97 protein-coding genes and 1 riboswitch are annotated in these 113,657 nt (G+C 49.1%); of the genes, 21 read left to right on the forward strand and 76 right to left on the reverse strand.

The genetic code is table 11. The features are described 5' to 3' along the window. Positions 1 to 31: 31 nt before the first annotated feature. From ACFSX3_RS17730 to rfbA, 6 genes are all read right to left on the reverse strand, one after another. Positions 32 to 760 carry an ABC transporter ATP-binding protein gene (locus ACFSX3_RS17730; RefSeq protein WP_379254740.1) on the reverse strand — a complete coding sequence of 243 codons (729 nt, stop codon included), beginning with the start codon at positions 758 to 760 and terminating at the stop codon, positions 32 to 34. A 25-nt stretch (positions 761 to 785) separates the two neighbouring features. Further along, positions 786 to 1,559 carry an ABC transporter permease gene (locus ACFSX3_RS17735; RefSeq protein WP_209988674.1) on the reverse strand — a complete coding sequence of 258 codons (774 nt, stop codon included), beginning with the start codon at positions 1,557 to 1,559 and terminating at the stop codon, positions 786 to 788. A 25-nt stretch (positions 1,560 to 1,584) separates the two neighbouring features. Continuing rightward, positions 1,585 to 2,445, reverse strand: coding sequence for a dTDP-4-dehydrorhamnose reductase (gene rfbD, locus ACFSX3_RS17740; protein ID WP_209988676.1), 861 nt, complete (start codon positions 2,443 to 2,445; stop codon positions 1,585 to 1,587). A 66-nt stretch (positions 2,446 to 2,511) separates the two neighbouring features. Next, entirely contained in the window at positions 2,512 to 3,549 is a 1,038-nt protein-coding gene (gene rfbB, locus ACFSX3_RS17745) for a dTDP-glucose 4,6-dehydratase (protein ID WP_209989353.1), read from the reverse strand. A gap of 73 nt (positions 3,550 to 3,622) precedes the next feature. Further along, positions 3,623 to 4,174, reverse strand: coding sequence for a dTDP-4-dehydrorhamnose 3,5-epimerase (gene rfbC, locus ACFSX3_RS17750; RefSeq protein WP_209988679.1), 552 nt, complete (start codon positions 4,172 to 4,174; stop codon positions 3,623 to 3,625). Positions 4,175 to 4,227: 53 nt separating this feature from the next. Further along, a complete protein-coding gene (gene rfbA, locus ACFSX3_RS17755; protein WP_209988681.1) occupies positions 4,228 to 5,100 on the reverse strand; it encodes a glucose-1-phosphate thymidylyltransferase RfbA in 873 nt (290 codons plus the stop codon). 134 nt (positions 5,101 to 5,234) lie between these two features. Between rfbA and ACFSX3_RS17760 the strand changes: the two genes are divergently transcribed. Continuing rightward, positions 5,235 to 7,694: an O-antigen ligase family protein gene (locus tag ACFSX3_RS17760; RefSeq protein WP_209988683.1), complete on the forward strand. Its 2,460-nt coding sequence runs from the start codon at positions 5,235 to 5,237 to the stop codon at positions 7,692 to 7,694. 120 nt (positions 7,695 to 7,814) lie between these two features. On the opposite strand, the gene galU is transcribed toward ACFSX3_RS17760, so the two are convergent. Further along, complete coding sequence (galU, locus tag ACFSX3_RS17765; protein ID WP_209988686.1) at positions 7,815 to 8,702, reverse strand: UTP--glucose-1-phosphate uridylyltransferase GalU; 888 nt, start codon at positions 8,700 to 8,702, stop codon at positions 7,815 to 7,817. 185 nt (positions 8,703 to 8,887) lie between these two features. On the opposite strand from galU, the gene ACFSX3_RS17770 reads away from it, so the two are divergent. Next, positions 8,888 to 9,721, forward strand: a complete 834-nt coding sequence (locus ACFSX3_RS17770; RefSeq protein WP_209988689.1) for a hypothetical protein — start codon at positions 8,888 to 8,890, stop codon at positions 9,719 to 9,721. 194 nt (positions 9,722 to 9,915) lie between these two features. On the opposite strand, the gene ACFSX3_RS17775 is transcribed toward ACFSX3_RS17770, so the two are convergent. From ACFSX3_RS17775 to gmd, 5 genes are all read right to left on the reverse strand, one after another. After that, positions 9,916 to 12,468, reverse strand: a complete 2,553-nt coding sequence (locus ACFSX3_RS17775) for a DUF3656 domain-containing U32 family peptidase (protein ID WP_209988693.1) — start codon at positions 12,466 to 12,468, stop codon at positions 9,916 to 9,918. A gap of 193 nt (positions 12,469 to 12,661) precedes the next feature. Next, positions 12,662 to 14,626, reverse strand: a complete 1,965-nt coding sequence (locus tag ACFSX3_RS17780) for a stalk domain-containing protein (protein WP_209988694.1) — start codon at positions 14,624 to 14,626, stop codon at positions 12,662 to 12,664. Then, entirely contained in the window at positions 14,607 to 15,800 is a 1,194-nt protein-coding gene (locus ACFSX3_RS17785) for a S1C family serine protease (RefSeq protein WP_379254728.1), read from the reverse strand. Before ACFSX3_RS17785 ends, ACFSX3_RS17780 begins: the two co-directional genes overlap by 20 nt. A 131-nt stretch (positions 15,801 to 15,931) precedes the next feature. After that, a complete protein-coding gene (locus tag ACFSX3_RS17790) occupies positions 15,932 to 16,141 on the reverse strand; it encodes a hypothetical protein (RefSeq protein ID WP_209988697.1) in 210 nt (69 codons plus the stop codon). A 346-nt stretch (positions 16,142 to 16,487) separates the two neighbouring features. Beyond that, a complete protein-coding gene (gene gmd, locus ACFSX3_RS17795; protein ID WP_209988700.1) occupies positions 16,488 to 17,477 on the reverse strand; it encodes a GDP-mannose 4,6-dehydratase in 990 nt (329 codons plus the stop codon). Positions 17,478 to 17,616: 139 nt separating this feature from the next. On the opposite strand from gmd, the gene ACFSX3_RS17800 reads away from it, so the two are divergent. Beyond that, positions 17,617 to 17,856, forward strand: coding sequence for a DUF3977 family protein (locus ACFSX3_RS17800; RefSeq protein ID WP_209988703.1), 240 nt, complete (start codon positions 17,617 to 17,619; stop codon positions 17,854 to 17,856). 133 nt (positions 17,857 to 17,989) lie between these two features. On the opposite strand, the gene uvrA is transcribed toward ACFSX3_RS17800, so the two are convergent. Continuing rightward, on the reverse strand, positions 17,990 to 20,866 hold the full coding sequence (uvrA, locus tag ACFSX3_RS17805; RefSeq protein WP_209988706.1) for an excinuclease ABC subunit UvrA: 2,877 nt from the start codon (positions 20,864 to 20,866) through the stop codon (positions 17,990 to 17,992). 497 nt (positions 20,867 to 21,363) lie between these two features. Continuing rightward, a complete protein-coding gene (gene uvrB, locus ACFSX3_RS17810; RefSeq protein WP_209988709.1) occupies positions 21,364 to 23,355 on the reverse strand; it encodes an excinuclease ABC subunit UvrB in 1,992 nt (663 codons plus the stop codon). Between the two features lie 181 nt (positions 23,356 to 23,536). Between uvrB and ACFSX3_RS17815 the strand changes: the two genes are divergently transcribed. The 4 genes from ACFSX3_RS17815 (at position 23,537) to ACFSX3_RS17830 (ending at position 25,908) form a co-directional block, all read left to right on the forward strand. Beyond that, a complete protein-coding gene (locus ACFSX3_RS17815; protein ID WP_209988712.1) occupies positions 23,537 to 24,319 on the forward strand; it encodes a flagellar motor protein in 783 nt (260 codons plus the stop codon). Further along, positions 24,316 to 25,191 carry a flagellar motor protein MotB gene (locus tag ACFSX3_RS17820; RefSeq protein ID WP_209988715.1) on the forward strand — a complete coding sequence of 292 codons (876 nt, stop codon included), beginning with the start codon at positions 24,316 to 24,318 and terminating at the stop codon, positions 25,189 to 25,191. Before ACFSX3_RS17815 ends, ACFSX3_RS17820 begins: the two co-directional genes overlap by 4 nt. Positions 25,192 to 25,275: 84 nt before the next feature. Continuing rightward, a complete protein-coding gene (locus ACFSX3_RS17825) occupies positions 25,276 to 25,527 on the forward strand; it encodes a hypothetical protein (RefSeq protein WP_209988719.1) in 252 nt (83 codons plus the stop codon). Positions 25,528 to 25,542: 15 nt separating this feature from the next. Continuing rightward, positions 25,543 to 25,908 (forward strand): hypothetical protein, encoded by a 366-nt coding sequence (locus ACFSX3_RS17830; protein WP_209988723.1) that lies wholly within the window; start codon positions 25,543 to 25,545, stop codon positions 25,906 to 25,908. A gap of 100 nt (positions 25,909 to 26,008) precedes the next feature. Here the strand turns inward: ACFSX3_RS17830 and gcvH are convergent, their stop codons facing one another. Further along, on the reverse strand, positions 26,009 to 26,401 hold the full coding sequence (gene gcvH, locus ACFSX3_RS17835) for a glycine cleavage system protein GcvH (RefSeq protein WP_209988724.1): 393 nt from the start codon (positions 26,399 to 26,401) through the stop codon (positions 26,009 to 26,011). Between the two features lie 184 nt (positions 26,402 to 26,585). Continuing rightward, positions 26,586 to 26,683: riboswitch (glycine riboswitch) on the forward strand. A gap of 184 nt (positions 26,684 to 26,867) precedes the next feature. Here gcvH and gcvT point away from each other — a divergent pair. The 3 genes from gcvT to gcvPB are packed head-to-tail and all read left to right on the forward strand — an operon-like array spanning position 26,868 to position 30,798. Beyond that, entirely contained in the window at positions 26,868 to 27,992 is a 1,125-nt protein-coding gene (gene gcvT / locus ACFSX3_RS17840; protein ID WP_209988727.1) for a glycine cleavage system aminomethyltransferase GcvT, read from the forward strand. Further along, positions 27,989 to 29,341: an aminomethyl-transferring glycine dehydrogenase subunit GcvPA gene (gcvPA, locus tag ACFSX3_RS17845; RefSeq protein WP_209988731.1), complete on the forward strand. Its 1,353-nt coding sequence runs from the start codon at positions 27,989 to 27,991 to the stop codon at positions 29,339 to 29,341. Before gcvT ends, gcvPA begins: the two co-directional genes overlap by 4 nt. Beyond that, positions 29,338 to 30,798: an aminomethyl-transferring glycine dehydrogenase subunit GcvPB gene (gene gcvPB, locus ACFSX3_RS17850; protein ID WP_209988734.1), complete on the forward strand. Its 1,461-nt coding sequence runs from the start codon at positions 29,338 to 29,340 to the stop codon at positions 30,796 to 30,798. Before gcvPA ends, gcvPB begins: the two co-directional genes overlap by 4 nt. Before the next feature lie 208 nt (positions 30,799 to 31,006). Here gcvPB and ACFSX3_RS17855 read toward each other — a convergent pair whose 3' ends face one another. Continuing rightward, positions 31,007 to 31,780 carry a LuxR C-terminal-related transcriptional regulator gene (locus ACFSX3_RS17855; protein ID WP_209988738.1) on the reverse strand — a complete coding sequence of 258 codons (774 nt, stop codon included), beginning with the start codon at positions 31,778 to 31,780 and terminating at the stop codon, positions 31,007 to 31,009. Between the two features lie 209 nt (positions 31,781 to 31,989). Between ACFSX3_RS17855 and ACFSX3_RS17860 the strand changes: the two genes are divergently transcribed. The 4 genes from ACFSX3_RS17860 (at position 31,990) to ACFSX3_RS17875 (ending at position 35,170) form a co-directional block, all read left to right on the forward strand. Further along, positions 31,990 to 32,340, forward strand: coding sequence for a hypothetical protein (locus ACFSX3_RS17860; RefSeq protein ID WP_209988741.1), 351 nt, complete (start codon positions 31,990 to 31,992; stop codon positions 32,338 to 32,340). Between the two features lie 176 nt (positions 32,341 to 32,516). Then, positions 32,517 to 33,566, forward strand: coding sequence for an ABC transporter ATP-binding protein (locus ACFSX3_RS17865; RefSeq protein ID WP_379258560.1), 1,050 nt, complete (start codon positions 32,517 to 32,519; stop codon positions 33,564 to 33,566). Beyond that, a complete protein-coding gene (locus tag ACFSX3_RS17870; protein ID WP_379313096.1) occupies positions 33,544 to 34,353 on the forward strand; it encodes an ABC transporter permease in 810 nt (269 codons plus the stop codon). Before ACFSX3_RS17865 ends, ACFSX3_RS17870 begins: the two co-directional genes overlap by 23 nt. Before the next feature lie 19 nt (positions 34,354 to 34,372). After that, entirely contained in the window at positions 34,373 to 35,170 is a 798-nt protein-coding gene (locus ACFSX3_RS17875; RefSeq protein ID WP_209868346.1) for an ABC transporter permease, read from the forward strand. A gap of 19 nt (positions 35,171 to 35,189) precedes the next feature. Here the strand turns inward: ACFSX3_RS17875 and ACFSX3_RS17880 are convergent, their stop codons facing one another. The 5 genes from ACFSX3_RS17880 to ACFSX3_RS17900 form a co-directional block, all read right to left on the reverse strand. Then, a complete protein-coding gene (locus ACFSX3_RS17880) occupies positions 35,190 to 36,008 on the reverse strand; it encodes a hypothetical protein (RefSeq protein ID WP_209988743.1) in 819 nt (272 codons plus the stop codon). Positions 36,009 to 36,217: 209 nt separating this feature from the next. Continuing rightward, positions 36,218 to 36,541, reverse strand: coding sequence for an L-rhamnose mutarotase (locus tag ACFSX3_RS17885; protein ID WP_209988750.1), 324 nt, complete (start codon positions 36,539 to 36,541; stop codon positions 36,218 to 36,220). Positions 36,542 to 36,649: 108 nt separating this feature from the next. Next, entirely contained in the window at positions 36,650 to 37,810 is a 1,161-nt protein-coding gene (locus tag ACFSX3_RS17890; protein WP_339220665.1) for an ABC transporter permease, read from the reverse strand. Continuing rightward, the gene (locus tag ACFSX3_RS17895; RefSeq protein WP_209988752.1) at positions 37,803 to 38,969 is read right to left on the reverse strand and encodes an ABC transporter permease; all 1,167 of its coding nucleotides are present in this window, start codon (positions 38,967 to 38,969) and stop codon (positions 37,803 to 37,805) included. The genes ACFSX3_RS17890 and ACFSX3_RS17895 overlap by 8 nt, the downstream gene beginning before the upstream one ends. A 15-nt stretch (positions 38,970 to 38,984) precedes the next feature. Further along, the gene (locus ACFSX3_RS17900; RefSeq protein ID WP_209988754.1) at positions 38,985 to 39,920 is read right to left on the reverse strand and encodes an ABC transporter ATP-binding protein; all 936 of its coding nucleotides are present in this window, start codon (positions 39,918 to 39,920) and stop codon (positions 38,985 to 38,987) included. A gap of 196 nt (positions 39,921 to 40,116) precedes the next feature. Between ACFSX3_RS17900 and ACFSX3_RS17905 the strand changes: the two genes are divergently transcribed. Then, the gene (locus ACFSX3_RS17905) at positions 40,117 to 41,280 is read left to right on the forward strand and encodes a sensor histidine kinase (protein WP_209988761.1); all 1,164 of its coding nucleotides are present in this window, start codon (positions 40,117 to 40,119) and stop codon (positions 41,278 to 41,280) included. Between the two features lie 205 nt (positions 41,281 to 41,485). Continuing rightward, positions 41,486 to 42,148: a response regulator transcription factor gene (locus ACFSX3_RS17910; protein WP_209988764.1), complete on the forward strand. Its 663-nt coding sequence runs from the start codon at positions 41,486 to 41,488 to the stop codon at positions 42,146 to 42,148. A gap of 926 nt (positions 42,149 to 43,074) precedes the next feature. On the opposite strand, the gene ACFSX3_RS17915 is transcribed toward ACFSX3_RS17910, so the two are convergent. The 5 genes from ACFSX3_RS17915 to ftsE all read right to left on the reverse strand — a co-directional run bounded on the left by ACFSX3_RS17915 (position 43,075) and on the right by ftsE (position 49,230). After that, positions 43,075 to 44,397, reverse strand: coding sequence for a PDZ domain-containing protein (locus tag ACFSX3_RS17915; protein WP_209988766.1), 1,323 nt, complete (start codon positions 44,395 to 44,397; stop codon positions 43,075 to 43,077). An 83-nt stretch (positions 44,398 to 44,480) separates the two neighbouring features. Beyond that, complete coding sequence (locus ACFSX3_RS17920) at positions 44,481 to 45,947, reverse strand: S41 family peptidase (protein ID WP_209988768.1); 1,467 nt, start codon at positions 45,945 to 45,947, stop codon at positions 44,481 to 44,483. A gap of 323 nt (positions 45,948 to 46,270) precedes the next feature. After that, positions 46,271 to 47,596 (reverse strand): murein hydrolase activator EnvC family protein, encoded by a 1,326-nt coding sequence (locus ACFSX3_RS17925; RefSeq protein ID WP_209988773.1) that lies wholly within the window; start codon positions 47,594 to 47,596, stop codon positions 46,271 to 46,273. 43 nt (positions 47,597 to 47,639) lie between these two features. Further along, complete coding sequence (gene ftsX, locus ACFSX3_RS17930) at positions 47,640 to 48,554, reverse strand: permease-like cell division protein FtsX (RefSeq protein WP_209988776.1); 915 nt, start codon at positions 48,552 to 48,554, stop codon at positions 47,640 to 47,642. Beyond that, a complete protein-coding gene (gene ftsE, locus ACFSX3_RS17935; RefSeq protein WP_036694710.1) occupies positions 48,544 to 49,230 on the reverse strand; it encodes a cell division ATP-binding protein FtsE in 687 nt (228 codons plus the stop codon). The genes ftsX and ftsE overlap by 11 nt, the downstream gene beginning before the upstream one ends. A 188-nt stretch (positions 49,231 to 49,418) precedes the next feature. Here ftsE and ACFSX3_RS17940 point away from each other — a divergent pair, with 188 nt between their 5' ends. Further along, positions 49,419 to 50,846, forward strand: a complete 1,428-nt coding sequence (locus tag ACFSX3_RS17940; RefSeq protein WP_209988779.1) for a VanW family protein — start codon at positions 49,419 to 49,421, stop codon at positions 50,844 to 50,846. Between the two features lie 96 nt (positions 50,847 to 50,942). Here the strand turns inward: ACFSX3_RS17940 and ACFSX3_RS17945 are convergent, their stop codons facing one another. The 8 genes from ACFSX3_RS17945 to ACFSX3_RS17980 all read right to left on the reverse strand — a co-directional run bounded on the left by ACFSX3_RS17945 (position 50,943) and on the right by ACFSX3_RS17980 (position 59,400). Beyond that, on the reverse strand, positions 50,943 to 51,545 hold the full coding sequence (locus ACFSX3_RS17945) for a DL-endopeptidase inhibitor IseA family protein (RefSeq protein ID WP_209988782.1): 603 nt from the start codon (positions 51,543 to 51,545) through the stop codon (positions 50,943 to 50,945). 195 nt (positions 51,546 to 51,740) lie between these two features. Next, positions 51,741 to 52,325: a type 4a pilus biogenesis protein PilO gene (pilO, locus tag ACFSX3_RS17950; protein ID WP_209988785.1), complete on the reverse strand. Its 585-nt coding sequence runs from the start codon at positions 52,323 to 52,325 to the stop codon at positions 51,741 to 51,743. Next, positions 52,309 to 53,940: a pilus assembly protein PilM gene (gene pilM, locus ACFSX3_RS17955; protein WP_209988788.1), complete on the reverse strand. Its 1,632-nt coding sequence runs from the start codon at positions 53,938 to 53,940 to the stop codon at positions 52,309 to 52,311. Before pilM ends, pilO begins: the two co-directional genes overlap by 17 nt. Positions 53,941 to 53,955: 15 nt before the next feature. Beyond that, on the reverse strand, positions 53,956 to 54,705 hold the full coding sequence (locus tag ACFSX3_RS17960; protein WP_209988792.1) for a prepilin peptidase: 750 nt from the start codon (positions 54,703 to 54,705) through the stop codon (positions 53,956 to 53,958). Between the two features lie 121 nt (positions 54,706 to 54,826). Further along, entirely contained in the window at positions 54,827 to 55,306 is a 480-nt protein-coding gene (locus ACFSX3_RS17965) for a type II secretion system protein (protein WP_209988795.1), read from the reverse strand. Positions 55,307 to 55,437: 131 nt separating this feature from the next. Further along, positions 55,438 to 56,643, reverse strand: a complete 1,206-nt coding sequence (locus ACFSX3_RS17970; protein ID WP_209988798.1) for a type II secretion system F family protein — start codon at positions 56,641 to 56,643, stop codon at positions 55,438 to 55,440. Beyond that, the gene (locus tag ACFSX3_RS17975; RefSeq protein WP_209988801.1) at positions 56,643 to 57,692 is read right to left on the reverse strand and encodes a type IV pilus twitching motility protein PilT; all 1,050 of its coding nucleotides are present in this window, start codon (positions 57,690 to 57,692) and stop codon (positions 56,643 to 56,645) included. The genes ACFSX3_RS17970 and ACFSX3_RS17975 overlap by 1 nt, the downstream gene beginning before the upstream one ends. Positions 57,693 to 57,735: 43 nt before the next feature. Then, a complete protein-coding gene (locus ACFSX3_RS17980) occupies positions 57,736 to 59,400 on the reverse strand; it encodes a GspE/PulE family protein (protein WP_209988806.1) in 1,665 nt (554 codons plus the stop codon). A gap of 359 nt (positions 59,401 to 59,759) precedes the next feature. On the opposite strand from ACFSX3_RS17980, the gene ACFSX3_RS17985 reads away from it, so the two are divergent. Next, a complete protein-coding gene (locus ACFSX3_RS17985; RefSeq protein ID WP_209988810.1) occupies positions 59,760 to 64,520 on the forward strand; it encodes a DUF5057 domain-containing protein in 4,761 nt (1,586 codons plus the stop codon). 86 nt (positions 64,521 to 64,606) lie between these two features. On the opposite strand, the gene ACFSX3_RS17990 is transcribed toward ACFSX3_RS17985, so the two are convergent. From ACFSX3_RS17990 to ACFSX3_RS18000, 3 genes are read right to left on the reverse strand one after another with little or no spacing between them, the layout of a single operon-like run. Next, entirely contained in the window at positions 64,607 to 66,400 is a 1,794-nt protein-coding gene (locus ACFSX3_RS17990) for a hypothetical protein (protein ID WP_209988813.1), read from the reverse strand. Positions 66,401 to 66,412: 12 nt separating this feature from the next. Beyond that, on the reverse strand, positions 66,413 to 66,955 hold the full coding sequence (locus tag ACFSX3_RS17995; RefSeq protein WP_209988816.1) for a PilW family protein: 543 nt from the start codon (positions 66,953 to 66,955) through the stop codon (positions 66,413 to 66,415). Further along, positions 66,939 to 67,517: a prepilin-type N-terminal cleavage/methylation domain-containing protein gene (locus tag ACFSX3_RS18000; protein WP_209988820.1), complete on the reverse strand. Its 579-nt coding sequence runs from the start codon at positions 67,515 to 67,517 to the stop codon at positions 66,939 to 66,941. The genes ACFSX3_RS17995 and ACFSX3_RS18000 overlap by 17 nt, the downstream gene beginning before the upstream one ends. Before the next feature lie 264 nt (positions 67,518 to 67,781). On the opposite strand from ACFSX3_RS18000, the gene ACFSX3_RS18005 reads away from it, so the two are divergent. Then, on the forward strand, positions 67,782 to 68,567 hold the full coding sequence (locus tag ACFSX3_RS18005) for an alpha/beta hydrolase (protein WP_209988823.1): 786 nt from the start codon (positions 67,782 to 67,784) through the stop codon (positions 68,565 to 68,567). Positions 68,568 to 68,738: 171 nt separating this feature from the next. Here the strand turns inward: ACFSX3_RS18005 and argH are convergent, their stop codons facing one another. The 29 genes from argH to ACFSX3_RS18150 all read right to left on the reverse strand — a co-directional run bounded on the left by argH (position 68,739) and on the right by ACFSX3_RS18150 (position 102,366). Next, positions 68,739 to 70,154: an argininosuccinate lyase gene (gene argH / locus ACFSX3_RS18010; protein ID WP_209988826.1), complete on the reverse strand. Its 1,416-nt coding sequence runs from the start codon at positions 70,152 to 70,154 to the stop codon at positions 68,739 to 68,741. An 86-nt stretch (positions 70,155 to 70,240) separates the two neighbouring features. Beyond that, positions 70,241 to 71,476: an argininosuccinate synthase gene (locus ACFSX3_RS18015; RefSeq protein WP_036694693.1), complete on the reverse strand. Its 1,236-nt coding sequence runs from the start codon at positions 71,474 to 71,476 to the stop codon at positions 70,241 to 70,243. Between the two features lie 614 nt (positions 71,477 to 72,090). Further along, positions 72,091 to 73,059, reverse strand: a complete 969-nt coding sequence (argF, locus tag ACFSX3_RS18020) for an ornithine carbamoyltransferase (RefSeq protein ID WP_209988829.1) — start codon at positions 73,057 to 73,059, stop codon at positions 72,091 to 72,093. Next, positions 73,056 to 74,348, reverse strand: a complete 1,293-nt coding sequence (locus ACFSX3_RS18025) for an aspartate aminotransferase family protein (RefSeq protein WP_379254680.1) — start codon at positions 74,346 to 74,348, stop codon at positions 73,056 to 73,058. The genes argF and ACFSX3_RS18025 overlap by 4 nt, the downstream gene beginning before the upstream one ends. 123 nt (positions 74,349 to 74,471) lie before the next feature. Further along, positions 74,472 to 75,296, reverse strand: coding sequence for an acetylglutamate kinase (gene argB / locus ACFSX3_RS18030; protein WP_209988832.1), 825 nt, complete (start codon positions 75,294 to 75,296; stop codon positions 74,472 to 74,474). A 44-nt stretch (positions 75,297 to 75,340) separates the two neighbouring features. Then, positions 75,341 to 76,573, reverse strand: coding sequence for a bifunctional ornithine acetyltransferase/N-acetylglutamate synthase (argJ, locus tag ACFSX3_RS18035; RefSeq protein WP_209988834.1), 1,233 nt, complete (start codon positions 76,571 to 76,573; stop codon positions 75,341 to 75,343). Between the two features lie 22 nt (positions 76,574 to 76,595). Then, entirely contained in the window at positions 76,596 to 77,651 is a 1,056-nt protein-coding gene (gene argC / locus ACFSX3_RS18040) for an N-acetyl-gamma-glutamyl-phosphate reductase (RefSeq protein ID WP_209989367.1), read from the reverse strand. A gap of 161 nt (positions 77,652 to 77,812) precedes the next feature. Then, entirely contained in the window at positions 77,813 to 78,697 is an 885-nt protein-coding gene (locus tag ACFSX3_RS18045; RefSeq protein ID WP_209988837.1) for a YitT family protein, read from the reverse strand. 72 nt (positions 78,698 to 78,769) lie between these two features. Then, positions 78,770 to 79,904, reverse strand: a protein-coding gene (gene prfB / locus ACFSX3_RS18050) for a peptide chain release factor 2 (protein ID WP_379258558.1) whose coding sequence is annotated in 2 segments (ribosomal slippage) — positions 78,770 to 79,810 and positions 79,812 to 79,904 — 1,134 coding nt in all. Because the reading frame shifts where the segments join, the coding sequence is not laid out codon by codon here. Further along, a complete protein-coding gene (locus ACFSX3_RS18055) occupies positions 79,809 to 80,060 on the reverse strand; it encodes a hypothetical protein (protein WP_036721230.1) in 252 nt (83 codons plus the stop codon). The genes prfB and ACFSX3_RS18055 overlap by 96 nt, the downstream gene beginning before the upstream one ends. A 311-nt stretch (positions 80,061 to 80,371) precedes the next feature. Then, positions 80,372 to 82,876: a preprotein translocase subunit SecA gene (gene secA, locus ACFSX3_RS18060; protein ID WP_209988840.1), complete on the reverse strand. Its 2,505-nt coding sequence runs from the start codon at positions 82,874 to 82,876 to the stop codon at positions 80,372 to 80,374. Positions 82,877 to 83,183: 307 nt separating this feature from the next. Continuing rightward, positions 83,184 to 83,741, reverse strand: a complete 558-nt coding sequence (gene hpf, locus ACFSX3_RS18065) for a ribosome hibernation-promoting factor, HPF/YfiA family (protein WP_209988843.1) — start codon at positions 83,739 to 83,741, stop codon at positions 83,184 to 83,186. A gap of 228 nt (positions 83,742 to 83,969) precedes the next feature. Further along, on the reverse strand, positions 83,970 to 85,421 hold the full coding sequence (locus tag ACFSX3_RS18070) for an S-layer homology domain-containing protein (protein WP_379254676.1): 1,452 nt from the start codon (positions 85,419 to 85,421) through the stop codon (positions 83,970 to 83,972). A 420-nt stretch (positions 85,422 to 85,841) separates the two neighbouring features. Next, positions 85,842 to 86,039, reverse strand: coding sequence for a cold shock domain-containing protein (locus tag ACFSX3_RS18075; RefSeq protein ID WP_019915069.1), 198 nt, complete (start codon positions 86,037 to 86,039; stop codon positions 85,842 to 85,844). 242 nt (positions 86,040 to 86,281) lie between these two features. Beyond that, the gene (locus ACFSX3_RS18080; RefSeq protein ID WP_209988850.1) at positions 86,282 to 86,617 is read right to left on the reverse strand and encodes a hypothetical protein; all 336 of its coding nucleotides are present in this window, start codon (positions 86,615 to 86,617) and stop codon (positions 86,282 to 86,284) included. Beyond that, positions 86,610 to 87,020 (reverse strand): flagellar export chaperone FliS, encoded by a 411-nt coding sequence (fliS, locus tag ACFSX3_RS18085; protein WP_209989373.1) that lies wholly within the window; start codon positions 87,018 to 87,020, stop codon positions 86,610 to 86,612. Before fliS ends, ACFSX3_RS18080 begins: the two co-directional genes overlap by 8 nt. A 17-nt stretch (positions 87,021 to 87,037) precedes the next feature. Further along, positions 87,038 to 88,873, reverse strand: a complete 1,836-nt coding sequence (gene fliD / locus ACFSX3_RS18090) for a flagellar filament capping protein FliD (RefSeq protein WP_209988851.1) — start codon at positions 88,871 to 88,873, stop codon at positions 87,038 to 87,040. A 46-nt stretch (positions 88,874 to 88,919) separates the two neighbouring features. Then, a complete protein-coding gene (locus ACFSX3_RS18095; protein ID WP_209989376.1) occupies positions 88,920 to 89,336 on the reverse strand; it encodes a flagellar protein FlaG in 417 nt (138 codons plus the stop codon). Positions 89,337 to 90,412: 1,076 nt separating this feature from the next. Next, positions 90,413 to 91,189, reverse strand: coding sequence for a methyltransferase domain-containing protein (locus ACFSX3_RS18100; RefSeq protein ID WP_209988853.1), 777 nt, complete (start codon positions 91,187 to 91,189; stop codon positions 90,413 to 90,415). 39 nt (positions 91,190 to 91,228) lie between these two features. Next, positions 91,229 to 91,921 carry an acylneuraminate cytidylyltransferase family protein gene (locus tag ACFSX3_RS18105; RefSeq protein ID WP_209988855.1) on the reverse strand — a complete coding sequence of 231 codons (693 nt, stop codon included), beginning with the start codon at positions 91,919 to 91,921 and terminating at the stop codon, positions 91,229 to 91,231. Then, a complete protein-coding gene (locus tag ACFSX3_RS18110; RefSeq protein ID WP_209988857.1) occupies positions 91,918 to 92,967 on the reverse strand; it encodes a nucleotidyltransferase family protein in 1,050 nt (349 codons plus the stop codon). Before ACFSX3_RS18110 ends, ACFSX3_RS18105 begins: the two co-directional genes overlap by 4 nt. Positions 92,968 to 93,018: 51 nt before the next feature. Further along, positions 93,019 to 93,681: a class I SAM-dependent methyltransferase gene (locus ACFSX3_RS18115; RefSeq protein ID WP_209988859.1), complete on the reverse strand. Its 663-nt coding sequence runs from the start codon at positions 93,679 to 93,681 to the stop codon at positions 93,019 to 93,021. 17 nt (positions 93,682 to 93,698) lie between these two features. Further along, positions 93,699 to 94,694 (reverse strand): GNAT family N-acetyltransferase, encoded by a 996-nt coding sequence (locus ACFSX3_RS18120; RefSeq protein ID WP_209988861.1) that lies wholly within the window; start codon positions 94,692 to 94,694, stop codon positions 93,699 to 93,701. Next, complete coding sequence (gene neuB, locus ACFSX3_RS18125; RefSeq protein ID WP_209988863.1) at positions 94,691 to 95,770, reverse strand: N-acetylneuraminate synthase; 1,080 nt, start codon at positions 95,768 to 95,770, stop codon at positions 94,691 to 94,693. The genes ACFSX3_RS18120 and neuB overlap by 4 nt, the downstream gene beginning before the upstream one ends. A gap of 49 nt (positions 95,771 to 95,819) precedes the next feature. Next, a complete protein-coding gene (gene neuC / locus ACFSX3_RS18130) occupies positions 95,820 to 96,980 on the reverse strand; it encodes a UDP-N-acetylglucosamine 2-epimerase (RefSeq protein ID WP_209988865.1) in 1,161 nt (386 codons plus the stop codon). Next, complete coding sequence (locus ACFSX3_RS18135) at positions 96,973 to 98,142, reverse strand: LegC family aminotransferase (RefSeq protein WP_209988868.1); 1,170 nt, start codon at positions 98,140 to 98,142, stop codon at positions 96,973 to 96,975. Before ACFSX3_RS18135 ends, neuC begins: the two co-directional genes overlap by 8 nt. Continuing rightward, positions 98,139 to 99,140, reverse strand: a complete 1,002-nt coding sequence (locus ACFSX3_RS18140) for an NAD-dependent 4,6-dehydratase LegB (protein ID WP_209988871.1) — start codon at positions 99,138 to 99,140, stop codon at positions 98,139 to 98,141. The genes ACFSX3_RS18135 and ACFSX3_RS18140 overlap by 4 nt, the downstream gene beginning before the upstream one ends. A gap of 21 nt (positions 99,141 to 99,161) precedes the next feature. Then, entirely contained in the window at positions 99,162 to 100,970 is a 1,809-nt protein-coding gene (locus ACFSX3_RS18145; protein WP_209988874.1) for a motility associated factor glycosyltransferase family protein, read from the reverse strand. A 139-nt stretch (positions 100,971 to 101,109) separates the two neighbouring features. Beyond that, on the reverse strand, positions 101,110 to 102,366 hold the full coding sequence (locus ACFSX3_RS18150; protein ID WP_209988877.1) for a flagellin N-terminal helical domain-containing protein: 1,257 nt from the start codon (positions 102,364 to 102,366) through the stop codon (positions 101,110 to 101,112). A 1,268-nt stretch (positions 102,367 to 103,634) separates the two neighbouring features. On the opposite strand from ACFSX3_RS18150, the gene ACFSX3_RS18155 reads away from it, so the two are divergent. Together ACFSX3_RS18155 and ACFSX3_RS18160 are read left to right on the forward strand one after the other, a co-directional pair. Next, complete coding sequence (locus ACFSX3_RS18155) at positions 103,635 to 103,940, forward strand: hypothetical protein (RefSeq protein ID WP_379254656.1); 306 nt, start codon at positions 103,635 to 103,637, stop codon at positions 103,938 to 103,940. A gap of 350 nt (positions 103,941 to 104,290) precedes the next feature. After that, positions 104,291 to 105,841 (forward strand): DUF2920 family protein, encoded by a 1,551-nt coding sequence (locus tag ACFSX3_RS18160; RefSeq protein ID WP_209988880.1) that lies wholly within the window; start codon positions 104,291 to 104,293, stop codon positions 105,839 to 105,841. Between the two features lie 265 nt (positions 105,842 to 106,106). Here ACFSX3_RS18160 and csrA read toward each other — a convergent pair whose 3' ends face one another. The 10 genes from csrA to ACFSX3_RS18210 form a co-directional block, all read right to left on the reverse strand. Then, positions 106,107 to 106,355: a carbon storage regulator CsrA gene (gene csrA, locus ACFSX3_RS18165; protein WP_209988882.1), complete on the reverse strand. Its 249-nt coding sequence runs from the start codon at positions 106,353 to 106,355 to the stop codon at positions 106,107 to 106,109. A gap of 1 nt (position 106,356) precedes the next feature. Further along, on the reverse strand, positions 106,357 to 106,803 hold the full coding sequence (locus tag ACFSX3_RS18170) for a flagellar assembly protein FliW (RefSeq protein WP_209988884.1): 447 nt from the start codon (positions 106,801 to 106,803) through the stop codon (positions 106,357 to 106,359). Positions 106,804 to 106,890: 87 nt separating this feature from the next. Then, entirely contained in the window at positions 106,891 to 107,454 is a 564-nt protein-coding gene (locus ACFSX3_RS18175; protein ID WP_379258553.1) for a DUF6470 family protein, read from the reverse strand. Between the two features lie 18 nt (positions 107,455 to 107,472). Further along, positions 107,473 to 108,390, reverse strand: a complete 918-nt coding sequence (gene flgL, locus ACFSX3_RS18180) for a flagellar hook-associated protein FlgL (protein WP_209988890.1) — start codon at positions 108,388 to 108,390, stop codon at positions 107,473 to 107,475. 13 nt (positions 108,391 to 108,403) lie between these two features. Continuing rightward, on the reverse strand, positions 108,404 to 109,999 hold the full coding sequence (gene flgK / locus ACFSX3_RS18185) for a flagellar hook-associated protein FlgK (protein WP_209988894.1): 1,596 nt from the start codon (positions 109,997 to 109,999) through the stop codon (positions 108,404 to 108,406). Positions 110,000 to 110,056: 57 nt separating this feature from the next. After that, the gene (locus ACFSX3_RS18190) at positions 110,057 to 110,557 is read right to left on the reverse strand and encodes a flagellar protein FlgN (RefSeq protein ID WP_209988896.1); all 501 of its coding nucleotides are present in this window, start codon (positions 110,555 to 110,557) and stop codon (positions 110,057 to 110,059) included. Positions 110,558 to 110,569: 12 nt separating this feature from the next. Beyond that, complete coding sequence (gene flgM / locus ACFSX3_RS18195; protein ID WP_209988899.1) at positions 110,570 to 110,857, reverse strand: flagellar biosynthesis anti-sigma factor FlgM; 288 nt, start codon at positions 110,855 to 110,857, stop codon at positions 110,570 to 110,572. Between the two features lie 106 nt (positions 110,858 to 110,963). Continuing rightward, positions 110,964 to 111,371 carry a TIGR03826 family flagellar region protein gene (locus tag ACFSX3_RS18200; RefSeq protein ID WP_209988902.1) on the reverse strand — a complete coding sequence of 136 codons (408 nt, stop codon included), beginning with the start codon at positions 111,369 to 111,371 and terminating at the stop codon, positions 110,964 to 110,966. 141 nt (positions 111,372 to 111,512) lie between these two features. Continuing rightward, the gene (locus ACFSX3_RS18205; protein ID WP_209988904.1) at positions 111,513 to 112,400 is read right to left on the reverse strand and encodes a ComF family protein; all 888 of its coding nucleotides are present in this window, start codon (positions 112,398 to 112,400) and stop codon (positions 111,513 to 111,515) included. Between the two features lie 74 nt (positions 112,401 to 112,474). Next, positions 112,475 to 113,657 (reverse strand): helicase-related protein (locus ACFSX3_RS18210; protein WP_379313108.1); only part of this gene is annotated, 1,183 nt, incomplete at its 5' end.

Below are 113,657 nucleotides of genomic sequence, written 5' to 3' on the forward strand. Positions count from 1 at the left end.
CCCAACTAAATAATAGTGTATATTTAATTACTCAAGCATTTTGGTAAGCCTCAAATACTTCATCAACTGTTCCTACCGCCTTAATTTCTCCTTTATCTAGCCAAATGGCATTCCTGCAAACCTTTTTCACTTGCTCAAATGAATGTGACACTAATATTAGAGTGGCTCCCGCTGAAGTCATTTTATCCATTCGTTCTTCACATTTTTCCTGGAATGCAGCATCGCCTACTGCCAAAATTTCATCAACAATAAGTACATCTGGATCAACTATTGTAGCAATAGAAAAACCCAGTCTGGCAATCATCCCAGATGAAAAATTCTTCAATGGAACATCTACAAAGTCGTGTAATTCTGAAAATTCTATAATATCCTCATATCGTTCTATCAAGAACTTTTTAGAATAACCCAACAGTGCACCATTAAGAAATATGTTCTCTCTTGCTGTTAATTCCATATCGAATCCCGCTCCCAACTCGATTAAAGGAGCAACCGACCCCAGAACAGAAACCTTACCGGTAGTAGGACGGAAAATTCCAGATATAATCTTCAAAATCGTGCTTTTTCCAGACCCATTGCTTCCTACTATGGCAAATGAATCACCTTTTTCAACCTTAAATGATACATTTTTCAGGGCATAGAATTCATCATGATTGACATCACGTTTCAGTAATTTTATAAAATATTCCTTAAGACTATTTATTTTCTCTTTTTCCAAATTAAATTTCATTGAAACATCAGTTACTTCAATTGCATAGTCCAATGTAGTCCAATTCCTTTCATTGGTTTCAAATGTGAAGAACAAAATTTTTCTGATTCTTATAAAAAATCGTTAAACCAAGCCCTAGTGAGATCAAAGAAAACAGAATACACATAAAGTTTGTGTGAAAATCAGGAAGCTGATTATATAACACGACATCACGGAATGCTTCAACATAATAATACAGTGGATTACTATAAATTATTGTTTTTACATAATCAGGAACAATACTAATGGGATAAAAAATAGGAGTGAGATATGTCCAAGCCGATAATAATATGGTATAGAGGTGTAGCATATCTCGAAAATACACTGCTAAAACAGACATAATTAGCCCCATACCAATTGAAAAAATCAAAATACACAAAAGAGGAAAAGGAAAAAAAAGAGCCTCAGGGGTTATTTTCACTCCAGTAAATAATATAACGATAAAAATAGCTACTAAAGAAAATAAAAGCGTCACAAATGATGAAAGCACTCTGGAAACAGGGAAAATGTACTTAGGTACGTATACCTTTTTAATTAAGGAGCCTCCACTCAATATTGAAGTCATCGACATTGAAGTTGATTCAGAGAAAAATGTAAATATAATCTGTCCCGATAACAAATATACAGGATAGTTAGGGATATCAAACTTGAAGAAACTAGAAAATACAGCAGTCAATACAATCATCATCAGTAATGGGCTAAGCAAACTCCATAAATAACCCAAAAACGATCGTCTATATTTAACTTTTAAGTCGCGTGCTACAAACTCACGCAACAACCCTTTATATTTCCAGAAATTTTTTAAATATCTCAATTGAAATCATTCCTTATTCTTATCTCTATTTATCATCAAATTCATAAGCGATTTTTTTCATGTAGGATTCTAAGGAAATCATCCAGTGCGGCAGGCGAACGAATCCATTAATATCCAACGCCCTTTTTGACATAGTAGAATTTTTAGGGCGTATTACATTAACCGGGTACATATCAGTGGTAATAAAATTCACTTTTATTGGAAGATTAGCTAGTCTAAATATCTCAACTGCAAATTCAGCCCAGCTACAAAAACCTTCATTCGTAGCATGATAAACTCCATATTTTTCAGTCTTTATCATGCTAACTATTAATTTAGAAAGATCAGCAGTATACGTTGGAGATCCCACTTGATCAGATACTACATCGACTGACTCCTGTTTCTTACCAATTCGTAACATGGTACTAACAAAATTTTTTCCGCTAACTCCGTAAGCCCATGAAGTTCTTATTATGAAGAACTTATCAGTTTTTCTCATCACTTCGAACTCGCCGTCTAATTTTGATCTACCATAAACTGAAAGGGGACCTGGTTTAGAATCAATCTCATATGGTTCTGCACTATCACCGGAAAAAACATAATCTGTACTTATATATACAAGCTTTGCGTTAATACTGTTGCACAACATTGCAATATTGCCTGTGGCATCAACGTTTATACGTCTGCATTTCTCGACTTCCAATTCTGCCTTTTCAACATCCGTAAAAGCGGCGGAATGAATCACAACATCTGGCATGTACTCCAAGAATACATCCCTTGTAGATTGAAAATCAGTTAAATCCAACTTGTTTATATCCAGCCCCTTGTATTTAAACCCTTCATTTTCCAACTCAAGAATTACATCTGAACCAAGTTGTCCTTTTGCTCCGGTCACTAAAACTCTCATATATTTTGTACTCCTAAGCATATCAGCATATTTAAAGCACCGTAAGTTTGAATGTTGCTTTCTACACTAAAGAACTCCCAATTGATATTCACCGTTTTTCACTCGATTCAGCCAAATCTGGTTATCGAGATACCACCTTATTGTCCTACGGATACCTTCTTCAAACATAACTGTAGGTTCCCAATTTAATTCATCTTTCATTTTATTTGGATTTATAGCGTATCTTTTGTCATGCCCCAATCTATCTTCAACATATTGAATTAAAGTACTAGGTTTCCCAAGTTCATCTAAAATTATTTTAATTATATCAATATTTGTTTTTTCATTATGTCCGCCAACATTGTAAACTTCTCCAGCCTTACCGGAATGAAGTACAATATCAATCGCAATACAATGATCCTCTACATAAAGCCAATCTCTCACATTTAATCCATCCCCATAAACAGGAAGCGTTTTATCTTCCAGGGCATTCGAGATCATAAGCGGTATAAGTTTCTCTGGGAACTGATAAGGCCCATAATTATTTGAGCATCGTGTAATCGAAGTGTTTAATCCAAAAGTCTCATGATAAGCTCTCACAAACATATCCGCTGAAGCCTTACTTGCAGAGTATGGGCTATTAGGTGCAAGAGGAGTTGTTTCTTCAAAGTACCCGGTTTCTCCCAAGGAACCATAAACCTCATCAGTGGATACTTGAATATATCTAGCATCTGGATTAGAGACCCAATGATTCTTTGCAGCATCCAGCAATGTCTGTGTACCAAGAATATTGGTTTCCAGAAAAACTTGAGGGTTGACAATACTACGATCCACATGAGACTCAGCAGCAAAATTCACTACAGCATCAGGCTGGTATTCATCAAAAAGGCCATTAACCAACTGTGCATCGCAAATATCTCCCTTAACAAATACATGAGACTCATTTCCTTCAATACTTTTAAGGTTATCCAAATTGCCTGCATACGTTAGAGAATCAAGATTAATTATTTTGTAATGTGGATATTTCGAAACCATGTGTAATACAAAATTACTACCGATAAACCCTGCGCCACCTGTAACCAATATAGTCTTTGGAGCTTCACTTTCTTGCTCACTATCTACCATCTGATTTTTGTTAATAGCCAATTCATTCTTCCCCTTAATATTAAAATATGACACTCATTAAAAACTGCAGAGATTAAAATCCTAATTCCTTCAACGTCTTTAGTCCCTTATCTTTCTCAGAAAGAAGTACATCCTTAATATCATTTAAGTGCCAATCGATGTTCAATTCCGGATCATTCCAGAGTATGCCACTTTCAAATTCAGGACGGTAGTAATTAGTACACTTGTACACAAATTCCGCTTCATCAGATAAGACCACAAATCCGTGTGCAAAACCTTCAGGTACATAGAATTGCTTTTTATTATCACCCGATAGTAATACACCATGCCATTGTTTATATGTGGGGGATCCTTTCCGTAAATCGACAGCAACATCAAAAACTTCACCGGATAAGACTCTAACTAATTTCCCCTGAGGATATTGGGTCTGGAAGTGCAAGCCCCGGAGAACACCTTTTTTTGATTTCGACTGATTATCCTGAACAAAAGTCATATCTAAACCTTCAGACTTAAAATCATTAAAATTATAAGTTTCCATAAAGTATCCTCTATCATCCCCAAAAACCCGGGGTTCAATAACCACTAAATCTTCAATATGCGTTTTAATAAAATTGAAATGTCCCATAAGTCCCTCCGATAGTAACATTTTTCGCTTATTTAAGTAGAAAATATAAATTCTCAGATGAAATCATCAGCAACCTGTACTAAATATTTACCATATTCGGTTTTCAAGAGTGGTTTCGCCAAAGTTAGTAACTGATCCTTTGAAATATATTTTTTCTTAAATGCTATCTCCTCCAAACAGGCGACATACAGCCCCTGTCTTTTTTGAATCGCTTCAACAAAGTTGCTTGCTTCCAGCATAGCATCATGAGTCCCCGTATCCATCCATGCCATACCTCTTCCCAACAGTTTAACGTTCAGCATACCTCTGCGCAAATATTCATTGTTAATCTCAGTAATTTCAAGTTCCCCTCGTGCTGAAGGTTTAATCCCCTTTGCAATCTCTACTACCTGATTGTCATAAAAATACAGACCAGGAACTGCGTAATTAGACATAGGATTCAGCGGCTTTTCTTCTATTGATAAAACTTTACCATTCGCATCCGATTCAATTACCCCGTATGCCTCTGGGTTCTTAACAAAGTAACCAAAAATCGTGGCACCACTTTGTATTTCAGCAGCTTCTTTAAGAAATTTACCAAAGCTCTGTCCATAAAAAATATTATCTCCAAGTATCAGTGAGACAGGTTCCCCTCCAATAAATTCTTCACCTATAATGAATGCTTCTGCTAAGCCCCTTGGTTCATCTTGTATAGCATAGGAAATTTGTAATCCTAAATGACCACCATCTCCGAACAACTCTTTAAAACCCTTTATATCTCTGGGAGTTGAAATAATCAAAATCTCTTGAATTCCAGCAAGCATCAATACTGACATAGGATAATAAATCATAGGTTTATCATAAACCGGAATAATTTGTTTAGATATGGCAATTGTTAGAGGGTAGAGTCTTGTTCCAGAACCTCCAGCTAATATAATCCCCTTCATAACAAAATAAACCCCTTTCGACAATCAAGTAGTTTTATGTATTTCCTCATTCTGTAAAAATCATTTTTTACTAACTCTAAGAGCCTGCATATGCTAAAATATCCTCGTACCTACAGATAAAGGAGATTATAAACGTGTCGAAACCAGTATACGGTAAAAATGCGGTTCAGTCGAGAAATGTTGACAAGATATCCAGTTACATATGGGCGTTAGCGATTGGGTTCATTGTTTTTTTGGTCTGGGCCCCGTTTCAAGTGGGATTATTTAATGGGCAGCAGATTGACTTTGAAAAGCCGGTCTATCAGTCTTCACTGCTGAGCAGCCTGTTGCTTCTGGTATGGGTAGGCTTGTACTTCACCAAGTTCAGACTGGAGGGACAGCGTGATATGCTGGCTGTTGCCTCGCTACTACTGCCTGCTACTTACGCGTTGTCGCTTATTGGCGCTGCTTCGCATTATATGGCGATGAATCTGCTGTTTGTGCAGAGCATGTATGTCGCAGTATTCATTATAGCGTTATATTTGCTCCAGCAAAAGCAACTAAATGTTGTCATTCAAAATGCTATTCTGGCGATTGCTTATTTCATCGTCGGTTTCGGTCTGTTAAACTGGCTTGGCAGTTGGAAATTCGCGGGTGGGCTGGTAGGCTGGTTCTCGAATACGGTGCGTGGTGATAAATATTTGGATGCTGTCATGACGGACTCTAACGGGCTGCGTCTGACCTCTATTTTCCAGTATGCCAATACTTATGCCGCCTTCCTCATGGCCTTCCTGTTCGTAGCGGTTTTTGCCCTGGTTCGCTCCAAAAAGTGGTACGGCATGCTGACCCACAGCTTCATGCTGGTTCCGATTATTGTATCTCTGCTGCTGACCTTGTCCCGTGGGGGACTTGTTATGCTGCCGGTAGTGTTCATCCTGCTCCTGCTGTTCTTGAAGCCTGCACAGCAGATTCTCTGGATTATTCATCTGGCGATATCCGGCCTTGCGGCTCTGCTGGTTACCAACCCGCTAACTACACTTGGCACAGAGTTAAATACGGCTTATACCTCATCAGCTGCACTTAAGGCCTGGGCCTATCTGATTGGCGCCTCGGCAGTTGTTGCCGTACTAGGATGGTTGATTCAACGTTATATTGCACCATGGCTGTATGGGAAGCTGGGGAGCTCAGAATCCCGCAAATTCACCGGAATGTGGATTCCGCTCGGCTCAGTCATAGCTGTGGCTATCGTTGCTTTCCTGCTTATCGGAACAGGCTTGAAAAGTGTTTTACCGGATAATATCGAGACACGGCTGGAGAACATCAACTTCAAGCAACACAGTGTACTTGAACGCTTTACTTTCTATAAGGATGCCATGAAAGTAGTGAAGGATTATCCGATTCTCGGATCAGGCGGCGGCGGTTGGGCTTCCTTATATGAAGAGTACCAGAACAACCCTTATATAAGCCGTCAGGTTCATAACTTCTTCTTGCAGTATTTGATCGAGGTCGGGATTGTCGGGTTCATTGTTTTTATGGGCTTTATCGGATATATTTTCTACAAATACATTCGTGCCTACCTGAAACGTGACAAGGATGAGTTCAATAACGGATTCTTCTTCTACATTATTGCGCTGTCTATCCTTGTACACAGTCTGCTGGACTTTAATATGAGTTACGCATTCATGGGTATTCTGGTGTTCATCGGTTTGGCTGGTATGGGCGCTGTAATGGATAACAACCCCCTCCCCCAGAGCTGGAACAAAGCCGGCATTCGGATGGGATACATGGCTGTCCTGACCATCGGGACGGTATTCCTGCTGTTCCTGTCGATCAGCTACATCGGGTCCAGCAATGCTGCGCTCAAAGGTAAGAACTTAGTTTCGGTTAGTACTTCTTACGAGGAAATCAAAACTCCTTTGGTCAAAGCATTAGATGCCCGTCCATACCATCCGGAAGCAGCATTATACTTGTCCACTCTTGACATGCAGGTATTCAAGCAAACCCAAGACGAACAATATCTGGCTGAAGCGTCCAATGTATTGACTCGCGCTTTGAAAGATGAGCCTTACAACAAAAATCTGTTGGCTCAATTGGCCAGCTATTACGATCTGAAGGGCCAGCCTGATATGGCATTGGCAGTATATAGTGACAATGCCTACAAGTTCAACTGGGATATTACATGGTATGAGTCATTGATTAACCGTGCTCAGACGCTTGCTGCGGCGGCGGCTGAGCAGAAGGATGAGGCTAAGAAACAGGAATTCATTACAAGCGGTCTGGACGTATACAAGCATGTAGTGGATGGCGTGGAGCATTTGAAAACCTTGCCGCCTGAGCAGTTGCAAGGCCGTCCGTTCTCGGTTACCCCTGCCATTGCACTAAATGTAGGTAAGCTACAGGTCATCTCAGGACAAAATGATGTAGCTGCTGCTACGTTGAAGCTTGGGTTGAGTGAAGATTACAGTGATACCACTAACCGTGAGGTAGCCCGCTGGTATTTGGCGGCACTGAAGAAAGCAGGAGCAGCAGTAGATCAGCCAGTCTATGACAAGCTGGTTGCCGCTGATCCGGCTGAGGCCGCAGCCATTGAGGCTATTGTGAATACGCAGTACTGATCGCATTAACAGAACAGATATACAAAAAAACGGCTTACTGTCTGAATACAGTGGGCCGCTTTTTTTGATGATATAAGGAAGAGTGGATAAGAATGCGAATGAAGATTAGCGATAGTATACTTATCTGCTAAACAGTCTCTCTTCGTCCTCGATAACCTGCTTCAAATACTCCAGCAGCCCTTCCTTAAGCTCTTCATGCTGAAGTGCGTAGTGAATGCTTGTCTGGATGAAACCCATCTTCTCGCCGACGTCATGCCGTCTTCCTTCAAAGTCATAAGCAATAATCCGCTCTACTTCACTTAAACGGGAAATGGCATCTGTAAGCTGAATCTCGCCGCCTACCCCTACCTGCTGTTCACCCAACATATCGAAGATACGCGGAGTCAGGATATACCGTCCCAGAATTGCCAGGTTGGATGGGGCTTCCTCACGCTTTGGCTTTTCTACAAGCCGGTTGGCTTTGTAGACACGTTCTGCTAATTCAGATCCGTCTACCACCCCGTAACGGGAAACATCCTCCCAAGGTACGGGTTGAACGCCGACAATGGATGATCTGTACTGCTCGTACACTTCAATCATCTGCTTCAGGCAGGGTTTGTTCGACTCCACGATGTCATCCCCCAGCAGGACGGCGAAGGGCTCGTTGCCGATGAACTTACGGGCGCACCAGATGGCATGTCCGAGGCCGCGCGGTTCTTTTTGGCGGATGTAGTGAATGTCTGCCATTTCTGAAGATTTGCGTACCGATTCCAGCAGCTCCCACTTCTGCTTCTCTGCCAGATTGAATTCCAGTTCGAATGAATTATCGAAATGGTCTTCGATTGCGCGCTTGCCTTTACCCGTCACAATAATAATATCTTCAATCCCGGAAGCAACCGCTTCTTCAACAATATATTGAATCGTCGGTTTGTCTACGATGGGCAGCATTTCTTTGGGCATCGCTTTGGTCGCAGGCAGGAAGCGGGTTCCCAGACCGGCAGCAGGAATAATCGCTTTACGGATCTTCATCTCATAGCTCCTTTAACAGATATACTCATAATCTCAATTATAACAGTTCCTGCTGCTTTTGGGCAGCATATGAGACAGGGACAAACAGGGAGAAGAGCTCCAGATGAACACCCGGAGTTGATTGTCTCATTGAATATTGTTATAACAGCACTATACAGGCACTTCCATTCGAAGAGGAGGGTATCATGTTAGACTTATCCAGTCCGGTATGGCAACAGCTTCACGGCCCTTTTGGTTCGGCTGAAGCGGTCCCTGGCTTGTTGCAACAGTTGCAGAAGGACTATACCGCAGAGATTAAAGATGAGCTCTACTGGGAGCACCTGTTCCATCAGGACACGATCTACAGTAGCACCTATGCCTCGTTGCCATATTTGTCGGAGCTCGCCAGGCAGTCGAATGATCCCGAAGTAAAATTGGATATCTACGTGACTTGCGGAATCTTCGTGGCAAATCAGCAGACAGTGAACAGCGGACAGCTTCCTGCTGAATTTGCTCACCAGAACCCGCCGCTTGCTGAGGAACTTGTACGGGGGATTTATACAGCCTACCTCATCGCTGTTGAACATCTGGGCGAGCTATCAGAAGAAATCTTCCGCTATGCAGAAGCGGCTCAAAAGGATGACCAGGAGAAGCGATACATCCTCGCTGCGGATGCTGCTTACCGGGGAGATCGGGTAGTTGCAGGTATATTACTTACCTATTCGGAAGGCGACGAGTATATGGTCGGATGCCCGAGCTGTTATGAGGAAATGTATATTTGGCCGAATGAGAACAGCCTCGGGATGACCGCCTATTCTGACGACCCGGTATTCAACGGCAAGGAGAATGGTCAAGCCGTTACGCCTTCCGCGCTTGGCAGCGTCAGTTCGGAAGACAGCCCGTTAGCACGCCTATGGCAAGCAGCTCATGCCATCAAGAACGGTCAGCTGATGGAGCAACTGCCTTATCTCACCGGAAAGGTGAACTGCCCGGCCTGTGGTGAAGCTCTGGACATCTGGCCGGAGCTGTTGCCGTTGTAAGAAAGAGCTGATGGGTAAAAGGTTTGGTTGGCCTGGATATTGTGGAGGATACAAAAACAGGCCCGGAAGAATATCGGGAGCCATCTGGTTGGATGCCCCCGGTAACTGCCGGGCCTGTTATTATGTCCTTAGGTGATTATGTGCGCGAAACGCGCGAAAACAAGTCCACCCTCAGGGGAATGGGTCTAATTCATTTACTTCGCATTCACCAACTGCCCACGGGTTACCCCGAGCTGGTTAGTGGCCTTCAGGCTCTTCCATACCTGCGTACCGGAGATTTCGCCACGCAGTGCGCGGCTGTAAAGACTGATGACCTCTGCAACCTGCTCTGGAGTCTCCTCCAGGAACTCTACACGGAAAGAAGCTACGCCTAGCTCACGGAAGTTATTGAGGTATTCAGCGCCCGACTGCTCTACCGCGTTATAGACGGTGTTGCGGCATCCTTCATCCACTCGGACGGGATGGGACATGCCGATCCGGTCCTGTAGCGAGGCCCGCTGTTCTTCACAAGGACGGCCACAGTTCGTGTAGTCCGTACCTTCACTCATGAAGGTACAGTAGACACAATGTTCTGTATGGAACATCGGCAGATGCTGGTGGATGACAACCTCCATGCGGGAGGTGTCGCTGTGCCCGAGCAGATCAACCATCTGCTGAATATTCAGGTCATACGACGGTGTCACCATGTCACAACCGGCATCCAGGAACAGATCCACAGCTCTGTGATTGGCGATATTCAGCGAGAAATCGCCAATCAGCCGGGGATGCGCAGCCTCCGGGTGCTCCATGCGGTGGCGCAGGTAATAATACAGCGCGCCGGTGTTGCGGACCAGCACAGCATCCGGCTTAAGCCGCAGGATGTTGGCATGGTAGCCATTCTCGTTCGGCATATGGATGCGTGGTGTGGCCAGCGCAATGCTGGCCCCTGCAGCCCGCACAGCGTCTACTGCCGCCGGGAACTGCTTAATGAACTCGAAATCGGCGTATATATTCGTCACGCCGGCTTCGAGCGCAGCCTGCACCTGCGGCAGGCTGCGGCACAGCGCGGTGAGCTCCGCCTCACCGCCAAGCACGCCCGCGCCATCTCCTGCGGCGATGGCGCCCACTGCGGCGCCCCTGCGGGAGGCGCCGCCGTAGACCTCTACCTCCCGTTTCACATACACGGGAGGCTTAGGGCGCTCGCCCGCAAGCAGCTCCACCGCCTGGCGGCGGATGCTGTTCAGCTCGCGCATGGGCACAATTACGTCGCCTTGCAGATGCGACTCCAGCGCTTCAAGCTGGAACAGGGTCCCGCCCAGGCGGCCGAATTGTTCTTCCAGCAGCGCGGTATCCATCGGACGCTTCTGCGCGGTCTCCAGCGCCAGCTCCGAATCCACACGGACAGTGACGTTCTTCTGAACGTCTGTCCACCAGGTCGTCAGCCTCTCGCCTACGCTGCCCTGCACTCTCACATGAACCGGGAATACCCTGTAGGGCTTCTCGGTCTCGTAGGACTGGCGCAGCGCCTTGTCGAGCGCCGGGTCGTTCGTCTTCCAGATGCGGTCTCCCACATGCAGACGGCGCAGATCTACGTCACTGCGGCCGGGTACGATATCAATAATCCAGCCCTCACCGGCTTCGCCTTCCAGCTTGACACCCTTGCGGCGCAGATCGTAGATGCGGCCGCCTTCTTCCTTCTTCGTCGGATCTCCGGCGTCGAACACAATGCCGTCTCCACGTTTAAGCGGAGCATGAATGCGGCAGACCACGCCATCACGCAAAATCTGCTCCACGGTGCCCAGGTACACGCCCCGGCTCTTGGGGAAGGTACCATCGACTAATTTTTTATTATTGGTGCCTTCAAGGAAACCGTTCGTGAACCCGCGTGAGAAGCTCTGTTGCAGCTCACGCATATCCTCCTTCGAGGTAGGCGTCCAGTTACCTTCAAAATACTTATCAATCGCCTTACGGTACTTACTGACCACATTAGCGACATACTCCGGGGTTTTGAGCCGGCCTTCGATTTTGAACGAAGTCACTCCGGCTTCAATCAGCTCCGGCATCAGGTCGATGGCGGCAAGATCCTTCGGAGACAGCAGGTAGGTCACATCGCCCATCGGCTTCACTTCACCGTCAATCATCAGATCATACGGCAGACGGCAAGCCTGGGCGCATTCCCCGCGGTTCGCTGAGCGTCCGCCCCACATTTCGGAGGTCAGACACTGACCCGAATACGACACGCAGAGCGCGCCATGCACGAATACCTCCATCGGCAGGCGGGCTTGCTCGCCAATCGTGCGGATTTGCTTCAGATTATTTTCACGGCCGAGGACTACGCGTTCCAGCCCCCATGGCTTTGTGAATTCCACCGCTTCCGGCGAGGTAATCGTCATCTGCGTAGAACCGTGAATCGGGAAGTCCGGAGAGATCTCGCGGATCATCTGCACCAGCCCCAGATCCTGAACAATAACGGCATCCACACCCGCATCCACGCAGGCATCAATCAGTCCCTTGGCATCCGGCAGCTCATTCTCGAACACCAGTATATTAAAGGTCAGGAACCCCTTCACTCCATAGCTGTGCAAAAACGCCATAATCTCTGGCAGCTCGTCCATCCGGAAGTTGTTCGCTCTCGCCCGTGCATTGAATTTCTCTACGCCAAAAAAGACAGCATCCGCCCCGTTCGCCACCGCTGCACGCATGCAGTCCCAATCTCCCGCCGGAGCCAGTAGCTCTACGTCTTCTCTGCGTATTCCTTGCTCTTTCATTTATATCCTCCCAAACCGCCTGTTCGGCGGGTCATTTACAGCTTTTTAACTTATTAATTGTATCAAATATCACACCTCAGCGCCATCTAAATGGCAAGAATTATATGAACACTTCCCCAGTTTGTCATCGCACAAAAAAAAGAATGCCCCGCTGCCAACCGGCGCACTGGACATTCTCTTTGACAACTCCCTCCTACTCCCCCGCCCACCCAAACGACCCCAGCACCCGCTCCAGCATCGCCTGCTGACTCGCCGTGGCGTTGGCGGTGTTCAGCGTGATAGTGAGCGTATAGACCACCTCATTGCGGCTGAACACAATGATTTTCGTGCCCACGGGGATGCTGTTCTTGGTCTGTTCTACCGTGAGTATGGTGGCTGGCATACCGGCGAAGGCGGTTTCTGTGATGCTTTTCACCTGCGGGCCCTTGGGATCTTGCTTGGTGTTCTGGTAATAGCTCTGCAGCTGGCTGACGGCATACTCCTGCGTGACCTCGGGGCTGGCATAGAGCTGGAACCGGCCGCCGGTGAAGCGGTATTCCACGCTCTGGCTCTCAAACAGATCCTGAACCGGGCTCCACAGCCGCGGAATATCGAGCTTGTAGCCGTAGGTCTTGGAGATCTTGGTGACCGACTTCTGGCTGAGCTGGGGATAATCCTCTGACGCCAGGCGTCCGAAGTTACTCTTCGTCTGGGCAAAATCAATATCGATCGAGTTCAGCACCTCTGTGAAGCGCGCCTGATCACCACTCTGCCCGGGTCCGGAAGCCGCGACATATTCAAAATAATAACGGTACCCGTTCTTCAGCAGCAAAATCTGATATTCGGTACTCCACCCGCTGCCCGGGTTAAGCCCGATCTCATTAATCAGCACCGGCTCACCGGAGACCTTGCCCGCTACGCTGTCCTTCAAGGTGTAGGCCTCAGCCACATAGGTGTCACGGAGCTGAGACAGCAGTTCCTGGTTCCAGCTTGCCAGCGTGGAGCCTGCAGGGGCGGAGCTTACTTTTACACGCAGGTAACTCCCCTGTTTGCCCGTATAGTAGAGCTGCTGGTCATCCGCACTCCAGTCGGCAGGGACCTTAAGCGCAATTCCGTAGTCATCGTTGTATCCTTCGCGCAGCCCGTTGCGGATCGTGGAGAGGTCGCGGATCGTTCGGTCTGAGGCGTCAAAAGAGGGCTGAAAAGAATTCAGCAGCGCCGCATATTTGCCCAGGTCCTTATAGTTGGCAGCATTGTCATCTGTCAGATAGATCTCATACAGCCTGCCTCCGGCATAATATTGCCTGCCCTCCCAGAGCGCGCCGCTAGAATCCTTGCTCACGGTCCGGGCGTAAGGAACCTTGGCCTTAGACACAGCCTCCCGGTCCAGCAGAATTTCTCCACCCTCTTCCGATGAGCGGACCAGATTCTCCAGCAGCCCTTCGGGATCGAGCGGAACGGTAAGCGGCGAAGCGTGCACCTCCAGATAGTACCCGTTCTCTGCACTCGTAAAAGTCGCTACGCTCTCATTCCCTGCGCTGTCGCCTACGACCAGCCCTGCCGGATAGTTCATGCTCCACTCCAGATAGCTGTTGCCGATCCGGGTTTTGCCGGCGTCACTGTCAATCCCACTTTGCGCTTCAATGCCTACTGCTGCCACTGGGGGAGATAACGTAACTAGTATCCCTCCGCCCTCCGCCGGAGTCATCCGCGCACCCAGCACCCCAGCCACGAACCTCAGCGGCACCATCAGCACACCGGATACCATGCGCGGCGGCGCGGCGAGCTTGATTTTGACGCCATCCTTCCAGGCAGTCGTGCTGCCTATTGTCATCGCCCCGGTATGCGGCCCGTACATAACCTTCACCACATCATCGCCTTGCAGGGAGACGGTGCTGCCGAAGGCTTTTTTAAAAATCCCCAGCGGGACCAGCAGCGTTCCATTCTCAGAAAAAGGCTTCGGAATCGTGACCGGCTTCCCGTTAACCGTTGCAGAAGCACTGCCCGCTTGAAGACTAAGCTGTAGCAATGCCCCCTCTGCCGCCCGGGCCTTTCCCACAGGAAATAGGCTGAGCAGCAACAATAGGACTACAATAACTGACACTCCGCGCCGTAGTTGTCCCGCCCTGCTGTCCGGTCCGGCTGTACCTGCCGCCTCCTCACTCTGTCGTCTGATCATCGGTCTCCCCCTCCGTCTTAGCGGCGTTCACCAGAGGATCACCTTGTCCAAGAACAAGGCTTCTGGCCACGATATCGCCGTCACTCTGCATCAGCAGCTTGACCACTGCCCCCGGCTTGTACTGTCTGAATAACTCATTAACATCGACAAGTGAGGTTACCCGGTGTCCGTCTATAGCGTACAGTGCATCTCCCGCCGTAATTCCTGCCTTGCGCGCTTCTGCGGTAAGCACCTTCGTCACCGTCAATGGCTCCTGCCCCGGTAGTCCGACAATTACAGGCCAGCTCTCCTCAAGCTCCACTCCAAGACTCGGACGCCGGACCTCTCCATATTGGAGCAGCTGATTCATGATGTACTTCACCGTATCTGCGGGAATCGAGAAGCCCATATTCTCCACACCCACGGCTGCGAACTTCATACTGTTGACCCCGAGTACCTCCCCCTTCATATTGACCAGCGGTCCTCCGCTATTGCCGGGATTGATGGCCGTATCGCTCTGAATCAGCCGGTACGCCGCATCCACCGAACGGTTGAGACCGCTGATCACGCCTACAGTAGCCGAATTTCTCAGGGAAAAGGAGATCGGCGTCCCGATCGCTATAACCTTCTCGCCTACCTGAAGATTCGCGGCGCTGCCTGCGAAGGTTGCAGGCTTTAGGGCCTTGGCCTTGGCTTTGATTTTGACCAGGGCAAGATCACTGAATTCATCCGAGTATGTATCTGTGATGTTATAGCTTGTTCCGTCTGAGGTGACCACGACCGCCTTCTCCAGCCCGGCCATCACATGAGCATTGGTAATGATCCATCCGTCTGCGCTGACGATAATCCCGGAGCCGTGGGTCAGATTGTAACGGTCATCCGGACCGCCGGTTTCTCCGCCCGCTTTGCCGATAATGCCGACTACAGACGGCGAGACTATACTTATGATTTGCGGAACCGGGTCTGCTGCTGCGGGCTGGCTCCATTGCCCCTTGCTCTCCTTTTGCGCCTTACTTGCTTGTCCGGCCTTCATTACGTTGACAGTTGCGCCTCTCTCAGCCGCTAAAGCTCCTGTCCCGCCGTAGCCCGCCCCATGAACAACACCGGCAGGACTTATGAATCCCGACAATACCAACAGCATAATGCTCAGCAGTACCACCCTGCCTCGGGCAGTTCCGCTCCTCCCCATTCCCATGGCTTTCCCCTTCTTTCCTGTGCGCGAAGCATATAAATTCTTATCTTTAAAAAAAGACGCCTTTAGGATCGCCGCTGGCGGTAAAGGTGTCTTTAAGATGAGCTTGCATCTGAGGTTATGTGTGCCTTACTCTAGCTGAACCAGTTCACAATCATTGCATAATCGGAGACCACAAACACCAGCAGGCTTACCACTCCAAAACCGATGGCAAATTTGTTCTTCTGCGGAGCTCTAAGCAGCCGGACCACACCGATAAGTATCAGGATCGTGAATACAATCATAAACGCATCGAAGGTATGAAATTTAGACGGTTCTTGCGCGGCAGCTTCTGCAAGCAGCATGGCAATCCCTCCCTGAGAGTGTTGTCAAGCAAGTTTCTCTAATCCATATTACCTTCTATGTTATCGTTACCATTTCAGTCACGCAATAGAAATATTTTAAAAATGGCGTATTTGTCACAAAAAATATTCCCCATGGCTAAATCACGCCTCTGATTGGCGATATTTATCATTGACCGCCGTTGTATTTTCAATTTTCAAAGAGCCAATCCACCTCAATCCAGCCTACAGCTGCTGCTATCCATTCAACGCAAAAGCTTCTCATTGAATCTTACGGCAGACATGCTATAGATATGCCTGTTTGGACTTGGTGGACTTGGTGGGCTAGTTGGACCTCAATACCACGAAATCACACTATTTTAACACCTTTAATTAAATTTTCATTAATGAGCGCTAAATCGCTATCCACCATCATCTTGACCAATTGTTCAAATGTAACCTCCCGTTCCCAGCCTAGCTTTTCTTTAGCCTTGGAGCAATCGCCAAGCAGTAGATCCACTTCAGCAGGTCTAACAAATCTCTGATCAACCACAACATAATCTTTCCAATCCAGTCCTACATGAGTAAATGCGATATCTACAAGTTCTTCAATCGTATGTGTCTCCGCAGTCGAGATTACGAAATCATCCGCTTTATCCTGCTGAAGCATCAGCCACATCGCTTTAACATAATCCCCTGCAAAGCCCCAATCTCTTTTTGCATCCAGATTTCCCATCCGGAGTTCCGTTTGCAGACCCAGTTTTATTCTCGCCACAGCATCAGATACTTTGCGGGTTACAAATTCAATGCCACGACGTGGCGATTCATGGTTGAACAAGATTCCAGAACAAGCAAACATGTTGTAGCTTTCTCTATAATTAACAGTAATCCAGTGACCATAAACTTTAGCTACACCATATGGACTTCGTGGATAAAATGGGGTCGTTTCTTTCTGTGGTGTTGCTAATACTTTACCAAACATTTCACTGCTTGAGGCTTGATAAAATCTTGCTTCCGGTTTAGTCAAACGCACCGCCTCGAGCAAATTGGTAACACCCATTCCAGTAGCCTGAGCAGTTGCAACGGGTTGAACCCAGGAGGTTGCTACGAAAGACTGTGCGGCCAGGTTATAGACTTCATCCGGATCTGAGATGCTCACCGCTCTCATCAGTGACCCCAGATCCAGCAAATCCCCTTCAATAAGTTCGATTTCATTCTTCAGATGTCCGATGTTATCCATAATTGGTATACTTGTTCTACGGCGCAAACCAAATACTTTATATCCTTTTGACAAGAGAAGCTCTGCTAAATAAGATCCATCTTGTCCTGTAATCCCTGTAATTAATGCACGCTTTGTCACTTCAAATCCCCCTTTTTCATAGGTAATAAGGCTTACTGATACCTATTAACAAAGCCTGCAGAATATGTCTAAGCCAGCCCTCCTCGGAATCCCTCTCGAGAATCGGTACACATTATTTAGAAAGAGCGGTGACCCCTGCTTGAAATACATCGAATTCGGAATCGGAAACACATGGTGGGTGCGAACAGAGATTGAACAGCCGGATGGCACAGAGGCCGAAGTACAGGGGATCGTCCGGCCAGTTATCTTCCGTTCCTTGTACATCCGGGTCTGGATCGGAAGAACCGTCTGGATTGCGGACTCACGGGAAGGGTTCAAACGGGGAGCTAAATCTACCTGCCGGTTTAAAATTATCTTCGGCATCCGCAGTGAGTTGTAGCGGGGAGCCGATAATGTAAATAAACTTGTGAAACATATCGTGATATTAAAAACAACCCTTGCCTCTCCTGTAAGAAGAGACAAGGGTTATTCGGGTTAATAAGGGATTAGGTTTTATACTGCTCTTCCTGCATTTACACCGTCTCAGAAGGCTGCAATTCCATAGCCAACGTACGTTCCGTATCACGGATCAGGACAGGCTTCAGGTAGCGGCCGGTGTAGGATTCTTCAACGCTGATCAGCTTCTCTGGTGTTCCGGTAGCAAGGACTGTACCGCCGCCGCTGCCACCTTCCGGTCCCATATCGATAATGTAGTCGGCTGTCTTGATGACATCAAGATTATGCTCGATGACCAGGACCGATTCGCCGGAATCGACCAGCCGGTGCAACACCTCAAGCAGACGGCCGATGTCATCGACATGCAGACCGGTTGTCGGCTCATCCAAGATATAGAGCGTCTTGCCGGTACTGCGACGATACAGCTCGGATGCCAGCTTCACACGCTGGGCTTCACCGCCGGACAGGGTGGTTCCCGGCTGGCCGATGTTGATGTAACCCAGACCTACATCCAGCAGGGTCTGCATTTTGCGGTGAATTTTCGGAATATTCTTGAAGAACTCCGTTGCATCCTCCACTGTCAGCTCAAGCACATCCGAGATATTCTTGCCTTTATATTTCACTTCCAGCGTCTCGCGGTTGTACCGTTTGCCTTTGCAAACTTCACAGGGTACGTAGACATCAGGCAGGAAGTGCATCTCAATCTTGATAATGCCGTCTCCACGGCACGCCTCACAGCGTCCGCCCTTCACATTGAAGCTGAAGCGCCCCTTCTGGAAGCCGCGCACCTTGGCCTCGTTCGTCTTGGAGAACAAATCACGGATATCATCGAACACGCCTGTGTACGTAGCCGGATTGGAGCGCGGGGTACGTCCGATGGGGGACTGGTCAATTTCGATAACCTTGTCCAGATTCTCCAGGCCGCGGATTTCTTTGTGCAAGCCGGGACGGACCTTGACCGCCTTGTTCAGCTGGCGGGCCAGACTCTTGTAGAGAATCTCGTTAATGAGCGAAGATTTGCCGGAACCGGATACGCCGGTTACCGCTGTGAAGACACCGAGCGGGATTTTCACATTCACATTCTTCAGGTTATTCTCCTTCGCTCCACGGATCTCGATCCAGCGTTCATTATCGGTTGGCCGCCGCTTGGCAGTCACCGGGATGAACTTGCGTCCGCTCAAGTATTCACCCGTCAGGGAGTTCGCATCCTGCATAATTTCCTGCGGTGTCCCTTGAGCAATGATATGGCCGCCATGTTTGCCGGCCCCCGGTCCAATGTCGATAATATAGTCAGCCGCCATCATGGTATCCTCATCATGCTCAACGACGATGAGCGTATTGCCGAGATCGCGCATATGGGCCAACGTAGCAATCAGCCGGTCATTGTCCCGCTGATGCAGGCCGATACTTGGCTCATCCAGAATATAGAGGACACCCATCAGACTGGAGCCGATCTGGGTAGCCAGCCTGATGCGCTGGGCTTCCCCGCCGGATAGAGAACCTGCTGCCCGGCTAAGGGTCAGATAGTTCAGCCCCACATTCACCAGGAAGCCGAGCCGGCTGCTGATTTCCTTGAGGATCAGATTAGCAATCGCTGTTTCTTTCTCACTAAGCTTGAGCTCAGCGAAGAAGTCCAGGCAATCCCCAATCGAAAGATCCGTCACATCGGCAACATTCCGCTCATTGATGGTCACCGCCAAAATCTCTTTCTTGAGCCGTTTACCCTTACACGAATGGCAGGGTTTGGCGCTCATGAAGCCCTCAATGAACTCACGGATACCTTCGGAGGCTGTATCGCGGTAACGGCGCTCCAGATTAGGAATAATCCCCTCAAAGGCAACCAGGGCGTCTTTGCGCTGGCCGAAGTCATTCTCATACCGGAAGCGGATCTTCTCGCTGCCTGTTCCGTGCAGCAGCTTGGTCATATGCTCCGGTGACAAGCTGCTGAGCGGCACATTCTGCGGGATTTTGAAATGCTCGCATACGGATTTCAGGAACTGCGGATAGTAGTTCGACGTACTGCCTGTCCAGGCCAGGAATGCCCCTTCTTCAATGGACTTCTCCATGTCAGGAATCAGCAGATCAGGGTCAACCACCATATTCATCCCCAGTCCGTCACACTCAGGGCAGGCCCCAAATGGACTGTTGAAGGAGAACATGCGCGGCGCCAGCTCTTCTATGCTGAATCCGCAGACAGGACAAGCAAAGCTTGCACTGAACAACAGCTCTTCCTGGCCCATCACATCCACGAGAATCTGACCGCCGGACAGCTTCAGCGCAGTCTCCAGGGAATCGGTAAGCCGGGTCTCGATATCATCCTTAATCACAATCCGGTCCACGACAACCTCAATCGTATGCTTTTTGTTCTTCTCCAGTACAATATCTTCCGTCACTTCGCGCAGCTCACCGTCCACTCGTACACGGACGAAGCCTTGCTTCGAGATATCTGTGAACAGACCCTTATGCTCACCCTTACGGCCGGAAATGACCGGGGCCAGAATCTGCAGGCGTGTCTTCTCCGGGTATTGCATGATCCGGTCCACCATCTGTTCAACGGTCTGCGAAGTGATCTCTATGCCATGATCCGGACAGTGGGGATGCCCGACCCGGGCAAAAAGCAGCCGCAGATAGTCATAGATTTCGGTAACCGTCCCTACTGTCGAACGCGGGTTACGGCTTGTAGTCTTCTGGTCAATTGATATCGCCGGGGAGAGTCCTTCAATGGAATCTACATCCGGCTTCTCCATTTGGCCCAGGAACTGGCGCGCATAAGCAGACAAAGACTCCACATACCGGCGTTGTCCCTCGGCGTAGATGGTGTCGAAGGCCAGGGAGGATTTGCCCGAACCGCTCAGTCCCGTCAGCACGACGAAGCGGTCGCGCGGAATCGTTACGTCGATGTTCTTGAGATTATGGGCCCTTGCGCCCTTGATTACTATACTTTCATGTGCCAACGATACCTCTCCTTTAAGGGGAATTTAAAATGCAAAAACATTTTGGGAAAATATTTTCGATCCCTCCCAAACCCTCCCTTCCAAGGGAGGGCCCCAAGGGTTGCACCCTCTGGACACCTGCAAACTTGGCGGAAAGCGTTGGGCTGGGTGGATGGACGACTATTGGGGCAATAGGCTCGCTAGCCCCTACGGGGCCGCTGTACGATTAGAGCGATTCGGCTCGCTGCTGCTTGCCGTCAACGCTGTCCCTGCGGGATACGCGCCAAGAGCTTAACTGCGGGCTGTTCCTTCGGAATGCGCAAAGGGCTTCAACGGCACGCTGTCCCTCCGGGATACACGCTAAGGGCTTGAGTGCACGCTGTCCCTGCGGGATACGCGCCAAGAGCTTGAGTGCACGCTCTCCCTACGGGATACGCGCTAAGGGCTTTAACCATACTATCTTCAAAAGGAACGGCCTGAATAGCGCCGTTCCCTGGATCGTTAACTTCAGTGCCGGGTTACTCTGCCCGCAGCTCAAGCAAGGCATCGCGCAGCTCGGCGGCGCGCTCGAATTGCAGGTTCTTGGCGGCATCCTTCATCTCGGCCTCCAGACGTTGCATCAGACTCTGCTTGTCTTTCTTGTTCAGCTTGCCACCGACACCGGTGAGGTAATCGGCCTTGGACTCAGCAACCTTGGTGGCCTCGATAATGTCGCGGACCTTCTTGTTGATGGTTGTCGGGGTAATCCCGTGCTTCTCATTATGGGCGATTTGAATCTCACGGCGGCGCTGGGTTTCGCTCATCGCCTTCTCCATGGAATCTGTAATGCGGTCCCCATACAAAATAACACGCCCCTCAGAGTTACGAGCGGCCCGGCCGATCGTCTGGATCAACGAACGCTCGGAACGGAGGAAGCCTTCCTTATCGGCATCCAGGATGGCGACAAGCGAGACCTCCGGCAGGTCAAGACCCTCTCTAAGCAGGTTAATGCCGACCAGTACGTGGAATGTACCCAGACGCAGATCACGCAGGATCGCCATCCGCTCCAGTGTCTTGATATCGGAGTGCATATAACGTACCTTGATGCCAATCTCCTTGAAGTAGTCCGTCAGGTCCTCAGACATCTTCTTCGTAAGGGTGGTAACGAGTACACGCTCATCGCGTTCAACCCGGTCACGGATTTCATTGATCAGATCATCGATCTGTCCTTCGGTAGGGCGCACTTCAATGATCGGGTCAAGCAGACCCGTAGGACGGATAATCTGCTGTACTGTTGTATCGCAGTGTTCCATCTCATAAGGTCCCGGTGTAGCGGACACATATATAATCTGGCTCACTTTGTCTTCGAATTCCTCGAACTGCAGCGGCCGGTTATCCAGTGCAGACGGCAGGCGGAAGCCATGCTCCACGAGTACTGTCTTACGCGCGCGGTCACCATTATACATCGCCCGGATCTGCGGAAGCGTGGCATGGGACTCGTCAATCACAATTAGCATATCATCCGGGAAATAGTCCATCAGCGTATAAGGAGTCGCTCCCGGTTCACGGAAGGTAAGCGGACCCGAATAGTTCTCGATCCCTGAACAAAAGCCGACTTCCTTCATCATCTCGATATCATAACGGGTCCGCTGCTCCAGCCGCTGGGCCTCCAGCAGCTTGCCTGCTCCATTAAGCACAGCCAGCCGTTCCTCAAGCTCACGTTCAATATTAACAAGGGCTACACGCATCGTCTCTTCCTGGGTGACAAAGTGGGACGCCGGGAAGATCGCGATATGATCGCGTTCGCCGATTAGCTCACCAGTCAGAACATTTATCTCCGTGATCCGTTCAATCTCGTCTCCGAACAGTTCTACCCGGATCGCATGTTCTCCCTGAGAAGCCGGGAAGATCTCAATTACATCCCCGCGCACACGGAACGTACCGCGCACAAAATTAATATCATTACGCTGATACTGGATATCTACGAGCCGGCTCAGAATCTGATTACGCGGCTTCTCCATCCCTACCCGCAGCGAGAGCAGCAAGCTTCCATATTCCTTCGGCGAACCGAGGCCATAAATACACGACACACTCGCCACAATAATAACGTCACGGCGTTCGAATAACGAGCTGGTTGCAGAGTGGCGGAGCTTGTCGATTTCTTCATTTATGCTGGAATCTTTCTCAATGTAGGTATCGGAGGAAGGAATGTACGCCTCTGGCTGGTAGTAATCGTAGTAACTGACGAAGTAATCAACGGAATTGTTTGGAAAAAATTCTTTGAACTCACTCGCCAGCTGTGCAGCAAGCGTCTTGTTGTGCGCAATGACCAGCGTCGGACGGTTCAATTTGGAAATCACTTGTGCGATGGTAAAGGTCTTGCCTGTACCTGTCGCTCCCAGCAGCGTCTGGTGCTTCTTGCCCTGCCGGATGCCGTCCACTAACTCTTCTATGGCATGAGGCTGATCGCCCTGGGGTGTATACTCGGACTCCAGTTCAAAAGTCTTTGTACTGACGACAATATCACTCATTTGCCCGTCTCCCCTCTATCGTCTAGAATATATGAATATATTATAATTTTAACCCTAATGATCCTTCATCCATACCATACTGAAAAATATGGAAGATAGGAATGCACGTTCCCGTTTATTATACAGCGTCGCCCAGACTGTTGCAAACCATAATATATAGAAATTTAAGGAGCCTGAATTTATGGATTTCACTACAATAATCGGCCTGCTGGCCGGGATTGCCGCTATGATCGGCGGATTTCTGTGGGAAGGCGGCAGCCTGTCCGGCTTACTACAACCCAACGCTGCCCTGATCGTGTTCGGCGGTACTCTTGCGGCGGTACTCATCAGCTTCCCGACGTCCAAGCTCCGCAGCATTCCGGCGGCGCTTGGCCTGGCTTTTGGCAGACAGCAAGATACCAGCCGGGAACAAGCCGAAGAACTGATTGCCATGGCTGCACTGACGCGGCGCGGCGGTGTTCTCGCCCTGGAGAAAAGAGCGGAGGATCACCCCGATCCCTTCACCCGTGAAGGCCTGTTTCTGATTGTCGACGGCAATGACCCGGATCAGGTCCGCCAGATCCTGGAGCTTGGGATGGATGCCAAGGAGCTGAAATATGAAGGCTATGCCAAAATATTTGAAGCCGCTGGCGGCTATGCACCGACCATGGGGATTATCGGCACCGTTATGGGGCTGATCCGGGTACTGAGCAATTTAACGGACCCTTCCAATCTGGGCGCGTCGATTGCTGTAGCTTTTACAGCAACGCTCTATGGCGTAGCCAGCGCCAATCTACTCTTTTTACCCATCGCTTCCAAAATCAAATCCCGCAGCCAAAGTGAGCTGGGCACCATGGAGATGCTGCTCGTAGGCATTCTGTCCCTGCAGAACGGGGATCACCCGCATCTGGTCCGGCAAAAGCTGGCCCCCTTCCTGGCAGACGCCCCTAAACGCAGCAGCACCAGTCCGGGGGACTCGCTATGAGACAAAGAAACCGCCGGCAGCGCCGCGCCGCCGCAGGCAAGGAGAGCCGGGACCGCTGGATGATTACCTACGCGGATCTGATCACGCTTCTGCTTATTTTCTTCGTGATTCTGTATGCTATGAGCAGCCTGGATTCGCAGAAATATGCCATTGTCAGCGGCTCCTTATCGGATACCTTCAAGAACGGAAGTAAAGTACTGGAGGGTGGAAGCGGCGTGCTGGAGGGCCATCCGGGAATCACAGGAACAGACGTTTCGAAGGGTCCTAATGAAGACGGCGGAACCGCTGGCGGTCCTTCTGCTACAGGCTCCGCGAATGCGGACGGGCTGAATGCAACCGGACAAACAGGAGATGGGGCTGGGCACCAGCCGTCAGCGCGTGAGCTTGCTTTTCGGGAACAGGAAGCGAAGCTGGCTGCGCTTATGGGGGTTATCACCCAATACGTGGAGGAGAATAACCTGGGTGAGCAGATTTTTGTTGCCGATAAGCCGCAGGGCATTGCCATCACGCTGAGTGACCGGTTCCTGTTCGATGCGGGTAAGGCTGAGTTGAAATCTCCTGCGTTCCCTGCACTGCGCCAGCTCTCCGGCCTGTTCCGCGGCATCGGCGCCACCATCAGCATCGAAGGCCACACCGACAATGTTCCCGTGACGCCAGGCTCGGTGTACAAAGATAACTGGGATCTATCCGGCGCCCGTGCGCTGTCCGTCCTGCGCTTTTTTCTGGACAAAGAGGGGCTGAGCCCCGATACCTTCCAGTACGCGGGTTATGCCGATACCCGGCCCGCCTACGATAATACAAGCGCCGAGGGAAAACAGCGGAACCGCCGGGTTGAACTCATTGTTCTGCGGCAGCTGCAGGAGGAAGAATAGCACGTAACCGCGAGCGGATCCGCTCAGATACCGGCAGGCGGCAGAAGCATATATCCATTTGCTAATATAAGGAGATAGACCGCTATGCAGGATACAAACGGAGCGGCGCCGGAGGCCGCAGGGTTTTTCAGGTTTTTGCGGCTGGCAGTTTCGCTGATCGTGATCATTATTGCCCAGGGGATGCTTACCCTCTTCGTCGGATTTTTTGCCGCCTTCATGCAGTTCTTCTCCTCCCGTTACTTCTGGGGAGACCTGGCCCGCGTCTATCCGCTGGACAAGCTGATTGCAATTGGCGCTGATTACCTTATTGCCGGAGCTCTCTTCGCCCTGGCTTGATTCGGGGTCTGGTGGATGCTCTACGGCTTGTCCGGGAATGGGCGTATCCGCTGTTTCCCCCTGCTTCTGCTGAGCGCGTATTCGACGTTTCTTCTCCTCTTTTTACAAGTCAATCCGGTCTATAACCCGGAAGCCATGATCCCCAGTTCTGCCGGGGAAGCGACATTTATCGTTTGTATGGGGATGTCGGCCGCCGTGCTTTTCCCGTTTTATTCAGCCGGAGTGTATTATTTCGTGCTCAAGCCCGCCACCCGTCCGCGAAAAAGATACCGTTTCCTGCTGCTGTGCTCTGTATTTTCCATTGCGGGTCTGGCTCTTCTGCCCCTGCTGTGGCAGCTGGCTCCGGGCCTTTATCCCGGTCTGCTTGGGTTTCCGGAATGATATACAGACGCAAAAAGACAGACCTCTCACATTAGTAACATCTAATGTAATAAAGAGAAGTCTGTCGTATTAATAGCCGTTTTTGCAAATACACTAACTTTTATTCCCCAACCAGTTCCTTGTACGCAGCCGCATCCAACAGACCGGTTACTGCCTCAGCGAACTCTACATCCAGCTCCAGCTCAAAAATCCAACCGTCTCCGTAAGGCTGATCATTGATCAGCTCCGGGCTGGCCTCCAGCGCATCGTTGATCTTGGTCACCTTACCGGAGACGGGTGAATATAGCTCTGATACCGTCTTCACGGACTCGATACTGCCCACGCTGTCACCAGCGGAGATCGCCGCGCCGACTTCCGGGAATTCTACAAACACGATATCGCCGAGCAGATGCTGCGCATGATCCGTAATCCCTACACGTACTACGCGTCCCTCGCCCTGCTGCGCCCACTCATGCTCTTCGCTGTATAGCAGGTTGTCCAGCACTTCACTCATTTCCAAGCCGCCTCTTTTCCGTAATTGGAGTTCTAAATTTAGTTATAGCCTAAGTTATCAGCTTGCCTAATGTCAATATAACTGACAGTAAAATTAAATTTGTCAACTTTTTGACGTTTTTTGATTGACAGGGCGAAGGGTTACCCGGTTTAATGGAGTCAGTAGAATAACATATGGTTTGCGAATGATGGCATAGGGAGAGACTGTCTCACAGGAAGACAGCGCCGAAGGAGTAAGCCCGGGATGGGTGAATCTCTCAGGCAAAAGGACCTTTGCCGGACGCATCTCTGGAGAGCATCCGGGTGCCTGCGCCGCAGGCTTCACGGATCACCAACGGGGAAACTTGCGCTGTACGGCAGGGTAACTCTCAGGTACCAAGGACAGAGCGAAAGTCCATTTATGCATACGTGCATAATGGCTTTCGCCTGTCCTTTTTCGTATGTAATCAGACCAAGGGAGTGACAAGATGGAGTCTTTGAGAAGAACGCCTTTTTATGACCTCTATGCCGCTTATGCGGAGTCCAGATGTATTGATTTCGGCGGCTGGGAGCTGCCGGTGCAGTTCACAGGCATTGTGAAGGAGCATGAAGCCGTCCGTGAACGGGCCGGACTGTTCGATGTCTCCCACATGGGGGAATTCATGGTTACCGGGAGCGGCGCTGAAGCCTTCCTCCAGAGAATGACCACCAATGATGTCACACGCCTGGAAGACGGCGCAGCGCAGTACACCCTGATGCTCTACCCAAGCGGCGGAGTGGTGGACGATCTGCTGGTATACCAGCTGGGCGAGGAGCGTTACATGCTTGTCGTCAATGCGTCCAACATCGACAAGGACTTTCAGTGGCTGCAGGAGCATCTCACCGCTGAGTTCAGCGGGGTCAATCTGAAGAACATTTCCGATGAGACTCTGCTGCTCGCCTTGCAGGGACCGCTGGCGGAGACGATTCTGGCCAAGGTCACGCAGGTGCCACTGACGGAGCTTAAGCCGTTCCACTTCATCGAACACGCGGAAGTCTGCGGCGTCACCGTCCTGCTCTCCCGTACCGGATATACCGGCGAAGACGGCTTCGAGCTGTATGCTCCCGCAGATACAGCAGCAGCACTCTGGAACGGTCTGCTGGCTGCGGGCGCTCCGCATGGCCTGACTCCTGCCGGACTCGGCGCACGCGATACGCTGCGCTTCGAGGCCAAGCTGCCGCTGTACGGCCAGGAGCTGTCAGCGGACATCACTCCCCTTGAAGCCGGTGTCCAGTTCTTCGTGAAGCTGGATGCAGGGGATTTCATCGGCCGCGATGCCCTGCTGAAGCAGAAGGAAGCCGGTCTGCCCCGGCGTCTTGTGGGCCTGGAGATGATCGACCGCGGCATTCCCCGCTCCCACTATCCCGTGTACGCGGACGGCGTGAAGATCGGTGAAGTAACGACTGGCACCCAGTCCCCGACCCTGAAGCGGAACCTCGGACTTGCTCTGCTGGACGCTGCCTATACGGAGCTTGGCACAGAGGTGTACGTGGAGATTCGCGGCAAGCAGCTCAAGGCTGCCGTCATCAAAGCCCCATTCTACAAAAGAAGCCAAGGAGTGAAGCCGCAATGAAGCACCGCTATCTGCCTATGACTGAGCAAGACCGCACAGAAATGATGGAAACCGTAGGTATCCAGTCCATCGATGAGCTGTTCGCCGATATTCCGCAGTCTGTCCGCTACCAGGGAACAATGCCGATGTCAGGCGCCTTGGACGAATACGCACTGCTTCGCCATATGAAGGGCCTGGCTCACAAGAATGCCGACTTCGATACCCACACCAGCTTCCTGGGCGCCGGACTGTACGACCACCACGTTCCGGTCGTCATCAACCATGTGATTTCCCGTTCAGAATTCTATACTGCCTACACTCCTTACCAGCCGGAGATCAGCCAGGGGGAGCTTCAGGCGATTTTTGAATTCCAATCCTATATCTGTGAGCTGACCGGCATGAAGGTTGCCAATGCCAGTATGTATGACGGCGCAACCGCCTTCTCCGAAGCGGCTGTGCTGGCCGCAGGCGCCACCAAACGCAAGAAACTGATTGTCTCCCGTACAGTTCACCCGGAAGCGCGTCAGGTGCTGCGTACCTCCGCCAACGCCTGGGGTCTGCAAATTGTAGAGATTGACTATGCTGACGGGGTAACGGATCTCGCCAAGCTGGCCGAAGCCATCGACAGCGATACCGCTGCCGTTCTGGTTCAGTCCCCCAACTTCTTCGGCGGGATTGAGGATCTGCGCGGGATCGAACCGCTGATCCATGCGGTTAAGGGACTGCTTGTCGTCAGCGCGAATCCCATTGCACTTGGCGTATTGGAGTCTCCCGGACGGCTTGGCGCAGACATCGTTGTCGGCGACGCGCAGCCGCTGGGAATTGCCGCTTCGCTCGGCGGTCCGACCTGCGGATTCTTCGCCGTTGCCGAGCCGCTCATGCGCCGGATGCCGGGCCGGATCGTCGGCCAGACGGTTGACCGGAATGGCAAGCGCGGCTTCGTGCTGACGCTGCAAGCCCGCGAACAGCATATCCGCCGTGAGAAGGCGACCTCGAATATCTGCTCCAATCAGGCGCTCTTGGCGCTGTGCGCTTCCGTCTACTTGTCCGTGATGGGCAAGGAGGGCATGCGCGAGGTTGGTGAGTTGAACATCCGCAAGAGCCACTATGCCGCTGGGCGGCTGGCTGAAATCACTGGCGCAGAGCGCGTCTTCACTGCCCCGTTCTTCAATGAATTCGTCCTGAAGCTCCCGGAGGGCAGCAGTGTGAGTGCGGTTAACTCCAAGCTGCTGAAGGAAGGCTATCTGGGCGGTTATGACTTAAGCCGGGATTATCCCGAGCTGGCCGGACATATGCTGGTTGCCGTAACGGAGAAACGAAGCAAGACCGAAATTGACGAATTCGCAAGCGCACTGGAGGGCTGTGTATGAAACCGGAACAAAGTCTGATTTTTGAATTAAGCCGTCCAGGCCGCTCTGCCTACTCCCTGCCTCTGTGTGATGTGCCGCAGGACGAGGGGCTTGACTCACTCATTCCTGAAGGGCTGCTGCGCAGTGAGCCGGTAGTACTGCCGGAGGTATCCGAGGTGGATGTGATCCGCCACTATACCGCCCTGTCCCGCCGCAACTTCGGAGTTGATAACGGCTTCTATCCGCTCGGCTCCTGCACGATGAAATACAATCCCAAGATCAACGAGGATGTCGCCCGCTTCCCGGGACTCTCCAAGATCCACCCGTATCAGCCGGAAGAGAGCATCCAGGGTGCGCTTGAACTGATGTACACGCTGCAAAAGGATCTCGCCGCCCTGACCGGCATGGATGCCGTATCCCTGCAGCCCGCTGCCGGCGCCCACGGCGAGTGGACCGGCCTGATGATGATCCGCGCCTACCATGAGAGCCGCGGCGAAGTCCGCTCCAAGGTAATCGTGCCCGATTCCTCGCACGGCACCAACCCGGCCAGTGCCGCCGCAGCCGGTCTCGACACCGTGACCATCCCCTCCAATGACAAGGGAATGGTGGACCTCGAAGCACTGAAGGCCGCTGTCGGCAGCGACACCGCCGCGCTGATGCTGACGAACCCGAGTACCCTCGGACTCTTCGAGACGCAGATCGTCGAGATCGCCGCGATTGTCCATGAAGCGGGCGGCCTGCTCTATTATGACGGAGCGAACTCCAACGCGATTATGGGCATCACCCGCCCGGGCGATATGGGCTTCGATGTGGTGCATCTCAATCTGCACAAGACGATGAGTACGCCGCATGGCGGCGGAGGTCCGGGAGCCGGACCAGTCGGTGTAAAGGCGAAGCTGATCCCGTTCCTGCCGCAGCCTACTGTGGCACAGAACGAAGACGGCAGCTTCACGCTGGACTGCGGCGGGCCGGAATCGATCGGCCGCGTCAAAGCCTTTTACGGCAACTTCGGGATTCTCGTCCGTGCTTATGCGTATATACGCACCTACGGTCCTGACGGTCTGCGTGAAGTCTCCGAGAACGCTGTGCTGAACGCCAACTATATGATGCACCGGCTGGCTCCTTACTTCGAGATTCCCTTCCCGGGCATCTGCAAGCATGAATTCGTCATGTCCGGTAAGAACCTTAAGCAATACGGTGTACGTACCCTTGATGTAGCCAAACGACTGCTCGACTTCGGCTATCATCCGCCAACCGTCTACTTCCCGCTGACGGTAGAGGAATGTATGATGATTGAACCGACCGAGACCGAGAGCAAAGAGACGCTCGATGGCTTCATTGAGACGATGATCCGAATCGTTAAGGAAGCCGAGGAGACGCCGGAGATTGTCATTAACGCACCGCATACGACTGAAATCAGCCGCCTGGATGAGACACAGGCCGCGCGTAAGCCGGTACTGAACTGCTCCTGCGGTTAACTTTTGCCAGAGAAGCCAGGCTTCTACGTCACACAAGTGGAAACGGCTTTGCCGTCCTTTTAAAGGACGGTACCGTTTCGGCGAGAACTAGAAGGATAATTTGTAGCGTGTAACATATAGATTCTTATATTTTCAAATAGCCGGGTCAGGGATACATTCGTATCGCTGCCCGGCTATTTTGTATGTACCCGGAAGCGGATTCTCCCGGCTAAGGCGTAAGGCGCTTCACGAACTGGAAACGGTCGTTCACCCGCATTTTACTATAGATACTCTTCAGCATATTGCGCACGGTGCCTTCACTGATGCCCAGATCGCTCCCGATGTGCAGCGCGCTCTTCTCCATCAGCCACAGCCTCGCTACCTCCTGTTCCCGCGCAGTCAGTTTATATTCCTGCAACGTGGCCTCAAGCCGGTACTGCTGCATCTCCGGGTTCTTCTCCATCCACTTCTCCATGATATTCTCGGCAATCTGCTGCACGAAGGGAATGGCGAATTCAATAGGCTCTCCTCTATTAAAAGAAATATCAACATACCCGTAAACGTTATCATCATACTGCAGCGGAGCACATACACAGTTCCAGTCCCGGAAGGTCTGATCCGTATGCTCCGTTCCCCGCACCACCCCGATGCAGTTCATCTCCATCGCCAGCGATACGGCATTCATTCCCGCCTGTTGCCTGCTTAAGCTAACCCCCGGACGCAGCTCCGCCTGCTCCATCTCCGCCTGCGTATCCGAAGAAGAATAGACCAGCTCCAGAATGGTCCCCGCCTTGTCCGTCAGGAATACCACATATGGAATGGAGAGCAGCTGGCTTAATTTGTTCATTTCACTGCGTATCGAAGAAATCATAGCCCGATGATAGATATGCTCCCTGGATTCTTCGGAAGAACCCGCCACGGACATTCCGCTCTGGACATCAACTTGAGGTGCATCGAGCGGCCGGAAGGCTTCAAGCTCGCTTGCTTCTAAATCCCCAGGCATACTCCATGCTCTTGATTGATTAAAGATTCTCACAAACGATCCCTCCATATTTACCAATTCCTACATCATCAATTTTAAAAGAAAGCATTATAACATACAATTACGGAATAATGAACATTCAGTATTGGATCTGTAAATCTCCGCGTTAGCGCTGTAAAATGTAGAAATCTGTTCATCTTATATTTCTACAAAAAACCAGGAGGTTCGACATGCTTCGCATCGGCTATTTATCGTCTGCCCTCAATCTGGCTACCGCCATGGTATCCTTCCTGCGCTTCGGCAGTAATAATGCCCTGTTCATCATGGCCAGCTATACCCTCTTAACCCTTGCGGGATACCGGCTGCTGCAGAATAAAAGGACGCTGCATCTGATCCCGCTGCTCACCTTCAGCTGTTCATTCCTCTTATACAACGTGACCTATGTATTGTTGAAGCAGATTAACCTCGTAGACCTGTATGCTGTAGACTGGAGACTTGAGGTTCAGCTGGCGCTTCCCCTGCTGGTAGGGTTCGCCGTCCAGACTCTCCTTAAGCGGAGCGGTAAATCCCGGTTGGTGTAGGCTATCCGGGGTTGCCGCTTTTTTTTGCAAAATCGACCTAATCTGATAGTTTTCGACATCGGCTCAGTGATATATTTACTCTTACGTCTTTCAGATCGCTGAGGATTCAGAAATCTTCTCCGCAGGCATCTGCGGCAACGCTTTCAAAGTAATGAACAGGAGGGTTAAGCTTGAGTATGATTAAAGCCAAAGGACTGAGCAAGTCCTTTATGCAGGCAGTGAAGGAGCCCGGCCTTAAGGGAGCGGTGAAGCATCTGTTCCTGCCCCGGCATATTGAGAAGGTGGCGGTCAAGCCGCTGGATCTGAGGATTGAAGCGGGGGAGACGGTGGCCTACGTGGGACCGAATGGTGCCGGTAAATCGACCACCATCAAGATGCTGACCGGCATTCTGATGCCTTCCTCCGGGAGTATCTCGGTGAACGGAATCAACCCGTACCGCAAAAGAATGGAAAACGCCGCCCAGATCGGCGCAGTTTTCGGGCAGCGCACCCAGCTGTGGTGGGATATTCCGATTGCCGAGTCCTTCTCGCTGCTGAAGGATATCTATCAGATTCCGGATGCCCTCTACAGGAAGAACATGGACTTGTTCACCGAAATGCTCGGGATGAGCGAATTCATTCACCTGTCCGCGCGGAAGCTCTCGCTGGGTCAGCGCATGCGTGCCGATCTGGCCGCAGCCCTGCTGCATAATCCGCCGATTCTGTATCTCGATGAGCCGACGATTGGCCTTGATGTATCTGTGAAGGAGAAGATCCGCGGGTTCATTAAGCAGATCAACCAGGAGCAGCAGACGACCGTGATGCTGACGACCCATGATTTGGGCGACATCGAGGACCTGTGCAAGCGGCTGGTCATTATCGATCACGGTGCGATTATTTATGACGGTACGCTGAGCGAGGTCAAGGCCCGTTTTGCCAAAAACCGTGTGATCTTCTTCCAGGTACGCTCCCCCATGCCGGAATTGTACGAGCTGCTGGAGCAGAGCCCCGGGCTGAAGCTTACGCAGCAGAGCAGCCAGGAGTTCTCGGTCACTTTTGACCGGTATGAGTATACCGCCAGTGAAGTGGTTAGCCGGGTGATGAAGCATGGGGAGGTGCTCGATTTCCGCATGGAGGATACCCACATTGAGCAGGTCATTAAGGCTGTCTATGACGGCCATCTGGATCTGAACGAGCACCGGGGAGCAAGGGGGCAGGAGCCGAATGATGACAGCAGCCGGGCTTAACAAATACAGAAGCATTGCCAACCGCTCCCTGCAGAATGTGATGGCCTACCGGAACTCCTACATCATTAATTTGCTCGCAAACTCAATTAATCTGGTCGCGATCTTCTTCCTCTGGCAGGGAATCTATGGCGGGCGCGAGGCGGTGGGCGGCTACTCCTGGGATCAGATGAAGACCTATCTGCTGGTGACGTTCCTGGCCAATTCCGTCTTATCCTGGTATTCCGAGACCGCTATCTCCGGCAAAATCCTGGACGGCAGCGTCGCCATGGACCTGCTGAAGCCGATTGATTTCCAGACGGCCCGATTCGCCGAGACCTTGGGTGCGAGCCTGCTGGAGGGGGCGATGAGTACGGTTCTGCTGATCGTATTCGCCACCTTCCTTACCGGAGTGACCTTCCCCCACTCGCCGATCGTCTATCTGCTGTTTGCGGTCAGTCTGCTCTGCGCGGTTCTGGTCAAATTCGGCGTGGTCTATCTGGCGGCTCTGTTATGCTTCTGGTCGACAGGGTCACTGGGGATTGTCTGGACGCGGATTGCGCTTACCAACCTGCTGTCGGGCGCGCTGGTGCCGCTGGCCTTTTTCCCGGACTGGCTGGAAAAGCTGGCACTGCTGCTGCCCTTCCAGGCCATCATTCATACGCCGACGATGATCTTTTTGCAACAGGCAGATACGTTGGAGAGCCTAAGGCTGATCGGGATTCAGCTCTTTTGGGGGGCAGCGCTCTGGATGGCAGGCAAAGCCATGTGGAACTGGGCGGTCCGCCAGGTGACCATTCATGGAGGCTAAGGCTGAAGGAGGACGCAGAATGAAAATATCGCAAATGCTCTATCTCTATAGAAGGCTGTATGTGCAGCAGCTTAAGGCGATTCTGGAGTATAACAAAGACTTTTACATCCTGATGTGCTCGGCGGCATTGACGCAGGTGCTGGGATTTGTATTCCTGTGGGTGATCTATGACCGGATTCCGGATATTCAGGGCTGGCAGTTCTGGGAGGTTACCTTCATGTACGCTATGATCTTCCTGACAGAGGGGGCGGGTTCGCTGTTCTTCGAGGGCAGCTGGCGGCTGGGCAGGCTGGTTAACACGGGTGAACTGGACCGTTATCTGCTGCGGCCGGTGCCGGTGGTTCTTCAGGTGTTCTGCACGGGGATTGGGATTAACGGTCTCGGCAATCTGCTCATCGGCGGGGTGATTATCTGGCAGTCGCTTGTGCACAGCCCTATCCACTGGACTGCGGGCAAGGCCGCCATTCTTATCCTGCTGTTCGTCACTGCGGTCATTATCCGGGTATCGATTAATCTCATGGGTAACTCGGCGGCCTTCTGGATTCGCAATGCCGGGAATGCGTTCCCGCTGATGGTGCATAATCTGTCCGATCTGGCCAAATACCCGATTACCCTATTTCCGCAGGCGATCCGCATATTCATCTCTACAGTGCTGCCCTATGCGTTCATCAGTTTCTACCCGGCAACCTATATCTTCGGCAAAAGCGGCTGGTCCGGCTGGTGGCTCCTCGCCCCTGTCGCGGCAATCGGAAGCGCGGCTGCGGCTTACGGGGTCTTCCGTTACGGGTTGTCCCGGTATGAGAGTACGGGGAACTGAATGTTAGTTTAAATCACCTCTAACGCGCGATAAATAGCCGCTTCTCCAGATCCAAATCGTACACCCGTGGCTTCAGCTCCGGGTCAGTCCCGGCACCCTCAGGCGAGTGCACCACCAACTGTTCGTTCTGGTTGGCCGGGAACGGCGGCAGCTCTGAGTAGACCAGTGTATCGTGTACGATTCCCCCCTGCTTGAAGGATAAGGGAAATACTTCTCCGTTCGCTTTATCCATAGCAAAGGCGTAAGCAACTAATCCATGCCCAGACTTGTATTGGGGAGCAAGCAAATACACTTCTGCATCCTTGAAGCGGACTGTATCGAACTCAAGGACCTGGTCTGATGGGCGTACAAACAAAAAGGCGGGCAGCTTAAGCAAGACCTGATCCTGATCCCCCGCCCGGTACATGATGGAGTAATCGGCCTGATACGTCGGCTCCCCTTCGAGACCGTAATTGCTGGATGCCTCCAGATGTCCCCGCTCCTCGGAGCTGCTTGCGATCATCACCAGCTCGCCTTGCCCTGCTGCACTCCTCGCGCGGACGGTTCCCGCAGCATTAACGGAATCGGCAATTACCAGGTTGGCGGGAGCCTCTGGCTGGACCGGACTCGATAGGCCTGCTGTAGTTGCCGGAACCACTGCGGATGCAGTTTCTGAGGCTGTGGGTGAAGCGGTTGTTGCCGATGGAGACGCAGAAGCTGATGCTATGGCAGACGGAGTCGTTTCTGCCGCCGGAGTAACTGTGCCGGATACACCTTGGCTGCTGCACCCCAGCAGCAGGCTAAGCGACAGGACCGTGCCTGCCGCCAGTGTTGTAGCTGTAGATCGGATTGGACTCATTCCCCTCTAATCGTTTTTTGAGTACAACCCATTATATAAGATTATCACGGTCCACAAATTTAGAGATTGTCTTATTTTCTTTAAAAAATAGTCACCGGTACATGCCCTTGAGCAGCAGCGGCGTGACCGTCCTAATAACAATGAATTATTCAGCTCACTTCAAACAATTCTCTCCAGTATAGCTCCAATAAACATTCCTGTAAGCCAGCCTACTTCAGATAAAAGACTTCACGCAGCGGCACCATCGGAACCGCATCGTTGAAATCAAAGGAGCCCTCGACCATCTTCGAGGTGATGGCATTCCAGCGGTTGCAGGCCTCACTCCCGGCGATGTAGGCGAACGCAGCTTCCGTATCATCACATTCAAAGCAATAGAAGAACTGGTTGCCGTTCTGAAAAATCGAATAATTGCGGATGCCCGCTTTGCTGTGCTCCTCCAGAATCTCCGGCCACGGGTCCAGATGCATCTGTACGTATTCCTCTAGGTTTTCCTCTTTCACCTTCCAGGTCCAAGCCAGCTTGTTGCTGCCCATCCTTGCATCCCCCTGTCATTTATTGCTTTGATTCGATCATATCACATAATCATGTCATTTGAATATGTCCGATTTAGACATTAGAGCCAGCAAGAATACGCTTCGATCTCAGGTGCTGATTCCCGCTTCATTCGGACGGAGAATGGCAGAACCAATCGCCAGTAGAACGGCAGCCATCAGGCCCAGGATCGCAAACGGCAGCCACAGCTCATTCCAGCCGCCGCCGGTTGCGGCAATGTCCACCGCCTGTATCGCCCATTTCTGCGGTGTAAAGTTGGCCAGCTTCTGCATATATTCCGGCATGATGGAGATGGGCCAGAAGCAGCCGCCCAGCATGCAGGTCGGTGTAAGGATCAGCGAATTCAGCATCCCCGCATTACGCGGATTGCGGATCAGGCCTGCAACGGTGCTGGCGATGCCCATCGACACCAGCATGAAGGCCGCCAGAACCAGAAAATAGAGAAAGAGCGGCATCTCATAATCGTAGCGGAGCACCCATTTGCCCAGCACCAGCACGATAAGGATCTGAATCATTCCTACAAGAAAGCTGCCCAGGAAGTTGCCAAGCGCAATTTCATAAGACCGGACCGGAGCGCTGAACATGCGCATCATGGTACGTCCTCTGCGGTCATCCGTGATCTGGGAGACGGAGCTGGTCACCAGTGCCATCAGGAACATAAGCGTCATCCCTGTAACTACGCCCAGGGTCTGCCGCGGATAGAGATCATAATCGGTACGGGTGCTGCCCACGTTGTGCTGCTCCGACTGCTTCAGCACAGCAGCGAGCTGCGCCTGCATATCGCCTGTTCCTCCGCTGGCGGCAGCAACGGTACGTGCTGCTTCGGCAATTTGCGCGGCAGTGGCGGTGATCTTCAGCTTCATCATGATTGAGCTTTCACTTGCCCGAAGCTCATAGATGCTGATCTGCAGCGGGTCCCCCGCCATTAAGGCGGCAGTGTATCCGGCAGGAATGAACACCCCCACCGTTCCCTCCTGCTTAATTGTCGCTTCCTTCAAAGCGGCCTCATCTCTGCGCGGCTCGAACTTATATTCTCCGGCCTGCTCCAGCTCCGTAATCAAATGTCTGCCGGCTGCCCCCGTATCCGAGTTGGCATATAGCACAGTTGCCGGCCCCTCCCCCATCCCTCCGGTAAGCGAGATAATCGCTGCCACCACTACGCCGGGAAGCAGAATGAATACCATAAGCCCCCTGAAGGTGCCAATGCTTCGTCTAATCATATTCCAGGCAATAATTAATATTTTATCCACGGTAACCCACCTTCCGGTATGAGACAATCACTGCTGCGAACAATGCCGCGCTGATGAAGCACATCACCCACAGATTCGGCAAAAGCTGCTCCAGACCGGAATGCAGCATCATCCGGATGACTGCCTGCTGCACCCAATGGTTAAGCGTGAATGCACCTGCACTGTTCACCCATGAATCAGGAAGCGGCGCCATCCCGCCGCTGACGAAGGTCATTACTACAGTCAGGACACTAATGATATTCGTAGCCGTCGCCGAGGTCCGGCTGAAGAGGCAGATCAGTACGCCCAGCGTCATTGAGGCGGCAATCATCAGCAGACAGAACAGCAGCAGCAGTCCCGGGCGGTTGCCCCAGTAGACGCCGAACAGCCAGTCAGTCATCAGAATAATCGTGAGACATTGCAGGATGCTGACCAGACCTACGCCGAGCATTTTGCCGATGAACAGATGACTGTCTTTTACCGGCATGGAATGGATTCTGAACAGCGTATGGTTCTCCTTATCGTTAAAAAGCGAGGCTGTCACGGTCAACCCGCTGTACATCAGGAACATCAGCAGCATGGACGCCGCATAGAACTGGGCCGCCGAGTAGGTCTTTCCGCCATTGTTCAGATCTCCCAGCACCACCCCCGGCTTACTGGCAGTTGCCGGAGTCACTGTAAGAGCCTGTGGTCCAAGGGTAACGGCTGCCGCCTGCTTATAATTCAGCTCCATCAGCAGATTGTCGAAGGCGGTTCCGGCCACCCGGTTATCATCATGGCTCCTGCCCAGAATGAACTCCAGGCTCGCCTTCTTGCCGCTCTGCACCTCCTGGTCAAAGTCCGTAGGAACAATCACCCCATAGGCATATTTACCGGTACGCAGCCCGCTCTCTGCCGCTCCACGGCTCTCCGTCTGGACAGGAATAATAAGTCCCTTCACCTCAGGTGTCTCCAGAAAGGCCGTAAGGATAGCAGATGCCTCTGCCCCTCCGCCTCCGTTATTCACAATAGCTACACGCACAGGCTTTATCTCCTCTGCCCCCTGAACCCCGACCACCCCGGAGAGCGAAGCGCCCAAGAGGAAGATCAGCACCAGCGGCAACAGGAACATATTAAGCAGCAATGTGCGTGAACGGAGCTGTCTGCGCAGCTCAAACCCCATAATGATCCAGATATTCACACCTATCCCCCCTCTCTAGTCCCGCAAGGTCCGGCCGGTCAGACTAAGGAACAAGGTCTCCAGATCCGGCTCTTCAATATTCAGGGAGGCAATGACCCCTTCGTGCTTGGAGAAAATAAACAGAATATCCTGGAGCGCACTTTGCGAGGAGGGAAGATACAGCTCTATCGCTTCCTGCACAGCCTCTACCCGGTTGATCCGGGGATGCTGCCCCAGCTCGTTCACTAAGGCCGGGGTGATGCCCGCTGCCTTCACAACGATTTTCTCCTCGTGGGCCACCCGTTCGCGCAGCTCGTTCTCCGTACCGCAGGCAATGATATGCCCCTGGTCCATAATGGCCACCCGGTCACAGATCGCAGCTACCTCCTCCATATAATGGCTGGTGTAGATCACCGACGACCCCATCTTATTCAAAGCCTTCACGGATTCCAGAATATGATTGCGCGACTGCGGATCAATGCCGACTGTGGGTTCATCCATGATAATCAGGCGCGGCCGGTGCATGATGGCACAGGCGATATTCAGCCGTCTTTTCATCCCTCCCGAGAAGGTGGACGGTTTATCCTTCGCCCGGTCGCTTAGGCCGGTGAACTCCAGCGCTTCTTGGGTCCGCTCCTTCAGCAGTTGTCCGCGCAGCCCATAGAGTCTGCCGAAAAAGCTCACATTATCGGTTGCCGTCATATTCTCGTATAACGCCAGCTCCTGGGGCACAAGCCCGATTCGCTTCTTCACCTCAAGCGGCCGCTCCCGTACGGACAGCCCGTCGATGATAATATCGCCGCTGTCGGCTTGAAGCAGCCCGCAGATCATGCTGATGGTCGTGCTTTTCCCGGCACCGTTCGGGCCCAGCAGGCCGAAAATCTCACCCTCCTGTATATTGAAATTCACGTGATCCACAATCAGCTTACCGTCATATCTCTTCACAACATCGCTCAGTACTGCTAGTGCCATTGCCGATGCCCCCTGTTCCTTCATTCTCGTATTCTTATTGTACAGTAGGGGCGGACACAGCCGAAGGTACTAAAGGTCATGATCCAGAGGTGACGAAAGTCATCTCCTGAAGAGCAGCGCTCTTATGCTAAGATGGATATACCTGAGAAGAATGTTGAAGAATAAGAGATATTTTAATCTAAAAGGATGAACTTACTTGACCAGAGAACTGATACTGCTGCGCTACGGTTTGCTTATAATCCCGGCGATCCTCTCGATTCAAGTCTATGAATTCGCCGACTATGACTGGTTCACTCTGCATTTCATGCTGCTGATGCTGCTGGTCACACTGGGTGCAAGGGCATCCAGATCTCTCGCCGCACTGACCGGAGGCATGGAGCTGGCCCTCACTGCCTGGCTTTGTTATGAATACGGGCCGCTGATGGTTTTTCCGGCCTTGTCTGCGGTGATCTCCTATACCCGGCGGCAGCCCAAGAATACGGCCCTTACCTTCTTCTGTATTCATCTGGCCCTGCTGAATGCCGCCCTGCTTCATGCGGCTCCGGCTGTGCTTGTGTTCACTAACCTTACCTTCCTGCTGTGTGCCGGCTTAAATCTGCTGCTGCTCCGGGCAGGGCGCGGGCGTGCCGATACTTTATTTCTCTATGATGAGCTGCGCAAAAAGCATTTCGAGCTGGAAGAGGCCCGCGCAAGGCTACTCCAGTTCACCACGCAAATAGAGGGGGCTGCGCAGGCAGAAGAACGTGTGCGGATCGCCCGCCAGCTGCATGATGATATCGGCCACCGGCTGATCCGGGTCAAGATGATGACTGAAGCGGCCATCCACACCCTCCCTGCCGCACCGGAAACGGGACTGCAGATGATGAACCAGATCCGGGACCAGCTCTCGGGCAGTATGGACGATATGCGTGCGGCGCTGAAGCGGATTAACCATACTCCCCAGCTTGAAGGAGCCTATGCGCTGGACCGGCTGCTGGAGGAAGTGGGCCGCGATACCGGCATTGCCACCTCCTATACGGTGCAGGGAATTCCTTATCCGCTCTATCCGAGCCTTCAGGTTGTGCTGTACACCAATGCCCGGGAGGCCATCACCAATGCGCTGCGGCACGGGCAGGCCGGCTCCGTTTGGGTGGAGGTCACCTATGCGGAGCATGAGGTGCGGATGGAGACCGGCAATAACGGGAAGCTGCCCGAAGCAGACACGCTGGGCCGTCTTCCCGGCAGCAGCGGGATGGGCCTGAAGGGCATGAGCGAGCGCTGCGCCATGGTCGGCGGGACACTGGAGCTGCGGCTGGAGCCGCAGTTCACGGTCATCACCCGGCTGCCGGTGTATCGGCAGCCGGAGGGAGTGCCGCGCTGAGTGGGGGGTGAGGTGTGGGGCAGATTGGGAACAATTAAGTGTTGTTTGTCCAACTGTTGTCCCCAGCGAGGCCACTCGTTGATCAGCAAGTGTTCAAAATCCAACTAAGAGATGGGGCCAACCGGGGAGATCATACACTACACACGCATTAACTTAGCCTGGGACGGGCAGCGGGAGTATATTCACAGATAAGAGGTGCTGAACCATGATTAGAGTATTGATTGTTGACGACGATTCTTTTATCCGCGAGAGCCTGAAGGTATTGATCGGGCTGGATGCCGGTATCGAGGTCGCCGGAACCGCAGGGGATGGCCGGGAGGCCCTCACCTTGCTGGGGGAGCTGCCCGGCGGAGCGGATGTTGTACTCATGGACATCCGTATGCCGGGATGTGACGGAGTGGAAGGTACAAGGCTGATCAAAGAAGCTTATCCATCCGCAGCCGTCCTGATGCTGACGACCTTCGATGATGACGAGTATATTATTGAGGCTCTGCGCGCCGGAGCCAGCGGATATCTGCTCAAGAACATCCCACCGGACCGGATTATTCAAGGCATCAAGACCGTACATGAGGGCAATATGCTCATTCATCCCGAGATCGCCCGCAAGCTGGCGGGCTTCCTCCAGCCCTCCGCGCGTCAGGAAGCTCCAGAGGCTCAGCCGCTTGCTTCCTATGGCCTGACCAAGTCCGAGCGGGCAGTAGTCACCTCCATTGCAGAGGGACTCACCAACAAGGAAATCGCCGCCAAGCTGTTCCTGAGCGAAGGCACCGTCAAAAACTATATTACCGACATCCTCAGCAAGCTCGGCGTACGCGACCGCACACAGATTGCGATTCTGTATCTGAAGAGTACACAGGGGAACCATTGAGCCGCGGGCTGGCGATATCCAAGGCGAGCAAGTGGAAACGGCTTTGCTGTCCTTTTAAAGGACGGTACCGTTTCAGCGAGAAATAGAAGGATAATTTATAGCGTGAAGCCTATAAATTCTATATTTGAACAAAATCATCCTAACAGGTGATAGACGCTGGCCTTTTACCTGTACCTCTAGCTCATGTACCTTTGCGGCCGCTCATGCATTCGGTTTTCCTTCCACATACATTCGGCCCGTATGCCTTTTTGGTCACACATTGTAGTCCGTTTTCGCATACGTTCTGAAGTACTTCTTCCTTTCATGGTGGTGCTCCGCCTATCTCTCGCCAATTCTGAGAATTTCCTCTTACGGACCGCTTGTATGGATCGCATTGTTGCACATTTTGCAGGATTCTTCTAAAAATGTTACGGGTTGCAGTAAATTGTTGCATCATTTGCAGGAATTCCTGTGCTTAGTGCAACTTTGCGCTGGATTTGTTGCATTTCATGCAGGATTTCAGCAAAGGCCGCTTCTATTGGGCAGTTTTCCTGCACTTCTTGCAGGATTTCTTTAAAATGTTACGGGCTGCGGAGCATGGGGCCCCTCCCTCTTCGCAGCAGCACCGATTGTATTCGGATTTCCGCATACATTTGTCCACTTATCCTAGCAGCGACACATTATGTTCGGTTTTGCACATACATTTAGCCCATGTGCTTCCCTGATGCCCATTGTGTTCGGTTTTTCGAGTTCATTGCCACATATGGGGTAGCGGCTGCCGATTGTATTCGGTTTTCCACATACATTCCAGTTACCGTACACCACTCCCTTAACAACTATAAATTTAAAAGGCCCGTCCCCCCTGAACTTAGTTCAGAAAGAACGGACCTCTTTAACCTTCCGCGCCAACAGCCGCTGTGGGAACCCACTACGTTGATAATCTACCGTCAGACGCCGGCAGATTCCTGCTTGGCCTCTGCTGGCGGCGTCTTCTTCGCCCGGCCCAGCCGATCCGCCTGCACTCCCCGCTGCCGGGTGCCTGTCCGCATCCCGATGATGCTGAAGATGCTGGACGGCTTCGCCTCTGCGGTGATGCCCCCGTCCGGGTCCGGCACCAGAATGATGCCGAGCTGGTGATGGTCCCCGGCATAGAGCGCACGCTGCAGATACTTGCTCTCGCCCTCGCGGTTCTGTACCTCCAGCTTGCAGAACGCAGAGTTCATGCGCAGCGCCTCATGCAGCTGCGCCGCGCTGGTCAACAGGACCCCGTTGACCTTCAGCAAGATCTCGCCGGGCAGGATGCCCAGCTCCTGCGCGGGGCTGCCCTGCAGCACGGCCAGCACCTTGCGGCCGGCCGGGGGATGCACGAAGACGGGGCTAAGGCTGCGCTCCTCCAGAGCGCTGTACCAGCTTAACCCTTCGTGCAGCAGAAGTGCCGCGAGCGCCGCGACGACCGTCAGCGGGCTCCATAGGTCCGCAAGCAGGCTTAAGCCGAGCAGGACGGCGCTGTAGACCAGCAGCCGTCCGAACGTACGGGCCGCCTTGCGTCCGGGCAGCATGCCCTGGGTCATCTCGCTGAAGCCGATGATGACCGGCAGCGAGACCAGGCCGAGGCCCCCGCCCAGCAGCGGATGCCACGGCAGCTCACCGATTCCCGTGCCTGCGGGAATCAGCACGAACAGCGGCAGCGGCCAGAAGGCCTGCAGCTGATAGCCGCCCACCACTTTGCCGCGCTTGCCGGCAAGGAACAGCGGCGTCGCCAGCCGGGGCCCCTGCCAGCGCGCCAGCAGCGCTTCGGCCACGTGGAGCAGCGCGGCAAGCGCCAGCAGCGCCGGGATGTCCATCTCCCGCACGGCAGCGGCAACCGTTCCGGCGGCTCCGCTCTGCAGCGTCTCCGGGAAGAACGACAGTACAAACTGCACAATTCCAAGCGTCCCTATGGCATACGCAAAGCATAAGTAACGCACCCGAAACAGCATTAAGACAAGGCTGACCACCCAAATACAGGCAACAGCCGTATAGGTCACCGAAACTCCCAGTGCAACTGCGGCAAGGGAGACCACCAGCCCCATGACTCCACCGGTCCACACAGTCCGCCAGGTTTCCGGTCCCCAGCTATGCAGCTTCACATGAATAAGCTTCCGCTCGAGGGCTACCTGTCTGCGGTAATATAGGGCAATAAATAGAATAGCGATATAGTAATAGGGCTGAATCAGCAGATGTAGGACTGCTGTGCCTAAGCTGGTCAGCAGCTCCGGGAGTACATTCAACGGTTCGCACACTCCTTTTCATAGCCTAGAGGACATCATATTTTATCCTTTAAAAGAAAAAAAGAAGGCTAGAATCAGCCTTCTTACTTTTTCGACGCTGCAGCCTTGATTTCCTTCTGAATTTCTTCGATCCCCTTATTCCGCTGATTGTCGTTCACCGGATCTTGGATGACCTTGATCAGCGCCAGCTCCAGCGCTTCCGCGGTCTTGGTATCAATCGAGCCTGTCGTCTTCAGCTTGGCTGCGCTCTGGAATTTCTTGACCGCTTCTTTGGTCCCGGCATCGAAGTACCCGTCCTTGCGGCCCGGCTTATAGCCTAGCCCATCCAGCATAGTCTGCGCACTTTTGACATCTGCATTGTTCATATTATATTGCAGCGTAACGCTCTTGTTAATCGGCGCCACCGAGAAGTAATCCGGCTGGGCTACGGCGATATCCGGCTTAATGCCTTTACCGTGAATCCAGGTGCCGTCTGGCGTCAGCCACTTGGCAATCGTAATCTTCAGCAGGCTTCCGTCACCGAGCTGCTCCTCGAAGCTGGTCTGCACGGTTCCTTTACCGAATGAATTCTCTCCGATCAGCTTGGCTCCGGCAGATTGCTGCAGGGCTCCGGCCATGATCTCCGAAGCGCTCGCGCTGCCTTTGTTCATCAGCACGACTACCGGATACTTCTTGCTAGATCCCTTCGAAGTGCTGACCTCGCGCTGCTTGTTCTTGTCCTCCACCTGTACGATGGATTTGCCCTTCGGTACGAACTGCTCGACCATCTCAATGACAACCGGCAGCACACCGCCCGGGTCATTACGGACATCAATAACGAGTCCCTTCATGCCTTGCTTCTCCAGCTTCATCAGCTCTTCCTTGAACCGCTCCGAGGTGTTCTGCGAGAATTGCGTAACCTCGATGACACCGACATGGTCCTTCTCCATCTTCGCATAGACCGTTTCCAGTCTGACATCATCACGGGTGATGACGAATTGCAGCGGCTCTGCTGTTCCGGTCCGTTGGACCTTCAGGGTCGCCTTGCTTCCCTTGGGACCGCGGATTTTGGCTACAGCCGCATTCAGCTCCAGTCCTTCCAGCGATTCACCGTTAACAGAGAGGATCACATCCTTGGCCTGAATGCCGGCTTTCTCTGCCGGTGAGCCCTTGATAGGGGAGACTACAACGACCTTGCCGTTATCGGAGGAGACCTCAGCGCCAATCCCCGAGAAGGAGCCTTCGATGCTCTCCTCGAACCGTTGTGCCGTCTCCTTGCCCATGTAGTTGGAATACGGGTCGCCCAGCGCTTCCATCATTCCGTTGACCGCACCGTCAATCAGCTTCTCCCGGTCCACCTTCTCATAATAATTGCCCTCGATCAGGCTAAGAGCGGTACCCAGTTTCTTCGATTCCTTCTCCTGTAGTCCGGCAGTCTGCAGGACCGTTGCCAGCCCTTCACCTGCGGCTTGTCCGAATACCTGCACATAACCGGTCACGCCCAGGGTCAGCAGACTGCCGCACAGCAGTGCCGCGACGATCATAAAGGCCGCAGTGCTTTTCTTTAACATGATGTTCCCACCGTCCCTTCTTGTCCATCTTAACACCAGCATGGGCCCGTTCCATGAGAAACGGCATCTCTTCCAGTATATGCCGCAGCACGAAAATATATTTATTTTATAAATTGAACCGATTATTTTTATGTTTTGGGATTGGCCGTGACTCCAGAGAAGTTTTGGACTTCCAGCCGCTGTTGTCTGCAGATTTCATGATTCATCCCGTTTTTAACGGTTGAAATCCGCAGACTGCTGTTGCTTACGAAGTGAGCTTTCCTGCGGAAAGCTTTCAGGCGGACGCTACCGCTCCTTCAGTTCCAAAATTCCGCTCCGTCCGCTTACAGATAAGGCATAGGATTCACCGGTTTCCCGTTGATCCGCACTTCAAAATGTAGATGCGGGCCGGTTGAACGTCCCGTTGAGCCGGATTCCGCAATCGTCTGTCCGCGCTCCACCCGATCTCCCTCGTTCACTCTAATGCCGCCTTCGCGGATGTGACCGTACAGCGTCCATACCCCGCCGCCATGGTCAATAATGACACAGTAACCATAGCCGCTATACCAGCGTGCTACCAAAACAGTACCGGAATCCGCCGCATGGATACTCGTGCCCTGCGGCACGGCAAAGTCCACGCCGGTATGCAGCTTGCCGACTTCATGCGTCACCGGATGGGTCCGGTAGCCAAAAGGAGAAGAGATCCGCGCGTAGCCAACCGGCCGCAGGTAAGGACCATCGCCGCCGGAATATTCTTCCACGCTAGCAACAGAGGAGCTGTCGCCGCCTCCAGACCTGGAGGCCTTCGCGGCCTTGGCAGCTTCGGCCGCCTTGGCTGCGGCTACTGCCGCCCGGCGCTGCGCCTCAGCCTTCGCGGCTGCTGCTCTGCGCGCTGCTTCCTCCGCCTTAATCTTGTCCTTCTGCGCTTCCAGCGCAGAGCGGCTGCTGGCCAGCTCTACCAGCTTGGCATCCTGTTCAGCAGAGATGACCTCCGAATTCTGAATCTCCTCATCATAATAAGCGATGAGCTCCTGCTTCTCCGCTTCCTTCTCCTTCAGCATACTGCGCTGGGATTCCAGATCGGTATACAGCTGCTTCGCCGTCGCATATTGCCCTTCCAGCTCCTGCTTCTTGGAAATCACCGTCTGCTTGTCCAGCTTATGCTGTACCAGCAGATCCTGATCCTGATCCACGATCATCTTCAGGGAATCGGCCCGGTCCAGGAAGTCGGAGAAGCTGGTCGAGGACAGCAGCACATCCAGATAGGAGACTGCGCCATCTGTGTACATGAGACGGACACGGGATTCCAGCAGCTTTTCGCGGGAGGCCACACGCGCCTCAGCATCATCCAGCTCCGTTGCCGTCACGGTAAGCGACTTCTCCGTGCTGGCAATTTTGCCGGATATCGTGGTCATCTCGCCCTTTACCTGTGCAATCTGCCCCAGGACATAGTCCAGATTCAGCGTGGTCTTATTCTTATAATGCTTCGCCTCCTGATTGCGGGAGTCCGCCTTATCCTGCGCCGCCTTGGCCGCCTGGACCTCCTGCTGCAGCTGCTTCAGCTGCTTGTCAATTTCGGCAACGCTTGTTTTCTTCGCATATCCGTCAGAGGGCCCGAACATTGTGACAGCCAGCAATATTACGGCCATTCCGGCAGCAATCTTCTTCAACTTGCACTCTCCGTCCTTTGTTCAAATATAAGAATGATACAGGCTATACCTTCAAGAACTTGCGGATCGACACCGTGCTGCCCCATACGCCAATCAGTACACCGAGGCCCACCAGCAGACCGCATAGCAGCAACCAGATATTTTCAAACGGAATCAACTGCAGCCCCAGCATCGGATCTCCCTTCACAGAAGACACCAGACTGCTGTAACCGGCGTAGAGCGCGACCGAGGTTACCACTGAACCAATCAATCCGATCAGAGCACCTTCGATAAAAAAGGGCCAGCGGATGAAATAATTCGTCGCGCCTACGAGCTTCATAATGCCGATTTCCTTGCGGCGGGCGAGGATCGTTACCCGGATGGTATTCGAGATCAGGAACATCGACATCAGCGCCAGTCCCGCTACAAAAATAAACCCGATATTGCGCACCGCCTTGGTCACCTTGAATAAAGTCTCCACAGAGCCTTTGCCGTAGTTCACCTTGTAGATCGGCTGCTCTTCATGCGTCTTGTTCAGTGCTTCTATCTTCTCCGCTACAAACGGAACCGTGGTCGGCTCTATCACTTCAACGAGCAGCTTGTCCGGCAGCGGATTATTGTCTTTATCGAATCCTTCCAGGAGCTCGGCGGCATCCGGCCCCATATCTTCACGGAATTCCTTCAAGCCCTGTTCTTTGGAGACGAACTCCACCTTGCTGACTTCCGGCATATTGCCGATTTCGTTTTCCAGCTTCTCCCGCATCTTCTGGTCCGTATTCAGCGTCAGATGCACATTGATCTGCACCTGGCTGTCTGCTTTGTCCGCTACCTGATTGACATTGAGCACCAGCAGAATGAACACTCCGAGTACGAAGAGAGAGACAACGATGGAAGTGATGGACGCCACCGACATCCAGCCGTTGCGGAATACGTTTTTGAAGCCTTCCCGCAAATGCCGCAAGAAGGTTTTAAAACTCATAACCGTATTCCCCTCTCAATTGGTCTCTGACGATCGTTCCATTCTCAATCGCAAGCACCCGTTTGCGCATTTTGTTCACAATATCCCGGTTGTGGGTCGCCATAACGATCGTGGTACCGCGAAAATTAATCTCATCCAGCAGCTGCATAATGCCCCACGAGGTCTCCGGGTCCAGATTGCCGGTAGGCTCGTCCGCAATAATAACGGCAGGGTTGTTGACGATAGCTCTGGCAATCGCGATCCGCTGCTGCTCTCCCCCTGAGAGCTGTGAGGGCTCCCGCCCCGCCTTGCTGCGCAGTCCCACCAGATCGAGCACTTCATTTACACGCTTCTTGATAATCTTCTTCGGCGCCTCAATAACATCCATCGCAAAAGCCACATTCTCATACGCTGTCATCTTCGGCAGCAGCCGGAAATCCTGAAAGACCACACCGATATTACGGCGCACATAAGGGATCTTGCGGGGCTTCAGCTTGCCGATATTGAACCCGCCTACGGAGATCTGTCCTTTGGTTGGCGTTTCTTCTCTATAAATTAATTTCATGAACGTCGATTTACCTGCACCGGACGGTCCGACAATGTAGACGAACTCATTGCGGTCGATTTTGACGGATATTCCCTGCAATGCATGGGTCCCGTTGGCATAGGTCTTCCATACATCCTGCATCTCAATCATTTTCTCACTTCCCGATTCTGACATCTTCCGCCGGGCCACTGGCCGGGGGAGCTTCCATAAACTGCATGATTATCGCAGGCGTATCTATTGTAACAAATCCACAACCCCTTGAGTACCCGAAAGTTTTACCGAATCCTTACATATACATAAAAATATCAGGTTTCGCCCCATAGAAGGAGAGATTACTTATGAAAAAAATACACGCCGCTCTCATCGCGGGTTTCGGTCTGATGCTGGCTGGCTCGCTGGCTGCCGGAGGGCTTCATCTATACGGCACCCAGCCTACCCTGCCCGCAAATACCGCTATCGCAGGCTGGGAGGTTGGCGGAATGAACATCGCTGAGGTAAAGGCCGGAATGGATTCAAGACTTCAGGCGCTGGAAGCTACTCCACTCGTGATGAAGGCAAAAAATAATGCCGGACTCCAGGTTACCCTTAAGCAGGCAGGTGTGACCTATGAAGCCGGGAACTTCCTCCAGGCGCTGAAGACGTTGACGGACGGCACGCTGATGGAGCGGGTACAAGCCCGGCGCAGCTGGTCCGGCAGCTGGAATATGGAGATTCAGCTGCAGACTGCACAGCTTAAGAGTCTCTTGAATCCCGAATGGGAAAAAGCGTCCTTCGGCGTTCCGGTCGATGCGGTCCGGCGGATCACCGGAGATGACCAGGTCGTATATACGCCAGGGACATCCTCTTATGAGGTGGACTGGCAGGCGCTGGAGCTTGCGATGCAGGCAGCGGTGCCCACCCGATTGGCCGCTGACGGCACACTTCAGGATAAGCAGATTCAGCTGGAGGTCCCCCTTGCTGTCAAGCAGCCGAAGATCACGCTACAGGCGCTCAAGGATCAGGGCATCGATCGCAAAATCGTCCAGTTCAGCACCTCCCTCGGGGCCAGTGGCCCCGGACGCAGCTTCAATGTTGAGGCCGCCGCCAAAGCCGTGAACGGCACGGTGCTGCCGCCGAATGCGGTTTTTGATTACGGAAAAGCAATCCAGAAGGCCCAGACCGAATACGGCTTCCGCGAAGCCCCGGTCATCGTGAACGGCAAGCTCCAGCCCGGCACGGGCGGGGGGATCTGCCAGGTCTCCAGCACCCTGTATAATGCCGCGCTGCGCTCCGGGCTTGAGATTGTAGAGCGGCGCAACCACTCGCTTCCGGTCAGCTATCTGCCGAAGGGGCAGGATGCCACTTTTGCCGAGGGGTATATTAATTTCCGCTTCCGCAACAACACCGGCAAATATCTGATCATCAAATCCGAAGTCCAGGGGCGCACGCTGACCATCAAGCTGTTCGGCACGTTCCCGAAGAACGTCAACTATTCCATTGAATCCAGAACCGTCGAGGTGCTGCCCCCCACGGATAAATATGTGAGCGATGCCTCGCTCCCCAAGGGCGGAACCCGGGTACTGCTTGCCGGCAAAACCGGCTATGTAGTTGAAACTTACATTACCCGCCATGTGGATGGTGCAGCGGTAGAGAGAAATCTACTCTCCCGCGATACCTATTACGCCCAGAAACGTATCATCGCCATCAACCGCGGCGGGATGAGCCAATCCGCTCAGCCTGATTCCCCGCGCAGACAGCTCGTTGAGGACGGAGTGAAGGGACGGTAACGCCCGGGCAAACAGAAACGGCTGCGCTCACCTTGTGACAAGGTCGGCACAGCCGTTATTTATGAAGCGTTAGTCGAAGCCTGAAGCCGCTGCTGCTTAGAAAAGAGTATCCGGTGACATATCAATTCTCCAGTAGCCGCTTACCTTCTTCAGCTTCACTGTCACTACTTCGGAAGACCCGTTCGGCCCTTCCGCAGGTACAGTCAGTTCGAACACTGCCGCCTGTGCAGTCTTGGAGACCATCCGTGCAGTCGCTCTAGTGAAATCCAGCGAGTTACCCAGATCGGCATTGACCTGCGCCATTCTGCCCTCGTGCTCCAGGAACTGTGTCTGTGCGTAGAAAGCCGCCGCATTATGCGTGAATCCCTTCTTGATGTAGCTCATCAGCTGCTGCTTCGAACCCAGATCACTGGACAGATAGCGGTACTCCTGTGCTTTATAAGTGAACAGCTCGGGGCTGAATACATTGCCTCCCCGGCTGGCATACGTATATAGCTTCTTGGCATGAACCACCAGCGGAACAACGCTCCGTTCAGTGAGATTGTTAATGGTAGCCGGCCCTTCCTTGCCCGGTGCAGACGCCGCAACCGTTCTTACGCCCTCAATACTTGCCACCGGTGAAGCCGCAAGCGCTCCGCCCCCTGCAGAGACAAGACCCAGTGATAATGCCAGTGAACCGATCATCCATTTTTTGTTCATCTTGAACGCCTCCTCATATTCCTGTGTGGTAGCCTGAAGCCTACTTCAGACTAAGCTGCTGCGATAAGTACTCTATAACATTACAATAGCCCGTAACCTGTAATACCCAAACCACCCCGGGGTGTAAACGGGTAATGGGGGAAAAGCGTAAAAAAACTCTGCCCTCCATGTAAATGGGGGGCAGAGTTGGGGGGATTATTCAACGGTATTCAATGGCTTCTCATAGTATGCTGTGAAAGTAATACTGGCTGAAATCATATTTTTGGAATTACTAGAGTGCTGGAAGCTGAATGAGTCCACATTTATAATACGCGGCAGAAGCTGTAATGCATTCATCCAGCTCAGGACATTGCTATAAGTCCCTTCTACCAGTGCATCCATCTTCACTGTTTTTACTGCCGGAAATGCAGCTTCGGAAGAACTCGTCATAGCCTGAGCTGGGTTGTTGTCCTCCAACGCGAAGCCGATATCCTTCAATCTGGCATTGGTCATTGTTCCAATAGTTTGTAAGTCAACAATTAACTGCTCACTATTGTCTCCGCGTGGAAGCTTGGCTAGAAGCTCATCCTGCGCACCATTATCAGCCGTTGAACTATCGAACTCTTGTATTTTGTTCTCCATGAGCCGGTTCTGTTGTTCCAACTGCGACATCTCTGATTCCTGCTCTGCAACCTTACTAGTTGTAGGTTGAAATCCTAACAAGAAGAAAGCGAACAATAGCAGAAACAAAACAAGAACCCCTAGCACAATTGGCGAACGATATTTATTGATTTGTTCCATGCTCATCCGCCTCCCCGGGGTTTGTAGATGCAGCGGATTTTTGCAGCCGATCTTTGGCCAAGTTAACATGATAATTCGCTGTATAGTAGCTTTTTAGAGTAGCAGGAGATTGTAGGTTGCCAGATAAATCTCCTTCAGACAACTTTTGAACAAGGACGTCTACAGTGAAGGACATTTTACGCAATTCAGCCAGATATTTGGCTGCGTCTTCCATTTTGGACAGCTTCACTGTTAGGTCAATAGAATCCTGGAACGTATAGCCAATGCTATTAAACGCCGCCCCTTGCGGAAGACCAGATGCAAGCTCGTTTAATATAGGAACGATATTCTGTTTATACTTTAGAATCTCTTCAACAGCAGTCTTACGATCCAGCTTACCTGTACCTACATTGTTAGCCTTGGCGAGTTCCAGCTGAAGTAGTTCACCCCGGTCCTTCAGACCCTGAATCTGCTCAGACTGATTGCTAATCTGTCCCTTATTGGCTGTATAAAAGATCCCGGTCCCTACCATACCCAGCAGCCAAATGCCAACAAGTGCAATGACCAGATAAGGAAACAGCATGGCTTCGCGATCTTCACGTGGCAAAAGATTAATATGCTTTCCGCCATAGCCTAATGCGGCTCCGGTGGCTATCCGGTAGCTGTTCAACTGTTGATCTTGGCTTCTCGCCGCGCTGGCCTCAAGCTGGTCCAGGTTCAGAGGAATGATCTCCTGCTCAGCTAAGGACTGGCTCAGCTCCTCATGAAGTTGACCGCGTATACCAGGTGTTCCTGTAATCAAGATATTGCTAATTCGTGTACTTCCGTCATGAAGACTATACTGGTAGAAATTCAGCATCCGTGAGATTTCCGCCGTAATCTCCAGCATCTGCTCAGGCGACAAATGCTCCTCTGCACTCTCATACGCAGCAGCTACCTCTGATCTGTATGAGATCTCTTCTCGCCCAGACACAGCCATCGGTTCTGCCCTACCTGCTTGAAGATCAGCGACATTAATGGTTCGGATGAAGACAGGGTTTCCCTCACGAAACATATAGATATCCAACAGTGAATGCTCCAGATGGATCAGCATCGTCTCTGCAAAGGTTTGATCTTGATTTAACATAATACTTCGGGCTAATGCTGTTGCAGAAATTTCGATACTATTCACCCGCAGTCCCGCAGCTTCCAAGATATCGATATAATCCTGAATCGGCTTGCGCGGTGCTGCAAATACCAGCAGGTGGCTCTGGTCTTCATCAACACTAGTAGTTACATAGTCATATACCGGATTTTCAAAAGGCAGATGCAGCCCTGTCTCCACTTCAAGCTTCACAAGCTGCTCCAGTTGCTTCTCATTTGTGCTGGGAATACTCATTTTACGGATTATGATTTGAGCAGGCGGGATGGCTAAGGATACCTTAGATCCGCGAAGGCCTTGTTTCTTAACCCAGGGCTTAAGAATATCCAGCAGCGACTCCCCGTCAGCGATCTGATTCTCGACGATTATACCCGGATGTAACGGAAGAACCTTTTTCTTGCGTACTTCCCATGTTTTATTCTTCTTCAAGCTGACGCAGCGAATAGCGGATTCCTCTATGGAAATCCCGACTGCATGTTGACCTAATCCCATCATCCGATGATGTTCCCCCTAACCGATAAACGAAAGATATGCGCTGATGATGTTTGGGCCGAACAGGAATGAGAGGAGTGTGCCCAGAGCCAGGAAAGGACCGAACGGTACAGGCTGCCTGCGCTGGATAGTGCCGGAGAGCCGCAAAATGCCGCCAACAGCTGCCCCCAGTGAGCAGGCTATTAGAAATGCCAAAATAACATTCGGCCAGCCTATAACCCAGCCCAGTAGTGCAAAAAGTTTAACATCCCCGATTCCCATACCTCCGAACAGGGCCAGTAGAAACAGAACCCCTCCACCGCTTAAAGCACCAAGCAAGTGATGCCATAGTGGGGCATTTGCCATAAAAGGAACCAAAAGCAGGAAGAGTGGTGCAAAAAATAGCAGGACTTTATCCGGAATTAGCATATATCGGATATCAGAGACCGTAATAGCAACCGATAAGCAGACTAGCAACATTCCAGTAACACCTTCAAACGTAAGACCGAATTTCAGATACATCACCAGAAACAATACTCCCGTTATTGCTTCTCCAAACGGATATACAGGCGACACCCGGGTACCACAATGCCGGCACTTCCCTCGTGCTAATAAATAGCTGAGAACCGGGATTAGATCCATTGTCTTAAGCCTTGCACGGCATTTAGGACATTTCGATGGCGGATGCAGCAAAGACTCTCCTGCAGGAATCCGCAAACCTACTACGTTTAAGAAAGATCCGAGCGTCAGGCCTAGCAGCGTAATATAAATTGCGATAAATGTAGTCATGGTTGATGGTTGTCCCTTTCAGGGATTTTAAAAAAGGAACCGGAATGGTTCCGATTCCAAATAAAAGTGAATCTTTTCTAATACCCTTAATAAAGCATTTATTATAGAATTCTTTTGAAATTTATGACTTAGGTGGAGTTGTAGTTGGTGCTGGTTTCGATTTCAACACTTCTTCAGCGGTATAATTTTTGGTGACAGTGGAAGCAGTTAGAACTACAGCACTTCCAGAGGTCGAATTAGTTAGTTTGCCGTTAGCATCGAAATTGACTGTAACCGCAGTCAAGGGTTCCTTTGAGCTTGGTAGATATGTAGGACTTTCTAGATAACCTTTACTTTGAAGATCTGCCAATAGAATAGAATTAGCGTTTGAAAAATCACCCGCATTTTCTCCGATAACATACATACGAACCGCATTATATATCTGATTTGCACTCGCAACGTCAGAATCATTTTTTGAATTTTTGATAATTCCTCCGATCATCGGCACCGCAATAACCGCAATAATCCCCAAAATAACAATAACCGCCAATAACTCAATCAGCGTAAACCCCTTCTGATTCTCTTCCTTGCTAAGTCTTCTCTTCATTGCCTGTGCTAACATTTCGTGTCCCCCTTGAAATTAGTTGTGTGTGAAATCAAATCCTGTATTGCAACTTTCCCGATGGCTAGCTTCGGCCTTCGCGCCGTATGTCCGACGTCACCCCTCTCAATATGTTCAAGGAACCGCAAGATTCACATATTACCGTACAGGCTGAACATCGGCAGCATAATAGCTGCTACAATTACCCCAACTATTCCTGCCAGGAAGGCTATCAAAAGTGGCTCCAGCAATGATTTCAAGCGGTCCACTGTATTCTCCACATCCATCTCATAGAAATCAGCGACCTTTGATAACATCGTATCCAGGGCCCCCGTCTCTTCACCAATTGCTATCATCTGGGTCACCAGCGGAGGAAACACCCATGCCTTCTTAAGCGGATCAGAGAGTGGTTTTCCTTGCCTTAGCGAGTCACCCGCACTGCGTATATAACGCCCAACCACCTTATTCCCCGCCACCTCCTCTACGATTGCCAGGGATTGAAGAATAGGTACTGAGCTGGCATAGAGCGATGAGAAAGTCCGGGTAAACTGTGCAATAGAACCTTTCTGATTGAGCTTACCGAAAACGGGCACTTTCAGCTTCGCATAATCGATTGCATATGCACCTTTCTCGGTTCGTTTGGTTATTTGATAAGCAACTACCAAGAGAAGTACTCCTAATATCCAGTAATACCACTGGCCTTGGATACTCTTGCTGAGAGCCAGGACCATCTTAGTAATAGCAGGAAGCTCTGCATTCATTGATTCAAACATAGTGACAAACTGTGGAACAATTGCCCATAGCAGATAAATAACAGCTCCTACAGCCATAACTCCGACTGTAATCGGGTAAGTCAGCGCGGATTTTATCTTTTCGGTGGTGGTATGCTGTTTCTCAAAAAAGACCGCCAACCGCTCCAGCGTCCCCTCCATATTCCCCGATTCTTCTCCGGCACGGATCATGCTGACAAACAAAGGCGGAAAAATCCGTTTGTGTTCCTGTACGGCCTGGGAGAATGAAATTCCCCTACGCAGACTGGAACCGACCTCCTGAAGAGCCTTACGCAGCGGTTTACTATCCGTCTGCTCGGCTAGAATCCGTGTAGCATCTACGATGGATACTCCAGCCCTCATTAGCGTAGCGAATTGACGGCAGTAAATAATAAAGTGAATCGTCTTAACAGGATTTCCTATGTAAATATCTATCTGTAGAAGGGAGGTTTTGCGTTCGATCAGTGAGAATACGGTAAGACCACGCTTACGAAGCTCGTCCATGGCAGCTGGTTTATCCGTAGCGGTAAGCTTACCCTTGATTGGTCTGCCTGCCGGTGTCTTAACCTGGTACTCAAATAATGCCATTAGCCGTTCACCTCGTTCATATAGGCTTTGGCTGCTGAAGGAGTGATGAGCCCTTCTGCCAGATATTCACGGATGTTCATCTCCAGTGTGTGCATCCCCAGCGCCCTGCTGGTCTGCATGACGTTCTTCAGTTGGTGTGTCTTCTCCGTTCTAATCAAATTAGCAACAGCCGGTGTATTCACCAGTATCTCCGTTGCACATACCCGCCCCCGGCCTGTGGCTCTTGGGAATAGACGCTGGCTGACTACGGCTAGCATCACTGAAGCCAGCTGCGAACGAATCTGATTCTGCTGATGGCCTGGAAAAGCATCGATAATCCGGTCTATCGTCTGTGGTGCATCCGTTGTATGTAGAGTTGCCAGTACCAGATGCCCAGTCTCAGCCGCAGTAACGGCTGCCGAGATCGTCTCCAGATCACGCATTTCACCGACCAGGATAACATCTGGATCCTGCCGCAATGCCGCCCGCAGACCGCTGGCGAAGCTGTGGGTGTCACTCCCGACTTCACGTTGATCCACTAAGCACTTACCATGGCTGTGCAAAAACTCAATGGGATCCTCCAGCGTTACGATATGCTTGCTCTCCGATTGGTTGATAGAATGAATCATTGCTGCCAGTGTGGAGGACTTGCCGCTGCCCGTAGGGCCTGTCACCAGGATCAGACCTTGCGGCTTCTTGGCCAAGCTCTCCAAAATGAGCGGCATGGATAGTTGCTGTAGTGACGGGATCTCCGCAGGAATAGAACGGGCTGCAATGCTTACCCCGCTCCGCTGCCGGTACACATTGACCCTGTAACGTACTCCGTTATCCAGCGGATAAGAGAAGTCTATTTCTCCAGCCGTATTGAAAATACCGCTATTCCCTTCCCCCATAAGCACCTCTGCCATTGCCTGTGATTCCGCAGCCGTGACCAGGTCTCCTTCAACAGGGTGCAGGACTCCATCAATTCTGATTACAGGCGCAGACCCTACCGAGATGTGCAAATCCGAAGCTTTGGAGGTATAGGCCATATGGAGCAGTTGTATGATATTCCTCGTGAAAGTAGACATTGGCTATCCTCCTCAACGCATGATGAGATACATCAATTCTTGTTTATTGCGATACAGTCTCCCTCAAGACCTCTTGGAGTGTTGTAGTTCCCTGTGTAACCTTAAGAAAGCCATCCTCCATTAGTTGTACAAGCCCGCGTTGCCGGGCAGCAGCCTTCAATTCATCAACAGATGCCAGGTCGGTAATTAATTGCCGCATGTGGTCGTCTATCGTCAGGACCTCATGAATGGCAATTCGCCCACGATATCCTGTAGTGCTGCAACTCCCGCAGCCTCGTCCACGGTGCAGATAGTCTGTAGGCAGGCCGTATTTCCGCAACATGATCGCTTCCTGCTCTGACGGCTTGTACTTTTCTTTGCAGTCCGGGCAGATTTTACGTACAAGCCGCTGGGCAACTACTCCTATTAGGGAAGAGGCAATCAAATAAGGCTCAACTCCCATATCCCTAAGGCGTGAGATAGTACTAATAGCATCATTGGTGTGTAGTGTAGATAGAACAAGGTGCCCGGTTAACGATGCTCTGACAGCTATCTCTGCTGTTTCAGTATCACGTATTTCCCCGACCATAACGATATTGGGATCCTGCCGCAGAATCGATCGCAATCCTGCCGCAAAGGTGAGACCGACTGCAGCATTCACATGTACTTGGTTGACCCCTTCAAGCTGATACTCTACCGGGTCCTCGACTGTTATAATGTTCGTACTCTCCACGTTTAATTGGTTCAAGGCAGAGTATAAAGTCGTTGTTTTCCCGCTTCCCGTTGGCCCTGTAATCAACAAAATCCCGTATGGTCTGGCAATCATTTCTCTAAATACAGCAGCATTCGACTCACTGAAGCCAAGACTGTCTACGGATTTGACGCCAGTGCTGAGATCCAGCAACCGGAGCACGATTTTCTCTCCATGCATAGTCGGCAGGGACGATACACGGATATCAACCATTTTGTAATCAAATTGCATCTTGATGCGTCCGTCCTGCGGAAGCCTGCGCTCTGCTATGTTAAGCTTCGCCATAATCTTCAATCTCGCGGTGATAAAGCCCTGCATCTGTTTGGGAATTACACGTTCTGTCCGCAGTGTTCCATCGATCCGGTATCGGATGGAGAGGTTGTTCTCTCCCGGATCTACATGAATATCGGATGCGCGCAAGGCTACCGCCTGCTGAATCATCTGATTGACCAGCCGGACTATTGGTGAATCCTCATCCGTAATCTCGGTCTCTTCAATCTCTTCCTGAGTGGGCAACTCTACCATCATTTGGCTCATAGAATCACGCATACCATAATGACGGGCAATCGCTCGCTGTAACTCATCCCGGGTAGAGATAGCAGGTTCAATTCTGAATCCTGTACTCATCCGCAAATCTTCAATAGCAAAATAGTCCAGCGGATCAGCCATAGCGACCATCAGCTTACCTCCTTCCTTCATAAAGGGAAGCACTTGATAGCGTTTGGCCATGCTCTCCGGGATAATCTGTGTGATAGCCGGATCAATCTGATATTTGAACAAACTAACATGAGGTATACCAAGCTGGAATTCCAATACTTCGATTAATTGTTGTTCCGTAATGTAACCCTGCGAGATCAGCAAGTCACCAAGCTTTCGTTTGGTTTTGCGTTGTTCTGCCAGTGCTTCAGTCAGCTGCTCCTGAGAGATAATGCTGTTGTCTACCAACAGATCTCCAAGTCTTTTTTTTATGATTGGCACAGTAGCTCATCCCCAGCTCTCACTTATATTCCTCAATAGTCGAACTTCATAGCATTTAGCAGAAGTGGAAAGTAAATTTCCATTTTTCCGAAAAAACTCGAAATCTATCTTGACCGGGACTTTGCGTTTTACAGAAGTGATTTTCCGACAATCCATAGATTTTATAGTTCTAATTGCTTAAATTTAAGGTATCTTTTACATATGTTATTATTGCCTATGGAGGTAAATTGTCCTAGAATGATATATAGCACATAACTGTTTTTTTTACAATTATGATTTCCAATTGTTAGACAATTTTAGCGAAAGTTTCGATAAATCTACCAACCAATTATTTCACTTCTTATCGGGGGAGATGCTGAATGAAATTATTCCGGCGGAGAACATGGTTTTATTTCTCAGGGGTGATATTCGTTGCGCTGCTAATCGCTTTATGCATTCATTTTTTTGTTCTATCCGTCAATGCAGTTGATAGTACATATACGATCCGTATTCTGGAGATCACAGATCCCACCAGTACTGCAAGCTTAGAACTGGATGCCAATGACAAGTACCCCTTGAGTGAACTCGATAGTCTTCAAGGGTTAGAAAGCGTAGAGATTGATACAATGACTATGAAGCGCTTCGTATCTCTGCGTGATAATTGGGACGGTAAGTATGATGCCATTTACATCGGCAAGGGAGCTTTTAGTAAAAATCTCGTAAACAGTAACAGCAATTCTACCCAAGACGAGCGCAAGTCGGCACATAAGACTATCAATGTTGAGAATGATATTACACGCCTCAAGGCCCAAGAGATCACCGATTACTATATTAACAAAGGCTTGAATGTTATTCTCCGTGAAGAGACATTCACTGAGCAGAAAGCAAAAGGTACTGAAGGTGTTCTGTACGAAACGTTCAATCCTTACCGCACTTCTACCCGCCCCAATGTAGTTTTTCTGAAGAACAAGAATGAACTCGATACTTTTACAACCGGGATTAAGAACGAAAGCTGGCCGCAAATGTCGACACTTAAACAACGGCCAAGACTAACCATTACTCATAAGCCGGACAGTTACAACAAAGGCTCTACAACCTTATATCAAGCCGGAGATACAATTGAATTCCCTATTAAACTTAATAATATCCCTGACTTAAGAACTAATACTGTACGCATCAAGCTTTATATAAATGTGGATTCCTCCCTGCCGATGACAGAGGAGACTGCGGTTGCCACCAAAGAAGTAACCTCAATTACCGATACCTTAAGCTACATTTTACCTTCCACCTTCTCCGGGCCTCTGTATTGGAGAATGGAAGTAAGTACATTAAGTGGACTGAAGGATTTCGACACCGGCAATATTCTCTACAAAGGCGTTAAGCGTGAGATCAAGGTGCTGCAGATAATGCCTGCCGGCAAGACTGATAGTAACTTGCTCAATACCAAAAACATGAAAGCAGCTTATCTTAAAAATCCTGATTACTATGAACTAACCATTACACCTCATGACATGACCTGGTTCAATAATTACATTGTCGAGCATACCAGTGCTGATGATAGAACCTCAGGACTTAACGGGAACTTTGACATGGTCGTATTTGGCTTCCTGGACATGTATGACCGGGCCACGACACCGATGCTATCCGAAGCGGCTGCCCGGGCAGTCAAGGCCTTCGCTGAAGAAACAAAGCAGAGTCTGATGCTGACGCACGATACCATTTTCCGTGAAAAGGATGCGCCTTACAAAGAGAGCGCCAATAATCTGAATTATTGGAGTTACTATTTCCATGACATGGTTGGACAAGCTCTACCACGGACTTATCTGGGCGGCAATGCGATTTACCCGTCCACTAAGGTAGTGCCCGTCAACCAGGGGCTAATGACGCAATACCCGTTCAACCTAGACAAGAGTGGAAGTAACTCCAGCCGGTACACCGTCGCTACGACACATGACCAGTTCTTCCCGCTTAACCTGGAACGGGCAGATGTCATCCCGTGGTACAACATCTCAGGTTCAGAACGGGATACGGATGATAGCTATAATCACTTTTATACCTATTCTGTCGGCAATATTACCTTCTCGGGAACGGGACACACTAGCACAGGCTTCCCGGACTGGGAGCAGATGTTATTCGTCAACACCATGTACCGTGCCTTCATCGGCGCCAACCATGCTCCGAAGATCACTGTGTATACACCACAGGATATGAGCACCAAGCCCTCTTATCATGACAAGTTAACGGTCAGCTATTCAGCTACCGACCTGGATCTCAAGGATAAAGAACTGATCACCGATATTACCCTTAGGAAATGGGTTGGCGACAAGCAGACAGGTAATTATGTACAGGTTGACGCTATGAACAAGAAGACAATTCTATCCGGTGAGACTGTCACCCATACCTTTGACAATCCCTTGCATGAGAAAGGCGAGCTGCAGATTGAAATAACGGCCAGGGACAAACAAGGCGCGCTCGACTCCAGGATCATTACCGTCAATGTGGAGAAGGTACAAGCGAATTTGTCTATTAGCAGGTCGTTATCCAAGAATAGGGTCGAGCGGGGAGAGTCGTTCACGATTACGTATAAAGTCATTCCCAAACCTATTCCAGTGCTTAGCATAGACCTGGCCTCCAAGGAGCCGGTTATCTCTGATGTCCAGTATTCCGAGGCCTTCCCGCCAAACCTTAAGTTCAGTGATCTGGCCGCAGGAGGATTCACCCAGAGCGGGGATGAAGTTTCCGGTATCACACTTACTAAGGGGCTGGGCAAGTTCACCTATAAGCTGTCGCCGGATGGATTGACTTATGTGCCTGACGCAGCCGAAGGGATCAGCTTTGAGATTACGGCCATCGCTACCGCGAAACAGGATTATACGCTGGACCATTCGAAAATATGTTACGTGGACCTTCATGCTGAGCAGGAGGAGTTGGCGTCTGCAATACCCGGTAGTACAGCCACGGCTACTGCAACCGCAACAGAGACACCTGCTGCAACAGTCAACCAGACGCCGGCGCCACCGCAGGACATCCGAATGCCCCCGCTTGGAATAGCTAAGGAATTCAGCCTATTCATTCGGGGGGACATTAACCGGACAGGCGGAATCGAAGGAACGATTGCTGCGGGGGGCAATGTCACGACTAGCAGCAGTGGCATTGCCAGCAGCTTCACCGGTGATCCGCATACGCTGGATGCGCTGGTCGTCGGAGGTAACCTGAATATCAGCAACGATTCCGTAAATGGTAATGTAATTGTGGGGGGAACTTCAACGATAGCAAGTAATGTGAAGATTCAAGGAGAGTTGAAGCCGGGTAATCCGATTGATTTTGCCGCAGAATTCAAGTACCTACAGGAACAATCCGACGCGCTTGCTGCCCTTCCTGACAATGGACAATCCATTCAATACAGTTGGGGTGGAACCTTGCTTAAGGGAACGCAAAATACTAATATCTTCACGATTAAAGGTCAAACTATTAAGAGTACGGTTGGAATTGATGTCCCCAAGGGATCGACCGTCATTCTGAATATTACGGGTGCTAGTACGACTATCCAGAACATGTCCTTTGAATTCTGCTCCAGTAACAGAACGATTGAGGATTACAAGGACGGTATGGGCAGTTGCACCGGTGCTGACAAATATTCAGGTAGTGAACTGGAACAGCAGCGCTCGAAGGTGATCTATAACTTTTACAATAAAACCAACGGTACTATAGATGCCTCAACCAAACTCACCGTCAATGGCATTGCCATGGAAGGGACCGTACTTGCTCCCCGGGCAGCCATTGAATTCAATAACGGGAGAGTCTATGGCAACATCATCGGCGCTTCCCTGAATGGGAACGGGAATCCCATGAATGTGAAATTCAGCGGAGAGACGGGACTGCCACAGCCTACATCACCTGCCGCTACACCAACTATAGCGCCAACGCCAACACCGACCGTTGCTTCAACGCCAAGCCCGACACCTGCGCCAGTCCTGGAGAGAACCACGCTGGATTTTGCAGAGTTATCGTTCACCGCATACGTCAAGATGACCGGCCTGACATTACAAGGGGCGACCATCCGGATCAACACCGAACTAAGTATGGACTTGCTGAAAAAAATCATGCCTAATGATGCAAACACTCCAGCACTCAAATGGGAGTCTCTGAATCCCGTGATTGCTACCATCTCTGATACAGGTGTGGTGTGGGGCGTTGCACCGGGGACAGTCACCATCCGGCTCACGGCTATTGATGCAGCAGGTCAAACCTTTACAGCGAATGCAAACGTCACTGTCAAAGCGCCCAAGCTCAGTATCAGCGGCCCTGATGCTTCCTATGTGGGCACCTCAACAAATTACTTGGCCAGCTATGATACCGTAGACGACACCGTAGATCATTATGAGTGGTCCATTAAAGAAGGCAGCAATACCGCAGCTGCAAGCCTAACCGTCGATCCTGCTTATCCGTTAAATGACCATGCGTCACTGCTGGCTCAGAGGTCCGGAAAGGTTACCCTGATCGCCATCGCAAAGACCAAGGCATTCAAAGGAGGTACACCTCCAGAGGAGGTTACGGTCACCTTTATCAATCCAGTTCAAACAATTAGCATAACTGGGCCAAATACAGTCAAAGTTAACGATAAAATTACTTTAAAAGTTGTTGTGCTTGATCCGTTGGAAGCAGACCCGGCCGATTATATTTGGACCTTAGAGGGTGACGGCCGCAACTATGCAACAATCATTGATCTTCCAGATACCAGTACTATAGAGCTAGCAGGCGTGAAAATTACGGAACAAGACAAGCCCGTAATTTTGAAAGCCACCTTGAAGGGAACGCCTGCTGATAAGCCCGTTGAAACTCATTACAAGGTAACTGTAGGGACCCGTCTGGAAGGTCTACGCTTGAGAGATCCTATAAGTATCAGAGTAGGCACCGAGCACAATTTGTTTATTAATGATCTTGATGTAGACCCTGCGTCCATGAAGCCCGAGATTAAGCTAGCTTGGAGCAGTAGTAATCCTGCTGTGGTCGGAATCACCCAGGAGGGAGTAATAACAGGCTTGATTAAGGGCTCCTCACGAATTACAGCAACTTCTATAGAAAACCCCCAGATCCAAGTGACCACTTTGGTCAATGTCATCAATGAAGACCGTTATTAAACAAACTTCAAAAGAAAACGGATGTCTCCCCTTTCGGAGATGACATCCGTTTTCTTTTTACTTCCTAGAATCTTAGACCTATTTAACTATTCTAACCTCAAATCTCCCACCCGAATATTCACAGCTTTGACGCGGGGAAGCCCCGCCTGCTGATCCGTAAATATCCGATCGTTGTAGATAGCCTTGAATCGGATTAAGCTATTATTGCCTTGTATGTTAATGTCCGAGTCTCCACGGAGTGCTGTGCCGCGAACTGCATTAATCGTTAAATCCCCCTTGGCAAAGAAGCCACCTATAAGGGAAAAGATAGACCCTACCCCGTACAACTGGGCATCAGAATCGGTATAAAAGAACGCAGCCAGTGGAGCGGGTTCTGTATTATCAAAAGCTGCGAGCCGGTTAATTAAAATCTGCCCCTGGGACATTAAGACCAATTCTTTCCCATTCAATCCTTCAATAAAGGCATCCTCTACAACTGTGGTGAAATCTTCTCCGCCGTTGGGGACATTTGATTCCTTCAGAGCAAAAATGGTGGAGTCAAACCGTACCTTCCCTCTGATCTGAACTTTACCCGTAACCAAAATATTGGCACGTATGTCAATGGGAGTTGGACCACCATAATTATCAATAGTTAAATTACCGTCAATAATGTACCAGTAATGCTTGGCATCGGGATAAGCTGAGCTTGTCTTTTGCGTGTAGTTGATCCCTGTCAGTTCTGTTCCATCTATTGTTAAGTCACCTGCATAAACTAGTGATTTCTTAGGATTAGTAAGAATATTAACCGCCTTAGCATATTCCTCTAGGGCCTGTATCCCTTCCTCTGTGGTATCTGCCGGATCTGGTTTAGGAGGCAGCACAGTATGATCAAATATAGCTTCATAATTGCTAGTAAGATAGGCAGCCAAACTGTGATTATTCATGTTGTCCAGAATAGATTGTCTACTGGCCCCAGTGCCTACAGCCTCCTGAACCTTATCAATAAAAGAGGATTTAACATTTACTTCTACAAAGCTGCGATGGCTTTTGATTTTCACTTTATCTGCTGAAATAATACTTGCTTCTGTAACCTCATTGCCCGTCAACTCCTTCCTGTCTTGTGCCTTATAAACGAGCTTGTCAAGAGATTGCACATGCGCCTCGCCGTCTAGCTCGAAGGGTGTAGATAAAAATGAACGTTGGTCCAAATACGTATAGTAAGCAGTATCGCTGATTTCCAGCCTATTCCCTGCATAGATGTTCCCTTTAATATAAGGCGATCCATTGATTATCAGATTGTTCTCTGAGCCCAGTGTATACTTCAGAAAATCAGGATAGGTATCAACTACCACATTTTGTTTTAATTTGCGCACCACTCCATTGACCTCCGCTTGAGCTGTGAGGGTCACGGTGTAGCTAACGGACTGCCCCTGCTCAGTGGTGATAGGTTCAGTAATATCTACTATGGTACCGATTGCCTTCCCCCCGTCGGACTGATGAAGGTCGGTGCTGGCAAATAGTGCACTAGGATTGCCAGTCTCCTCCGGGTTATTCATACTCTTGAGATTACTCAAGAAGCCCTTAATTGCAGCATCCACCTCTGCTTGGCTCATATCTACACTCGCCGCTACTCTTTTATTCAAACTAGATGTAATGTAGGCCACTGCTTCGTCCAATGTCTTCTCCGCCAGATGCAGGCTCTGCACATCATTCTTACGCGTCTCTGTACGCTGAGCGCCTCCAACGGCAGCAGTAAGCACACTCAACCCCAGAATGGTCAGGAGCAGCACAATAAACATAACCAGCACCAGGGCAGAACCCCGTTCTTCCCGGAAGCGTCTGGCGAATCCCTTCAGTCTCTCAATCCCCAATTGGCACAGTGACGGTCCAGCTCCAGGCATGACGGTGTCCTCCTAAAATCCAAATTTACTTTTCATTTCCATGGTGTAATCCCTGCCATCATACTTCTGAGCCAATTCGAGCGTAATTTCAATCAGTCCGCTATCACAAGGAGATGTACCGGTACAAAATCTTCCGTCAGGTGTCGCCGAAGAAATGAGTGAACCTGTCAGGTCTGATTTCACTGTTGTCCGGGAGTCATTAGAAGGCGCATCCGCTTCAGCAGCAATGACCAGTTTCCCCTGAGTGAAGGCGATCTTAACCACTTCAAGCGTAGAGTCGGTATCGCTTTTTTTCTTTTTTAGCAAAATTCCGTCATTAGTTCTCTCTACTCGCTCAGGAGCAAATATGTATAACTCATTTATAATCGAAGACATAATGATGTCTGCTTCATCTCTAAGTGAATTCTCAATAGTTATTTTATGATAGCTGCGGAATCCAAACATAGTCACCATGGAGATAATGCCCACTACCATTGAAAATATAGTTATGGCGGCGATCAGCTCAATCAGTGTGAAGCCCTGCTGCGATTTTAGGCACTCAACGTATCTTCTCATCAGTAATATAACCCTCCACTATCATGCTGGCTGTATTCGCACTCGGGCCGCCCGGGCCGGTGACCTCTACCTGTACAGGGATCAGATAAGGAGCCATTTCCTGTTTGCGGATGTCTCCCCCCCTCAGCATGTCCCGATACAACTCTGCTTGGTACGTTATCTTCACCTGATAGAGAATATTATTAATTACCGGATTCAGCACTTCAGGCAGCACCGCCGAATTAATGAAATCATCATTGTTATACATACAAGAAGTACTTGTACACTGCTTTGCTTCAATACTAGGGTGTGCAGCGTTGGGGCTTGTATCATTTACATTGAAATATTTGCTCATCGCTTCAAAATCCTGCTTCTCCATATAAAACAAAGCGTTCCGCGCCAGATTGACCATGATCGTCTTGTTCTGGTTGGATTTGGAGTAGGATAGCGCGTGGGTGAAGTAGGAGGTCAGCACCAGGGACACTATCGACAAAATGACGATGGCGGCCAGCACCTCGATCAAGGTGAAGCCCGCTTCCTTGCCCCGCTCGCGGCTGCGGTTCCATGGGTCTTTCCAGGACATTGTGTTCGCTCCCTATACTCTATTGGATTCAATTATGGATAGTTCCCGCGCAGCAGAATATTGGCTTCTCTCACCCGCTGGTCGGAGTACATCCATGTCTTCAGTCCTGTGTCCTTGCGTATTTCTATGAATCTTTCTACCTACTTCCATTATATTCTTTCTCCTCCGGCAGCAGCAATGCTTGCGGACAATAAATCTGGAGAAATCTACAATTTATATCAGGTGGGGGCTGTGCTATCATGTGGGCAGAAAGGGGATACGTAAATGGCTTTGATTGAATGTAAATTTTATTCGGAGGTGCTGGGGCTCAGTACTTCGATGACTGTCATTCTGCCGCAGCAGACCACTACGCAGATCGGAATGAGCAATGTCTCCAAAGGGACCTTACACCCCACCCTGTACCTGCTGCACGGCCTGTCTGATGATGATTCGATCTGGCTCCGCCGGACTTCGATTGAGCGTTATGTGGCGGAGATGGGTATCGCCGTAGTTATGCCGCAGGTACACCGCAGCTTCTACACGGATATGAAGGCAGGCGGACAGTATTGGACGTTTATCAGTGAGGAATTACCGGCGCTGGCCCGTTCCTTCTTCCCCCTGTCTCCAAAACGTGAGGATAACTTCGTAGCAGGGCTGTCGATGGGCGGTTATGGGGCGATGAAGCTGGGGCTGCGCAAGCCTGAGAACTGGGCTGCTGCGGCGAGTCTGTCGGGAGCACTCGATATGGCGCATAATTACTTGAACTTTGAAGATTCAGCACAGAAATCCAAGGATTATCTGCAGGTTTTTGGAGACAAGGACATTACAGGCACTCCAGAAGACCTGCTGTGGCTGCTTCAGGAGGTTAACCGCTCCAAAGGGCCGAAGCCGCTGCTCTATCAGTGCTGTGGCACCGAGGATTTCCTCTATGAGGACAATCAGGTCTTCCGTAAGGCCTGCGCCAAGACCAAGCTGTCTCTAACTTATGAGGAGGGGCCGGGCCAGCATGAGTGGGGGTATTGGGATACCAAGATCCGCGATGTGCTGAAGTGGCTGCCGCTAAGCAAGTAGAATCTTCCAGATTGTAAGCGGATACGGATCATTCCCGTAAGCTTCTACTGGGGTGCGGAGAATATAACCTTATTATCGCTCAAAAAAAGACTGTCCTACCGCATCTAACCGATGCTGAGTAGAGACAGTCTTTCGTTTATCCTCTAGTTTCGCCTTCAGGCTCTACTAGTCTTACTCCACAGCATGTCCATGCTGCTTCACCCATTCACCCGCAGCCGTCAGGTCCGCTTCGGCCCGGCCGATGGCGGCCTGCACCTGAACCGTGGCGGTACCGCCGTAAACATTACGTGCGTTCACAACAGCCTCGGGCTGGAGCACCGCATAGATCTGGTCGTCGAACAGCGGGGAGAACTGCTTGAATTCGTCCAACGTCAGATCCAGCAGGAACTTGCCCTCGTTGATGCAATACAGGACTGTCTTGCCGATCACCTCATGCGCCTGACGGAACGGCAGGCCTTTGCCTACCAGGAAGTCGGCGATATCGGTCGCGTTGGAGAAGTCGGTATTCACCGCTTCGCGCATCCGCGCCTTGTTCACCGTCATGGTGGAGATCATCGGTGCGAACAGCTGCAAAGCCCCTGTAAGGGTAGCTACGGTATCGAACATGCCTTCCTTATCTTCCTGCATGTCCTTGTTATAGGCCAGCGGAAGTGACTTCAGCACAGTCAGGAGTCCGATCAGGTTGCCGTAGACACGGCCGGTTTTGCCGCGTACCAGCTCCGGTACATCCGGGTTCTTCTTCTGCGGCATGATGCTGCTGCCGGTGCAGAAGGCATCGTCCAGCTCCACGAAGCTGAATTCGGTGCTGCTCCACAGCACCAGCTCTTCGCTAAGACGGGACAGGTGAGTCATCACCAGCGAAGCATTCGCCAGGAACTCCACGATGAAGTCGCGGTCACTGACTGCATCCAGACTGTTCTCATAGACCCCGTCGAAGCCAAGCTGCTCGGCCACGAAGTGGCGGTCAATCGGGAACGTCGTTCCCGCCAGCGCCCCGGCACCCAGCGGCAGCACATTAATCCGCTTGTAGCTGTCCGTCAGGCGCTCCGCATCGCGGCGGAACATCGATACGTAGGCCAGCAGATGATGCGCGAACAGAATCGGCTGTGCCCGCTGCAGGTGGGTATATCCCGGAACGATGGTCTCCAGGTTATCCTTGGCCTGCCCGATCAGCGCACCCTGCAGCTCATGCAGCAGCGCTACCAGCTCCACCACGCGGTTACGCAAGTAGAGGTGCATATCCGTAGCTACCTGATCGTTACGGCTGCGGCCGGTGTGCAGCTTACCGCCGACCGGGCCGATCTCTTCGATCAGGTTCTTTTCAATATTCATGTGGATATCTTCATCGGCAACCGAGAACACGATCTCTCCCGCACGTACCTTGTCCAGCACCTTCGCGAGCCCATTCTTGATCGTCTCGACATCCTCCTGCGGTAGAATTCCGCATTTGCCCAGCATCGTGACATGTGCCAGACTGCCCTGCACATCCTCTTCTGCCAGCACTTTATCGAACTCGATAGAAGCCGTATATTCCTCTACCAGCTTGTTCGTTCCTTTGGTAAAACGTCCGCCCCACAGCTTGCTCACCTGTTGTTCCTCCTCGATGGACGTTAGAAGGGCCGCCCCTGTCCGGTTGGGAGGAACGGCCTTCTTGTGTCCGCTTTTATATGCTGCTACTTATTGGATTCCGCTACGCCTGCCGATACCTTCAGACGCAAGGCATTCAGACGGATGAAGCCGGTCGCATCGCCCTGGTCGTAGGCCTGGGTAGGATCTGCCTCCATGGTGGCGATATCCGGGTTGTACAGGCTGACCGGACTCTTGACTCCGGCGCCGATGATGTTGCCCTTGTAGAGCTTCACGCGTACCGTACCGGTCACATTCTTCTGGCTCTCCTTCACCAGGGCCTGCATCGCAATCCGCTCCGGCGCGAACCAGAAGCCGTTATACACCAGCGTGCTGTAACGGGTGATCAGGCTGTCACGCAGGTTCATCACTTCACGGTCCATGGTGATCGATTCCATTTTGCGGTGAGCCGTGAACAGAATCGTTCCGCCCGGAGTCTCATACACACCGCGGCTCTTCATGCCGACAAAACGGTTCTCGACCATATCCACGCGTCCGATCCCATGCTTGCCGCCCAGCTCATTCAGCTTCTCCATCACTTGCAGCGGAGATAACGCTTCGCCGTTCAGCGCTACGCAGTCACCTTTGAGGAAGTCCAGCTCCAGATATTCCGCCTCGTCCGGCGCATCCTCCGGCGCATTCGAGAGCAGGAACATTTCCTTGTTCTCCGGTGCGCTTGGATCGAACCAAGGATCTTCCAGCACGCCGCTCTCATAGCTGATATGCAGCAGATTGCGGTCCATTGAGTACGGCTTAGCTGCTGAGGCTTGTACCGGAATACCGTTGGCTTCGGCGTAAGCGATCATCTCGGCACGGCCCGGGAATTGGTTGCGGAACTCTTCCAGACGCCAAGGCGCAATTACCTTAATGCTCGGTGACAACGCAGCGGCATTAAGTTCAAAACGCACCTGGTCGTTCCCTTTGCCGGTAGCTCCATGGGCAATGGCGGTAGCGCCTTCGGCGATGGCGATATCCACCATACGCTTGGCGATCAGCGGACGGGCAATGCTGGTACCCAGCAGATATTGTCCCTCATAGAGTGCGCCCGACTGGAACATCGGGTAGATGAAGTCATTCGCGAACTCGTCGCGCAGATCATCGATGTAGACTTTGGATGCGCCGGTTGCTAGTGCTTTTTCCTCCAGACCGTCCAATTCCTCTTTTTGACCAATATCCGCTGTAAAAGCAATAATCTCCGCATCATACGTTTCTTTCAGCCATTTCAGAATGACTGAGGTATCCAGCCCGCCGGAATAGGCGAGTACAATTTTTTCTTTTGGCATGGGGTGTTTAGCTTCCTTTCGGTGTGGGAGGTTATAAGATAAACTGCAACATCATAAACGGGTTTTGGACGTCACTACAGAGAATATTTGGACTTCCGGCCGCTGTTGTCTACAGATTTCTTGATTTATACCGCTCTTCGCGGTTGAAATCCGTAGACAAAGGCGGATGCTCACGCTCCTACAGTTCCAAAATTCCCTTCCGATCCTCCCAACCCTCTTATTTAAGTTCCCGTTGATCCTATATATGTGTTGTGTATATATAATTAAATTACTTCAACCCAGCTCTTGCTGAGGGTTGGCTGTGCCCGATTAAAGTGCAAATGATGGACTTAATTGCAATCCGTACAACTAAATCGTCTGATATAACGCGTAATGCGTGTTTAGGTGTAGTTCGTGCAATTAAAATGCCTCTATACCTGAATTCTCGCCCATTCGGGCAGATTTAGTTGTATAGACTACAGTTAGAGGAGGAAATCCTTGCTTCTCACTGTTTTTAATTGCATGGAATACACTTATCTCTAAATGTCCGCTTACAACGCAACTTCATACCTTACCGCATTCATGGAATTAACTCATTTCTGTGCTCCTGATGCTCTGCTAGGCTCCACCAACATCTAGCCCATCAAAGCCGCCATCAGCGCCTTCTGCGCATGCAGGCGGTTCTCCGCCTGATCGAAGATCACGGAGTTCGGGCCGTCGATCACGCCGGTGCTGACCTCTTCTTCACGGTGGGCCGGCAGGCAGTGCAGGAACAGATAATCACTCTTCGCACCTTTTACCAGCTCTTCGTTGACCTGGTAGTCCTTGAACGCTGCTTCACGCGCCAGCTGCTCGGCCTCGAAGCCCATGCTCGCCCAGACATCCGTGTAGATCACATCTGCGTCCTGTACCGCCTCCTGCGGGCTGCGGGTCACAGTGATGACCGAGCCTGTCTCCTTGGCGATCTCACGTGCCTCGGCCACGACAGCCTCATCCGGCTCGTAGCCCTCAGGTCCGGAGATAGAGACATGCACACCCAGCTTGGCGCCGCCGATCAGCAGAGAATGGGCCATATTATTGCCGTCGCCGATGTATGCCAGCTTCAGGCCCTTCAGCTTGCCCTTGTGCTCGTATACCGTCTGGTAGTCCGCCAGCACCTGGCAGGGATGCGCAAGATCGCTGAGGCCGTTGATTACAGGCACTGAGGCATACCGGGCCAAATCTTCCACTTTATCATGTCCGAACGTACGGATCATGATACCGTCCAGATAACGCGACATGACCTGGGCCGTATCACCAACCGTCTCGCCGCGTCCGAGCTGGATGTCATTTTTGCTGAGGAATAGCGCATGACCGCCAAGCTGATACATGCCTACTTCAAATGATACCCGTGTACGGGTAGAGGATTTCTCAAAAATAAGGCCGATCGTCTTCCCCAGCAGCGGCTGGTAGACCTCACTGTTCTTCTGCTTGCGCTTCAGCTCAATCGCGAGGTCAATCAAATACGTGATTTCCTCCGGGCTGTAATCATTCAGCTCCAATAAATCACGGCCTTTGAGCTGTGCGGAAATCTTGTCTGTAACGCCTGGTGTACCGTGACTCATGAATTTGCCTCCCCGCTTACTTTGTTAGCATAAGTATGAATTAGTTCCGATAGGATGTCCACCGCCTGATCAATCTCGGCTGTGCTGACATACAGATTAGGCAGCAGCCGGATCACATCCGGGCCAGCTTGAACAAACAGCAGTCCGCGCTTTTGTCCGGCGAGAACGATCTCGGCTACCGGCTCCTGGCATTCAATGCCGATCAGCAAGCCTTTGCCGCGAATCTCCTTCACAAAAGAAGTGTCCGCCAGCTTCGCTCTGAGCTGTCCGCTTAAGTATTCGCCCATCTCCGCAGCCCGCTGGGGCAGCTTGTCTTCGAGCATGGTCTCAATGGTCGCTTCCATCACCGCTGCCGCCAGCGGGGTACCGCCGAAGGTACTGGCGTGGCTGCCCGGGCTGAAGGCCTCGCGCAGATAGCCTTTGCCGAGCATCACACCAGCCGGGAAGCCGCTGGCTACGCCTTTGGCTAAGGTGAAGATGTCCGGCTCAATGCCGTAATGCTGATGAGCGAACAGCTTGCCCGTACGGCCCATGCCGGTCTGCACTTCGTCCACGATGAGCAGTAGTCCGTGTTCCTTGCACAGTGCCACTACTGCATCCAGGAATTCCTGCTGCACCTCAAGGACGCCGCCCTCAGCCAGCACCATCTCCAGCATGATCGCCGCTGTATGCTCTGTAATCGCTGCCTTCAGCGCCTCCAGATCATGGAGAGGAACGGTCTTGAAGCCTGCCGGAAGCGGCAGGAAGCCTTCCTTGACCTTTGCCTGTCCAGTGGCTGTCAGTGTAGCCAGCGTACGTCCATGGAAGGACTGCTCGAACGTAATGACTTCATAACGGTCCACACCCTGCACCTTCTGATGATACCGGCGCGCCAGCTTGATGGCCGCTTCATTCGCTTCCGCTCCGCTGTTGCAGAAGAAGACCTGATCCGCACAGCTATTCTCGGTGAGCAGCGTAGCCACCCGCTCCTGTCCCGGAATGTGGAACAGGTTCGAGACATGCCACAGTGTATCAATCTGCTCCTTTAGCTTCGCACCGACCTTCTCCGGCGCATGGCCCAGGCTCGTTACCGCAAGTCCGCACATGAAGTCCAGGTACTTGTTGCCCTGATCGTCCCAGACCCAGCTGCCTTTGCCCTTGACCAGACTGAGATCATATCTGGCGTAAGACGGGAATATCGCACTCAGCTTGGCCGGAGCAGAAGCAGCCTCCTGTCCCTGCGTTTCCGCTGAACGTCCCTGCGGCGCCTCTGTCAAAGAATTCTTGTCCGTTTGCGTAAGCTCACTCATTCTTAGTCACTCTCCCACCATGCTGCTGCCGGCTTCCCGTCAGCGCGTCTAATTTGCTTGTCACTCTGCTACGAAACTAAGGATACCTCTCAGAACGTCTTTCTGCCCTGTCTGCTGCATTTCCTAACGGACAATCCGCGTCCCCAGCGCTTCGCCCTTCAGCACCCGGCTGAGTACACGCGGCTCTTTGCCGTCTACAACAATAACCTCGGACACCTGACCCTGGATGCAGTCCATGGCGGCACGCACCTTGGGAATCATTCCGCCGTAGATTTCACCGTTCTCAATCAGCGCTTCGATCTGCGCCACCGTTACGGACGGAAGCACGACCTTCTCCCCGTCCACCGTCCGCATAATGCCCGGCACATCCGTAACCACGATCATGCTCGGTGACCCTATATAAGAAGCCACCGCTCCGGCGGCAGTATCTGCATTGATGTTGTACCGCTGGCCATCGCCATCTACGCCTACTGGTGCAATAACCGGAATATAGCCCATCGCCAGGATACCCGTCACAATCTCTGCCTGGACTCCGCTTACCTCTCCCACCAGACCGACTTCATGATGGTTAGCCACCGGACGCGCCGTAATCAGATTACCGTCCACGCCCGATACTCCGAGCGCCTGTCCCCCGCTGGCCTGAATACGCCGGACAATCGCCTTGTTGATGCTGCCGGACAGGGTCATCTCGACCACATCCAGCACCTCTTCCGTCGTTACCCGCAGGCCGTTCACGAAGCGGCTCTCAATGCCGAGCTTCTCCAGATTGCCGGAGATCGCCGGGCCGCCGCCATGGACAATGACAGGCTGGTTCCCGCTGAGCTGCAGCTCCCGCAGATCCACGAAGAACGAATCCGGCAGCGCCGCCAGCGTACTACCGCCGCATTTCATCACGAACAACCCGGAGGCCCCCGCCTGCGCCTGAGACTCTATCGGTTCTAACGTCATCTCCCTGCCCCCTCTGTACAAGCTTCTACACGCCTCTGCACAGATTACGTGCGGTAAGCCGCGTTAATCCGCACATAATCATAAGTCAGGTCACAGCCCCAGGCTGTAGCCTGCCCGCTGCCGTCCGACAAGGTTACCGTGATCAGCACGGTATCGCTTTTTTGCAGATAATGCAGCGCCTGCTCCTCATCAAAAGCCACCGGACGCGATCCGCGCAGCACCTCGATCTCACCCAGCTTAATATCTACCCGCTCCGGCGATACCGGAACGCCCGCGCGCCCTACAGCCGCGATAATCCGCCCCCAATTGGCATCCGCACCGAAGATCGCCGACTTCACCAGGCTTGAGCCGACCACCGTCTTGGCAATCGCCGCCGCAGCCTCATCATGCACCGCCCCGTTCACCTGCACCTCAATCAGCTTCGTGGCCCCTTCGCCGTCACGGGCAATCGCCATGGCCAGACTCTGGCACACATAGGTGAACGCAGCTGCAAAAGCTTCCCAGTCCGCATGCAGACGCGTCAGCTTCTCATTGCCGGCAAGTCCGCTGGCCATCGTGACCAGCATATCATTCGTACTGGTATCACCATCAACAGTAATCATATTAAAAGTAGTGTTGGTCGCGCTTCGCAGCAGGCTGAGCAAATCCTCGCCGTCAATGAGCACATCGGTGGTCATGAAGCCCAGCATCGTCGCCATGTTCGGGTGAATCATCCCGGAACCCTTCGCAGCTCCCGCAATGGTAACATCAGTCCCGCCTACCGTTACTTTGACACAGCTTTCTTTTTTGACCAGATCCGTGGTTAGAATCGCCTGGCTGAATTCCTCCGCACCGGCAGCGCCCGCGTCCAGCTTCTCCGGCAATCCGGCAATCCCGCTGCGCACACAGTCCATCTTCAGCAGCTCCCCGATCACACCCGTGGAAGCGACAGCGACATCCAGCTCATTCACGCCCAAATAACGGGCAGCAGCCGCACGCATCTCATACGCATCCGCCTCGCCCTGATCCCCTGTACAGGCATTGGCATTGCCGCTGTTCACGATCACCGCCTGCAGCGTCCCGTCCGCCAGACTCTCCCTCGTAACCTTCAGCGGAGCCGCCTGAAACACATTGGTCGTATACACCGCAGCCGCCGTAGCCGGCACCTCACAGAGAATCGCTGCAAGGTCATTGCGCTCTGTTTTTTTGAGACCGCAGTGCAGACCACCGGAGGTGAAGCCCTTAGGTGCAGTAATACTTCCGCCTTCTACGACGGTATATAGTGGTTGCTCACTCATGATATTGTTTGACCGCTTGCGCTTATGGATACACTGGTGTGTAACCAAGCCCGCGGGTTTCCTCCCATCCCATCATCAAATTGAGGTTCTGAATCGCTTGCCCTGCGGCGCCCTTAACGATATTGTCGATAACCGACACAATGGTAACCCGTCCGGTACGCGCGTCTGTGGCAAAGCCGATATCACAGTAATTCGATCCGCTGACTTCCTTCGTCGCCGGAACCACACCGGGCTCACGCACCCGCACATACGGTCGGCCTGCATAATAGTTACGGTATAATTCCACCAGATCCTGCTCGCTGTGTTCGCCAATCAATCCGGCATACATCGTAGTCATAATCCCCCGGGTCATCGGCACCAGATGCGTAGTGAACGTTACCGTTACTTTCTCCCCCGCGATATCGGTCAGCACCTGCTCAATTTCCGGGATATGCTGATGTTTGTTGATTTTGTAAGCTTTGAAGTTCTCATTCATCTCGGCAAAATGCACCATCAGGCTCGTTCCCCGCCCTGCCCCGGACACCCCGGATTTCGCATCAATAATGATGCTGTCCGGCTTGATCCAGCCTGCCTCAAGTGCAGGAATCAGTCCCAGCAGCGTAGCTGTCGGATAACATCCCGGATTCGAGATGAAGTCCACTCCGGCCGCACGTTCTCCGTACACCTCGCATAAACCGTATACCGCCTGCTTAAGATAAGCTTCTGGAGGAGCCGGGTGCTTATACCACTGCTCATACTCCGCGCCATCCTTCAACCGGAAGTCCCCGGACAGATCGACAACCTTGAGTCCTGCCGCAAGCAGACCCGGCACCAGCTTTGCGCTCACTCCCGAAGGGGTAGCAGTGAATACAACATCCGCTCGGCTCGCAATCTCTGCTGCATCAACACCATCCAGCTTGCGCTGCACCACTCCCGTTAAATGCGGAAAACCCTCCTCAATCGGCGCACCCGCACTCGAAGAGGAAATCACTGAAGTAATCTCTATATCAGGGTGGCCCTGCAGCAGCCTGATCAGCTCCACGCCCCCATAACCTGTTGATCCGACAATTGCCGCTCTCAGCTTGCCTGTCACTGTCATCCCCGCTTCCCGTTTCTCATTTCTATCATTATCGCTCATGCATTACCGTCCTGCAAATATGTATTATTATACGACCGAATTAATATAAATACAACATGTTACGTTAAGTTTATTCAGAGGGTTCCAAGCAAAAAGAAAAGCGCAGAGTCCCCTAAGGGAGTCTACGCTTCTCTTTTGAACCCTTCGCCCAGCACTTCATGAGCCTCCGTAATAATCACAAATGCCCCCGGGTCCACCGAGCGGACAATCGCCTTCAGCCTGGTAATTTCATTCTGGCCTACTACGACCATCAGCACCGTACGGTTGTCACCGGTATAGCCGCCTTGCGCATTGAGCTTGGTCAGTCCGCGGTCCAGATCATTCAGAATCGCCTGCGAGATGTCCTCTGTGTGATCCGAGATAATATACGCCACCTTCGTGGTGCTGAAGCCCACCTCCAGCGCGTTAATCACCCTGCCGGTGACGAACAGCCCGATCAGTGCGTACATCGCCTGCTCCATCCCCAGCACAAAAGCCGCCAAGGTAATCACCGTACCATCCAACAGCACGACAGACAGCGAGAAGCTGAAGCCGGTTAGCTTTTGAATAATCTGAGCCGCAATCGTCAGTCCGCCTGTAGAGCCGCGCCCCCGGAAGACGAGGCCCAGGCCGAGACCCACACCAATTCCTCCATAGATAGAGGCCAGGAGCGGATTCGTGGTCGGCACAGGCCCGTCCTTCGTCAGGAAGATAAACAGCGGCAGCACAAAGCTGCCCAGCAGAGAGCGGATGCCGTACTGTTTGCCGAGGAAGATCACGCCGAGAATGAAGAGCGGAATATTAAGCGCCCACTGGGTAAAAGCAGGCTCTGCCCCAAACCAGGCCTCAGCCAGTACCGACAGCCCCGACACCCCGCCTGAAGCAATCCGGTTCGGAAGGAAGAACAGGTTGAACGCCAGCCCCGTGATCAGCGAGCCGATCAGAATTAGCGCAATGTCCACCGTATGACGCAGCGGCCCGTTTAGGGGGATAAGCGGAGGTTTGTTGCGTGAATTGATTTTTTGCATGGTTGGCCGGACTCCTTTATGTTCAGACAAAAATTCCTACACCTCCGAAGACGCGTAGGAATAGGATTACCTTTATTCAGTTTCCGTCTTGATCTGGCTCCGCAGATAGCCGTCAATGAACCCGTCCAGATCGCCGTCCATTACCGCTCCAATGTTGCCTGTCTCTACAGAGGTGCGGTGATCCTTCACCATACTGTAAGGATGGAACACATAGGAACGAATCTGGCTACCCCAGGCAATCTCGGATTGTTCCCCGCGGATCTCGTCCAGATGTGCCTGCTGCTCCTGAATTTTGCGCTCATAGAGCTTGGAACGCAGCATCTTCATTGCCTGCTCCCGGTTCTTGATCTGTGAACGCTCATTCTGACACGTGACCACCACGCCGGTTGGCATATGCGTAATCCGCACCGCCGAATCCGTAGTATTGATGTGCTGACCGCCCGCGCCGCTGGCCCGGTACGTATCAATCTTCAGATCTTCCGTACGGATATCCACCTCAACATCGTCTGCAATCTCCGGTACCACATCGCAGGATACGAAGGAGGTATGCCGTCTGCCTGAGGAGTCAAAAGGCGAAATGCGCACCAGCCGGTGAACGCCCTTCTCTGCCTTGAGGTACCCATATACATTGTGGCCTTTAATTAACAAAGTTACACTCTTGATCCCTGCTTCATCGCCCGGCAGATAATCAAGCACATCCACCTTGAAGCCCCGTTTCTCCGCCCAGCGTGTGTACATGCGCAGCAGCATCTGGCCCCAGTCCTGGGACTCGGTACCGCCTGCCCCCGGATGCAGCTCCAGAATGGCATTCAGTTTATCGTAAGGCTGATTGAGCAGCAGCTGCAGCTCGAACTCATCCACTCGGGCACTTATACTGCGGATCGTTCCGGCTATCTCATCAGCCAGTGCGTCGTCGCCTTCCTCATCTGCCAGCTCCGCCATCATGGCAGCATCGTCATAGTCCTGTTGGAGCTTCTCGAATTGGTCAACCACCGACTTCACGACATTCATCTCGCCAATCACGCTCTGCGCCTGATCAGAATCATCCCAGAACCCGGGAGCCGCCATTTTCTCTTCAAAGTTCGCTATAATCTCCAGCTTCAGGTCTAAGTCAAAGTGACCCCCTAAGGTTGGTTAATTTCTTGCCCATTTCACGCAGGTCCTGCTTCACATTAGGATCGATCAATTGGATCACATCACCTTTCATAATTGAATATTGCGCCGGGCTGCCGGTTTGGGCTTGCCGGTATGACGAACCTCTTTGCGGATGACGCTTCGCTTCATCCGTAACATGGCCCGGTGTCCGCCGTAACTGCGGGAAATGTTTGGACTTTCGGCCGCTGTTAGGATTGAATTCCCTCATTTAAACTGCTCCTCGCAGTAGAAATTCAATCCTAAAGGCGGACGCTACCGCTCCTACAGTTCCAAACTTCCCCTCCGTCACTTCCACCTTGGCCATAACCATCTGAACTCTCCGTCTGCCGTACATAGATGCGTCAAAGGGCCTTCAAGCCCAAAAAAGCAGCCGGGCCGCAAACGGGGAGTCCCCCGGGCCCAGCCGCTTTTTATTGTCATTATAACCTAAGTGCCAGTGAACAAAACCGCAAGTGCGGTAGGGTGAAAGGTATTCGCAGCTTAATGCCTGCTCATTATTTCACCATACAGTAAATCTGCTTACGCCTGTCCGTGGCAGTTCTTATATTTTTTGCCGCTGCCACATGGGCAAGGATCGTTACGGCCGACAGTGGATTCCACATGCACCGGACGGTTCTCAGCAGGCTCTGCGTTGGTAGAGATCTTGTCTTCCTCCACTACCGATTGCCGCTCCTGATTCGTCTCGATGTGCGCCTTCATAATGTAGGTCGCCACTTCCTCCTGAATGTTCGCGGTCATGGCGTTGAACATCTCGAAGCCCTCGAATTGATATTCGCGCAGCGGATCGGTACCGCCGTAAGCACGGAGGTGAATCCCCTGACGAAGCTGATCCATGGCATCGATATGATCCATCCATTTGCTGTCTACGGAGCGAAGCACGATAACCTTCTCGAATTCACGTACCAGCTCGGAGCCAAGACGTTCTTCACGTGCAGCATACTTCTCAAGTACACGGGCGAAGATGAATTCGATCATTTCTTCCACTTCTTTGCCCCACAGATCATCGCGTGTCAGCTCATCTTCTTCAAGAAGCTTGCTGTTCACATAATCTGCAACCTCTTGCAGTTCCCAGTTCTCCGGGATATCGTCACTACAGTGGGCATTCACAATGCGGTCAATAACCGGCTTGATCATTTCCACTACGATGTCTTTGATATTGTCCGACTCCAGAATTTCGCGACGCTGCTTGTAGATAATCTCACGCTGCTGGTTCATGACGTCATCGTATTGCAATACGACTTTGCGGATATCGAAGTTGTTACCTTCTACCCGCTTCTGGGCAGATTCAACGGCCTTGGTAATCATACGGCTCTCAATCGGCTGATCTTCCTCGAATCCAAGACGGTCCATCATGTTCAGCACGTTGTCCGCACCGAAACGCTTCATTAGTTCGTCCCCAAGGGACAGGTAGAACTGTGTCGAACCCGGATCGCCCTGGCGTCCGGCACGGCCGCGAAGCTGGTTATCAATCCGGCGTGATTCATGGCGCTCAGTACCAATAATATGCAGACCGCCAACATCAGTTACCCCTTCGCCCAGCACGATATCCGTACCGCGTCCAGCCATGTTCGTGGCAATCGTTACAGTTCCCGGCTGACCGGCAAAAGAGATAATTTCGGCTTCTGCAGCATGGTGCTTCGCATTCAGTACCTGGTGTCTGACACCCTTGCGCTTCAGCATTTCCGATACGCGTTCAGAGTTCTCAATCGATACCGTACCTACCAGCACCGGCTGATTCTTCTTGTGGCGTTCCACAATTTCAGCAACGACCGCGTTGAACTTGCCGTTCTCGCTTTTGTAGACTACATCAGGCATGTCGATCCGTTGATTCGGCTTATTCGTAGGAACCTGGAGAACCTCAAGACCATAGATCTTCTTGAACTCCTCTTCCTCCGTCTTCGCCGTACCTGTCATGCCGCCCAGCTTGCGGTACATCCGGAAGTAGTTCTGGAAGGTGATGGTAGCCAGCGTCATGCTCTCATTCTGAACTTCAATCTCTTCCTTCGCTTCAATCGCCTGGTGCAGCCCATCGCTGTAACGGCGGCCCTGCATCAGACGGCCTGTGAACTCATCGACAATCATAACCTCGTCTTCATTAACCACATAATCGACATCCCGGCGCATAATAGCGTTCGCCTTCAAGGCCTGTACAATATGATGGTTCAAGGTAACATTGCTGTGGTCATACAGATTCTCTATCCCAAAAGCACGCTCAGCCGTGGCCACGCCCTTCTCAGTAAGCGCTACAGACTTCACCTTGATATCCACGGTGTAATCCTCTTCGGCAGTCAGCTTCTTCACGAAACGGTCTGCCGCATAATACAGCTCTGTCGATTTCTCAGCCTGACCAGAGATAATCAACGGTGTCCGCGCTTCATCAACAAGGATGGAATCGACTTCGTCAATAATACAGAAGTGCAGCGGGCGCTGTACCATCTGTTCCTTATAGAGCACCATGTTGTCGCGCAGATAGTCGAACCCGAATTCATTATTCGTTCCGTACGTAATATCGCAGGCATATGCTGCTTGTTTATCATTATGGTCCATGCCGTTCAGGTTGACCCCGACGCTCATGCCCAGAAAGTTATAGATTTGTCCCATTTGCGCACTGTCGCGCTGAGCCAGATAATCATTTACGGTTACGACATGCACGCCTTTACTCAGCAGCGCATTTAAATACACCGGCAGCGTTCCAACCAGCGTCTTGCCTTCCCCGGTCTTCATCTCGGAGATCCGGCCTTCATGCAGCGCCATACCCCCAACCAGCTGAACGTCAAAATGCCGCATGCCCAGCGTCCGTTTGGAAGCTTCGCGTACGGTAGCAAAGGCCTCGGGAAGAATCTCTTCCAGGGACTCACCCTTCTCAATACGGGCGCGGAATTCCGCTGTCTTCGCCTGCAGCTCTTCATCCGTAAGCGATACGAAATCCGGCTCCAGACCATTAATAACTTCCACCGTCTTCATGAGACGTTTGACATCCCGTTCATTAGTGTCGCCAAATATTTTCTTAACAAGTCCTAGCATGGTTAACCCCTTTCATGCAACACAGATGGTGGAACCGAGCCCATCCTCATAGATTGAAAGGGCCATATATGATTTCGATTCCGCTGCTTCATAAATTGTAACAGTTTGTAAGAGAAGCCGCAATACAAGCCGCCCTAACCTTATTCTGTATAATCCCCTTATATGAGGACAGATAATGGCATTTTAATGAAACTTCTATATATACGCACAAGAGCCCTATTCGCTTCAGGCGAATAGGGACTCGTCTAATTGTCCACGTTAGGCTGAACCGAAGCCTTCCTTATTCCAACAATTCCCGGTCCGCAGGTTAGTTCTGCTCGATCAGACCGTACTTGCCGTCATCACGTTTGTAAACTACGCTAACTTCGGAAGTGTCAATGTTGGAGAACACGAAGAACGTATGTCCAATCATGTTCATTTGCAGAATCGCTTCTTCCACATCCATAGGCTTCAAGGTGAACCGCTTGTTCCGCACAACCTCAAGATCATCATAATCCTGTTCCTGCTCTTCAACAGCTACGGCGCTGGCCGAACCTTCAACGAACAAGGTCTTCAGGCTGCCTTCCTGACGGAACTTGCGATTAAGCTTAGTCTTGTGCTTGCGGATCTGACGTTCCAGCTTGTCCACTACGGCATCGATGGATGCATACATATCATCGCTGCGGTCTTCCGCACGAAGCGTCACACCAGCTAGAGGAATTGTCACTTCCACCGTATGAAGGCCGCGAACGACGCCAAGCGTCACATTTCCTTCAGAGGTAGGGGGTGCTTCGAAATACTTCTCAAGTCTGCTGAGCTTCTTATCAACATAGTCTCTCAAAGCGTCGGTCACTTCAATTTGTTGACCTCGAATGCTGAATTTCATAAGGCACTCCTCCTTTGTTTACTTTTCCATTATAGCAAATTGTCAGGGCTAAGTAAAAAACAAATCATGACAGACTTTACATTCAACTAACAATAGATGTAACAGACCTGTCTTAACAACAAACGGCCCGGCTCGAGCATAAAGCCGCCCTCGCCGGACCGAATACTGATTGCTGTATTATCCCACTCTGAAGCCTGGATTATGAATGATTGCATTCATCAAGATTACTTATTTAGTGTGAATCCGCAGAAGCTCTACAGGGGACAAGGTTCCATTAGAGTCAGTGATAAAGAAGACCTTATACGCTGTATTGGCAGTGAGTCCAGTCAGGTTAATGCTATGTTTTACAACTGGAGCACCTGTGATTGTACCAGCCCAAGGCCCCATTAATGAAGCACCTGCACTGTTCTGCGCTTGAGAAATCTGCATTGCCGTTGGATCAGCATCTGTTGCCTTAACCACCACATATTTCAGAGGGGTTACTGGTGCGGACATCTGCCCGTAAGCTGCATAGACTTCTGCTGTTACCGTTCCTATGCTAGTCACTCCAACCTGTGTAAGCGAAGTGGCAGTGCTTGCCGCTGTTTTCAATTGAAGCGGTGTTACGCCAGACCAATTACCAGAAGCATCAGCCAGGGCAACGTATACGGTATAATCCATACCTGCACTTAGACCATACACAGAGAAAGCAACAGTAGTGTCGCCAGTTGCAGCGATTTTGCCGGAATGAACGCCTGCTGTTGTTGCATTAATCATTCCGTCTTTCACTTGTGCTGCAGTTGGTGCTGTTACGTTCATGCTGTAAGGAGCAACTACATAATACACAGCTCCCGTTACAGAAGGCTTAACATATACATCTGCGGTAACCGAACCTACATGACCGTAGGTTACGTTGCTGACAGAAGGCGAGGTCGCGCTACCGCCTCCGCCACCACCGCCGCCTCCGCCAGTACCACCACCACTACCGCCAGGAACCGGAGTAGCTGTTGGGCTAGTAGTTGGCACTGGAGTTGCTGTAGGAGCAGGGGTTGTTGTAGGTGTTGGCATTGGGGTTACTCCACCACCGGTATTCGGCTTATGCATAACCGAGTTACTGATAATTCCGACTGCTTCAGCACGGGTAAGTGATTTCTTCGGCCCGAACGTTCCGTCAGGATAACCGTTGATGATCTTCTTGCCAGCCGCTGATGCTACTGCAGCTTTGGCCCATGCTGAGATCTGGGCATTGTCCTTGAACTTAAGTGGAGTAGAGCTTGTACTCAGCTTAAGCACCTTGGCAGCAATAACTGCTGCTTCCTGCCGGGTGAGCGGATTATTGGCCCGGAAGGTATTATTCTCATACCCGCCAATGTAACCAGCCTTCACAGCCTTGGATACTTCGCTATATACCCAGTTTGATTTCTTCACATCGGTGAAGCTAATGGAAGCCGTATCGGTGAACCCGAACAGGCGATTGATCAATGCCACATATTCACCACGGGTAATAGCCTTATTCGGCTTCACCGTTCCGTCAGGATAACCGCCCAGGTATCCTTTATCCAGCCAGCTCTGCAGTTGCTTCTGCGCCCAATGTCCTTGAATATCCTTGGGTGTCTTCGCTGCGTACGCACTACCCAGAGATCCGAGCAGCATTGAAATACCAAGTACTCCGGCCGTAAGGCCACGCCACAATTTCTTCATTCTGTTGTTCATCCTCCTGTGATTTTGATGGGCATAGGCTTCACTGCATGTCTTCTTACCAAAAATCTTTCGGAAGCATACGTCTAAGCTAATAAATAGAGTGCAAACTAGGCAAGAAAAAAGCCCAACGGTTCTCATTACCCATATTTTGGAGAACGTAAACACTTTTCCAAACTAAATTTTACAAAAAGTCCAAATAAGCTCTCTTTTATTCCAAATTTAAATAATATTTATGAATATAATGTAAAATAACCTCGCAAAATGCGGTCTGCTTTGGATGCTCTGGAGGGTTGCTTCTCACGATTCTATGCACTTTCAAGCATATAAAAAAGACCCCAGGGAATGTCCCCAGGGTCTACCGCTAGCGTTGTCTCAATTGCTAACCATCTACCATATATGTAGGTCGGCTTCGCCGGATGATTATAATTTGATGACGTTAGCTGCTTGTGGTCCGCGTGCGCCTTCAACGATATCGAACTCTACGGATTGACCTTCATCCAATGTCTTGAAACCGTCAGTTTGAATCGCGGAGAAGTGTACGAATACGTCGCCACCATCGGCAGTTTCGATGAAACCATAACCTTTTTCTGCGTTAAACCATTTAACTTTACCTTCCATTGACTAAACATTCCCTTCGTCATCAGATGAACGTGAGTCTTGCTCACAATTCGACTATACCACCGCTGCTTCTCTATTGTCAATTGGAATAGTAAATGTTTACTTTCAATTTTTTACCAGAGTAAAATTGACATCAGAAATGGATAGATTCGGTGAAATAGGATACAAAAAAAGGAGCAGACGTTTTAAAAATACCCGCCTGCTCCCCGACTGAAACAGGGGGAATCTATTATTTTTTTCTATTATTTTTTTCGATCCATCAGGAAGCTGTCCGGAGTATACGCCGTCTCGTATGCGTTGCGTTGGATTTTGGCTTGATTGCGTTTTTGGAGCCAGTCTTTGGCTTCGAGGCGATGGGCATTCATGCGTGCCATGATGGCCGGATCATGCTCCAGGATTCGACGCAATATCTCTTTTTGTGCAGAGGTCATCTGACATTTCTCGACTTCTTCCCCAATAGCATCGACAAGTTTCTGGCGTTGTTCTACGAAGACTTCGAGTTCTTCGTAGGTGGCGTCATACAGATGAGCCAAAAGATTTTTCGTTAACCTTTCAAGTTCATTAGTTAACTCATCCATGAGCGCCTTCGGGTGACATTGGTGTCTGCCCCTGCCCTGCTACTATTTTGGAAGCTTGTAACCAAGTTTCCCGTAGTTCTGTCAAATACCCAACTGCTTCCTCTGCCTTTTCAGCATCTTTGCGAATATTCGCCTCTATAAGCAGAAAACTTGTATATTCATAGAGTGAATAGAGTCCTCCAGACACCTCGTAAGTATGGTCAAGTGTGCTCATCAACTCACTAACAATCGTCTGCGCTTTTCCAAGATTGGTATTTGTTTTCTCATAATCATTTTTCTTGATTCCATCAAGTCCAGCCCGGATGAACCGAATTGCCCCATCATACAGCATAATTACTAATTGGGCAGGTGTAGACGTCTGTACAGAGGACTGGCGGTATTTATCATAAGGAGAATTAAGCAATAGTCTCACCCTTTATACTATTTTGATGATAACCCTAAGCTAGATAGCAGACTGGAGGATTGGGATTGTAACTTGCTCATAGCTGTTTCCATAGCAGTAAATTGTTTATAGTAACGATTCTCGGCAGTGACTAGATTTTTTTGCATAGTATCAAGGCGGCTGTTATATCCTTTTAAAGTTCTACCAATAACATTCTCAGCCTTGTAAGTTCCTGTAACACTAGCAGAGAATCGATCAGTTCCCGCTTTCTCAGAGAATCTATCAAGTGCATTCTCTGCAACTTTCACCAGTTTGTCGAACAACCCGCTTCCAGGATCACTAGTAGGTCCTTGAAGTAAATCAATGATCTTCTGAGGGTTTTCAGCGATCGCTGTTTTCAATTTAGATTCATTTAGGTACAGCTTACCGTTTTCATAGTATTGACCGGTTGTAATACCAATGGAACTGAGATCACCTAACTTCCCAGTTATAAGCATTCTCATCGAGGATACCGTAGATCTTAAAATATCATCATTTTTCAAAAGTCCGCTTTGTGCTTTTTCTGTCCAAGTCTTGATATCTGCCTCTTTCATATCCTTCTTCTGCTCTTCAGTTAAAGGCGCAAAATCACGATATTTCACTTCACTTGTTTTGTTATTCAAAAGTTCAATCATACTGTTATAATCTTCTATAAAACCTTTAATGGTTTCAATTGCTGTAGAAGAATCCGTCTGAGTATTAATAGTCGTTAATTTATCGAGTGCAGAAGTTTCCAATAAAGTTAATGAAACCCCGTTAATTGTAAAGTTATTCGAATCTTTCTCTAACTTAGTTCCATTAATTGTTACTTGTGAGTTCAATCCAGAAGAATATGTCTGTACTCCATTAAAGATATCAAATAATGTGTTTTCTCCTGTTCCAAGCTCAATACTCCCACCCGATTCAGATTTAAAAGAAAACTTCCCTTTGCTCATGTCAAAGGTCGCTGTAACACCAACTGCATCTAATTGACTTATAATATTATCTATTGAATCAGAACCCTTAAACGTAATTGGATTACCACTATTAATACCTTTAAAGGACAATTTATATTCTTTATCTAAATCAGTGCCCGTAAAAGGCTCAGTAGCTCCAGCCAATTTAGCAAGAGTTGTGCTACCTGTAAAACCCGCACCCTTCGCACTATTTGTTTCTATAATTGCTTTTTCAGCAGGCACACCTTTGAAAAGTTCCAAGATACTCTCCCCGCTTGAAATTGCGCCTAGCTCAACCTTACCTTCCGATCCGCTCGTTTTAGAACGAATAAATAGTTTACCAGTAATTTCATCATAGCTTGCAATCGCATTAGCCTTTGTATTGGCATTGATAGTTGATACCATAGTCGCAATACTAGTCTTCCCAGTAAAAAGAGGCTTCCCGCTATTATCCCTAAAACTTTCACCATTGATTGTTATGGCAAACTCTTTACTAAGCAACGCTTCTTGGTCATTAGGAGGAAGTGTGGTCACTGCCGGGTTAAAAAGTTCCGCAAGTGTTGTTTGGCTTGACTTTCCTGCTCCTACACCACGCGTTTCCACAGTAGCACGGGTAGCCAATCTTTCAATACTAACTTTCATTTCCGTTCCTGTAGCCTCAGCAGTAGCCTCAGCCTTGAGTGCTGTTGTGTTACCAGTGATAACTGCCTTGTTGGCATTCAGAGAACTATTAAATCCATATTTATCTGTGAGCTTAGCACTTTTAAATGTATAAAGTTTGCTATTAATTTCCCGATAGCTGTCTCTTTTCCACTCAAGTAATTGCTTATCTTGGACAAGTTTATCATAAGGAACACGCTTAGCAGCCATCATACTCTTGACCATACTATCGATATCCATACCTGAGAATCCATTAACCCGTGTAACCACAAGAACACCTCTGTTATCAGATTTTTTCGTCTACCAGTATTCCGGCAATTTCCATCATCTTTGCTACAAGGTCAAGTGTCTTCTCTCTTGGAACCTCACGGATTAATTCACCAGTGTCTTTATTCATAACCTTAACCATGATATCATGTGTTTTCTCATGTATGCTGATCTCTAATGTAGTCTGAGGACCTTGTAGGGATTTAACTGCTCTTTCAATGGTCTTTATCAATTGTTCTTCAGCTACAGAGACGTTGACTCCTTGCCTCTCTCTGGTAGTAAGTTCCCTGGCGTCCTTAATACTAGTAGCTGGAACAGTTTCAGTGTTTGAAGTACCCGCAGGAACCTGTGGAACCACTCCACTGCCCAACAATACTTCAGACCTGCTTTGTCCTTTAGAAATAGCGCTGGCAGAAAGAGAAAACTGTATATTCATCAAACATCCGACCTCCAAAAAACCTCGATTATATAGTATATATCGGTAACTTAAAGAGAATGTTTAGGTTCACATAATAATTAGACATAATCCAATACATTATCTTAAGAATTCAGTTTACCTTAGGGAATAGAAGCTTACCAAAAAATTTATTCCAAACGAGAAATCTATTTTTGTCCGGAAGTCATTCATTGCCTGACTGTGGCATCAAACTTAAGCGGCATCATAAAGCTTCGGACAAAATTGTAACGACACTCAAAGGCATTATTAAGGTCACGAATGTGGCGTAACTTGCTCTTATCTGGTCTGTGACCAGTCTAAATGTTATTTGTGTTAATTCAAATCATATGATTTCTATCTCAAAAACACCCAAATACTTATGCTCTGCTAGCTTTAGTCGGTGACATGCGGTTTGAACGGCTTATGAATGATTATTACTGAAATTACCCATGCCTTAATTGAGCATAAATGGCATTCAAATAGAAAAAAAGAATATAAGCACTCATGGAAACTAGGCTATGAAAACTACTCTCGAAAAGGACGCAGAAAAAAGGGTGCCCTCTTCCTTAAAAAGGTTCTCTTTTTGTTCCGTAAACTGCCTAAACTCACTTCTAATTAAAGTACAGAGCGGTAAAAAGGTATATGGTTCCTATCAGTAGTCCGCATGGTTGCTTACGTCAGTCGCAGTCTTAGAAGGCTAATAAAACGTAATACTCTGAATTGCGAAGCAATGTTTACTGCCTATAATGCAAAAAACGTACACCTAAAAGGAATATTTCGAGTTGGCATCCAATCTATAAAGCTATACTCATAGCTTTTGGAATGGGCTTTTTTTCGTTATGATTTACCTTAGGTTCTACGCATGAATAATGACCTTTGGTAATTCCAAAAAACAACAGCTTGTTAACAGGGTTTATACAACATAACCACCAAATTATTATAAAGCAAATTGCCACAACTGATTTCTATATGCTATGTTGGTGACGCTAGAAAAGTTTAAATGTTCGCCTCAGCTAAACATAAATATCTATAGTGCTTATCCACAAAAAGGGAGATCTGTCTACATCATAAAAAATTTATTTCTTCCGTAAGATATAGTCATATCTTGTTGAAGAATCTTCCTCTGTCAAATTGATATTCAATACTCTACTTCTAAAAAAATCAATAACTTCGAACCCATTACTTTCAGATATTTCAACAAATTTCTTAGGTTCAATAAAATATATCCTTTTAGGGTTTATTAAAAAAGTCTCTCCAAAAAATATAGCTCTTAACAATCTATTAGATGCTTTAATGAAACTGATAAAACCATTATTTTTATATACAGACAGCAACCATTTTATAATTGAATCTCCATACTTTTTCCCCGTTTGATTCATTTCATCAAGAATGGGTAACTCCCCTATCCAGACTCTTCCGTTTTCCTTAGTAACTCTGTTAATTTCTTGAAGGCTTTTAATTACATCAGATTCATTCTCAAGTAATATAAACACACCGTTACAAATTACTGTTGTAGCAATTTCGTCTTCAATAGGTAGAGATACCGTTAGACCTTCAATAAAGTGAATATTAGAATATTTATATTCCTTTTCAAGTCTTATCTTCTCTTCAAATGAAGGAACTATTCCAAAACCTTGTCCAATTTCCTGATGTATGCTTTTTAGTAAAGTTGCATCGCCACAACCAATATCAATAACTACTTTTCTAAAAGATGATAGAATATTGTTCTTAATAATTTGGTTACGAAACATCGTTAATCTGTTGTCATTTCTACCACTTAGATCATGGATATCTTCAGAAAGTGATTTCAACCTATACGAATCAATATGATTTTTCACCTTTACAATGGCCAAACAACTACGCCTCCCTAAAAACCATTCATACTACTTTCTTTATTTCAATTCTTTGGACAATAAGTACTCAATAATAAAGAAGTCTTCTTCAGTATCTATATCGTAAGAACAGCCCTTCGACATCTCATACGCAACGGTCTCTTTTTCTAAGAAAGAACCACTGTTTAACAGCCATTCAACATCAGCCACATAAACAGCCCCATTTAGAGCATAAACCTCAGGTAATTCCTGTCGTCTAGTGATCGACTCACTTTGTTCAATTAACTGCTTCATCTCACAATTTTCTTTAAGGGTATACATCCAATAAGGTGATTTATCCGGCTTTGTAACACTAACACAAGCAGGTGCTCCTATATTCACCATGTGTTCAATACATCCATCAATATCATCTATCAATCTTAAAGGGGAAGTGGGCTGTAATAATACAACATAATCGAAATCAGGCAATTGAGTTATAGCATGAAGAACTGGAGCAATACCCGGGGTTATATCTTCAGATAATTCTTTAGGACGTACAAAGGGAGCCTCACACCCATATGCTCCGGCAATTTCTATAATTTCAGAATCTTCTGAAGATAATATAAGTCTATCAATATACCTTGATTTTTTCGCTTCTTCTATCGTCCATGCAATAAGTGGTTTCCCAGCTAATTGTTTAATATTTTTACGGGGAATCCCCTTGGATCCTCCGCGTGCAGGAATGATGGCAAGGACCTTTCTGTTATCGATCATATAAATACACCTCTAAAATCACCGTTTGCTTTCTCATAATCATCCACTTGACCAATATCAAGCCAATACTCTCTTAATGGAAAAGCAGAGACACCACCCTGCATATCCATCAATTTCTTGAATAAGTCCGGCATATCATAAAATTCGTCTTGTGGAACATGCTCAAGCACCTGCGGGTCCAGCACGTAAATCCCCGCATTGACAAAGCTTTTGTGAACAGGTTTCTCTACAATGGAAAGAAGGCGATGATTCTCGGTTTCAATGACTCCATAGGGAATTTGATATTCATATTCTCTTACACATATTGTTGCGTTTGATTTAGTCTCACAGTGAAATTCCATTAATTGCTCGTAGTTCATTTTAGTTAGCAGGTCACCATTCATAACGAAAAATGGCGCATTCGGCTTTTCTGATAAAAGCGATAAGGCCCCCGCGGTACCCAATCTCTTACCCTCTTCAATATACTCAATATACACATCTAAGTGCTTACCATCTTGAAAATACGCTTTGATTATTTCCTTTTTATAATTTACTGATAGAATAAATTTGGTAAATCCATAGTTTTTAAAACCCTCAATAATCGTTTCTAAAATCGGCTTATCTCCAACTTTAAGCATTGGCTTTGGAATATCATCCGTAAAAGGCCGCAGGCGGGTTCCAAGCCCCCCTACCATCAAGACTACAACATTTTCTTTTGGTAATACCTGTGCAATATCATCAGCAAAGAGAATGCGTTGAACCTGGTTATTGCTATTTACAATAGGCAGTTGTCGCAACTGTCTTGTGCTCATCAATTCTTTGTAATGAAGAAACTTTTTACCTTGCTTCTCGAATATAGGTGAGCTATTCATAACTAAATTAATAGGCGAGTCAAGTGGTATTCCTCTCAATATTCCTCTGCGAATATCACCATCTGTAACAGTTCCTAGCAATTTACGATCTTTATCGACAACAACAGCAAATTGCAGTGAAGATTGGTCAATAATTTTCATCGTTTCAATAACCGTCATCTCAGGCGCGATTAAAATACTTTGCCAGTTATCCATCTGCTACGCCCCTTTGGCTGTAATGATCCAACTTCCGAGTCTTTTTAGCTATTATTTCTCTGCAGTAACTATCCATTCAATTACTCTATCGTTTAAATTACTATACGTTCTTTCAAGTCTCTCTAGCTCTATAATTTGAAACTTCTCCAAAAGTTCTTCCAAATCCATTTTAGATGCAAAGCGGCTCAACCCTTTATTATTTAGAGGGCCTTCATTAGGAATCCAAGCATTATGGCCGACATGTTCGCCAGTTCCGTCTCCCCAGCTTCCTTCTGAAAACGCTCTGCTATAGACTTTTCCCTTTGGTTTTAAAACTCGATATATTTCATTATACATCTCACAAGCATTTTCAAAAGAATTCGTAGCGATAGCTTCATTATCTATTACTGCATCAAAGGAAGCATCATTATAGGGCAATGAGATAATATCACCGATTAATAGCTCTCCAGACCAACCAGGAATTTCACTATTTAATCTAGATTTTGCTTTCTCCACTGCCGTCTTGGAACCATCAATCCCGTATACTGAAAAACCTTCTCTGGCTACATACCATAAATTCGCCCCAGTACCACAGCCAACTTCCAGAATTCTAATTTCATTTCTACTAGGAGCTTCATAAAAATTACGCGCAACAAACCGGATTAAATCTTCAGAAGGGTACTTCCCCCACTCTTGCGTTTTAAATACATGTTCCCACGTTTGATCCCAAGCCATTATTCAAACCTCATTTCTTAACGATAGAATAGTATAAATTTCTTTTTTTGTGAATCTTTTTCTACAAAAGCGGTTCTTAAATTTTCATACTTCTCCGGATCGTGTGCGAATTTACCAATTTTAAACGGCATTTCTTTTTTTGAAAAACCTCTTTTGAAATAAAGAAGTGAATTTCCATCTGTTCCATCTGTTCCGCCACCTAAATACAAAGACCGGGCATTTTCCACCTTTATAGATTCACCAAATTCATAAATCAATAAGTTTGTAACCTTCTTAAGTTTCCCTTCCTCATTAGAAGCAGAGAGGTGATATTCCGCAATATTACCGGAAGCAAAGAATATAACACTTCCAATCACCTCCCCATCGCCATTCTCAGCACTAAGTAAATAAGTATTATCGCTTTGCAATAAACCAATGAAATATTCTTCATTAAAAAAATATTCATCTCCCGCATTTTTCTCTCTCATCAAGTCAGTATAAATTGCAAAAAATGACTGAATATATTTTTCTGATTTTGAGAATACAACCTTCACATTGCATAATTGAGCTTTTCTTATAGCTCTACGGACTCGAGTACTAAACTGAGCAAACAAATCTTCATAAGTCAAATCAATATAAATAGTCTGCCTATTCTCCGCAACCTGTCCGTAATAATTAATTTCATTCTTCAGTAATGGATGGAATCGAATAAACTCAATTATCACTGAATTATCCAAACACCATTTTTTGTACTCCTCTATACACTTTTCAATAAAGCTAACTTCCCCAAACATTATCGGTCCACCGTATCCATAAGGTGATTGAATATCCTTATAGGAACTATTAGGTACTTTTCCAAGATGAAAAGCGTGATAGAAAATACCCTCTGAGTTTTTATTAGCAAAGAATATTGGCTGTAACTCTTCTTTACTATTAGCATCATTAATTACGTATTGAGGATGGAAATAATATGATCTCATTTCTACCGGCAAGCAATTATATATATTTACTGCTTCTTCTGCCGATACAATCATAAGAAGCTTATCTCTTCATCTTTATCGAAGTCTCTTATGGCAGTTTTCATCAGCAAATCCCAATATTGAAAAGGTGATAATCCTTTTCCAGGTCTCTTAATTGATAGATTCTCTACTGTGAAAGCTTCCCCTTTTCTTATTTCTTTTCGCGCAACGATACTCTTCCGGGCAATATTAAGATTCTTCAACTCCGATCCCGAAGGGATCTTTAAACCTGAACCTTTAGCTAATTCTACTTGTCTAATTCCTTCAACCATATGTTTCAGTTCTTCCGGTGAAAGAGACGCCTTATGATCAGGTCCATCTGCTTGTTTATCATACGTAATATGTTTCTCAATTATAGCCGCATCTAATGTAACAGCGGCGATGGGTACTGCAATTCCTTCTGTATGATCGGAGTATCCAACCTGCAACCCAAAAGCATTCCGCATTGTATTCATAGCCAATAGATTTACATCTTGCACAGGTGCAGGATATTCAGTAGTACAGTGCAGTAATGTAACTCTTTCTTTTAATAGCCGCTGTCCTTCCAGAGAAATAAAAGCCGTCTTAAATGCCTCAATTGTAGGAGTTTCATCCCGTCGTAAAAAACCAAAAGCAATAACTGCTAGAGCGGCTTCTACTTCACTTAGAGTTGACATGCCAGTTGATAAAATGACTTTTGAACTTTTCCGAGCAATGTGATTTATCAAGGGAGCATTGGTAATCTCGCCGGAGGGAATTTTAATCATCTGCAAATTTAGTTCATCAATCAAAAAATCAGCGCTTTCAAAATCAAACGGCGTAGACAAAAATTCAATAGAACGCTTATCACAATATGCTTTTAGTTCTTTGAACTCTGAAAATGAAAGCTCCAACTTTTTTAGCATTTCGAATTGCGACTCTTTACCTCCGGTCGTCACAATTTGATAATCTGCCTTAGGCGCATCCATACTAATTATATTCTCTGTTTTAAATGTTTGAAATTTCACCGCATTTGCCTGAGCACTAACCGCAATATCAACAAGCTTCTTTGCCAAATTGATGTCACCATTATGATTGACACCAGCCTCAGCAATTATATATGTTTTACTCACTTGCCCACCTCCAGAAAAATTAAATAAATAGCACATTAATTGATACGGGCTAGATTAGGTCGTAGAAAGACTTCTTAATAATACTATTCAGATCGATATGACTTAATCTTTTTCTGATTAGTTCAGAAGCCATCTCTCCCTCATATTCCAAATGAATTCTCTTCAAAAATTGTTGAAACTCATCTGAAAGAGCTTGTTGAATTGAACCTACGATCTCCAATGAACTAGGAGCACAATCGATGATAGAACCTGCTTTTAAGCGTCCTTTTTGACGATCACCGATATTAATTGTTGGTTTATCCAGGGCAGGTGCTTCAATAATTCCACTAGACGAATTTCCAATCACTATACTGCAGTACTTCATTGTACTTAAATATCTTAATTGTCCTAGCGAAAAAAAAGATTTAACACGTTCTGGATTTAACGCCGTGTACTCGTCAATCATTTCATTAATTCTTCTGCCATCTGTATCAGCATTTGATTTAGTAAAGACAATTTTATAATCCGGAAAAAGATCAAGAGCAGAAAGCAAATTTCTCATTTGTTCTTCTGCCGTTTCAACTTCCAGTGTTGTTGAATGGAACGTCACTAAGAAGAGCTTCTCAATATCCCATCCTAAAAATTCTTGCAGCTCCTGCTTTGACAAAAATGACATTTTCCGAATATTCTCAACACCAAGATCTCCTACATTAAACACCCTATCCGGCTGCTCACCAAGCTGAATAACACGTCTTGTATACTCTTCATTTGCTGTAAAGTGGATATGACTCATCTTTGTTAAAGAATGACGAATGGATTCATCAATTGCTCCCTCAGTGAGTTCGCCACCAGAAATATGAGCAACAGGAATACGCATGACTAATGCCGTTTGTGCAGCACTGAATATTTCAAACCTGTCCCCGAGAAGAACCAGTATGTCCGGTTTCAGACGCTGAAACGCTTCCGCAAATCCCAATGTAGCAATTCCCATGGATTTAGCGATAGCAACAGGGGTATCTGAAGATAGGAGCATTTCTATTTTTTCATTGATAATAAACCCGTCTTCTTCAATTTGCTTATAAGTCAATCCAAACTCAGGTGATAAATGCATACCAGTAGCTATTAATTGCAAATCAAGTTCATCATCCGCTTGAATTTCTTTCATTATACGATACAAAAGACCGTATTCTGCACGTGTTCCCGTAACAATACATATCTTACGTTTAGTCATTAGTTTCCCCCCTCAAAGGAGTTGAGGGGATATTAATGATTCGCTTCTTCAATAGTCTGGTAACCGGAAGATCCGCCTTAGGACAATGAAAATAAGGCTGTAATTCATCAAGCGGTGTCCAGATCGGACGAGCCATAACACCCTCACTATTAAGTACCTCTAACACAAAATTACGATTATAGTGTTCCTCATTAATTAGAAGGGTTTGCAGCCAATAATTACTTTTCCCAAAAGAAGGCTCTGTAAACAGCTGGACATTTTCTACACCATCGAACAATTTCTCATAACGCTTTGTTAATAGTCTTTTTGATTTTTGAAATTCATCAATCTGCTCTAATTGGGCACACCCCAGTGCAGCATTAATATTTGGCATCCGGTAATTATACCCTACTTCATCATGAGTAAAATCCCACCGGTGAGGATTTTTCGCAGTTGTAGTAATATGTTTGGCGTAATCGGCAAGTTTTTCATTATTAGTTAGAATAGCTCCACCACCACCGGTAGTTATAATTTTGTTGCCATTGAAGCTGAGGGCTCCTACGAGCCCAAAACCTCCTGTATGTTTCCCTTTGTAATAGGAACCGAGTGATTCTGCTGCATCTTCTACAAGAACTAGATGATAACGTTGGCAGATATCAATTAACGGATCAAGGTCCACGGAATGCCCGAAAGTATGCATAGGAACAACAGCACGTATGATCCTGCCTGTGTGTTTGTTCACTAGCTGTCCATTATCAATTACGCCAATTGCCTGAATATATTCCTCGAGCTTATATGGATCAAGTCCCAGGGTGTGTTCGGATACATCTACAAAGTGCGGAACAGCCTGTAAATACGAAACCGCATTTGCTGTCGCAATAAATGTCAATGAAGGCATAAATACTTCATCATTTGCTTGAACACCAGCAATTTTCAGTGCAATATGCAAAGCCGCAGTACCATTTACGATGGCCACCGCTCTCTTCACGCCAGTGTAATCTGCAAGTGTTAGTTCAAATTCATTAACATATTTGCCGACCGATGAAACCCAACCAGTCTGGATACAGTCGGTTACATACTCTAGCTCTTTTCCTCCAAAAGTCGGCTCATGCAGTGGAACAAAATCCTTGTTGTCATATAGAGACTTTATATTCCGAGCGATATGCTGCCATTGACTACTCATATATTATATACATCTGCCTTATAGTTGGTTAGATTAGCTGGATGTATGAACCAGTCAACCGTTTCTTGTAATCCGCGTTTAAATCCTTCGATGCCCCCATAGGATGGTTCCCATCCAAGTAGTTTTTTTGCTTTTGCATTGTCTGCCCAAAGCCGTTCCACTTCACTTTTCTCAGGACGCAACCGGACTTCATCCGTTACGATTTCAACTGTTACTCCCATTACTTCTGCAATCGCCTCAACAGTTTGTCCTATAGAAATTTCGTAATTGCTTCCTATATTAATCACTTCACCTACAGCTCTTTCATTATTCATCATCGCAATAAACCCATTTACCGTATCCTGAACATAGTTGAAATCTCTCGTAGGTGCTATTGATCCAAGTTTAATTTTCCTTTGTCCTGTTGCAAGCTGTGAAATGATGGTTGGGATCACAGCACGTGCGGATTGACGCGGACCATAAGTATTAAAAGGACGAATAACCGCCACAGGCGTTTCAAAAGAGCGATAAAAAGAGAGTGCCATTTGGTCTGCACCGATCTTTGATGCTGAATAAGGTGACTGTCCCTGTAATGGATGGTTTTCATCAATGGGTACGTATTGTGCTGTACCATAAACTTCACTAGTGGAGGTATGCACAACTTTTGATACTTCCAGCTGGCGAGCAGCTTGCAGTACGTTCAACGTACCTTTAATATTCGTGTCAACATAAGTGTCAGGAGAATGATACGAATAAGGGATAGCGATTAATGAGGCTAAATGCAAAACTTTGCTGCAGCCCTTCATTGCCTCCATCACCCCATGCGGATCTCTAATATCACCTGCAAATACTTCAAACTCATTCTTATACGGCGAATGATCGAGCCAGCCCCAAGAGTTAAAGGAGTTATAATATACGAAGGCCTTAATTTCATATCCGTCCTTGATTAACTTTTCTGTAAGGTGAGACCCAATAAAGCCATCAGCACCAGTTACTAATATTTTTTTATTCTCCACCATTTAATCACGCTCCCTTGTCCCTTAAAGGCTATTTAAACTTCCCTCTATTATATTGATAATTTCTCCGAGCACAAAAATGCTGACTGTTAGGAACTCTATTTGTATATCTCTATTCGCAGTTAAATTAGAGGATGATAATGTTTGTTCTATTGCATACAAGTTCCACATGGAACTCATCATTATCGGCTGTAAATTATGACGTAAAAGCCAATCCTCTTTCACTTTTTCAAATAAATCATCCGTATTCCCTAGTTTATCCACTATTTTCAATAATCGTTTTTCTGATAAGGTGTTGCTAATATCCAAACCCTCTACTATTTTCAATTGATTATCAAATTCCAGTTTCATACTGGTGAATTTCCCTATTTGCTCAATTAATGTAAGTCGCATTTGCTCTTTATCCAGAGGATATTCTGCAACACGGTCCAAGACTTCTTTAACCGGTACAATATCTTGCGAACAATATTGATCAGCAGCTTCTTTCAAGCTTATTTGAAGGGTGCCTTCAATTTTCGCCCCACCTTCAGTGGCATTTATCACCAACATATTCCCATTAAATATCTCAATCTCAAACCACTTACGGAAATTAATCCAAATATCCGTAGTAGCAACACTCCCTCCATAATATCCTTCAGTATACATTTTATTGATTGCTGAAAACACTTCGTTAGTGAACTCTTTATTATCATATATTGTCCCCCCTGCATGAGACTCTTCTTGAGAGTCTCCAAAAGCCAAGTCTTGACCCACTAAAATAATTGGAGATGCTCCTATGTGCTTAGCAAATCCAAAAGCAACATGTGCACATGACAATCCAAGACTGATTGAATTATCTCCCCCCAACCCAAAAATCTGTTGAAGCCAAATATATTCCCCCACATTTTCTCGCATAGGAATAACAATATCGCCAGCAAATTCATTGAAAACTTCAGGATAAAGAAGAAGCGGTGCTACCAAGCTTGTATCAGAAGGATAGTTTTTATTTTCATAGAAGTAACTATAAGTTTCTTTGTCGCGCTCTATTGAACATATAAAGTCCGGTGTAATTCCTTCTTCACAGAGCCTTTGGGCAATTGTATCTACTGCAATGATAACTACCTTCGATGTCATTTTCTTTAGCTGCTCTATATTTTTATTAAGAGATGGGCCTGCAGCCACCACTATTGCCGGTGTGCTTTTGAAAATGTCTTTCAACCGCGAAACATCTTTTGAATTAACTAAGTGATGTAGATTCTTCATATTATGCCCAAATCCCGTTAAACTGTCTTCAATAGAATTCCCAAAAAGCATAGCTTTAAATTTTGCAGTTTCTTTAACAGCCCTTACCAAGAAAGTACACATATCAACAGCATAACTTCTGTAGAAATACGTAAAATAAAACTTTATGTTTTTGAGGTAATAAATAAGGGTTGTCGAAAATATCTTATCTAAAAAAATGGAAAGATTACTCAAATCATCAGCAAAGAGGATCACATTAAATTCTTTAAAGAAAGATAAATCCCTTTTATTTAAAGCATAACTAAAGAAGAGAGGGTTAGTTTCAATAATGATCAGAAAAGACTCTTTGCTCATGGTTTGAAGTAGCTTTTGAATTTCTTCTACAGAATTAATGCCCATAACAAATATAAGTTCTCTTTTTGAGGGTTTAGGCAAACTTGACTTATCAATCTCACTTTTCATAAGAAGTATATCGTTATTATATAGGAGGAATTCTTTACCATCTTCATCCTTATACATTAAGTTTTCAGAAAAACCGCTTTCCTTTTGCTCACAAATCCAGTGATTAGAATTTCGGGACAGAACTTGGATATTTCTATTTATTAACGTCATTGGTGATTCTCCTTATATGCATGTAATATTTAGTACTGGCTTTGAGTTTAATTTAGTTTTGCATAGAAAGATAGCCCCACATCGTGGGGCTATCTTTTTTTGAATTCAAGAAAGATATTGTTTAAAATTAGTACGCTGATTATCTCAACAATTGAAGCACGCCTTGCGGCTGTTGGTTAGCTTGAGCCAACATTGCTTGAGCTGCCTGAGCCAAGATGTTATTCTTGGTTTGTTGCATCATTTCTTTAGCCATATCCACGTCACGAACACGGGATTCAGCAGCTGTCAGGTTTTCGGAAGCTGTACCCAAGTTATTGATAGTGTGTTCCAGACGGTTTTGTACCGCACCCAGTTTGGAGCGTTCACTAGAAACTTTTTGAGTCGCCGTATCGATGACCTTAATAGCTACAGTAGCTTGAGATTGAGTAGAAATTTTCAATCCTTGTACTCCCAATGCGGAAGCTCCCATATTCTCGATTGATAAGTTCATTGTTTGGCCTGTATTCGCACCAATTTGGAACGACGCGGAGCCATCTGTTCTCTTATCAATTGCTGCTTGAGTCTCAGAGAATGAAGATAATGCATTAGACGCGGCAGTACGAACATTGCCAGCAGCATCTTTAACGGTGATTGTCAAACCATTAACAGCGCCTGCAGTACCAGCTGTAGCTCCTTGCACTGAAACTACGCCGGCAGAAGTTGACAAAGTTAGATTAGCATCAGCTGTAGTACCATCAGAAGTTGATAATGCTCCTACAGTTAAAGCAGCACTAGCAGCAAAGCTAGTACTAGTAATTGTGGATCCGTTTTTAACATAAGAAATAGTGATCGTATCCGTAGATTGAATCCCTAGTGTGTTACCATTCTTGTCAGTCAAATTAGTAAGAATAGAACTTGAAGTCACTGCTGCACCAACAGAGTTCTTCAGTGAAGCATTTCCACTGATACTTGCTTGATCGGCATTAACAGCACTGCCCATAGAACCATCTAGTAAGTTCTTGGTGTTGAACTGTGTTGTAGATTGAATACGATCAATTTCTTCGTTCAATTGAGTCATTTCTTTTTGCAATTCACTACGATCGCCAGCAGTATTCGTATCATTCGAGGATTGAACAGAAAGTTCACGCATACGTTGCAGAATGCTGTGAGTTTCGTTCAACGCACCTTCAGCTGTTTGAATCAATGAGATACCGTCTTGAGCATTACGCGAAGCCTGATCCAAACCGCGGATTTGACCGCGCATTTTTTCGGAGATTGCCAGACCAGCTGCGTCATCACCTGCACGGTTAATACGAAGTCCGGAAGACAATTTCTCGATATTTTTGTTAGTATTAGCAGTGTTAGTTGACAGTTGGCGGTGAGTGTTCAGCGCCGCGATATTGTGGTTGATAATCATTTGATATTTCCTCCCTGAAATTAAGTTAGTTCCACATCCATGTGGTAAACGCCAAACCATTAAGGTCGGCCGCCCTGCTGGATCAGCGTCTATATTATATATCGTCAGAGGCTGTCTAGTTGTTAATAGTTTATATGTCTTTTTTATTATTCTTAGGAAGGTATTTATTATTCCGAACTAAAACTATGCTTCCCCTTTTGCTAAACTTTAGAACTTGGCATATATCAATACTGGACAGTGAAAAGTTCTTGTCGAAAAATCGTAACATAGATAAATAACCCAAACCGGCGAATCTACAGTATCCTTAAGACCTCACTCAAAAAGGATAGAATCGCTGAATGGGTTACCCAAAAAGTGTACCCTATCTCGAAGCGATTGACCACACCTATGCTAAAATATCTGAATGAACTTTTGCTTCCCTTCATCCCTGCTGCTCCAGACAAGCCATGTTCGAGTGGTTTGTCGTTATCGTTGTGGGTTTCATGCTGCACTCCGACCATCTGGGTGTGGCTTCTGTGATTCGGGACCTCTCGCTGAGTAGTCGCTGTTACGAGACACTATTTCAGTTTCCCGTTCGTCTGGCTGGCCGTCTCCTCGCTTCGACAGAAGTGGCTTCAGATGGCGCGCCAGCATGCACCTCTGCTGGTAATTCAGGATCGCTTGGTCCTCGTCGGCGATGGCATGAAACAAGCCAAGGAAGGCCGCCGAATGCCGAGGGTCAAGAAGCTTCATTAGGAATCCGAAAATGTCGCCATGGGTGAGTATATCTTTTGTCATTTATTCGGAGCCATCGGCATCCTGGTCAGCGATTCTCGAAAGTGGTTCTGCTTGTCCTTGTTCATAAATCTACAAAACGGTGTCCAAACCATTCTGGGCTGAAAGAAGTCTAAGGGCGAAGTAGAAACGTCTTCCCATGTCGTTCAGATGATTGAACAGAGCTTTGAGGCCCCGAAAGGTTTCGTTCAAGCGTTGCTGCTGTTGGATCGGTACCTCTTGTCGGTTCCGGCCTTAGAACGACTGAATGCGTGCCACCTCGCTTCTGAAACCCGCATGCATTTGGTGACGAAAGCTAAATCGAACGTCGTCGCTAACGAACGCCCCCTGCAAAGAAGCCGGGACGGGGCCGACCCTCGAAAAAAGGTCTGGCAGTCAAACTGAAGGAGCTGTTCGCGACTCGTGCTGCGGATTTCCAACCCATAACCCTTCTGCTATACGGCAACGAAGAGACGGTTTGGTTTCTGTGCCTGGATCTGCTTTGGGGCCAGGGCTTGTATCAGGAATTTCGCTTTGTGCTGGTGCTGCATGAGGGCCGCAGCTCCATTTTGGTCAGTACGGATTTGAGCTTGGCCACCACGGACATCATCCGCTTGTACAGCTATCGCTTTAAAATCGAGTGTACGTTTCGGAAAATGAAGCAAGTCACTCACGCCTTCGGCTACCGCTTCTGGACCCAGTCCATGCCAAAGCTGAACCTCTTTTTAAGAAAAGAGGATGCGCATCCCCTAGAATCCGTAAAAACGAACAAGATCGGCAGCGTATCCAGAAACCGGTTCAGGCAATCGAGGGATTCGTGATGTGCCAGTGCGCTACGATCGGACTCCTACAAGTCGCGGCCTTGCAGTTTCCAGGCCGAACCTCGGGGTTGTTTTTCCGCTATCTGCGTACGCCCTCCCATGCCATAGTCTCCGACGCTACCGTTACCGCTTATTTACAAATTATCCACTTATCTATAACAATATAATTAAATCTAAGCAGGAAAAAGCTGATGTGGAGCGCAATTCACTGGTTTCTTAGATCTATAGAACTTTTGACTGTCCAGTGTCAATAGATAGTAAACTATTAATAGTATTCCTCACTTTTCCGATAAAATATATATTACAGCTTATCACTTAAAAGTGATTACGTAGAATTGGGGGCTTATTTTTTGGAGACACTTCAGTATAAAGTTATACCGCATGCAGATATCGAATTAGGTTATGGCAGAAATGAACTGGATTATTTTGTGACGTTGCCAACAAAAGGTGTAACTGAGTTAACTGGCCTAATATTAACTATTCCAGGGTTTGGCGGCCTCGCTAATTCAACATATCAATTAGAAAAATTAAATCCTTACCTTGCCGAAAAATATAATAGCATTGTGGTCTCCTTAAACTATTTTGGTATACATCGAGGAACGAGAACATTAATAGATGATTATTTTATCCTTAATATGAAAAAAAATTATGGAGTAGAAGATACTTATTGGACGGACATTACATCTGATAATGATTTTTATTTAAAGGTAGGAGCATTATTAGAAAGCAAAGGGTTATCCCAGTTGGATCCCCGCTGTCAAGCACTCAAGATAACAGAGCAGAATGAATATCAATCCTTTGGGCTATTGCCTGCTTTGGATTGCCTTACTGTACTTGGTGATGTTCTCAGAAGGTACCCGGCAGTAAACAAGAAAAAAATAATTGCTTACGGCTCATCATACGGCGGCTATATTGCTATGCTCTGTGGTAAATTTGCTCCTGATATGTTCTCAGTGATAATTGATAACTCAGGCTTCTCACGTACTCAAATGAAACATGTGGTTGGTAGAGAGATACTAGAACATGATTATGTTGTTACTCTTAGTCTCAATAACAAAACTTATTTGTTGCCGTATGCATATAACAATCCTTGGACTATCTTAGATGAAACTTCCCCTTACTATTTTGGTGATTCTCACAAACAGATCCGAAGTCTTTTACTTAGTGAACATAGAATAAAATCCGAAACACGTTATTACATTTTCCATTGCGAAGAAGATCAAATTGCCTCCGTGGAGGATAAGGATATGGTGGTGACTCTGTTATCCAAATATAATTCCACCTACTATAAGCGTCTAGGAAGGAACGATCTTGATGGTGAGCTTTTCAAAAAATATACACACGCAATGGATGCCTCCTTACGGAAACTGTTTGACCATGTCGCTGAACTAGACCAAGATCATAAACTTGTGAAAGAGTTGAATGGGAATGAATTTCTTAACAATACAGTAAATCCATTGAATTGCGGTAGCAGAAATTATGTTTTTAATTTTAAAGACGATTTCACAATAAACGTTACCATAACGAAAAATTCAAAAGCTGACTTTACCTCAATGAGTGCTATATTAGATATCTGTGATTCAATAGACGAGGGATTTAACTTCATCGCTGCTAAATTATCTGATAAGAACTATGATGAAGCTGCTATTGTTATGCAAGATATAATAGATGCATACACAACGATAAGTTTAGAGATAGATAAGCTCTGTGAGTTTATAGATATGCAAAATGTGAATTTAGTTATTAAACAGTTTAAATATATACTTTTAGAGGTTGTTGTACACTTCAATGACAATCGTTGGGATGAATTAGAAGAAGAGCTTTCCCAACAAATCATTCCAAATTTCTTGTTATGGAAAAATGAACTAAGTAATACCTTTAGCCCCTATATAACTCGTTAATAAATTAACGCGCAACAGCCTAAATATTGCACTGAAAGACAGAATTGTTCCTGCTCATAGCCAAGACTGATAGACAGTTTTGACCAAATTACAATACTGGTATTCCTAGTTGAATGTATTCGCCAACATTTAGTAAAGTACAACTGCTACTTTTGCTTCACTCCAAACCTTACGGTTAACAGACAAATCCTCATTTTGGATTCTTTTAACCACAGAAGCCATGCAGTGTTCAACCACTGCATGGCTTCTGCTATATTTGTCCGGGTCAGGACAAATTTAATTTTTGCGAGCCGCGCAGTCGATCAATGAGCGCATTGAGATCAGATTGCAGGGGAGCAGCCGATTCACGATTAGTTTCTTGGATAGAAAGATACACCTCTTTACGGAAAATATCGATATGTTTGGGGGCAGAGATGCCAACCTTTACAGTATCACCATCCACACTTAAGATCGTCAGTTCAATCTGGTCCTGAATGACGATAGTCTCTCCTTTTTTGCGGGACAGTACGAGCATATCATCCACCATCCTTTCCATCTATTGCTGTGTGCTCTTGTAGCAAGCTATGCTTCGTGTGATAGGGGGTCCGATGGAGAACAATTTGTTTACCGGTCAGATCAATGGGATTCAGCACAATCGGGGCTAAGAGATTAATAGTAGAAGCTTCTACATCTTCCTTCAGAGTAAGAATACAGCGAACAAGCACTTCTGATTCAATTGCAAGCTCCTCTGCTTCGTCATCAGGAAGTTCAAATTCATAGGATGGGTAAAACACGAATGGATCACTTAATAGAAATGAAAGGCTTTGCTCGTGTACAGACTGTAGCACCCAGAATGGGCCATCAGGCATAGCGATTAAGGCAAAATCAACTTCATCATCAAAACCTGGGATACCCTTTGAAAAATGATAAATCTGATTCTCACTAACTTCAAGTTTGCCCATTGTATATGTTTCTATAATCAAATTTTTCACTCCTTATAAGTTCTGCATAGCAAAACAATAACAGAAAAGCTACAGAAGCGCTCTCTGGCACATCCATAGCTTAGCGTATCACATTTGAACATTCAATTCCGGCGGAATAAACTGCACAGAAGCAAATTGCTGCATATAAATATCAAGTTTCCCGCGCGTATATTCTGTCTCTGGGCGGTGCCTTTCGACCTGAATATCTACCTTTGCAGCTCTGAAGCTGATTTCTGGAGCTCTCGTTTCAAAATGAATATCGACATTATCATAGGATGCTCTTCCGCAAGGCTCGGGAAATGAATTCGGCTCGGTATCCATTCCATAGACCTCAGCAATGGTATTGCCGGGCTTAAAAAATTCAGCCATCCGGGTTCCTTGCTCGACTCTGCGGGCAATCGCCTGAAGATATAGCTGCTGTATTCCAGAGTAAATTCTTTTGTTCATGTCTAAGACACTGCCACCATTATAGGCTGCACGTGCTCTTGTCTGATCAATCGTCAGCTCTGGACGAGTAGATTGAACCTTCAGTTCTCCAGGCGTAGTTGTAATAGTAACCTCTGCTTTGGGCTGAGTTATAGAAAAGGCTCCTAAGTCAGCATCAATCCCAAGAATCGCAGGGGTCTGTCGAATTTGCAGAATAGATTGCACCAACTTGTTTCACCTCCATTATCTAATGAAGTCCACTAGAGTCGTAGAGATAATCTTTGCCCCCACAGAAAGAGATGCATTATAAATATTTTCTTGAATTTTCGACTTCATAATCAGCCCTTCATAATCTGCATCCTCTGTCTTAGCCTGCAAATCAGTAAGATTAATATTCAGATCACTCAAGCGATCCTGCATTAATTCTACACGGTTAGTCTTGGCTCCAATCTCAGCCCGTGCAGATAATATTGAATCGTTACGAGTATCAATCTTATCAATTTGGCTAGAAATCACTGTGAGATCACCTGACTTCAGTGCAGATGAAAGATTGTTAATAATCGAAAACAGATTGTCCGCTTCTCCAGTTAGACCAAAAACATCATTTCCAGTCATATTAATCGGCATTTGCACGCCTTCCCCTACAATATACTGAATTTGCCCGGGATCTGTCGTGATTGTTTTGGTAGTGTCATAAGTACCATCAGCACCCTTAGCAAAATCATAAGGCTGGGCAGTATATTGCTCACCATTAAAAATATATTTTCCGTTCAGCTTACTGTTGGCTATATCCACCAGTTGCTCTTTAAGCTGCATCACTTCTTCATTGATACTATCCAAAGCGGACTGTGGATTACTTCCCGTCGAAGCTTTTACAGAAAGCTCTCGCAAACGTTGAACAACATCCCCCGCCTGGCCCAACACTGTATCATTATAATCCAGCCAGGACAGCGCACTATCCACGTTCTTCGTATACTGTTCATTGGAAGACAGCTCGGCGCGGTAACGCAGGGAATACGTGATCCCTACCGGGTCGTCGGAGGGCTTGTTGATTTTGCGGCCGCTTGCCAGCTGGAGCTGGGTGTCGTTCATGGTACGTGCATTGCGGTTCAAGTTAAGCAGCAGCTGTGAGCTCATCATATTGGAGGTGACTCTGATCATTGTATGTTCCTCCTTATCTTCCGACCATGCCGGTAGAATTAATTAATTTATCAAGCATCTGATCATAGGTGGTCATGAAACGTGCTGCAGCACTGTAAGCATGTTGGAACACGAGCATATTGGACATTTCTTCATCCAGCGATACACCACTTACGGATTGGCGGCGGGAACTCACTTGCTCCACCAGATAATCCGCGTTACTCGCCTGGCGTGTGGCCTCTTGAGACTGGATACCTAATTGTCCAACCATAGAGCTAAGATAGGACCCGACCGTCCCGGTCTTGGTACCATCCGCTGTTGCAAAAGTATTGTTATCCTTCATATTGCTGAACAACAGTGCCAGTGTGTTATTTCCTTTTACTACGGATACATTGCCTGAGGTGTCTGTAGTAGTACGCAAGGAAGTAGCAAACAGCGTGGGATCAGCAGCAATTTCTGGATTCAGCTTGAGATTGGCAGCAGTGATCGCTTCCCCGGCTACCGCAGAGGTGAAGAACGGCCGGCCCGAAGTCCCGTTGAGCGCATACCCCAACTGATGGAGTCCGTTCAGACCCTTGACTGTTGTTTTCAAATCACCCGTTAATGGAATAGGTACGACGGTTCCTGCTGTAAGAGTTGTTTTGGTACCATCCGCGTTGATAATCTCCGAATCCTTGAGCACAGTGGTTCCTGCGGGTAAGGTAGAGCCTGACGGTATGGTCACCTGTACTTCACCATTGGCAATGGTATTGGCCATCGCGTCAAGCTGCCTCCGGTAGTCAGCCACATAGATGTTTCTGGAGAAAAGCATCCCATAGGCTTCACCGGCCTTCAAATCGCCGGAGGCGAAGGCGGTATTAAGAAACGTACTGTCTACAGCCGCAGTTACGGTCGCTCCTTGAACTAACGGCTGTGTGCCCAGTGAGATGTTGTATCCGGCATCTGTATCCAGAATAGTGATATTGGCAATCTTGGACAGCTTGTCCGTCAACAGGTCGCGCTGGTCGCGCAGATCATTGGCTTTGTCACCCATACCTTCTATCTTGGAAATGGATTGATTGAGGTCAGCGATAGAGCTGAGGTAGCTCTGGATCTCTTTTCCTTTAACGTCAATGTTGGTGCTTAGATCACGGTCCAGATTGCTGAGCTGAGTACTCATATAGTTCATGGCATCCGTGAGGGCCTGAGCTGTCTGGACCACTATCTTGCGGGCGGTTGGATCTTCAGGATTCTTACTTAGATCCGACCAGGATTTCCAGAAGTTATCTAGCACAATACGAATCCCGGTATCCGACGGCTCATTCACGATGGCTTCCAGCTTATCCAAGGTATCGGATTGGATGCCCCAGTTGCCGCTTGCTGAGTTCTCCCCGCGGAATTGATCATCCAGGAACATCTCACGAATCCGCTCGATGGAAGTGAATTCAACGCCTGTGCCCATCTGTCCCGGAACAGTGGAGTTATTAAGGCCATAGGCCTCAATGGGTATGGCTGCCTTCATATTCACCCGCTGGCGGGTGTACCCTTCCGTGTTGGCGTTGGCAATGTTGTGGCCGGTGGTATTGAGTGCAGCCGTCTGGGTAAACAGGCTTCGTCTTGCGGTCTCGATGGAGTGGAATGTGGATGTCATGCTACTTGTTCCTCCCTTGTGATTGCTGCGGTGAACGGGGCTGAGCGGATAAGCGGGTTATCCACGGGCATCAAAAAGCCCCGGCCGAGTCACATTACTGCCCTTGTCGGACGGATGGTGGTATGTCATTTCCTGATTTGGTCTTCCGACAAGCAAATCCAGGGAATAATCTATAAAGGTAAGCGACTGCTCAATCAGCTTCTGGTTCAGCTCATTGGCCTTTTTTAATTGCTGCAATGTGCCGGAAAGCTTCTGCTGAATATGCAGCAGGCGCGATTTGTCATCGGGATCGAATACAAGGCGGGACAGCTCGGTAAGATTCAGATTCAGATTGGAACGGATTCCAACCCCCTGCAAAAACTCGAATGCCGCTTCTGCACGCCGTTCTTCCAGCTGTCCAATCACCTTCATCAGCTTGGACTCGCGGTTCAGGATGTCAATGAGACCCTCCACCTTGTTGTCCATAATGGTCTGTTTCTTGACTGCGGCCAGATCCAGCATCTGCACATGCGCCTCGTCCAGCCGCTCAAGCAATTCTAATAATGTTGTAAGTGCCATGGGTGTGTTCACCTAATTCTCGGAGGATTGCTTAAAGTAGGGGGCGAGTGTCTCAGCGAGCTTGGCTGCGTCAACCTGGTAGGTACCTGCGGATACTTGCTGTTTCAGGCTCTCGATCTTATTCGCACGTTCAGTGTCAATCTTGCCGCTCTTCTGTGCCTGGAGCAGCTTAATGGCCTCATCCGAAATCGATACCTCATCCTTGCGTGTACTCTTCTTCATCTGTTCCTGCCTTTGCGATTCCGTACTTCGTTGGTATGGATTAATCGCATTAATTCGTCCGGCATCGTTAATTTTCATAACTTCACCTTCCTTCTGTAATAAAAAAGCCGATAATCTTTACTAAGTTTATCGGCCCCTGTTGAAACATTCTTTATAGCTGCAAGCGTTTTTTTGCATAATTGTTTTAGTTACGGAACTTATCCACAGCGCGGTAAGCGCCATCTGGAGCCTTCTTGGGAGCCTTTGAGTCTGCACTATCCTTGGCCGCATTGGCCAGGTCTTTGGTCAGACGGCTGCGGCAGCTATCGCACATATGCCCTTCACGGATCAGCGTTCCGCATACCTCGCAAGGGTACATCATATTGGGCGCATTGGCTATGGAAATCCGGCCCTCCCGGATAAAACGCGTGATTTCCTTAATGGAAATATCGGTGGCATCGGACAGTTCCTGTATGTTGGTGCCTCTATTTTTGCGTAAATAATCTACACAGATTTCATACTCATGCTCTAACTCCTTGATGCAGGGCTGGCACAGGTTCATCAGGTTCTTGACATATAACCGGCCGCATCTCGGACAATTGTCTACATTCATTTCTACCGCGGCTCCCTTCTATCATTCTGCACAACTCATGAATCGCTTATGCTACTAAGATTACATGATCGCCGAAGATCCGTCTATGTTTAGTATCGGTCAGGGAAGCGGTTTTATTGAATTCCGGAGCGGCGGCAGCTGCTAGGAACGTGCCCAGGTCAGAGAGTAGATCTCAGCAGTGCAATCCAGACTGCGGCAGAGCTGCTGAAGCGCCCCGGCGCAGGCACGGATCGTACTCCCCGTAGTGTAGATATCATCGACAATAATGATTCGCAGAGGGCGCTGTTCAAGCTGATGCGACGCACGGGAATGCAGGTGTTCATTCAGACTTTGCAGAACCGCCGAATCTGTATTTCCGGCAAAAGCATACTTCATATCGGCCAGCCGCTCGCTTCTGCTTTTGAAGCTCTGCTTGGCGGTGTGATGGGTGCGGACCAGCAGCGGAAGCTGAGGGACTCCTCTTCGCAGGGATACTACATCAGCCAGCCGCTCTGCCTGATTGAAGCCCCGCTCGGACAGACGGACAGCGCTCACAGGTACAGGGACTAGCAGGTCGGCTTGCCATAGGTTAGAACCCACACGCACACGAAGCTTTGATTGGAATACCGGGAATGGTTTGTTGAAAAAAACACCTTGTTGCGCTCCATTTAATTGTTGATTGCTTTGTTCTTGTTGCAGGAGCTCGTATGCCCGATCCAGCATCAGACCGAGCAGGGGGGCGAGCCGCTCATTCCCCCGGTATTTATACTGGCCTAGTATTTCTCGCATATCACTGGTGTAAGCTACTGCACTCCGGTTGCACCGGATCGGTAAGGGCCCATGGCTGCGGCTGCAATCGGGACAGCCCACATGACGCCCGCAGATCTGGCACCGGGGAACGCGAATCCATGGAATGCCGCTCTGGCAGTGTACGCAGATTCCGGGCCATTCAGGGGAAGGACGGCCTCTGCGGCCGCAAAACAGACATTCCGGCTGCGAAGGCGCAATTAGGGAGCGGGCTTGCTTCATCCAAGACGTCAGGGAACGCATCTTAACCCTCCTTCGAAATGAGGTGTATGGAGTTTAAAAGTACAGAGTGTCTAGAATTCAAAATTAGGAGACTGCTAAGACTGGATATATCCCTGTCTGCGGGCAATGGCATTCATCCTGCGGATCTGTGATATGGCGGCGCGCTGCGAGCGGCTCCACTCTGCCGAAGCGAAGATGACGTTGCCCGCCGGATCATCCTTGGAGCGCCCCGCCCGGCCCGCCATCTGCACCAAGGCCGCTTCATCAAATAGTCCGCTGTCCGCATCCAGAATAAACACATCACTATGCGGTACTGTGACCCCACGCTCCAGAATCGTTGTCGTTACCAGCAGGGAAATAGTGCAATCCCGGAACTTAAGCACCGTCTCTGCCCTGCCCGGATCTTGAGAGGAGGTTCCCTCTATAGACACTCCGGGAAATATCCGCCGCAGCAGCTGCAGCAGCCCCTCAATATGGGCGATTCGGGAGACAAAGAGGAAAATCTGCGCCTTACGGTCAAGGGACCGTTGCAGGGCAGAGCGTAACCCTGCCGGGAGTCTCCCCTGCTTCAAGCAAAGATAGAGCGGCGGCATACGGATATGGCGCGGAACCGGTAAGGGATGGCCGTGAAAGCGGACCGGGACCCTTGCATGCGGCAATCTGCCGGAACGGGCAAGGCGCTGCAGCTCCGCAGGCGGCGTAGCGGAGAGCAGGATGAATCGTCCGCCGGGCTTGCAGACCTGCCTTGCGGCATAGTCCAGCATAGGATCGTTGTGATAGGGATACGCATCGATCTCATCGATGATGACCAGATCGAAGGCCTGGTTAAACCGCAGCAGCTGGTGCGTGGTCGCCAGGGTGATCCGGCTGCGGCGCAAGCGGTCCTCGCTGCCTCCGTACAGCACGGCGGGGACTTCCGCCGGGAATGCCTTCGCCAGGCGCGGCGCAAGCTCCAGCACGACGTCGCGCCGCGGGGTGGCGATCAACGCCCGGCCCCCGGCCGCGAGCGCCGCCTCCAGGAGCGGGAAAGTGATCTCCGTCTTTCCCGCGCCCGTCACCGCCCAGAGCAGGAACCGCTCTGGGCCCGGGTCGGCGGAGCGCCTGCGCGGCTCCGCCAGGAACCCCAGCGCGGCGGCGGCGGCGGCGGCCTGCGCTGCGCTAAGCCCCCACCGGCGTGCCGCAACGGTGGGGGACACGCCGGCCGTGCAGCGCACGGCCGGCAGCGGTGCGCTGCGCAGCAGCAGCGCGCAAGCCCGGCTGCGCCCCAGTGCGAGGCAG

The sequence above is a fragment of the Paenibacillus rhizoplanae genome, assembly GCF_042684125.1.
GTDB classification, from domain to species: Bacteria; Bacillota; Bacilli; order Paenibacillales; family Paenibacillaceae; genus Paenibacillus_AQ; species Paenibacillus_AQ rhizoplanae.

What these genes read in the sequence shown, in the direction of transcription:
- ACFSX3_RS17910 (WP_209988764.1), top strand. Translation starts at nt 41,486, where the DNA reads ATGATTAGAGTATTGATTGTTGACGACGATTCTTTTATCCGCGAGAGC.
- fliD (WP_209988851.1), bottom strand. Translation starts at nt 88,873, where the DNA reads ATGGATATCGATAGTATGGTCAAGAGTATGATGGCTGCTAAGCGTGTT.
- argF (WP_209988829.1), bottom strand. Translation starts at nt 73,059, where the DNA reads ATGAGTCACGGTACACCAGGCGTTACAGACAAGATTTCCGCACAGCTC.
- ACFSX3_RS17880 (WP_209988743.1), bottom strand. Translation starts at nt 36,008, where the DNA reads ATGAGTCCAATCCGATCTACAGCTACAACACTGGCGGCAGGCACGGTC.
- ACFSX3_RS18095 (WP_209989376.1), bottom strand. Translation starts at nt 89,336, where the DNA reads ATGAATATACAGTTTTCTCTTTCTGCCAGCGCTATTTCTAAAGGACAA.
- ACFSX3_RS17940 (WP_209988779.1), top strand. Translation starts at nt 49,419, where the DNA reads ATGAAAAAAATACACGCCGCTCTCATCGCGGGTTTCGGTCTGATGCTG.
- uvrB (WP_209988709.1), bottom strand. Translation starts at nt 23,355, where the DNA reads ATGAGTGATATTGTCGTCAGTACAAAGACTTTTGAACTGGAGTCCGAG.
- ACFSX3_RS18080 (WP_209988850.1), bottom strand. Translation starts at nt 86,617, where the DNA reads ATGGATGAGTTAACTAATGAACTTGAAAGGTTAACGAAAAATCTTTTG.
- ACFSX3_RS17780 (WP_209988694.1), bottom strand. Translation starts at nt 14,626, where the DNA reads ATGATCAGACGACAGAGTGAGGAGGCGGCAGGTACAGCCGGACCGGAC.
- rfbA (WP_209988681.1), bottom strand. Translation starts at nt 5,100, where the DNA reads ATGAAGGGGATTATATTAGCTGGAGGTTCTGGAACAAGACTCTACCCT.
- ACFSX3_RS18070 (WP_379254676.1), bottom strand. Translation starts at nt 85,421, where the DNA reads ATGAAGAAATTGTGGCGTGGCCTTACGGCCGGAGTACTTGGTATTTCA.
- ACFSX3_RS18110 (WP_209988857.1), bottom strand. Translation starts at nt 92,967, where the DNA reads ATGGATAACTGGCAAAGTATTTTAATCGCGCCTGAGATGACGGTTATT.
- flgL (WP_209988890.1), bottom strand. Translation starts at nt 108,390, where the DNA reads ATGATCAGAGTCACCTCCAATATGATGAGCTCACAGCTGCTGCTTAAC.
- ACFSX3_RS17865 (WP_379258560.1), top strand. Translation starts at nt 32,517, where the DNA reads ATGATTAAAGCCAAAGGACTGAGCAAGTCCTTTATGCAGGCAGTGAAG.
- ACFSX3_RS17995 (WP_209988816.1), bottom strand. Translation starts at nt 66,955, where the DNA reads ATGAGAAGATACGTTGAGTGCCTAAAATCGCAGCAGGGCTTCACACTG.
- ACFSX3_RS18025 (WP_379254680.1), bottom strand. Translation starts at nt 74,348, where the DNA reads ATGAGTGAGCTTACGCAAACGGACAAGAATTCTTTGACAGAGGCGCCG.
- ACFSX3_RS17775 (WP_209988693.1), bottom strand. Translation starts at nt 12,468, where the DNA reads ATGAAAGAGCAAGGAATACGCAGAGAAGACGTAGAGCTACTGGCTCCG.
- ACFSX3_RS18190 (WP_209988896.1), bottom strand. Translation starts at nt 110,557, where the DNA reads ATGGCACTTACAACATTATTAGAATTGCTTGAGCGGCTGGACGAGGCG.
- rfbD (WP_209988676.1), bottom strand. Translation starts at nt 2,445, where the DNA reads ATGAGAGTTTTAGTGACCGGAGCAAAAGGACAACTTGGTTCAGATGTA.
- ACFSX3_RS18105 (WP_209988855.1), bottom strand. Translation starts at nt 91,921, where the DNA reads ATGATCGATAACAGAAAGGTCCTTGCCATCATTCCTGCACGCGGAGGA.
- ACFSX3_RS18145 (WP_209988874.1), bottom strand. Translation starts at nt 100,970, where the DNA reads ATGACGTTAATAAATAGAAATATCCAAGTTCTGTCCCGAAATTCTAAT.
- argB (WP_209988832.1), bottom strand. Translation starts at nt 75,296, where the DNA reads ATGACGTTAGAACCGATAGAGTCTCAGGCGCAGGCGGGGGCCTCCGGG.
- ACFSX3_RS17975 (WP_209988801.1), bottom strand. Translation starts at nt 57,692, where the DNA reads ATGTCTACTTTCACGAGGAATATCATACAACTGCTCCATATGGCCTAT.
- gcvH (WP_209988724.1), bottom strand. Translation starts at nt 26,401, where the DNA reads ATGAGTGAAGTGCTGGACAACCTGCTATACAGCGAAGAGCATGAGTGG.
- argC (WP_209989367.1), bottom strand. Translation starts at nt 77,651, where the DNA reads ATGACAGTGACAGGCAAGCTGAGAGCGGCAATTGTCGGATCAACAGGT.
- ACFSX3_RS17920 (WP_209988768.1), bottom strand. Translation starts at nt 45,947, where the DNA reads ATGTTAAAGAAAAGCACTGCGGCCTTTATGATCGTCGCGGCACTGCTG.
- ACFSX3_RS17945 (WP_209988782.1), bottom strand. Translation starts at nt 51,545, where the DNA reads ATGAACAAAAAATGGATGATCGGTTCACTGGCATTATCACTGGGTCTT.
- ACFSX3_RS18200 (WP_209988902.1), bottom strand. Translation starts at nt 111,371, where the DNA reads ATGAATGTAGACAATTGTCCGAGATGCGGCCGGTTATATGTCAAGAAC.
- ACFSX3_RS18150 (WP_209988877.1), bottom strand. Translation starts at nt 102,366, where the DNA reads ATGATTATCAACCACAATATCGCGGCGCTGAACACTCACCGCCAACTG.
- ACFSX3_RS17875 (WP_209868346.1), top strand. Translation starts at nt 34,373, where the DNA reads ATGAAAATATCGCAAATGCTCTATCTCTATAGAAGGCTGTATGTGCAG.
- ACFSX3_RS17870 (WP_379313096.1), top strand. Translation starts at nt 33,544, where the DNA reads ATGATGACAGCAGCCGGGCTTAACAAATACAGAAGCATTGCCAACCGC.
- flgK (WP_209988894.1), bottom strand. Translation starts at nt 109,999, where the DNA reads ATGACATCCACATTCCACTCCATCGAGACCGCAAGACGAAGCCTGTTT.
- flgM (WP_209988899.1), bottom strand. Translation starts at nt 110,857, where the DNA reads ATGAAAATTAACGATGCCGGACGAATTAATGCGATTAATCCATACCAA.
- hpf (WP_209988843.1), bottom strand. Translation starts at nt 83,741, where the DNA reads ATGAAATTCAGCATTCGAGGTCAACAAATTGAAGTGACCGACGCTTTG.
- ACFSX3_RS18015 (WP_036694693.1), bottom strand. Translation starts at nt 71,476, where the DNA reads ATGCCAAAAGAAAAAATTGTACTCGCCTATTCCGGCGGGCTGGATACC.
- ACFSX3_RS17855 (WP_209988738.1), bottom strand. Translation starts at nt 31,780, where the DNA reads ATGCCTGGGGATTTAGAAGCAAGCGAGCTTGAAGCCTTCCGGCCGCTC.
- ACFSX3_RS18005 (WP_209988823.1), top strand. Translation starts at nt 67,782, where the DNA reads ATGGCTTTGATTGAATGTAAATTTTATTCGGAGGTGCTGGGGCTCAGT.
- ACFSX3_RS17885 (WP_209988750.1), bottom strand. Translation starts at nt 36,541, where the DNA reads ATGGGCAGCAACAAGCTGGCTTGGACCTGGAAGGTGAAAGAGGAAAAC.
- ACFSX3_RS18000 (WP_209988820.1), bottom strand. Translation starts at nt 67,517, where the DNA reads ATGTCCTGGAAAGACCCATGGAACCGCAGCCGCGAGCGGGGCAAGGAA.
- secA (WP_209988840.1), bottom strand. Translation starts at nt 82,876, where the DNA reads ATGCTAGGACTTGTTAAGAAAATATTTGGCGACACTAATGAACGGGAT.
- ACFSX3_RS18055 (WP_036721230.1), bottom strand. Translation starts at nt 80,060, where the DNA reads ATGAGGGAATTCAATCCTAACAGCGGCCGAAAGTCCAAACATTTCCCG.
- gcvPB (WP_209988734.1), top strand. Translation starts at nt 29,338, where the DNA reads ATGAAACCGGAACAAAGTCTGATTTTTGAATTAAGCCGTCCAGGCCGC.
- ftsE (WP_036694710.1), bottom strand. Translation starts at nt 49,230, where the DNA reads ATGATTGAGATGCAGGATGTATGGAAGACCTATGCCAACGGGACCCAT.
- ACFSX3_RS17960 (WP_209988792.1), bottom strand. Translation starts at nt 54,705, where the DNA reads ATGACTACATTTATCGCAATTTATATTACGCTGCTAGGCCTGACGCTC.
- rfbC (WP_209988679.1), bottom strand. Translation starts at nt 4,174, where the DNA reads ATGGGACATTTCAATTTTATTAAAACGCATATTGAAGATTTAGTGGTT.
- ACFSX3_RS17970 (WP_209988798.1), bottom strand. Translation starts at nt 56,643, where the DNA reads ATGGCATTATTTGAGTACCAGGTTAAGACACCGGCAGGCAGACCAATC.
- ACFSX3_RS17985 (WP_209988810.1), top strand. Translation starts at nt 59,760, where the DNA reads ATGAAATTATTCCGGCGGAGAACATGGTTTTATTTCTCAGGGGTGATA.
- pilO (WP_209988785.1), bottom strand. Translation starts at nt 52,325, where the DNA reads ATGGAACAAATCAATAAATATCGTTCGCCAATTGTGCTAGGGGTTCTT.
- ACFSX3_RS18075 (WP_019915069.1), bottom strand. Translation starts at nt 86,039, where the DNA reads ATGGAAGGTAAAGTTAAATGGTTTAACGCAGAAAAAGGTTATGGTTTC.
- neuC (WP_209988865.1), bottom strand. Translation starts at nt 96,980, where the DNA reads ATGACTAAACGTAAGATATGTATTGTTACGGGAACACGTGCAGAATAC.
- ACFSX3_RS17790 (WP_209988697.1), bottom strand. Translation starts at nt 16,141, where the DNA reads ATGCTGCTTGCAGAAGCTGCCGCGCAAGAACCGTCTAAATTTCATACC.
- ACFSX3_RS18120 (WP_209988861.1), bottom strand. Translation starts at nt 94,694, where the DNA reads ATGATTGTATCGGCAGAAGAAGCAGTAAATATATATAATTGCTTGCCG.
- ACFSX3_RS17825 (WP_209988719.1), top strand. Translation starts at nt 25,276, where the DNA reads ATGCAGGATACAAACGGAGCGGCGCCGGAGGCCGCAGGGTTTTTCAGG.
- galU (WP_209988686.1), bottom strand. Translation starts at nt 8,702, where the DNA reads ATGAAGATCCGTAAAGCGATTATTCCTGCTGCCGGTCTGGGAACCCGC.
- ACFSX3_RS17900 (WP_209988754.1), bottom strand. Translation starts at nt 39,920, where the DNA reads ATGGCACTAGCAGTACTGAGCGATGTTGTGAAGAGATATGACGGTAAG.
- rfbB (WP_209989353.1), bottom strand. Translation starts at nt 3,549, where the DNA reads ATGGTAGATAGTGAGCAAGAAAGTGAAGCTCCAAAGACTATATTGGTT.
- argJ (WP_209988834.1), bottom strand. Translation starts at nt 76,573, where the DNA reads ATGAGTGAGCAACCACTATATACCGTCGTAGAAGGCGGAAGTATTACT.
- ACFSX3_RS17785 (WP_379254728.1), bottom strand. Translation starts at nt 15,800, where the DNA reads ATGGGAATGGGGAGGAGCGGAACTGCCCGAGGCAGGGTGGTACTGCTG.
- ACFSX3_RS17815 (WP_209988712.1), top strand. Translation starts at nt 23,537, where the DNA reads ATGGATTTCACTACAATAATCGGCCTGCTGGCCGGGATTGCCGCTATG.
- ACFSX3_RS17830 (WP_209988723.1), top strand. Translation starts at nt 25,543, where the DNA reads ATGCTCTACGGCTTGTCCGGGAATGGGCGTATCCGCTGTTTCCCCCTG.
- gcvPA (WP_209988731.1), top strand. Translation starts at nt 27,989, where the DNA reads ATGAAGCACCGCTATCTGCCTATGACTGAGCAAGACCGCACAGAAATG.
- gcvT (WP_209988727.1), top strand. Translation starts at nt 26,868, where the DNA reads ATGGAGTCTTTGAGAAGAACGCCTTTTTATGACCTCTATGCCGCTTAT.
- ACFSX3_RS18135 (WP_209988868.1), bottom strand. Translation starts at nt 98,142, where the DNA reads ATGAGTAGTCAATGGCAGCATATCGCTCGGAATATAAAGTCTCTATAT.
- pilM (WP_209988788.1), bottom strand. Translation starts at nt 53,940, where the DNA reads ATGATGGGATTAGGTCAACATGCAGTCGGGATTTCCATAGAGGAATCC.
- ACFSX3_RS18115 (WP_209988859.1), bottom strand. Translation starts at nt 93,681, where the DNA reads ATGGCTTGGGATCAAACGTGGGAACATGTATTTAAAACGCAAGAGTGG.
- ACFSX3_RS17820 (WP_209988715.1), top strand. Translation starts at nt 24,316, where the DNA reads ATGAGACAAAGAAACCGCCGGCAGCGCCGCGCCGCCGCAGGCAAGGAG.
- ACFSX3_RS17965 (WP_209988795.1), bottom strand. Translation starts at nt 55,306, where the DNA reads ATGTTAGCACAGGCAATGAAGAGAAGACTTAGCAAGGAAGAGAATCAG.
- ACFSX3_RS17770 (WP_209988689.1), top strand. Translation starts at nt 8,888, where the DNA reads ATGTTAGACTTATCCAGTCCGGTATGGCAACAGCTTCACGGCCCTTTT.
- ACFSX3_RS18205 (WP_209988904.1), bottom strand. Translation starts at nt 112,400, where the DNA reads ATGCGTTCCCTGACGTCTTGGATGAAGCAAGCCCGCTCCCTAATTGCG.
- csrA (WP_209988882.1), bottom strand. Translation starts at nt 106,355, where the DNA reads ATGCTCGTACTGTCCCGCAAAAAAGGAGAGACTATCGTCATTCAGGAC.
- ACFSX3_RS17990 (WP_209988813.1), bottom strand. Translation starts at nt 66,400, where the DNA reads ATGCCTGGAGCTGGACCGTCACTGTGCCAATTGGGGATTGAGAGACTG.
- ACFSX3_RS18045 (WP_209988837.1), bottom strand. Translation starts at nt 78,697, where the DNA reads ATGCAAAAAATCAATTCACGCAACAAACCTCCGCTTATCCCCCTAAAC.
- ftsX (WP_209988776.1), bottom strand. Translation starts at nt 48,554, where the DNA reads ATGAGTTTTAAAACCTTCTTGCGGCATTTGCGGGAAGGCTTCAAAAAC.
- ACFSX3_RS17860 (WP_209988741.1), top strand. Translation starts at nt 31,990, where the DNA reads ATGCTTCGCATCGGCTATTTATCGTCTGCCCTCAATCTGGCTACCGCC.
- ACFSX3_RS18140 (WP_209988871.1), bottom strand. Translation starts at nt 99,140, where the DNA reads ATGGTGGAGAATAAAAAAATATTAGTAACTGGTGCTGATGGCTTTATT.